The organism is Amycolatopsis sp. NPDC114484 (genome assembly GCF_055633755.1).
In genome coordinates, this window is record NZ_JBVKDQ010000004.1 from 40,815 (window position 1) to 153,089 (window position 112,275).

Consider the following 112,275-nt stretch of genomic DNA (forward strand, 5'->3'; position numbering starts at 1 on the left):
GGGGAAACCCAGAATGGGGGTGGAATGAGGGTGGGGGGTTCTGGGGAAGGGGGGGAAAGATGCCTTGACAAGCACCTCCGCGCCGTGTTTTTGGCTTCGTATCGGGGTGCGGGGGGTGGTGTGGGTGCGTTGGTGGGTTGGGTGCGTCGGCTGCGGTTGGCGAGTGGGTGTGGGGCTAGCGCCCCAATGTGGCATTGGGGCGCATCGCGGCAGGGTGGTGGGCGAGCGGGCCGTGAAGGGGCCCCGCACGGACGGCGGCGGGGCGTGAGGGGAACCCTGAGGGAATCAGCGTCTGTGAAGGTTCCCCTCACGGACATTCAGCGGCGTCGGCGGCGTTTCCGTGGCGTGGGGGGAGTGGGGAAGTCGTCTGGTTCCGGGGTTTCGGGCGGAGTGGAGTCACCTAAGCCGAGCATCTCCGCGGCCAGTTCCTGTGACGACGCGAAGCGGCCGGTGGGTTTGTCCTTCGCCCTGCGCAACGCTGACGGGCGGAGCCGGTTGTAGCCGCGTACTGCGATGGGGCGGCGGGTGCGGAGGTCGAACTCCGGCAGCGACTCCAGTTCCCCGGCCAGTTCCCGATCTACCAGCACCGTCCCGGGGCGGGCGGCTGAGGTGAGTCGGGCGGCGAGGTTCACGACGGAGCCGTAGACGTCGCCGAAGCGGGACAACACCCGGCCCGATGCCATACCGGCTCGGACTGCGGGCAGACCGCCGTCCTCGCCGGTGCGTTCGGCTAGCGTCAGGGCGATTTCCGCGCCGTCGGCGGGGGAATCGGTGACGAAGAGGACCTCGTCGCCGATCATTTTCACTACCCGGCCGTGGTGTTCGGCGATGACTTCGGTGGCTAGGGATTCGAAGCCGTCCAGGACCTGGGTTAGTTCTTCCTCGTCGGCTTCTCTCGTGAAGCGGGTGTAGCCGACCATGTCCACGAAGCCGACGACCAGGGCGCGCGTCTCGAGGTCCTCGTCGGGGCTGGCGAAGGCGCGGCCAGCGAACGCGGCCAGGTGGCGGCGCCAGACGTAGTTCTGTACTTGCTCCAGTTCGGGGAGCAGGCGTTCGACCAGGCGGGTCACTTGGCGGTCGCTGCGGGCCAGTTCCGGATTCTCGGTGATCAGTTCCCACAACATGTGGACCTGCCACTCGGCCAGCCGGGAAAGATGCTGGCCGAGGGCACGGGTCACGGCGACTTCCATGCCGGGCGCGACTAGTCCGGAACTCACCAAACCGTCGGCGATGCGCATGGCTTCGACGTCCGCGTCGGTGAACACCATCTCGTCGTCTTCGACGGTGGCGAAACCCAGCGCCCGCCACAGCCGGCGCGAGCGTTCTTCGGGCACGCCGGCCCGTTTCGCGACTTCGAGCCGGGTGTAGCGGCGGGGCCCGCCGAGCAGGGCGCGTTCCAGCCGCTGCTGCAGGTCCCGGGGAGAATCGACCACGGCCTCAGGTGGTGTGCACGATCAGCACGTCGACGCCCGACTTCCGGGCCACCTCCGACGGCACCGAGCCCAGGATCCGTCCGGTGAGGGTGTTCAGGCCCCGGTTGCCGACGACCAGCAGGTCGGCCTTGCGGTCCTTCACGATCTTCCGCAGCATGTCGACCGGCTGGCCCTCCAGCGCGACCGTTTCGATGTTCGCGGCACCGGCCTTCGCCGCACGGTCCCGCGCGGACTGCAGCGTGTCCTCCGCGGGCGCGGACCCGACCACCTGGTAGGCCTCGTCGCCCAGCTCGTCCTGCGCGCGTTCCACGTCTTGGCGGCTGGCCGGGTGGTACGCGCAGACGACGACGAGCGTCGCCCCCGCGTCGGCAGCCACCCCGGCGGCCTTGTCCACCGCGGCGAAGGACGAGTCGGACCCGTCCGTGCCCACCACCACAGTCCGATAGACAGCCATCCACAACCTCCCGGCGATCGGTCAGCGGGGCGGCGCGGCCCCTTCGCGGGGGAAGGTTACTCGCCAGTCGGTTTTCCCGCCGGGCGCGGTTGCGGCTGCGGCTTGGGCACGTCGGACGTGCGCAGCCGGACGGTCTGCTCGACGTCGCGGTTCACTGCGGGCTTTCCGCTGTTCGCGGGGGCGTTCTTGCCGCTCTGACCAGCGGAGTTCTGCGCGGCCGGAGTGCTGGGCTTGCCGCCCTGCGCACCTGCCGCGTTGCCGGGGGCGCCCGATGCGGCGGCACCGGCAGGCGAGCCGTTCGGGCCGGACTTCGGCCCGGAGCCGTTGGCCTCGTCGACCGCTGCCTTGATGTCCGCGGGAACGGCCCCGTCGGTCTCGCCGAGCACGTGTTGCGCCTCGGCCAGCACGGTGCGCGCCGACCGGACCTGCTCGGCCAGGCTCGCCCGGACCGTGCGCAGGGCCTCGACCCGCTCGTTGGCCTGGGTGATCCGGCGGTTGGACTCGTCGGTGGCGGTGCGGACGCGGCGGCGGGCCTCGTCGGCCGCTTCCGCGAGCCGGGCGTTGGCCTCGGTGATCGAGTCCTGGCGGCGCTTGTTCGCGTCGGCGACCGATTCGCGCTGGCGACGGTCGATGTCGGCCTTCGCGGCCGTCTCCTCTTCCAGCACCTTCGCCCGGATCGCGGCCGCGTCCTCGGCGGCCTCGCGGACCCGGCGCTCTGCCTCGGCCTTGCTGGCCGCCTCCTGCTCGGCCAGCACGCGCATCGCCTCGGCGCGGCGGGTGGCCATGGCGATCTCGAAGTCTTCCTCGACCTGGGTGCGGCGGGCCTCGGACTCCGCGTCGAGCTTCTTGCGCTCGGCCTCGGCCTCGTCGGTGATCCGCTTGCCCTCGGCGCGCGCGTCCTCGAGCACCTTGCGGTGCTCGGCTTCCATCTCCTTGCGCCGCAGGTCGAGCTCGGTGAGCAGCTGCTCGTACCGGGCGCGCATGGCGCTGGCGTCGGTCTCCGCCTTGGCCCGGATGTGGCCGGCCTCGGCCTCGGCGCGGGCCCGCGTGTCGGCGGCCTCGTCCTGCGCCAGCCGCAGCATCCGCTGGAGGCGCTCGGACAGGCCCTCGACGCTCGTCGGCGGCTGCGCGAGCCGGTCTACCTGACCGCGGAGATCGGCGATCTCGCCGCGCGCGACTTCCAGCTGCCGGGCCAGATCGCCGGACTGGGCGATGGCGGCGTCGCGGTCGGCGGTGAGCATCTTCAGGTCGCCGTCAAGCCGTTCGAGGTGCTCGTCGACCTGCGCCCGGCTGTACCCCCGCTTCGCTACGTCGAAGCCGGCTCCCAGCGGCACGAGTTCGCGTTCATCGCCAAGACTCATGCCACCACCGTAGTCGCTCCGCGGTCACGGACGGGTGAGCACCCACGGGGTCCGGCCGCTCGTGCGGCGAGCGGCCGGACCGAAGAGGCAGGTGGTCTGCCCTCACGCGCCGCGGAACGCGTTGATCCCGTCGAGGTGCTTCGCGCGCAGCTCCTCGTCACGCACGCCGAGCCCTTCTTCCGGGGCGAGGGCGAGCACGCCGACCTTGCCCTGGTGGGCGTTGCGGTGCACGTCAAGGGCGGCCTGGCCGGTCTCTTCGAGCGAGTACGTCTTCGACAGTGTCGGGTGGATGAGGCCCTTCGAGATCAGCCGGTTGGCCTCCCACGATTCGCGGTAGTTCGCGAAGTGCGAGCCGATGATCCGCTTGAGGTTCATCCACAGGTACCGGTTGTCGTACTGGTGCATGTAGCCCGAGGTCGACGCACAGGTGACGATGGTGCCGCCCTTGCGCGCGGCGTAGACGGACGCGCCGAAGGTCTCGCGGCCCGGGTGCTCGAACACGATGTCCGGGTCCTCGCCGCCGGTCAGCTCGCGGATCTTCGCGCCGAAGCGCTGCCATTCCTTCGGGTCCTGCTCGTTCTCGTTCTTCCAAAAAATGAAGCCCTCGCCTGTGTTCTTGCTGCGGTCGATGATCAGCTCCGCGCCGAGCTTCCGGCAGATCTCGGCTTTTTCGGGGCTGGACACGACGCACACTGGGATCGCGCCGCCGTTGAGCGCGTACTGCGTCGCGTACGAGCCGAGCCCGCCCGACGCGCCCCAGATCAGCACGACGTCGCCCTGCTTCATGTCCGCGCCGTTGCGCGACACCAACTGCCGGTACGCGGTCGAGTTCACCAGGCCGGGGGAGGCGGATTCCTCCCAGGTCAGGTGCGCCGGCTTCGGCATCAGCTGGTTCGCCTTGACCAGCGCGATCTCGGCGAGCCCGCCGAAGTTCGTCTCGAAGCCCCAGATCCGCTGCTCGGTGTCGAGCATCGTGTCGTTGTGGCCGTCCGGGCTTTCCAGTTCGACGTTCAGGCAGTGCGCGACGACCTCGTCGCCGGGCTTCCAGTTGTGCACGCCGGCTCCGGTGCGCAGCACGACGCCGGACAGATCGGAGCCGACCACGTGGTACGGCAGGTCGTGCCGCTTGGCCAGCGGCGAGAGCTTCCCGTACTTGCGGAGGAACTTGAACGTCGGGATCGGCTCGAAGATCGACGTCCAGACGGTGTTGTAGTTGATCGCGCTGGCCATCACCGCGACCAGCGCCTCGCCCGGGCCGAGCTCGGGCGTCGGGACGTCGTCGACGTGCAGCGAGCGGCGCGGGTCCTTGTCCCGGCTCTCGAGGCCCTCGAACATGTCGACCTCGTCCGCGTGCACGGTGACGCCCCGGTAGCTCTCGGGAACGGGCAGCTCGGCGATCGCGTCGAGGCGGCCGTTCAGGATCGCCTGCTGGATCTCGTCGAGGTGCGACATCGGGAACCTCCAGGGGTCGGTCGCGGCGCGCGACAGGACGAAATTACTCGTCGGTAACCGGGGGCCCCACTGTACGAGACACAGACCCCGTACACGAGTCGAAGTGTGACGCACGAATCTTGACCGGCTGGCCAGTCAAGGAGCATAGTCGGCAGTGGGGAATCTCCCTGAACGGCTCTTTTCCGGCGGAGGTGAGCACGAATGAGTGAAGTCTCGACGCGCGCCTGGACGCGGCCCTACGACTGGGCCGAGGTCGTGATTGGTGTTGTCGCCGCTCTTTCACCCCTTTGGCTGAGCACGAACACCACGATGGTGTGGACGATGGTGGTCCTCGGTGCGCTGATCGCGATCGACGGCCTGGTGTCGCTCGCGACGCCGAGCATGGTTTACGGCGAGGGCGTGCAGATCGTCCTCGGCGCGTTGCTGTTCATCGCGCCGTGGGTGATGGGGTATACGGAATTCAACGGGGCGTCGTGGACGTCCTGGGTCGGCGGTGCGCTGACGATCATCGCCGGCGCGGCCGCGATGCCGGAGGCCAACGCCGCCCACCGGATGGCGGGCCAGCACTGACGGGGCGACGAAGCTCCGGCTAGCGGATTGAGGCAAGCGTGGCGAAGCCACTCCGTTGAGGGTGGCGGAGGGGAGGAAGGCGGAGATGACCGACGACTCGGCGAAGGAACGGATCCTGTGCGCGGCGGAGGAGCTGTTCGCCGAGTCCGGCTTCGAGGCGACCCCGACGTCCCGCATCGCAGAGCGCGCCGGGGTCCCGAAGGGCCTGGTCCACTATTACTTCCGCCGCAAGTCCGACCTGCTGGCCGCGCTGGTCGACCGGCTGCCGGACGAACGCATCGAACCCGCCGCGGTCGTCGTTCCCGGCGACCTGGCGGGTTCCCTGCGCAGGCTGGTCGGCGAACTCGACCGCCGGTTCACCGGTTCGCTCGGGCTGTCGCACCTGTTGTGGCGCGAGGCCGACACCCACCACGTGGTCCGCGACGCGCTGTCCGAACGATTCCAGCAACTGGTCCGGCTGATGCGGTCGGTGATCGTGGCCTCGACCGGCGGACGGCTCGCCGGGGCGGACATCGACAACGCGTCCGGGCTCCTGGCGCGCGCGGTCACCCACCGGCACGCGACGGCCCGGCACACCGGGGACGACCGCCCGGCGGAGTTCGACGGGGAGCTGACGTTCGTGGCGAACGCGCTTTCGGCCCGGGTGCCGAAGGGCAAGCCGCCCGCTTCGGCGGTGTGAGAACCGGAATCGCTACTCGCGACCCTGCTTCCGCAGTTGTCCGTGAAGGGCCCCTTCACGGACCTCCGCAGTTGGCGGTCAGTGTGCGGAGGCGGCGGGCTCCACCAGTTCGACCAAAACCCCGCCCGCGTCCTTCGGGTGCACGAAGTTGACCCGGCTGTTCGACGTCCCGCGCTTGGCCGCGTCGTAAAGCAACCGCAGCCCCCGCGCGCGCAGTGCCGCCGCCGCGGCGTCCACATCGGACACTCGCAGCGCGAGCTGTTGCAGGCCCGGCCCGTTGCGGCCGATGAACTTCGCGATCGTCGAATCGTCCCGGGACGGGGCGAGCAGCTGGATCATCGTCTCGGTGCCCGCGGTACCCGGGGCGCGCAGCATCGCCTCGCGCACGCCCTGCTCGTCGTTCACCTCCTCGTGCGCGACCTCCAGGCCGAAGTGGTCGCGGTGGAACGCGATGGCCGCGTCGAGGTCGGGCACGGCGATGCCGACGTGGTCGATCGCGGTCACGAAGGGCTTGAGCACGGATGCGCTGGGCTCGGTGTCCATACCGGGGAGGATAAGCCCCGCCGGGCCTCGCGGAACCCTGCGTGCGCCCCCTCACACTGGCTCCATCAAGACGCGCCGCGAACCCCGCGCAGGCCGTATCGTGGGAACACTGCCAGTGCACCGATGCTTTGGAGGACGACGTGTCCGGTTCCGTGATCCTGGGCGCTGCCCGTACCCCGATCGGGCGACTGCTCGGCTCGTTGAAGGACTTCTCGGGAGCCCAGCTGGGCGGGATCGCGATCAAGGCCGCGCTCGAACGCGCCGGCGTCTCCCCGGACCAGGTCCAGTACACGATCATGGGCCAGGTGCTCACGGCGGGCGCGGGCCAGATCCCGGCGCGCCAGGCCGCGGTCGCCGCGGGCATCCCGATGGACGTTCCGGCGCTGACCATCAACAAGGTCTGCCTTTCCGGCCTCGACGCGATCGCGCTCGCCGACCAGCTGATCCGCGCGGGCGAGTTCGACCTCGTCGTCGCGGGCGGCCAGGAGTCGATGACGCAGGCGCCGCACCTGCTGCCGAAGTCCCGCGCGGGCTTCAAATACGGCGACACCGCGCTGGTCGACCACATGGCCCACGACGGCCTGTTCTGCGCGTTCGACCAGGTCGCGATGGGCGTTTCGACGGAGAAGCACAACGCCCGCTACAGCGTCACCCGCGAGCAGCAGGACGCCTTCTCCGCGCGTTCGCACCAGCGCGCCGCGGCGGCGATCGAGGCCGGGTTCTTCCGCGAGGAGATCGCGCCGGTGTCGATCCCGCAGCGCAAGGGCGACCCGGTCGTGTTCTCCACCGACGAGGGCGTGCGCGCGGACACCACCGGCGACAGCCTCGCGAAGCTGCGTCCGGCGTTCGCCCCGGACGGCACCATCACCGCCGGTTCGGCGTCGCAGATTTCCGACGGCGCGGCCGCGGTGATCGTGGCCAGCCCGGAGAAGGCGGCCGAGCTGGGCATCACGCCGCTGGCCGAGATCGGCGCGCACGGGGTCGTCGCCGGTCCGGACGCGAGCCTGCACGAGCAGCCGTCGAACGCGATCCTGGCCGCGCTGAAGAAGGCGAAGCTGGACGTGTCCGACCTGGACCTGGTGGAGATCAACGAGGCGTTCGCCGCGGTCGGCCTGGTGTCGAGCGAGAAGCTCGGCCTTGACGAGTCGAAGGTGAACGTCAACGGCGGCGCGATCGCGCTCGGCCACCCGATCGGCGCCTCCGGTGCGCGGCTGGCCGTGCACCTGGTGCACGAGCTGCGCCGTCGCGGCGGCGGTCTCGGCGCGGCCGCGCTGTGCGGTGGCGGCGGCCAGGGCGACGCGCTGCTGATCCGCGTTCCGTCGGCGTAAGTTGGCCGGCCCGGACCTCGACGAGCTGGTCGGCCGCGCGCGGGAAGGACAACCGCGCGCGGTCGCCCGGCTCATTTCGCTTGTCGAGGATTCCTCGCCGCGCGTGGCGGACATCGCCCGCGCTTTGACGCCCCACACCGGCCGTGCCCGCGTCGTCGGGCTCACCGGCCCGCCCGGGGTCGGCAAGTCGACGTCGACGTCCGCGCTGCTCACCGGCTTGCGCGGCGAGGGTTTGCGGGTCGGGGTGCTGGCGATCGACCCGTCGTCGCCGTTCTCCGGCGGCGCGCTGCTCGGCGACCGGATCCGGATGACCGAGCACGCCACCGATCCCGGCGTTTTCATCCGCTCGATGGCCACCCGGGGACACCTCGGCGGGTTGTCCTGGGCGACCCCGCAGGCGGTGCGGGTGCTGGACGCCGCCGGGTTCGACGTGGTGCTGATCGAGACTGTCGGGGTTGGACAGTCCGAAGTGGACGTTGTGAAACTCGCTGACACCACGGTGGTGCTGCTGGCCCCGGGGATGGGCGACGGCATCCAGGCGGCGAAAGCTGGTGTCTTGGAGATCGCGGACGTGTTCGTGGTCAACAAAGCCGACCGCGACGGCGCCGACGCCACGGTGCACGACCTCAAGCAGATGATCACCTTGGCCCGCCGCGAATTGCGCGGGCCGAGCTGGCGGCAGCCGATCGTGCGCACGGTGGCGGCGAAGGGCGAGGGCGTCGGCGAGGTGGTGTCTGCGTTGCGCACGCACCATGAATGGCTTGTCGCACATGGGGAATTGGACCGCCGCCGCGCCGCTCGTGCGCGGGAGGAAGTCGCCGCGATCGCCTTGCGGAGGTTGCACGCGGAGCTGGCGGATCTCCGGCACGGCGATCGGCTGGGCGAGTTGGCGGCGCGAGTGGTGGCCCGGGAACTGGACCCGTTCGCGGCGGCGGACCGGTTGATTGCGGAGCTGAAGGGCTAGCGGCTCGTGAGCGACGATCCCGGTGCTAACCGGGAGAAACACTCACGACCTTTGCGCGGCCTCGTAAAGCGGCTTCGTCACCCTGCTGCTGAACTGCGGCCCCACCAAGTAACGCGTGCAGCCAGCATCACGTTCGCACGGTTTCCCGTTAGCGGCAAAGAATCCCGCGTGCGTGTTGTCGCCGACGACAGTACCTAGGCCGGTCGCCGGGTTGAAGTCCCGCAACCGGGGGCCGCCGCTCGAACCGCCGCCCATGACGCACGCCGTGCCCCACTGATCGGGAGAGTCCGGATAAGTCGGCGTGCCGGTCCACTGCCGAGCGGTGCCAGTGCAATACGCCAGCCTCGCCCCGGTGTACTCCGGAAGCCCCTCGCGAGCCGGATCGGACGCTGCCCGCGGATAACCGAACTGCGTCACCTTCGCGCCGCCCGGCCGGTCGAACCCGATCTGCTGCGCGCCGCCGACCGCGTCCTGCGCCAGTTGTCCTGATTCGTTCGGGCCGAGGACCGCGAAGGCTTGGTCGTAGGTGTCGAATTTCCGCGCGTTCTGCTGGTCGTTCGCGAGCCAGGTGCGGTCGGCGACGCCGAGCCGGGCAGCGAACTTTCCATACGGCGCTTGGCCGTCGTGGTAGCCGGGGACGAACATGACGTGCGCGTTCCAGGCGTTGTGCTCGCCGATCAGGTCGGTGTTGTTGACGCAATGCCCGGCGGTGACGATCGTGCTGCGGTTCTTGCTGCGGACGACGGTTGCCGTGCAGCTCGCGTCCTCGCCGTGGTCGGTGTAGAAGAGCCGGCCGACCGTCTTCGGGAGCGGGTCGGGCCACGGCGCTCCGTCCGGGCCGCTCTTCGGCGGATTCTGCGACGACGGCTCGGTCAACGCGGCCAGCCGTTGCGGGGTCCAGTAGGCGAACACCGCCTGCTGTTCGGCGGCGGAGGACGCGAGCGGTTGCTGCACCGGGCCGGCGGGGACGGCCAGCAGTCCGGCGACCAGTCCGGCGATGAGGGGAGTGATCATGAAACCGCACGGTAGGAGGCGGGTGTCAGGAACCGGTCAGGATGCGACTTTCGCCGGAAGCGCGGGCAGTTTCCCGTCCCTATACTGCGATCCTCCGTGCACTGGGAGGGAACCGGAATGAAAAGACTGCTCGTGTCCGTGCTGACCGCGTTGTCGCTGGTCGCCGTGGCCGCACCGGCTTCAGCGGCGGATTCGGCACCGCCAAAGGTCACGTCGGGGCCGTGCCAGTACACCTCGACTCCGGACGACCCCGCGGTGCGCCCGGTCTCGCTGCCGCGCGACCCGAAGCACACGCCGGACCACGGCAGCGTCGACGTCGCCGTCTTCTCCAACCAGGGCCTGCTCCCGCTGCGGCTCAACCGCGCGCAGGCGCCGTGCACCGTGCAGAGCTTCCTGCACTTGGCGGCCAACGGCTTCTACAACCAGACGACCTGCCATCGGCTCACCGCGTACCCGACGCTGAAGGTCCTGCAGTGCGGCGACCCGTCCGGCACCGGCGAGGGCGGCCCGGGCTACAAGTTCCGCGACGAACTCCCGACGACGCTCCCGCCCGCCCCGTCCGACCCCACCGGCAAGCGCCGGACGTACGCGCGCGGCCTGCTGGCCATGGCGAACGCCGGACCGGCCACGAACGGCTCGCAGTTCTTCGTGGTGTACGGCGATTCCAGCCTGCTGCCGAACTACACGGTCTTCGGCACGGTCGGCTCGGCCGGACTGCGCACGCTGGACCGCGTCGCGGCGGGCGGGATCCAGCCGGACGCGGACACGCCGCCGGGGAAGACGCCGGTGGACGGGAAACCGGTGCGGAAGACGGATCTTGAGCTGGTCCTGCCGCTGTGCTTGTTCTGCGGTCGTTGAGGTCGCGCCTGGCCGGGTAGAACGGAGGCATGCGCGGACGCCGACCGGGAATGGATCCTCGGCGCCGGAGACCGGGTCCATGCCGTCGAATACCGCTGGCTGGAGGCGCACCGGACGGTGGAGGTATTCGCCTGCAGCCTTCTCTCGGCCAGTTGCGGCCGTTCGACGAGTCCGTCCCGAGCGCCCGCATCGCCATCGAACGGTCGGACCTCTGGGCCCGGCGGAACCGGTCGGCTTCCTCCTGCGGCTCCACGGCGGAATTCAGCGGAATCCGGCTCCGCAACGCTCAGCCGCGCGCCTGACTGGCCCACGTCATCCAGCCCGAACTGGACCACCCCGCTAGGCCAATCCCGATTACCGTGGCTGGCATGACGAAGCGAATCGCGCTCGCCACTGGCGGGTTGTATCAGGCGATGTCCCACCTGCAGGGCGAGGTGAAGAAGGCCAGCGCGAACGCCGGGCTCGACGAGAAGCTCATCGAGCTGGTCAAGATGCGCGCGTCGCAGCTCAACGGCTGTGCCTTCTGTCTCGACATGCACGCCGCGGAGGCTGTCGCGGCCGGGGAATCGCCGCGGCGGCTTTACGTGCTCGAGGGGTGGCGCGAGACCGAGCTGTTCTCCGAGCAGGAACGCGCCGCGCTCGCGTACACCGAGGCGATGACCCTGATCTCGGACCACAAGGACGTCCCCGAAGACGTCTACGCCGAGGCGGTCCGCGTGTTCACCGAGGACCAGTAACGCGCGCTGGCGTGGTGCGTCGTCGCCATCAATACCTGGAACCGGCTCATGGTCGCGAGCCACTCCGCGTTGCCGGAGCGTGCGGAATGACCGCTGGGAAGCTGCGGGCGCTGCACGTCCCGGGGAAGCCGCTGATCCTGCCGAACGCCTGGGACGCGGATACCGCGCAGGCGGTGGAAGCGGCCGGATTCCCGGTGGTGGCAACGAGTTCCGCGGCGGTCGCGGCGGCGCTCGGGCAAGCGGACCACGAAGGCGGGTCCGCGGACGAGATGCTCGCGGCGGCGAAACGGATCGTGGACGCGGTGTCGGTGCCGGTGACCGTGGACGCCGAGGCTGGATATGGCTTGGCCGCAGCGGATCTCGCTGCCCGGTTGAAAGAAATCGGCGCGGTCGGCTGCAACATCGAGGACACCGACCACCGCAAAGGCAGTCAGCGACCGGCGGCGGAACAAGCGGAGCGGCTCGCCGAATTGCGTCGCGCGGCTGGGGACGGGCTGGTCGTCAACGCGCGGGTGGATTCGTTCCTCGGGACACCGGACGAGCAGGCGGTGCTCGACGACGCCGTCGCTCGCGGGCGCGCGTATCTCGAAGCCGGCGCCGATTGTGTGTACCCGATTCTCGTGCGTTCGCCGGAAGTGCTGGCCGAATTCGTCCGTCAGGTGGGCGGTCCGGTCAACGCTTCGGCGCTTCCCGGTGGTCCGGGTCTGGCCGGGCTTGCCGAACTGGGGGTAGCCCGGATTTCCCTGGGGGCCGGGTTGTGGCGGTATCTGCGCGGCGTGCTGGAAAGCACGCTCGGCGGGATCGCGCGGGGGAAGCTGCCGTACTAAAAAACCGCTGGGTGCCGCGGCGAAGCGGCACCCAGCGGTTTCAGCGGGAAAAACTCAGTGCTGCACGGCCTTTTCCGCGCCGGCGCCGGTCAGCGCCCGGACTTCCATTTCGGCGTACTTCGCCTTGTCGTGTTCCTTCGACAGGATCGTGCCGAGCCAGCCGAGGAAGAACGCGATCGGGATGGACACCAGACCCGGGTTGTCGAGCGGGAACCAGTGGAAGTCGACGCCCTGCAGCATCGACGCGCTCTTGCCCGTCTTCGGGTCGACCGGTTTCCCGGAAACGGCGGGCGAGAACACGATGAGCACGATCGTCACGATCAGGCCGCCGTAAATGCTCCACAGCGCGCCCTGGGTGTTGAACCGTTTCCAGAACAGCGAGTACAGAATCGTCGGCAAGTTCGCCGAAGCCGCCACCGCGAAGGCCAGCGCCACCAGGAACGCGACGTTCTGCCCATTCGCCAGAATGCCGCCGAGAATCGCGACGACGCCGATCACCACCGCGGTGATCCGGGCGACCCGGACCTCCGAACCGGTGTTGGCCTTGCCCCTCTTCAACACGTTCGCGTACACGTCGTGGGCGAACGAGGCGGACGCGGTGATCGTCAATCCCGCGACCACGGCGAGGATCGTGGCGAACGCGATCGCCGAGATCAACCCGAGCAGCACCGGGCCGCCGAGGTTCAGCGCGAGCAACGGAGCCGCGGAGTTCACGCCGCCCGGAGCCTTCTTGATCGCGTCCGGTCCGACCAGCGCGCCCGCGCCGTAGCCGAGCACCAGGGTGAACAGGTAGAACACGCCGATCAGCACGATCGCCCACACCACCGAACGCCGCGCCTCGCGCGCGGTCGGCACGGTGTAGAAGCGCATCAGCACGTGCGGCAGGCCCGCGGTGCCCAGCACCAGCGCGATGCCGAGGGAGAAGAAGTCCAGCTTCGTCGTGCCGTTGGCGCCGTACTGCTTGCCCGGCCCGAGCAGCGCCTCGCCTGCGTGGCCCGCCTTGTCGACCGCGCCCTGCAGCAGCGCGGAGAAGTTGAAGCCGTACTTGCCGAGCACCCACAGCGTCATCGCCAGCGCGCCGATGATCAGCAGCGCCGCCTTGATGATCTGGACCCAGGTGGTGCCCTTCATGCCGCCGATGAGGACGTAGGCGATCATGATCACGCCGACCACCGCGATCACCAGCGACTGCGCGGCCTTGCCCTCGATGCCCAGCAGCAGCGCGACCAGCCCGCCCGCGCCCGCCATCTGCGCCAGCAGGTAGAAGAACGACACCACGAGCGTCGAAACCGCCGCCGCCGCGCGCACCGGACGCTGTTTCATCCGGAACGCCAGCACGTCGCCCATGGTGAACTTGCCGGTGTTGCGCAGCAGTTCCGCCACCAGCAGCAGCGCGACCAGCCACGCCACCAAGAAGCCGATCGAGTACAGGAACCCGTCGTAGCCGTACACCGCGATGGCGCCGGCGATGCCGAGGAACGACGCCGCCGACAGGTAGTCGCCGGAGATCGCGATGCCGTTCTGCGGGCCGGTGAACGCGCGGCCGGCCGCGTAGTAGTCGGACGCGGTCTTCGTGTTGCGGCTGGCGCGGAACACGATCACCAGGGTGATGACCACGAACAGCGCGAAGATCGTGATGTTGAGCGTCGGGTTGCTGCCCTCGACGCTCGCGGCGAGCGTGCTCACGCGCCCTCCTTCGCCGGGTTCTCGATGTCGTCCTTGATCCGCTCGGCCAGCGGGTCGAGTTTCTTGTTGGCGTAGCGCACATACAGCCACGTGATCAGGAACGTGGAGACGAACTGCAGCAGCCCGAAGAGGAGCCCGACGGTGAAGTTGCCGGCGATCTTCGTGCTCATGAAGCCGTGCGCGTAGTCGGCGAGCAGGACGTAGAGCAGGTACCAGGCGAGGAACAGTCCGGCCATCGGGAACACGAACCGGCGCAGCCGGCCGCGGAGTTCGCGGAACTCGGCGCTGTCGTGCGCCTGCTCCCAGATCGTGTCCGGCGGCGCGCCGGACGGGTCGCCTGCGCTCATGGGATCTCCCTTGTGCGACGCTGCGGATGTGGTGCGCGACACAGTAGGGAGGACTCCGAGCCAGCGGAACCGTCAGCGGCTCAAACGCCTCGCCGCACGACGAACGGTTGACGAACGGTCACCGGGCATGGACGAAGGGCGCTCGTCGAGATGCAGCCGTAACATCGCGGCACCCGCCCAGGACGGTGGGCGCCCGCGCAGTGACACCGTGATCATCACGCCGAACGCGAGCGGTACCGACCAGGGTGCCGGTTGCGAGACCAAGATCGCCACCCAACCATGCATCGGCGGTCCGGCCAGCGCGAACAGGATTGACCCGGACGAGGCCGCCAATCCGGTGAGCACGCCCGCGATCGCGCCCGCCGCGGTGAGCCGCTGCCACCAGATGCCGAGCACGAGCAGCGGGCAGAACGTGGACGCGGCGACGGTGAACCCCCATGTCACGAGCACTCCGGCGTCGAGCCGGGCGGACGGCAGCGCGAACAGCACCATCGCGATCGCGGCGAACACGACCGTCACCCGCAGGCGACGCAGGCCGCCGGGCATCAGGTCGTAAGCGATCGCACCGGACATCACCAGCAGCAAACCCAGTGACGTGGCCAGAAACGCGGCGAACGCGCCCGCGGTGAGCAACGCGGTGAACAGTTGCCCGGCCCAGCTGTGATCGACCTGCGAGGGCAGCGCGACGACCACGGTGTCGGTGTTGCCGGACAGATAAAGCTGTGGCACGAGAACCCGGCCGAGCACGCCATAGAGGCCGGGGAAGAGGTAGAAGACTCCGAGCAGCGCCACGGTGATCGCGGCGGTGCGGCGCGCGGCGCGGCCGTCCGGGCTGGTGTGGAAGCGCATCAGGACGTGTGGCAGGCCCATCGTGCCGAGGACGGTCGCGATGAGGACCGCCCACGTGCCGAGCAGCGGGTATCCCTTGTCGATTTCCAGCAGCGGACGCTGCCAGTCCGGCCCGCCGAGCGCGACCTCTCCGCTGACGCCGGGAACCTGCGCGTCGGCGGCGAAGGTGAGCTGTTCTCCCTTGTGCACCACCAGTTGTCCGGGCGGGACGGTGCCGCGGTTCTCGATGGCGGTGGGTTCGCGGAGGGTGAGGGTGACGTCGTGGTCGAACTGCACCGGGGTGGCGTGCGAGAAACGGGTGAACTCCACCGGCGTGAGGCTCGCGTCGCGGGTGTCGGTGCTGATGTGGAGCACCAGCCATAGTGCGGGAACGAGGAACAGCACGAGTTTCAGGAAGAACTGGAACGCCTGGACGTACGTCGCCGCGCGCATGCCGCCGAGCGCGAGCGTGACGCTGACCGCGGTGCCCGCGATGACCACGCCGACCCAGTACGGAGTTCCGCCGACCGCGGTGAGCACCAACCCGGCCGTGCGGAATTGGGGGACTACATAGATGGTCCCGATCACCAGCACCACAACCGCGGCGAGACGGCGCAGCGCGGGGGAGGCGAGGCGCGCTTCGGCGAAGTCGGGGACGGTGAGCGCGCCGGACCGCCGCATGGGCGCGGCGACGAGCACCAGCATCGCCACGTACCCCGCGGTGAAGCCGACCGGATACCAGAGCGCGCCGACGCCGTCCTTCACCATCAGCCCGGCGACGCCGAGGAACGACGCCGCGGACAGGTATTCGCCGGAGACCGCGGCGGAGTTCACGAAGGGGGAGATTCGCCGTGATGCCACGAGGAAATCGGACGTCGTGCGCATGGCGGCGACCCCGCGCACGCCGATGAGCAGCGTGACGAGGACGACCGGGGCTACCGCTAGCGCGATGTCCACCTATCCGCCCCCGCTCGCCCGGCCCCGGGAGGCGACGCGAAGGTCCGTGAGGGGAACCCTGAGGGAATCAGATTCCCTCAGGGTTCCCCTCACGGACCTCTCGGGCGCTCGGCTCACCGATCGTCCTCGATCTTCTCCGCGCGGCGCAGCTGCCACCACGAGAGCCCGGCCAGCACCGGGTACGGCAGGACCGCGATCAGCAGCCAGGACAGCGGAATTCCCCACAACCGCACGCTGTCGAGCGACGGGGCGAGCGAGAACAGCACCGGCAAACCCAGCACCAGCACGAACATCGCCACCAGTGCGGGGATTCCGCGACGGCGTTGGATCCGGTACAGCACGGCCGCGCGTTCCGCTTCCGGCGCGCGCAGGCGGGGCATCCGCCACCGGCCGCGTTCGAGCCGCCGCGACCGGGCGAGCCTCGTCTGCGGACTGGTGACAGCGACGCGTTTGGTGCGGCTCACCGGGCGCTCCCGAGTTGTCCGCGCTGCGCCGCCTCCAGCAACCGGTCCCGAAGATCCCGCGCGTGCCGTCGGCTCACCGGAACATCGCCAGCCTCGGTGTGCGCCAGCAACCCGCCCGTCGTGTCGCTGCGCAGTTCCAGCACCGCACTCACCGCGAGCAGGAATCCGCGATGCACCCGGGTGAATCCAGTGCCTTCCCAATACTCTTCGAGCCGCGAGATCGGCATCCGCACCGGATGCACGCCGCCGCGCGTGTGCAGGCGGACGTAATCGCCGTTGGCTTCGGCGAAGAGCACATCGTCGCGGCGGACGTAACGGGTGCGGCCACCGGAATCGACTGGCAGCGCGGCCATCGCGTCCGGAGAGGACCTACGCCGGCCACTCGGCACGAGGCGGGTCACCTTCCCCAGCGCGGCGGCCAGCCGTTCCGTGCGCACTGGCTTCAGCAGATAGTCCACCGCGCCGATGCCGTACGCGGCCACTGCGTGTCCATCGTGCGCGGTGACGAACACGATCACCGGCGGCTCGGACAGTTTCGCCAGCAGCGTCGCGAGTTCCAGACCGTCCAAACCGGGCATGGAAATGTCGAGGAAGACCGCGTCGAAATGGTCTGCCTGCAACAGTTTCAGCGCTTTCAGCGCATCGCTCGCGCCGACGACCTCGCCGACTTCCGGTGCTTCGCGCAGCATCCGGCACAGCTCGTCCAAGGCCGGCGCGAGATCGTCGACCGCCAGCACCCGCAGCCCGCTCACGGCAGCACCCCCGGCTGGAACCGCGGCACTCGCAGGACGACCCGGGTGCCTTCGCCGACCGCTGTTTCCACCGTCAGCCCGTACCAGGCCCCGTAGACGGTGCGCAATCGTCTGTCCACATTGGCCATTCCGAGCCCGGTGCCGTCGCCGCTGCCCGCGAGGATGGCGGCGGCGCGCTCGGGCTCCATGCCGACCCCGTCGTCCTCGACGCTGATCACGCAGTCGTTCCCTTCCGCCTGTCCGTGCACCTGGACGAGCCCGGTGCCCGACCGCGGCTCGATGCCGTGCCGGATCGCGTTTTCCACGAGGGGTTCGAGTACCAGGTACGGCACCGCCACCGCAAGCACTTCCGGCGCGACGCGCACCTGCACCTTCAGTCTTTCGCCCAGCACCGCCCGCTGCAGCGCGAGATACGTCTCCACCGCGCGGAACTCCTCGGCGACGACGGTGTACTCGCCGTGCCGCGAGAGGCTGTAACGGGTGTAGTCGGCGAAATCGAGCATCAGATCACGGGCGCGGTCCGGTTCCGACCGGACGAACGACGCGATGACGGTGAGTGCGTTGTAGACGAAATGCGGCGACATCTCCGCGCGCAGCGCCCGGAGTTCGGCTTGCGCTGCCTGGTCCGCCGAAGCTTCGAGCCGACCCCGTTCCAACGCCTGCACCACGAGGTCCCTCGCCTGCCTGGTCACCGCACCGGGTACCTCGCCGACCAGCAGCACCGCACCCGCCAGTTCATCGTGGACATGCAACGGAACCGCCGTCACGCCGCCCGCAGTGATCGGCTCCTCTCGATGCAGCACGTCGTCCAAGACTTGAGACACCGCGGAGTCGGCGCCGGGGCGGCCGGACCACATCAAAGTGCCGGACAGATCGGCCAGCCCCAGTCCGGCCACGTCGAAAAGCCGTCGCAGACCGTGTGCGGCGCGTCGGGCGCGGACTCCGGACAGGCCGTCCTTGAGGTCGTCGGCGATTTTCCGCGCCGCGCCGAGCACACCGACAGCGGCCGGGCGGGAGCGCCACGGCAGCCGGGCACTCTCGGTCATCGACGGCCTCCCCTCGGATACCTGGGGGAGTAGATACTAGCCCGGAAGACGGCGAAGGGGACTTTCCGTGCGGAAAGTCCCCTTCGCCTCGAAGCCCGAGGCTAGCACTTCTGCTTGTAGAAGTACTTCGCATTCGCGTCCAGGTCGTCCTTGGTGATCGAGTGCAGCTGCGCGGTCAGGTCGCGCTCGTTCGGCTTGCCCTCGAGCGCGGCGACGGCCTGGTCGACGCCCTTGGTGCCGATCTGCGCCGGGTCCTGCGCGATGAGCGCCTGGTACTCGCCCTTCTTCAGACCGTCCACTTCGGACGGGCTGGCGTCGAAGCCGACCAGGTTGACCTTGCCGATCTTGCCCGCGTTGCGCAGACCGGTCGCCGCGCCCTCTCCGGTGTTGAGGTTGGTGGCGAAGATGCCGACGAGGTCCGGCGTCGAGACCAGCGCCGCGGTCACCTTCGACGCGGCCTGCTCCGGCTCGTTCTGGGTGAACTGGATGCCCACCGACTTGAGGTTCGGGTGGTTCTTCAGCTCGTCCTCGAAGCCCTTCGCGCGGGCGGCGGTGGTGGAGGTGCCCGCGATGGTGTCGAGGATCAGCACCGAACCCGGCTTGTCGCCGACGAGCTTCGCCATGGTCTGCGCGGCCAGCTTGCCGCCCTCGGCGTTGTCCGAGGAAACCGACGACACCGCGACGCTCTTGTCCTTGAGCGAAGTGTCGACCTCGACGATCTTCGCGCCGCGGTTCTTGACCTGCTGGATCGGCGCGAGCATCGCCTGGTCGTCGGTCGGGGCGATGAGCAGCGCGGCGGGCGGGTTGGAGCCCATCGCGTTGACGATCGAGGTTTGCATGGCCGCGTCGAACTTCTGCGGCGCCTGCGTGGTCAGCTCGTAGCCGAGCTTGTTCGCTTCCTCCTGCGCGCCGCACTGCATCGAGATGTAGAACGGTTCCGCCTGCACCCCCGGCACCAGCGCGAGTTTCTTGCTGTTCGCCGAGTTGCCGCCGGGCTTGTCCCCGGACCCGCTCTGCCCCACCTGCCCGGCGCCGCACGCGGCCACCAGCATCGCCGCGGACGCGAGCGTCCCGGCGGCGAGGACGGTTTTGCTGAATTTCATCGTAAGCACCTCTTTGTACTCGGGGACCGATTCAGCGGGAGTTGCGTTTGCGGCGGTTGCGCTGGTCGAACCACACCGCCGCGATCAGGACCGCGCCGACCGCGATGTACTGCCAGTAGTCCTGCACGTGCGTGATGTTGAAGCCCTTCCGCAGCACCGCCGGGATGAACACCCCGATCACCGTGCCCAGCATCGAGCCGACGCCGCCGAAGAGGCTCGTGCCGCCCATCACCGTCGCGGAGATGGAGTTGAGATTGTCGTTGGTGTGCGCCGAGACCGTGGTCGACGCGTAATAGGCCAGCGACATGAAACCCGCGATCCCGGCGAGGAAACCGGTGAGCAGGTACACCTTCAGCAGATGCGCGGTCACGCCGATGCCCGACCGGCGCGCCGCCTCGGCGTTCGAGCCGACGGCGAACGTGTAGCGGCCGAACCGCGTGGTGTGCAGCAGCCACGCGCCGATCAGCGTGATCACCACGGCCACCAGCACGAGGTTCGGGATCCCGCCGAACAGCGTGCCGTAGCCGAGGGTCTTGTTCAGTTCGGTGGGCACGCTGCGCACGTCCGACCCGCTGTTGAGCAGGAGCGACACGCCGAGCGCGGCGCCCATGGTGCCGAGCGTGACGATCAGCGGGGGAATGCCCGCCACCGCGACGAGGAACCCGTTGATCAGGCCCCAGACCGTTCCCGCGAGCACCGCCGCGACCAGTCCGGCGGTGATCACGCCCCAGCCGGCGTGCGACGCGTCGCCGCCGCTGAGCGCTTCCATGGTCTTGCCCGCGACCATCCCGGCGAAGATCAGCACCGATCCGACGGACAGGTCGATGCCGGAGGTGATGATCACGAACGTCATGCCGACCGAAAGCACCAGCAGCACGGAGGTTTCGATGAGCAGCGTCTGGAAGGTGAAGACGTTCGCGAACTCGGCCGGGGCGATGGCGGTGAACACCGCGATCAGCGCGACCAGCACCAGTGCGATCCAGAACGTATTGGCCCCGACGAGCCGTTTCCCCAGCGGGGGCTTGATGAACTCACCGTCCACAGTGGTCTTAAGGTCCTTAGCCGGCGCGCTCATGCCGCCTCCTCCTGGACCAGCGCGCCGGTCATCGCCGCGACCAGGTCCTCGAGTTTCGTGTCCGCCCCGGCGAACCGGGCGACACGCCTGCCCTGCAGCAGCACCTCGATCCGGTCCGAGACCGACAGCACCTCGGGCATGTTGTGGCTGATCAGGACTACCGCGATGCCCTTGTCCCGGACTTTCTTGATCACGTCCAGCACGCGTCCGCGCTGCCGCACGCCCAGCGCCGCGGTCGGTTCGTCCATGAACACGACCTTCGACGCCCACGCCACCGACCGCGCCACCGCGACGCTTTGCCGCTGCCCGCCGGACAACGAGCCGATCGACACCTCGGTGCTCTGCAGTGTCACGCCGAGCTTCTCGAACTCAGCCACCGCCTGGCGGCGCATCTCCGCCTTGTCGAGCATGCCGAGCTTGCCCAGGAGACCCTTGCGCGGGATTTCCCGGCCCAGGAAGAGATTCGCCGCCGGATCGAGGTCCGGCGCGACGGCGAGATCTTGGTACACCGTCTCGATCCCGGCCCGGCGCGCGGCCACCGGAGAATCGAGGTGGACTTCCGCGCCGTCGAGCAGGATCCGGCCCGACGTCGGCTGTTCGGCCCCGGACAGGCACTTCACGAGCGTGGACTTGCCCGCGCCGTTGTCGCCGATCAATGCGGTCACCTCGCCCGCGCGCGCCTGGAAAGACGCGCCGCGCAACGCTTCCACCGATCCGTAGTGCTTGGTCAGGTCCACCGCGTCGAGCAGGATCTCGCTCATCGGCGCTAACTCCTTTCCGGGGCGGGCGGGCGGCAGCGGATGACGGTGAGCGAACCGGACAGCTCGGTCTGGCCCGCGGCGAACGGCACCGCGTAGGTGTCGCCCTTGGCCACCGGGAACTCGCCGCCGTTTTCGGTGCGCAGGGTGCCCTCTCCGCCGAGCGCGACGAGCACGCTGAACGACGGGTCGAGGGAGAAAGTGTTGCCGGACAACTGGATGCGATCGGCGCGGAAGAACTCCGCCGAGCCCGGCGCGAGCAAGTCCACTGTGGTCGCTTCGTCGCCGGAGGTGTGCTTCACGATCGTCTTGAGCCGGTCGTCGTCCCAGCCGGAGGTGTCGAGCGTTTCGATCGCGGTGTCGAAGCCGATCCCGAGGTGACCCTTTTCCGGCGAGGCAAGGAAATCACGCCACTCCAGGGTCAGCGAGAAGTCCGTCGGCTGCTGCAGTTCGACCACGAACACGCCCTCGCCGATCGCGTGCGGAAGCCCGGCCGGGATGTAGACCGTGTCGCCTGCTCGCACCGGGATGCTGTTGAGCGCTCCCAGCATGCTCGGCGCGTCCTGCTCGCGGGTCCATTCGGCGACGGTTTCCTTGCTCAGCGTCTCCCGGAAACCGGGGTACACGCGCGGGTCGTCGCCGTAGGTGCCGACCACGATCCACGCCTCGGTCTTGCCGAAATGCGAGTCGAAGTGCTTGCGGGCGAAGGAATCCGACGGGTGGAAGTGCACCGGCAGCCGCTGTCCGGCGTCGAGCAGCTTCACCAGCAGGCCGGTCGAGTCGCCGAGCTTGGCGACGTGCGCCGCGCCCAGCCACGCGTCCGGGTCGCCGCCGACCGCGTCGCGCAGCCAGATCCCGCTGGGCAGCTTGGTGAGACCGTTGGTTTCCTGGCCGTACATGGTGGTGACGGAACCGACCCAGTCCTCCGGACCGAATTTCGAGTCGGTGCCGGTGGCGCCGCGCAGGGCGGCGATGGCGTCGCCGCCCCGGTAGAACTGCGGCGGCTGGTTGGCCGGGAGCGCGACGGGCTCGAGGTGCTTGGTCACAGGGCGGCCTCACCGGAACCGCGGGCGACTAGGTGCACGGGCAGAACTACCTTTCTCGGGGCGGACTGATCTCCCTGGATGCGGGCGAACAGCAGCTCGGCCGCTGCGTGCCCGAGGGCGCTGACGTCGTGGGCGATCACGGTGACCGGCGGGTCGAGCAGGTCCGCCAGCTCGAAATCGTCGAAGCTCACCAGCGCGGGCCGGTGCTCGGAGTGCGCGAGCGCGCGCAGCAAATGCACCGCGACCCGGTTGTTTCCCGCGATCACGGCGGTGGCCGGATTCGGCCCGCCGATCAGCTTGCGCACGGCGTGGCCGACCGTTTCCGGCGTCGGGGTCTGCATCGCCACGAGGCTCTCGTCGTAGGAGATCCCGTTGCGCACACAGCCTTCGCGGAAGCCGCGGAGCCGTTCGGCGGCGGTGAAGATGTCCGGGCTGTCGCCGAGGAACGCGATCCGGCGGTGGCCGTGCCGCACGAGGTGGCCGACCGCCTCGATGGTGCCGCCGAGGTTGTCCACGAGCACGGTGTCGGCCACGATGTCGCCTGCCGGGCGGTCGAGGAACACGACCGGCGTGCCCGCGCGCATTTCCGGCACGAGATACCCGTGCTGCAGCCCGGCGGGAACGATCAGCAGCCCGTCCACGCGCCGCGCGCAGAACTCCAGCGACAGCTCGCGCTCGCGGTCGGAGTTCTCGCCGGACGACCCGGTCAGCACGTGTCTGCCGAACGACGTCGCGATCCGTTCCACCGCGCGGTTCAGCTCGGAGTAGAAGGGGTTGCCGACGTCCTCGACGACCAGGCCGATGGTGCCGGTGGTCGAGCCGCGGCGCAGGTTTCGCGCGCCGAGGTTCCGCCGGAACCCCAGCTGTTCGATCGCGGCCACCACGCGCTCGGCGGTGTCCGGATGCACCGCGGGCTCGTCGTTGACGACCCGCGACACCGTTTTGATGCTGACGCCGGCCAGCCGGGCCACATCGCTCATCGTGGCCCGCCTGCTGGCGGGGCGGGGGAGTCCGTCCGCGTCCCGGCCCGAGTGAGACAACGTTGTCATAATGCGGGGGATTGGACACCATCCGGCCGCTCGCTGTCAATGGCGCCCGGTCCGCGCTGCCCGCTTCGACGAATCCGCTGGTGCGGATGGTGGACATCGTTGTCTTGAATCGGACAGGCTCCCACCGCGGTCTTGACGATCCGGTGAGCCATTGCCGAAGGTAGCCCGCATCGACGGTGCGCGACAAGGTTGTCATCGATGCCTCGACGGCTGGTGACGCAGTTCGCGCCGGAGGAACTGGAGAGGCGATGGCGATGGCGCGAGCGCGCTGGAGAGCCGGACTGATCTTCCTGACATCCGCGGTCGTGGCGGCCGGGGCCTGCGTGGTCCCCGCCGCCCCCGCACTGGCCGACCCCGCGAAGACCACCGACCTGGCGAAATGGGTGAACCCGTTCGTCGGCACCCGGCCCGGCGGCGCGGACCACGGCACCGGCGGCGGCGCGGGCAACACCTTCCCCGGCGCGGTGGCGCCGTTCGGGATGGTGCAGTGGAGCCTGGACACGAAGAAATCCCAGCCGGGCGGCTATTTCTACGACGACAACACGATCACCGGGTTCAGCCTCACGCACCTTTCCGGCGCGGGCTGCACCACGTATCAGGACCTGCCGTTCATGCCCTACGTCGGCGAGATCAGCACGTCGCCCGCGACCGATCCGGGCCACTACACCTCGACGTTCTCGCATCAGAACGAGCACGCGACCGCCGGTGCTTACGACGTCGCCCTCGACAACGGCGCGAAAGTCGAGCTGAGCGCGACGCAGCGCACCGGTTCCGGGCGGTTCACCTACCCGGCGGGCGCGGCGTCCACGTTGCTGGTCAACACTTCCGGCTCGGTCAACGGCACCGACGACGCGTCGATCAGCATCGGCAAGGACACCATCAGCGGCTGGGCGACCAGCGGCCGGTTCTGCGGCGCGAAGAACTCGTACCGGGTCTACTTCTCGGCGAAGTTCGATACCCCGTTCGAGGCGAGCGGGACGTGGAAGAACGGCGCGGTGACGCCGGGCAAGACCGCCGAAACCGGCGGCGCGAAGGCGAAGGTCGCGCAGCCCAACGGCATCGGCTCCTCGATGGCGCGTCCGGCGGCGGCGAAACCGCAGGACACGACGGTGAGCGGGCCGGGCAGCGGCGGTTACGTGACGTTCCCGAACCTCAACGGCGCGCAGGTCAACGTCCAGGTCGGACTGTCCTTTGTGTCCGTAGACGGGGCGAAGGCGAACCTGAAGGCGGAGAACAACGGCAAGAAGTCGTTCGACGAGGTGGCCGCGTCCGCGCGGAAGACGTGGAACGACCAGCTCGGCAAGATCCAGGTCAGCGGCGGCAGCGACGCCGACACCACGACGTTCTACACCTCGCTGTACCACTCGCTGATCCAGCCGAACGTCTTCTCCGATGTGGACGGTCGCTACCCGGGTTTCGACGGCCGGATCCACCAGGCCGAACGCGGTCACGCGACCTACACCAACATCTCCGGCTGGGACATCTACCGCTCCGAGGTCCCGCTGCTGGCGACGATCGCCCCGAAGCAGACTTCGGACCTCGTGCGCTCGATGATGGCGTTCGCCGAACAGGGCGGTTCGTGGGACCGCTGGACGGTCGCAAACGACTACACCGGCGTGATGAACGGGGATCCTTACCACATCATCGTTTCCGGCGCCTACGCGTTCGGCGCGCGTGACTTCGACGCGCAGAAAGCGTTGCTGCTCATGATCAAGGGCGCGACGCAGCCGACGCAGGGCTACACCGAACGCCCGGGCCTGCAGGACTACCAGCGGCTCGGCTACGTGCCCGGCGCGGCGGCGGACACGCTGGAGTACACGAGCGCGGACTTCGCCATCGCCCAGTTCGCCAAGCGGCTCGGCGACGGGGCCACCTACGCCACGTTCATGAAGCGTGCGCAGAACTGGCAGAACCTCTACAACCCGGGCAGCGGACACCTGCAGCCGCGCAACGCGGACGGCTCGTTCTCCGGAAACTACGACCCGGCCAGCTCGCAGGGCTGGGTCGAGGGCAACGGCGCGCAGTACGACTGGATGGTCCCGTACGACCTCGCCGGTCTCGTGACCGCGTTCGGCGGCACCACCGCCACCCAGTCGCGTTTGGACACTTTCTTCACGAAGCTGAACGCCGGAACCCATGAGCCGTATGCGTTCCTGGGCAACGAGCCGAACTCGAACGCGCCCTACGTGTACTCGTTCGCGGGTGCCCCGGCGAAGACGCAGAACATCGTGCGCCGGGCGATGGACGAGCTGTACAACCCGCGTCCGGAGGGCTTGATCGGCAACGACGACCTCGGGCAGATGTCGTCCTGGTACGTCTGGTCCGCGCTCGGCGTCTACCCGGAGATCCCGGGCCGCGCCGAAACCGTGCTGACCACACCGCGATTCGCGCACGCCGAGGTGACCACCGGTGCGGGCAAGAAGATCACCGTCAACGCTCCCGGCACCGGCGAATACACCAGCGGCCTGAAGGTGAACGGCAGCGCGGCCAGCAAGGCGTGGCTGTCCGAAGGCCTGATCTCGCAGGGCGGCAAGCTGGACTTCACGCGGTCGGCGACTGCTACGTCGTGGGGCTCTGCGGCCACCGACGCGCCGCCGTCGTTCCGTGAGCAGGAGAAGCCGAGCCTGTCCTTTGTGGACCCAGCACGCGCGGTGGTGCCCGCTGGCACGACCTCGACCGCTTCGGTGGGCGTGCAGGATCTGTCCGGCACCGCGAAGACCTGGACTTACTCGGCGGGTAGCGCCGACGGCATCACGCTGTCGCCCGCGACCGGTTCCGTCCAGGTCCCGGCGGCCGGAAAGGGCCACGCTCAGGTCACCGTGAGCGTTCCGGCGGGCACTTCCGACGGTCCGCGCCGGATCCCGGTCACGTTCTCCTCGCCGGGCCTCGCGGACGTGCAGGCGGTGCTGACCGTCCTGGTGGCGAAGCCGAACAGCTGGCTGGCCACAGTGGACAACACCGGTCTCTCGCCGGACGCGAACTCGGCGGCGGGCAACTTCGACGGCGGCGGCTGGAGCTACTCGGCGGACGCGCTGGCCAAGGCCGGCGCCAAGCCCGGCGGCACGGTGTCGAGCGACGGGCTGAACTTCACCTGGCCGTCGTACCCGGCCGGCGACCCGGACAACGTCGTCGCCGCGGGCCAGACGATCAACCTGTCCGGTTCGGGACGGCTCGCGCTGCTCGGCTCCGCCAGCAACGGCAACGCGCAGGGCACGCTCACCGTCACCTACACCGACGGCAGCAAGTCCACCGCCGCCGTCGGATTCTCCGACTGGACCCTGGGCGGCGGCGGAGCGCAGCCGGCGTTCGGCAACCGGATCGTCCTGTCCACCCCGTACCGCAACTCCGCGGGCGGCGACCCGCAGCAGATCCGCACGATGGTGTTCGCCACCGCGCCGATCACGCTGGACGCGGGCAAAACCGTCGCGAGCGTGACGCTGCCGAGCGGCGTCAGCGGCGGCTCCCTGCACGTGTTCGCCATCGCCGCGGGCTGATCTTCCGAGAGGGGAACCCTGAGGGAATCAGATTCCCTCAGGGTTCCCCTCACGGACTTTTCCCAGAGGAGTCTCATGAGGAGCAGGGTTTTGGCGAGTGCGATGGCGCTCGCTGTTACTGCGGCCGCGCTTACGCCGGTCGCGGCACAAGCGCGTCCGGCCGATCCGCTGGACGCGGTGAACACGTTCATCGGCACGCAGGACGAGGGCAACACCTTCCCCGGTGCGTCCGCGCCGTTCGGCATGGTCCAGTCCAGCCCGATCACCACGCACTACGCGGGATATCTTTACACCGACACCGCGATCCGCGGCTTCGGCCATTTCTTCCTGTCCGGCGCGGGATGCTGGGAACAGGGTGGCCTGGTGTCCATGCTGCCCACCACCGGAGACATCGGCCCAGGCGCGGCGTTCGACACCGGCAAGCCAGCGACCTTCGACCAAGCCAAGTACGCCGCGCCGTACACGCATGAAGGCGAAGTCGGCAAACCCGGCTACTACAAGGTGCATCTCACCGGCTACGGCGGTATCGACGTCGAAACCACCGCCAGCACCCGCAGCGGCGTCGAACGGTACTCGTTCGCGAAATCCGGCCCGGCCAACGTTTTCGTGAATGTCGGACAGGCTAACGCGAAGGAACCGGTCAGCGGAAGCAGTGTCCGGATCGTCGATGACCACACCATCGCGGGCACTGTCGAATCGCAAGCCTTCTGCGGCGGCAAGCCCTACACCACTTACTTCACCACGAAATTCGACCAGCCGTTCTCTTCCTACGGCACCTGGTCGCCGGACGGCGGCACGCCCGGCAGCCGCTCGGCGCAAGGCGGTGCGGGTCTTCGCGGCGCGTGGCTGACGTTCCCGAGGGGCGGCCAAGTCACTGCCACCACGTCGATTTCCCAAGTGGACGCTCGCGGCGCGGACACAAACCTCGCCGCGTCGCGAGTCCGCCCGTTCGATGCCGTGAAGAAAGACGTCCAGCGCGAATGGCGCCGTGAACTGTCCAGTGTGGACATCACTGGCGGCACCCCGGACGACCGCACGGTCTTCTACACCTCGCTCTACCACGCCTTCCTGCAGCCGCTGACCGCGAACGACGCCGACGGCCGGTACTACGGCTTCGACAAGAAGATCCACCGCGCGATCGGCTGGACGTACTACGACTTCTTCTCCCTCTGGGACACCTACCGCTCGCAGAACCAGTTGCTGGCCCTGCTGAAACCGGACCGGGCACGGGATGTGGCGAAGAGCATCCTCGCCATCCACGACCAAGGCGGCTGGCTGCCGCGCTGGGTGTACGCGAGCCAGGAAACGAACACCATGACCGGCGACCCAGTCACGCCGTTCCTGGTCGACCTGTGGCGCTTCGGTGCGTTGAGCGGCGATGAAATGCACGCCTACCAAGCATTGCTGCAGAACTCCCGTGAGACCCCGCCAGCGTCGTCACCGTTCCAAGGCCGCTCCGGCAACGCGAGCTACCAGGCCGACGGATTCGTCCAATACGACCCGAACTTCCCGAAAAAGGGCCAGGACACCGACCCGGCCCACGGTGCGTCCGCGACCCTCGAATACGCCCTCGCCGACTGTTCCCTCTCGGTGATGGCCTCCGCGCTCGGCCGCGAGCAAGAGGCGAAGCAACTGGCAGCCAAGGGCCGAACCTACGAGACACTCTGGGATCCGTCCGTGACCGACCGCGGCTTCACCGGCTACTTCCGCCCGAAGGTGACCGGCGGCAGCTGGTACACCCCGGCGGACGGCCCGTACAGCCCGCAAGGCCAGGACGGCTTCCATGAGGGCACGGCGTGGCAGTACCAGTGGCTGGTGCAGCAGGACGTGCCCGGCCTGGTCGCGAAGATGGGCGGCGCGGCCAACGCCGGCAAGCGGCTCGACGACTTCTTCGCCTACGACGACCTTGTGAAGGACCCGGCGAAGACCGCGCACGAGAAATGGGTCGTCGGCCCGTACGACTACTACAAGCAGTTCCGCTACAACCCCAACAACGAGCCCGATCTGCACTCGCCGTGGATGTACACGCTCACCGGGCAGCCGTGGAAGACCTCCGGTGTAGTGCGGGCCGCGCACACGCTGTTCACGAACGCCCCCAACGGCGTCACCGGAAACGACGACCTCGGCACCATGTCCGCCTGGTACGTCTTCAGCGCGCTCGGCCTCTACCCGGCCGTCCCGGGCACCGGCAATTTCGTGCTCAACGCGCCGCGGTTCGCCAAGTCCGTGCTGCACCTGCCGAACGGCCGCGACTTCACCATCGACGCGCGCGGCGCGAACGGGGCGCAGCTGCAGTACGTCTCCGGGCTGCGCGTCAACGGAACGGCGTCGGACAAAACGTTCGTCAGCCTCGAACAACTGCGCCGCGGGTCCACACTGGACTTCTCGCTGACCGGCGACGCGCCCAAGGCCACGTGGGGAACGTCACGCTCCTCCGCGCCGCCTTCTCCTTGTGCCGGTTAGTGATCGCCGCGGGACGTTGAGTGAAGGCCGCCTCCCGGATCTTGGGATCCGGAGACGGCCTTTCCCGTTAACCGGGCATTTCCCGCCCGTTCCCGCCTCCCGTCCGGAATTGGTGCAGACCAATGCCGCGGTTGCTCGTGACCAGAGTCACGGGCCCCGGTGTTCCGGTGAGGCCGATCACGCCTCACACTGGTCTCATACCCGTTCGACAGCGCTGTTGACGCCAGGCGGTTTCCGTCCGCCTTGGACAGTCGTGTCGGACGTGTTTTTGTGTGTGCAGTCAGCACGCACCAGGTGACGCACAGGAGGATGTCGTGTCCAGCAAGGCCGCTCTCGTGTTCCGCGTGGCCGCAGTCGCCGAGGCCCTGTCCTGGCTCGGCTTGCTGATCGGGATGTTTCTCAAGTACGTCGTCGGCGCGTCTAACGAGGGCGGCGTGCCCGTCCTCGGCATGGTGCACGGCGTCGTCTTCGCCCTGTACGTGATCACCTCCCTGTCCGTGGCGAAGCCGCTGGGCTGGCGGGGCAAGACCCTGGTGCTGGCACTGCTCGCGAGCATTCCGCCGCTGTTCACCTGGCTGTTCGAGAAGTGGGCGCTGCGCAACGGCAAGCTCGACGGCCCGCAGCGGCTGACCCACGGCGGCGTCGGGCTCTTTGTCCGCGCGCAGGAGCCGGTCGGCGTCTGATCTTCCGCTTTCCGAAGGGCCCGTCCGACCTCGTGCCGGGCGGGCCCTTCGTGCGTTACGAGGTGAAATCGCCCGCCGATTTGCGGACCTTGGTGAGCAGTTCGGTCAGCTGCTCCACCTGCCGCTCGGTGAGCCCGGTGAGCCCGAAATCGATGCCGGTCACCGCGGCGGTGGCGGTTTCCCGCAGCGCGCGGCCGTCGTCGGTGATCTCGACGAGCGTGGTGCGCCGGTCGGTCGGATGCGGCACGCGCTTCACGAGCCCGTCGCGCTCGAGCCGGTCCACTATGTTGGTGACGCTGGTGGGATGCAGCTGCAGCCGTTCGCCCATCACCCGCATCGGCAGCCGCGCGTTGCGGGAGAAGGTGAGCAGCACGAGCGCCTCGTAGCGGGCGAAGGTGAGGCCGTGCGGCTTCAGAGCGCCGTCGACCGCCGACTGGATGATCTGCTGCACCCGCATCACACCGGTGACCGCGGCCATGGTTCCGGCCGGGCCGATCCGGTCTTCCCACAGCTGCGCGGCACGGGCGATCGGATCGAACGGCAGCGGACGGTTCATGGCAACCGAAGCTACCAGCGGGTACCCCGGTCGTGGGGGTCGCCCTGCGAGAACAGGGAAAGGAATCCGGCATGATCGTCGCGTTCAGCGTGAGCCCCTCGGCGGGGGATCCGGACGGCGGAGTGAGCGAGGCCGTCTCGCGCGCGGTGAAGGTGGTGCGCGAATCGGGGCTGCCGAACTCGACCAGTTCCATGTTCACCGAGATCGAAGGCGACTGGGACTCGGTCATGGCCGTGGTGAAGAAGGCGGTGGAAGCCGCGGGCGAGGGCTCGGCGCGCGTCGGGCTGGTGCTGAAGGCCGACATCCGCCCCGGCTACGACTCCGGGCAGCTGACCGCGAAGGTCGAGCGGGTCGAAGCGCACCTGCGCGAGGACTGAGCCGAGGGCGGGACGACCCGGGCCGACCCGGCTAGGGAATCGGCGGCGTGAACGCGACCGTCCAGCGTCCCTTGGCGCTGGTCACCGCGAGCCGGTAGCTGAACTGCTCGCCCGCCCCGGTCTTCCCGCGCACGACGGCCGCGGTGGGGGAGTGCTCGTCCGGCGAGAGCTGCACGGAAATGTCGCGCGCGTTGCCGTCCTTGAGGACGCCGACGTAGTCCTTGGCGAGCTCGCCCCCGCCCGAACCGGGGACGTCGAAGAGCCCGGCGAGCGCGTCGGCGTCCCGCCCGCTCAGTGCGGCAGCGAGTTCCGTGCGCAGTTCCGGCGGGGACGCCGCCCCGGGCGGGTCCTGGTGCGCGACGGTCACCGTGATGCTGGCGATCCACGCCACCGCGACCACGACGGCGGCGGCCACCGTGGCGTTGCGCCGGCTCAGCATCCTCGGGCCTCCTAGTTGTCCTCGCGGAGAGCATGCCTCAGGGGAGTGCGCATGCCAAAAGCGAACCTCGGGACTGCTGCTGAACTCTCGCGGCGAGGCGTGCCAGGATGGAGGGCGTGACACACCCACGCGGATCTGCAGCGAACTCAGCGGCCATGTCCGCCGCGTTGTCCGGCGCGGTCGACCTGTCCGCGCTCAAGGCAAGGGCGGAAGCGACCCGGAACCAGCCGCCGTCGAGCGCTGGGCAGCCGGACGGCGCCCCAGCCCCGTCTTCGGACGCGGTGCTCGAAGTCACCGAGGCGACCTTCCAGTCCGTCGTCGAACTCTCGCTCAACCAGCTCGTGGTCGTCGACCTGTGGGCCGGGTTCTCCGAGCAGTGCCAGCAGCTGACCGCGGTGCTGGAGCGGCTGGCCGGCGAGAGCGGCGGCGCCTGGGTGCTCGCGAAGGTCGACGTCGAGGCGAACCCGCGCGTCGCGCAGGCGTTCGGCGCGCAATCGGTCCCGACCGTGGTCGCGATCGCCGGCGGCCAGCCCGTGGACGCCTTCTCCGGCGCGCTGCCGGAGCCGGAGATCCGCAAGTGGCTCGGCTCCCTGCTCGACGCCCTGCGCGACCGTCTCCCGGGCATCCGCGCCGCCGAGGAGGCCCGCGGCCCCGTTGAGGAGCCGGAGGACCCGCGCTTCACCGAGGCCGAGGAAGCCTTCGAGCAGGGCGACTACGCCGCCGCACAGGCCGCGTACGAGCGCATCCTGGACGCCGAACCGGCCAACGAGCTGGCGAAGAACGCCCTGGCGCAGGTCAAGTTCACCGCCCGCGCCGAAGCGGCCGACCCGAGCGCCCGCGAGAAGGCCGAAGCCGACCCGAAGGACCTCGACGCCCAACTGGCGGCCGCCGACCTGGACATCGCGGAACAGGACGTGGAAGGCGCGTTCCGCCGCCTGGTCGACGTCGTCCGCCGCACCGCGGGCGACGACCGCGACCGCGTCCGCGAACACCTGGTCGCCCTGTTCGAACTCTTCGACCCGGCCGACGAGCGCGTCGCCAAGGCTCGCCGGGACCTGGCGAGCGCCCTCTTCTGAGCTGACGAACGAGAAGGGCCGCACCGGAACGCTCCGGTGCGGCCCTTCTCCGTTCCCGGCTCAGGGGTATTGCTTGGAGCAGGAAGACGACCCCTCGAGATACCCGCGCCGCAGCGCCTCGACCCGGTCGAACCCGCTGTCCGGCCGCTCCCCGTTCACATTCGCCGACACCAGCCCGTCCGGCCGGAGCAGATCCGCGATCGCCTCGTCCAGATCCCCGGACGACAGCCGCAGCTGCACCCCGCCGGTCGGATGGTTCGAGAACGCCGCCCAGGCCCCCACCAGACAAGCAGTCCGCAACCCGGCGTTAGGCGTGTCGATCGACGCCCCCACGCCCTTCTGAATCCCCACCGCGTACCGCGACGCCAGCTCGGCGAAGGCGGCGAAGTCGCCAAGCCCGCCGCCGGCCTTGCCCGCCATCTCGGCTTCCTGGTCCACCGGCTCGGCCAGCTTCTCCAGCGCCCGCTGATCGAAGTTCACCGTGTTGTCGTTCGGGCAATAAGACGCGGGCGGAGTGCTCGGCCCGCCGGGGCAGCTGCCCGGCCCGGCCCGGAACTGCGGCCCCTGCACGCCCGCGCCCTTGAACGCCTCGTCAAGGCTGGCCTTGAGGTCCGACAGGGTCGTCTCGGCGAGTTTCGCGTCGCCCTTTCCCTTGTCGCCCGAGTCGAACGGCCGCTCCGTCAACCGCTTCTGCACGTTCTGCGCGTTCATCCCCGCGCATTCCTTCGGGCCCTTCTCGAACCCGGCCTGGAACGCGTACGTCCGGTCGAACGCCGTGCCGTGCGCCTGCCGATCGGTCGCGCTGGTCCCGGCCTGGTCGCGGATGAAGAACATCGCCGCCAGGATCTGGTCCAGCCCCTCGGCGGTCGACACCCGGTAGAACTTGCTCTTGTCCTCGGCGACCCAGCGGAAATAGCCGCCGGCGAAACAGTCCGCCTGCTGTTCCTTCACGACCGTCGGCGTCGACTTCGAAATCCCCGCCGCGGCCCCGAGCCGGTACTGGATCGCGTGGCCGAACTCGTGCGCGAGCACGGTCACCACCGACATCGGACCGAACCGCTTGCGCAGCATCGGCAGCAGCACGCCGCGGTCCCACGCCACCGAATCGTCGCCCGCGCAGTAGAACGCGTTCACCAGCTGCTTGACGCTGCCGCACGCGGTGTTCTGGGTGTCGCGCTTCGAGTCGTACGACAGCAGCGATTTGACCGGCTCGAACCGCTTGCCGCCGAACTCGGCGGGCAGTGCCTCGCTCCAGTAGGCCTGCACGTCCGCGATCGCGGCGGTGGCGAGCTGGTCGTCCTCGCCGCCGCTGGCGTTGCGCACCGGAAGGTCCGGCCTAGGCGCGTCCGACCGCAGCCCGCTCTCGAAGTGCGTGACCGGCAGCCCGGCGACGTTCCCGGCGCCCGGCGTCGCCGCAGGAGCCTTGTCCCCGCACGCGGCTGTCCCCAGCACGGTCGCCGCGACCAGCGCGACCAGCGCGTACCGGCGTCCCCCTCGGCTCATGTTCCCTCGTTCCACTTCCGCGTCCGACAACGAACCGGGACATTACTGACCCGGATGGCGCAATGCGCGGACAATCCCCGAAGTGGGGCGCGAGCGCGCGCGAAGCGGGCCGGATATCGTCGCTGACCATGCGTGCAGTCCGCCGGTTCACCGTCCGCGCCAGCCTGCCCGAGCCGCTCGCCGGGCTCGGCGCCCTCGCGACCAACCTTCGCTGGACCTGGCATCCGCCGACCCGCGACCTGTTCGCCTCGATGGACGCCGAGCTGTTCAACAAGATCCGCGACCCGCTGCGCATGCTCACCGCGCTGCCGCCGGAGCGGCTCGAGGAGCTGGCGAAGGACGAGGACTTCCTGAACCGGACCCGCGAGGCCGCGGCCGGGCTGGACCGCTACCTCACCGAACCGCGCTGGTACCAGCGGCGCACCGACGACGGCCTGCCGGAAGCGGTCGCGTACTTCTCGATGGAGTTCGGGGTCACCGAGGCGCTGCCGAACTACTCCGGCGGCCTCGGCGTGCTCGCCGGCGACCACCTCAAGGCGGCCTCGGACCTCGGCGTGCCGATGGTCGGCGTCGGCCTGCTCTACCGGTCCGGCTACTTCCGCCAGGGCCTGTCGCTCGACGGCTGGCAGGTCGAGCACTACCCGGTGATCGACCCGAACGCGTTCCCGCTGGAGCTGGTCACCGAGGGCGGCCGCCCGGTGCTGGTCGAGGTCGCCATGCCGGGCGGGCGCGACCTGCGCGCGCAGATGTGGCGGGCCCGCGTCGGCCGGATTCCGCTGCTGCTGCTCGACACCGACATCGAGGCCAACGACGAGGACCTCCGCCCGGTCACCGACCGGCTCTACGGCGGCGACGCCGACCACCGGATCCGCCAGGAGATCCTGGCCGGCATCGGCGGGTTCCGCGCGGTGCGGAAGTTCTGCGAGCTGACCGGGCATCCGCAGCCGAAGGTGTTCCACACCAACGAGGGCCACGCCGGATTCCTCGGCCTGGAGCGCGCCCGCGAGATCATCCAGTCCGACGGGCTCGCCTTCGACGAGGCGCTGCCCGCGGTCCGCGCCGGCACCGTGTTCACCACGCACACGCCGGTCAGCGCGGGCATCGACCGCTTCCCGGTCGACCTGGTGCAGCGCTATTTCTCCGACGGCAGGCTCGTCCCGGACGTCGACGTGCGCCGCGTGCTGCAGCTCGGCGCGGAGGACAATCCCGGCCTGTTCAACATGGCGCACATGGGATTGCGGCTCGCGCAGCGCGCGAACGGCGTCTCCGAACTGCACGGCCGCGTCACGCGCCGGATGTTTTCCCGGCTGTGGCCCGGTTTCGACGACGCCGAGGTGCCGATCGCGTCCATCACCAACGGCGTGCACGGGCCGACCTGGGTGGCGCGCGAGCTGAGCGCGCTGCTCGGCGGCAACCACGAGGAGTTCGGCCACGAGGGCCGCACGCCGGACAGTTCGCTGCGCGACGGCGTCAGCGACCAGCAGCTGTGGGAACTGCGCCGGGAACTGCGGGGGAAGCTTGTCGGCGAGGTCCGGCGGCGGGTGCGGGCGGCGTGGATGCAGCGCGGCGCGTCCGCGCTGGAACTCGGCTGGACCGATCGCGTTTTCGACCCGGACGTGCTGACCGTCGGCTTCGCCCGCCGCGTCCCGACGTACAAACGGCTCACGCTGATGCTGCGCGACCCGGACCGGCTGCGGGCGCTGCTGCTGGACGAGAAGCGGCCGATCCAGATCGTGATCGGCGGCAAATCGCATCCCGCCGACGAGAACGGCAAGCAGCTGATCCAGCAGATCGTGCGCTTCGTCGACGATCCCGCGGTCCGGCACCGCATCGTGTTCCTGCCGGACTACGACATGTCGATGGCGCGCTACCTCTACCGCGGCTGCGACGTGTGGCTGAACAACCCGGTGCGGACGCTGGAGGCGTGCGGCACGTCCGGGATGAAGTCGGCGCTCAACGGCGGCCTGAACCTGTCCATCAAGGACGGTTGGTGGGACGAGTGCTACGACGGCTCCAACGGCTGGGCCATCCCCACCGCGGACGGCGTCACCGACCCGCTCCGCCGCGACGATCTCGAAGCCGCCGCGCTGTATGACCTGCTGGGCCAGCAGATCGCGCCGCTCTACTACGACACCGGCGAAGACGGCGTGCCGACCGGCTGGCTCGCGATGGTCTGGCACACCTTGGAAACGCTGGGCCCGCGCGTGCAGGCGTCGCGCATGGTGCGCGAGTACGTGGACTCCGGCTACCTGCCCGCGTCGCGGATGGTCACCGCCGCGACCGCCAACAGCCACCAGGGCGCGCTTTCACTGGCGGATTACCGGACCAAACTGGAAGTCGCCTGGCCGCGTGTGCGGATCTTCGACGCCGAACTCCAGTACGACCACACCGGACGGCTCGTGGTGGGCGCCGAGGTCACCATCCGCGCCCGGATCGACCTCGCCGGGCTGGAACCGTCCGAAGTGGACATCCAAGCCGTGGTGGGCCAGGTCGGCGACGGGGACGAACTCGCGGACTCGGTGCAGGTCCCGATGACGCCGGACGGAATCGGCGCGTTCGCCGCGACCCTGCGCCTGCCGCGCGCGGGCTCGGTCGGCTACACGGTGCGGGTGCTGCCGAAGCACCCGCTGCTGGCCAGCCCGGCGGAGCTGGCGCACGTCGTGCTCGCCTGACGCTCCCGTTCCCGCGAAGGTCCGTGAAGGCCACCCTGAGGGAATCAGATTCCCTCAGGGTTCCCCTCACGGACCTTCGCGCTTCGGCTCACGGGACCGCGGGCGACCCGCCCTCCCGCACCGGAAACCCAGCCGCCGCCCAAGCCCGGAACCCGCCCGCGAGATCCGTCGCTCGCACCAGCCCCAGCCGCTGCAAATCCGCCGCCGCCAGGCTCGACGCGTACCCCTCGTTGCACACCACCACCGCGACGGTCTCCGCCGAAACCCCCGGCAGCCGCCACTCGCTGTCCGGGGCCAGCCGCCACTCCAGGTGGATCCGCTCGACCACCACCGACCCGGGGATCTCGCCCTCGGCGAGCCGGTTGGCGTACGGCCGGATGTCGACGATCAGCGCGCCGTCGGCCTGCAGGTCGGCGGCACGCGCCGGATCCGCCCGGTCCAGCGAGGACCGGGCGCCGGCGAGAAAACCCTCGATAGCGGTCATGACCGCACAATGGCAGGCAGCGGCGGGATCTCGTTAGGCACGTCCGCGAGGCTCGTGTATTCACGGGTCGGCACCAGCGGCGGCGAGTAGGCGTGCACGCTGGCCGCCGGTTCGTCGCCGACGCCGAGCACCTGGTGCGCGCGCCCGGCACCGAAGCCGATGCCCTGCCCGGCGGTGTGCGTGCGGCGGCGCACCGGGCCGCCGGGGTAGCGGTACTCCTCGCCGAGTTCGCCCTGCAGCACGGTGAACGAACCGGACGCGCCGCCGTGGTCGTGCGGCTTCGTGTGCTGTCCGGGCAGCCACGACAGCAGCCACAGCTCGACGCCGTCGGTGAGCGCGAGGCGGGCCCACCAGCGCCGGTCCTCGTCGAAGCGCAGGACGTCGCGCAGGCTGGTGGTCAGTTCGGTGGTGACCGTGCGGGTCAGGTCGGCCAGTTCGCGCGGCGTCCACAGCAGCCGCGACGGGTGCAGCAGTTCGGGCAGCAGCGGATCGGCCAGCTGGGGGTGGATTTCGACTTCCGGACGGACGATGGACGTGGTCAACGGAGGCTCCTGGAATCAGCTCGGATGGTGCCGGACGCGAAGCGACGCGGCACGCCGGCGAGGCTCAGCGTGCGTGCCGCGCCCGGCTACACCCGCTGGAAGCCACCAGGAGAAGGTCGATCGCGCGACGGCGCCAGAACACGGGGCGCGCGGACCTGACCATGCCGTGGATGCTGCCACAGCGCCGCCGGCACGGCCCCTCGTCCCATCCGCTGGACACCCCGCGCGCCGTTACCCCCGGGCGGGTGCGCGCCCGTGCCCGGGCGACCGCCACAATGGGCTCGTGAGCGAGCCGATCCTGCCCAGCGATCCTGACGACCTCGTCGTGCGGATGTCCGGTGTCGGCGTCCGCCGTACCGGAAACGACCTCCTCGCGGCCCTCGACTGGGCGGTCGAGCTGGACGAGCGATGGGTGGTGCTCGGGCCCAACGGGGCCGGCAAGACCACCCTGCTGCGCCTGGCCGCCGCCGAACTGCACCCCACCTCCGGCGCCGTCGACCTGCTCGGCGACCGGATCGGCAAGGTGAACATCTTCGACCTCCGCCCGCGCATCGGGTTCACCTCCGCGGCGATCGCCCAGCGCGTGCCCGGCGACGAGCGCGTCGCCGACGTCGTGGTCAGCGCCGGGTACGCGGTGATGGGCCGCTGGCGCGAGCAGTACGACCGGATGGACCTCGACCGGGCGACCGAACTGCTCGGCACGCTCGGCATCGCGCACCTGGCCGAGCGCACGTTCGGCACGCTGAGCGAGGGCGAGCGCAAACGCGTGCTGATCGCCCGGTCGCTGATGACCGACCCGGAGCTGCTGCTGCTCGACGAGCCCGCCGCGGGCCTCGACCTCGGCGGCCGCGAGGACCTCGTGGCCCGGCTGTCGGCGCTCGCGATGGACCCGGACGCGCCGGCGATGGTGCTGGTCACCCACCACGTCGAGGAGATCCCGCCGGGCTTCACCCACGCGCTGCTGCTGCGCGAGGGCCGCGCGGTGGTGTCCGGCCTGGTGGACGACGTGATCACCAGCGAGAACCTGTCCAAGACGTTCGACCAGGACCTGGTGCTGCAGCGTTCGGGCGAGCGGTTCTTCGCCCGCCGCCGGTAGGTTGGCTAGGTTGTCCCTACCGGCCGGTAGCGTGCTGGCGGTTCGACAGCGCTTGTCTAGGAGGAGGAAAATCCCGTGGGAGAGTTCGTAACCCTGGAGGTCGAGGGCGGGGTCGGCACGATCCGGCTGGACCGGCCGCCGGTCAACGCGCTGAACAACCAGGTGCAGGCCGAGCTCGCCGAGGCCGCGCGCGAGGCGTCCGACCGCGACGACGTGCGCGCGGTGATCCTCTACGGCGGCGAGAAGACCTTCGCCGGCGGCGCGGACATCAAGGAGATGGCCTCCCGCACGTACCCGGAGATCGCGAAGTTCGGCGCCGAGCTGACCGCGTCGCTCGCCCGGGTCGCGAACATCCCGAAGCCGGTCGTCTGCGCGATCACCGGCTACGCCCTCGGCGGCGGCCTCGAACTGGCGCTGACCGCGGACTGGCGTGTCGCCGGCGACAACGTGAAGGTCGGCCAGCCGGAGATCCAGCTCGGCATCATCCCCGGCGCGGGCGGCACGCAGCGGCTGACCCGGCTGATCGGTCCGAGCAAGGCCAAGGACCTCATCTTCACCGGCCGGTTCGTGAAGGCCGAGGAAGCGCTCAAGCTGGGCATCGTCGACGAGGTCGTGGCCCCGGACGACGTGTACGCCGCCGCGCACAAGTGGGCCTCGCAGTTCGCGAACGGCCCGGCGATGGCGCTGCGCGCGGCCAAGACGGCGATCGACTCCGGCCTCGACGTCGACCTGGCCACCGGCCTGAAGATCGAGACGCAGCTGTTCACCGCGCTGTGGGCGACTGAGGACCAGCGCAACGGCATGCAGTCGTTCATCGACAACGGCCCCGGCAAAGCCAGTTTCGAGGGGAAGTGACTTCCGTGTCCGACCCGGCACCGAACCCGCACGCCACCGAAGACGAGGTCAAGGCGGCCTACGCGGACCCGAAGCTCGCGAACGTCCTCTACCACGACTGGGAAGCCGGGACGTACGACGAGAAGTGGTCCATTTCCTACGACGAGCGCTGCATCTCCTACGCCACTGACGTGTTCAACGCGGTGGCCGGCGAGGACGGCCAGCCGTACCAGCACGCCATGGAACTGGGCAGCGGCACGGGTTTCTTCCTGCTGAACCTGATGCAGGGCGGCGTCGCGAAGAAGGGTTCGGTCACCGACCTGTCTCCCGGCATGGTGCAGGTCGCGCTGCGCAACGCCGAGGGGCTGGGCCTGGACGTCGACGGCCGGGTCGCCGACGCGGAGCGGATCCCCTACGACGACAACACGTTCGACCTCGTGGTCGGGCACGCGGTGCTGCACCACATCCCGGACGTCCGCCAGGCGTTCGGCGAGGTGCTGCGCGTGCTCAAGCCGGGCGGGCGGTTCGTGTTCGCCGGCGAGCCGACGAAAATCGGCGACCGCTACGCGCGCCGGCTCGGCCAGCTCACCTGGTACCTCACCACGAACATCACCAAGCTGCCCGCGCTGAGCGGCTGGCGGCGTCCGCAGTCGGAATTGGACGAATCCTCGCGCGCGGCGGCTCTGGAGGCGGTGGTCGACATCCACACCTTCGACCCGTCCGAGCTGGAAGCGATGGCGCGCGGCGCCGGCGCCCAGGACGTTCGCGCGGTCACCGAGGAGTTCTCGGCGGCGCTGGCCGGATGGCCGATCCGCACCTTCGAGGCCGCGGTGCCGCAGGAGAAGCTCACCGTGCGCTGGCGGCTGTTCGCCTACCACCTGTGGCTGCGACTGTCCGCTTTGGACAAGAAGCTGCTGTCGAAGGTGCTGCCGCGCGAGCTGTTCTACAACGTGATGATCACCGGGACCAAGCGGCCGTCCTGAATTGCCCTACAGTTTCACGCTCGACGACGTCGCCTTCCTGCGCTCCGACGCGGGACGGGCGGCGCTCGCCGAGTGCTCCACTTTGGACGGCTCGCGGATCGTGGACGTCACCGCGGCTCGTCGCTTGGTCGGTGAGCACGCTTCCCCGGTGCTGGAAACCGTTGGACTGCGGCGTAAATCGGTTTTGAAGCTCGCTTCTTCCGCTGATTGGCTGTTCACTGCCGACGCCTTGCAGCAGGCGAGCGCTACCCCCGTGGCTCGACATCGGGCTTCCCGGCTCGCGGGGTCGCCGGTGCACGACGTCACCTGCTCGGTCGGTGCCGACCTGGTCGAGCTGTCCCGGGTCGCCCGGGTGGCTGTCGGGTCCGATGTGGACCCGGTGCGGCTGGAAATGGCTCGGCACAACGCTTCCGTCGCCGGAGTGTCGCCGCTCGTCGCGCGGGCCGACGCATTGCGGCCGGTTTCCCGGGACACCGCCGTGGTCGCCGATCCCGCCCGCCGCGACTCCGCCGGTCGCCGAGTGTGGCGTCCGGCCGACTTCCTGCCGCCGCTCGACGAACTCGTGGCCGCCTATCCCGGCCGGATCCTGTCGGTGAAATGCGCGCCCGGCATGGATTTCTCTATCGCGCCCTGGTCGGACGAGGTGGAACTCGTGTCGCTCGACGGGCAAGTCCGCGAGGCTTGCCTGTGGCGGGGGATCTCCTCAGGCGTCACGCGCCGGGCGACGGTGTTGCGTTCGGACGGTACACAGTGGACTCTCACCGACGCGGAACCGGACGACATTCCCGTGCGGGCAGTGGGGGAGTGGCTGGTGGACCCCGACGGTGCGGTCGTTCGTGCCGGACTCGTGCGTCATTACGCGGCGCGGCACGGGTTGTGGCAGCTGGACGAGCGCATCGCCTACCTCACCGGCGACACGCCACCACCGGGAGTGCGTGCGTTCCGCGTCCTGGAGCAGCTGCCGTACCGCGAAAAAACGCTGGGGCAGACGTTGAAGAAGTTCGATGTCGGACGGCTGGAAATCCTCGTCCGCGGCCTCGACGTGGACCCGGACGCCTTGCGTCGCAAGCTGAAACCGCGCGGTCATGAAGAGTCCACTGTGATACTGACGAGGATCGGCCGGTCGCCGGTGGCGTTCGTGTGCCGGGCCGAACGCATCCCAACGGAGGGTTTTCAAGCCGGATAACGCGGCGTAAGTTCTGCGGGTTGACGAATAATCACTGGAGGGTCGCTGTGTCTCGTTTTCCCGCTCTCGTCAAACTGGCCGCCGCCGCGGCCGTCGGCGCGACCGTCGCAGGCGGCGCGACCGCGCTCGCCGGGTCGGACGCCAGCACCGCCGCGCACGGCCGGGAGCCGGCCAACATCGGCCAGGTGAAGAACGACGTCAAGGCGTACTACGGCGACTGGCTCGACGCGTCCGGCAAGCACCACTATTCCGAAACCAGCCGGTTCGTCACCGACACCAAGCGCGTGGTCGCCGACGCGAAGCGGTACCTGCAGCAGAAGCTGGGGAAGGTGGAGAACCCGGCGATCGTGCTCGACGTGGACGACACGTCCGAGATCACCTACGGTTGGGAAGCCGACAACGACTTCGGCTTCGACCCGGTGAAACAGCAGAAGGCCATCGACGACGGCACTTTCGAGGCCAACAAGCCGGTGCTGGAACTCTCGAAGTGGGCCGCCGAACGCGGCGTGCGGGTCTACTTCCTGACCGGCCGCAACGACAAGCAGGGCCCGCAGTCGCTCAAGAACCTCGCGAACGAGGGCTACCCGACGCCGACCGGTGCGTACTTCAAGCCGAAGACCACCGCGCCGGACTACCTGCCGTGCGGGCTGAACTGCAACACCGTGCAGTACAAGTCGGGCACCCGCGCGCACATCCAGTCGACCGGCGCGCACATCGTGCTCAACCTCGGCGACCAGTTCAGCGACCTCGAAGGCGGCTACGCCGATCACCCGGTGAAGCTGCCGAACCCGATGTACTACCTGCCCTGACCGGGTGCCGGAGTCAGCCCGGGTCCCGCGCCGGGCCCGGGCCGCTCCGTGCCTCCTCAGCCGGAGTACCCGGCGAAGATCTTCGAGAATTCGTACGGCTGCTGGGAAATGTTGGTGCACTTGTACAGCGGGCCGCTGCACGCGTTCGCGTCGCGGCCGAGTTCCCAGAACGACAGCATTCCCAGGTGGACACTCTGCGCGAAGCTCACCACCGCGCTGGCGTCCTTCTGGTAGAAGATCTCATTCTGCGAATCGTTGACGCCCAGCATCGGCGTCAGCCCGACTTTCTGCCAAGCGTCCGCATCGGACAGTCCGAGCGCCGATTTCAGTTGTGCCTGCGTGGATCGCGCCGCCTGGATCGCCTTGGCCCCTTGGTCGCCGGAGCCCTGGTAGTAGTCCATCGCCATGACGTTCACCAGGTCGAGATTGACTCCCGCGTCCCGCGCCGAGGTCACGACGTTCACCCCGTCCGCCGTGAGCCCGGTGGGAAGCACCGGCAGCGTCAGCGAAATCTTGAGCCCGGGGTTGTCGTCCTGCACCTTTTTCAGTGCTTCGGAACGAAGTTTGATCGAACCGGGGTCGGCGACCGCCGAGCCCTCGATGTCGACGTCGATGTACTTGAGGTCGTAGGCTTTGATCACCGCTTCGTACTCGCCGACGAGCGAATTGACATCACCGCACGCCTGCGCGAGCTCGACGCCGGACGCGCCGCCGAAGGAGACCTTGACGTCCCCGCCGGCCGCGCGAATCTTCGCGATTTCGTCGGACTGCCAGCCTTGCCGGGGATCGTAAGCAGCGAACCAGCTGGCCTTGCACGCAGCGCCGGTGACAAAGCCGAGGGTGAAACTCTTGATGCCGCTCTGCTCGGACATCGACGACAACACGGGCGACGGCCACGCGCCCATGTCCACATAGGGCGCGAGCGCGATCGACGAGTCGCTCGCCGCCGCCGCGGCGCCCTGCGGGACCGCGAGTCCGGCTACGGCCAGCAGCCCGCCGAGCGCGGCCGCCAGTTTCCGGGGGGAGGACAGACGCATGGGTGGAACCTCCACGGTGAGGACCGAGGGGTGGAAAACCCCTGTCCAAATGGTATAGACCAATAACTCCGCGGAGGCCATACGCCATTAGTATGCCGATCCGTCCCGCTGAGCGGGATTCACTGTGCCGCGGCGAGCCGATACCGCAGGTCGACCGCCAATGCCGGATCCCCGTCGTGCACCCGATCCCACCGAACCGGTTTCCCGCCGGGATTGTCGAACAGCCGGATGCCGGACCCGAGCATCACCGGCATGAGGTGCACGAGGAACTCGTCGAGAATCCCCAGCTCGACGCACTGGCGCGCGATATCCTGGCTGTGCAGCTCAAGATCTTTCCCGCCCGCCGCCGCGAGCCCGATCTCGACCGCCTCCCGGACGTCGCAGTCGAGAAACGTCACGCCGTCCTCGGCCGGTGCGTCCTCCGGATGATGGGTAAGCACGAAAACCGGCCCGCTCCACGCTCCGCCGTACGGTTGCTTGGCGACCTTCCCGGGCACTGTGGCCGCCAGCGCGTCAAACCCGCGCCGCCCGCCCAAAATCGCCCCGATCCGCGCGACGGATTCCTCGTGCACCCCCGGCGTGACGCGCACCCCCGACATCCAGTCCATCGCATGCCCGTCCGCGGCGACGAACCCGTCCAGTGACATCGCGACGTGCCACAACACCTTGCCCATGGCTCCTCCTCGTTCTTTCGATACGAGGTAGACCGGGGGAACGGCGAAAACTCATCGGTCCGCGGGCGTCAGGTTCTCCGCGCACTTGCTCAACAGGTCGGCCAGCCGCTCCCGCTCCGGTTCCGGCATCCCGGCCAGCATCCGCTGCTCGACCTCGTCGACCACCCGCTGCGCCGCTTTCAAACGCTTCTCGCCCGCCGCGGTTAGCCGGACCGGCCGCGCTCTCCCTGTCGACGCTTCCTCGGCAACCGCGACCAGTTCAGCCGTCTTCAGCCCGGTCAGCACGTCCCGCAACGACTGCCGCGTCACAAAACATTGCCGCGCCAATTCGGCCGACGAGGCCCCCGGGTTCTCCGCCAGCGCCGCCAGCACCGCGTACTGCGCCATCGACAACCCGATCGGCCGCAACAGTTCGTCGGACATCTGCCGGAACGCCTGCTGCACCCGCTTCACAAGATGTCCCGGCCGTCGCGCCCCTTGACTCATGGCAGGAACCTTACATATAATGAGCCTATGTCAGGAACCTGTCATATCGAGGAGCGCCCATGACCCCCACGACCATCAGCACCGGCGCCGACGTCTCCACCTTGATGAACGTCTTCACGGTTGCCCCGGAGAAGCAGCAGGCCCTGGTCAAGGTCCTGACGACGGCGACGGAAGACGTCATCCGCCACCGGCCCGGGTTCGTGTCCGCGAACATCCACGCGAGCACCGACGGCACGCGCGTCGTGAACTACGCCCAGTGGGCCAGCGCCGAGGACTTCCAGTCGATGCTCGTCGCCCCGGATTGCCAAGAGCACCTGTCCGCTGCCCTGGCCTTGGCCGAGTGCGAGCCGCACCTGTACACCGTGGAATCCGTGCACCACGCCTGATCCGGCGGGGTCAGCCGGAGACGCCGCGGGCGAACCGACCCAGTCCGAGGAAGACAGCCTTAGCCGCGCGATAGTCCGCTTCTGGTCAGTCTTGCCTGCCGCGCCGAAAGTCTTGGAACCACGGCGATTCCTGCACTCGAACGCCCTTTGGCACGACGGCGGCCCCGACTAGCAGGCCTGACCGTTGGCGGCTCCGGCCAAACCGGAGCCGCCACACCGTCACCGCTTCCGAGCCACCAGCACCGTGTCCCGGACAACCATCTCCGCCCCGACCGCCGCCCGCTCCCGGCCATCCGCGGCCACCGAGGCCCAAGACTGGTCCAACGTCTCCGCCACCTCCTCGGCCGTGAACATCATGTCCGGCATATGCGGCCGCCCGGCGTGCACGTCCGCGGGGTCGTGCCCCACCACCAGCAACGTCCCGCCCGGTGCCACCGCGTCCGCGAGGCGCGCGAACGCCACCGTCCGGGCCGCCGACGGCACGTGCAGGAAATGCGACGTCACCAGGTCGAACTTCGACTCCGGCAGCCATTCGGCCAAGTCCGCGGCGACCCACGTGATCCGCTCGGCCACTCCGAGTTTCGCCGCCTGCGCGCGCCCGCGTTCGATGGCCGTCGTGGAGAAGTCGACCGCCGTGACCCGCCAGCCCTGCTGCGCCAGCCAGATCGCGTCGCCGCCCTCGCCGCACCCCGCGTCCAGCGCGTGGCCCGGTTCCAGATCGCGAGCCTCGGTCACGAGCTGATCGTTCGGCCGCCCGCTCCACATTTCGTCCTTCGAGCGATACCGCTCCTCCCAGGAACCGCGGTCGAACGGCGGATGCTCGTTGGCCCGCGCGACCTCCCGCTCCATCTCGTGCGAGAACGGCATTTCCCGCCGCCGCACGGCTTCCGCGGCCTCCTCCTCGACCAGTTCGCCGTTGATCGCCGCCCCGGCCATCAACCCCGCCGCGGCCGAAACCACGACCTGCGCCCGCATGTCCGTGACGTTCCCCGCCACCCACAAGCCGGGCACGGACGTCCGGCCGACCGCGTCCGCGGGCACCTTCGTGCCGATCACGAAACCGTTGAACTCCACCGGTTCCGGCTCGATCCCGAGCGGCGCGAGAAAGTCCGCCCGCGTCCTGGCCGGCGCCGCGACGGCCAGCGCCTCGCGCGCCACGACCTCGCCCGATTCCAGTCGCACCCCGGTCAGCTGGTCGTCCTCGGCCTCGACCGCGGCGACCACCCCGTCCACGATCCGGATCCCGCGGGCCAGCAGCGGCGCCTCGTCGAAATCCCCGTGCGTGTGCCGGAAAACGACGACGTCGTCGGTCAGCTGCCGCCACATCAACGCCTGGTGCACGGTCATCGGCCCGGTCGACAGCACGCCGATCGCCCGGTCGCGCACCTCCCAGCCGTGGCAGTACGGGCAGTGCAGCACGTCCCGTCCCCACCGCGCCGCCAGCCCGGCGACCTCGGGCAGCTCGTCCACGAGGCCGGTCGCGACCAGTACCCGCCGCGCGTGCGTGCGCCGCCCGTCGGCCAGCGAGATCTCGAACCCGTTGTCCCCGTTGGCAATTGACGTCACCGTCTGCGCGACCACCTCGCCGCCGTACCCCGCCAGCTCCGCCCGGCCGAGCGAAAGCAACTCGGCGGGAGGGGTGCTTTCGCGGGCAAGGTAGTTGTGCACGTGCCCGGCGGGCGCGTTGCGTGGCTCGCCGGAATCCACGACCAGCACCGACCGCCGGGACCGCGCGAGCGCCACCGCCCCGCTGAGCCCGGCCGCACCGCCGCCGACCACCACCACGTCGTACTTCTCGTCCACTGGATCCTCCTGTAGTCCCCTTGCCGTCGGACTATCCGGAGAACGCGCCGACTTGACAAAGTTCTTTGCCGAAGTGGCAAATTGAACGGCATGAGCGAAGACGACCAGGACCTCGGCGAGGTCCTGCACGCGGTCGGCCCGAGGCTGCGCGCCCTGCGCAAGCAGCGCAACGCGACGCTGACCGGCCTCTCCGAAACGACCGGGATCTCGGTGAGCACGCTGTCGCGGCTTGAGGCCGGCCAGCGCAAACCGACGCTGGAACTGCTGCTCGCCCTGGCCCGCGCCTACCAGGTCCCGCTCGACGAACTCGTCGGCGCGCCCCCGACCGGCGATCCGCGCCTGCACCCGAAACCGTTCGTCCGGAACGGCCGGACCTACCTGCCGCTCACCCGGCGCCCGGGCGGCCTGCGCGCCTACAAGATGATGCTCCCGCCAGAGCGTTCCGCCGAACCTCCTGACCAGCGGGTCCACGAGGGATACGAGTGGATGTACGTCCTGTCCGGACGGCTCCGCCTGATGCTCGGCGAGCACGACGTGATCCTCCAACCGGGGGAGGTCGCCGAGTTCGACACGCACGTTCCGCACTGGTTCGGCAACGCCGGCGCCGAGGTCTGCGAGGTCCTGGCCCTGTTCGGCCCGCAGGGAGAACGCTTCCACGTCCGCGCCCGGCCCGCCTCTTGACACATACCCATATCGGCATATGATTGCCGCATGGCACGGGCAGCGACCACCGCGGACGTCTTCAACGCCGTAGCCGAACCACGGCGCCGGGAAATCCTGGACGTCCTCGCCGAGGGCGAACGTCCGGTGAACGACCTGGTCCGCGTGCTGGGCCTGGGGCAGCCGCAGGTGTCGAAGCACCTGCGGGTACTGCGCGAGGTCGGCGCGGTCGAGGCGCGAGACGAGGGCAGGCAGCGTCTTTACCGGCTGAACGCCCTGGCCCTCAAACCGATCCACGACTGGGTGCGCCGCTACGAACGGTCCTGGGAGGAACGGTTCGAATCGCTGGACGCCGTGCTGGAAGAGATGGCCCCGACAGAGGAGGACGACAATGCCCGACACGACGACCGGCACCGCGAAGGTGACCCTGCCCGCCGACGACCAGATCCTGATCACCCGTGATTTCGCCGCCCCACGGCAGCACGTCTATCGGGCCTGGACCACCCCGGACCTGGTGAAACGCTGGTGGGCAGGCAAGCGGGGCACCGTGACGTCCGTGGAAATCGACCTGCGAGTCGGCGGCCAATGGCGCTACGTGATGCTCGCGAACGGCAACTTCGAGGTCGCCTTCCACGGCGAATACCAAGAGATAGTCCCCGGCGAACGCCTGGTCCACACCGAGGTCTACGAAACCCCGGGAGTTTCGGACGCGGACGCCCCCGTGGTCACCGTGACGTTCGCCGAATCGGGCGACCGCACCAGGATGACCATGCTGATCGAAACGCACACCAAGGAACTCCGCGACACCATCCTGGAATCCGGCATGGAAGGCGGAATGCAGGAGTCGATGGACGCGCTGGAGGAAGTCGCGGTTTCGCTGGATTGAGCTGATTTTTCGGGGCTGCGTGGGGGATCGAGGGAGGCCGCGGGCTGCGGGAGCGACTTGTGCGAAACCGCTCCGCGGCCTCCCGCTCGACGATGCCTGCGAACATTCGCCTCGCTGAGATCCCGGCGAGCGGTCTCGGCCGCGCCCGGGCCCGCCACCTGTTCCGCGCGTATCCGCCGTCGCGGGCGGGTAAAACGGCGGGCCGCAGGTCGACGTCACGCTGCCGCGATTCAGCCGTACGAGTAGAATCCCTCGCCGGTCTTGATCCCGAGTTTCCCCGCCTCGACGTACGTGCGCAGCAGGTCCCGCGGCCCGGCCGGCAGGTGCGGATTCTCGTCCGCGTAATGGTTTTCGATGTCCAGCACCACGTCCAGGCCGACCTGGTCCATCATCTGGAACGGCCCGTACGGCAGATGCCAGTTGATCTTGAACATCCCGTCCACGTCCTCGGGCCGGGCGACGCCCTCCGCGACGACGGCCAGCGATTCCCGTTTGATCGCCGCCCACACGCGGTTGAAAATGAAGCCGACGCTTTCCTTTCGCGCCTCGAACGGATGAATTCCGAACTCCGGCAACACCCCGAGCAGGGTGTCGAGCACGGTCCGGTCGGTTTCGCCGTCGGACATGAGGTCGACCGCGTTCGCCGTCGGCGGCATGTAGAAGTGGATGTTGCACAGCCGCGATTTGTCGCGCACCTTCTCGGCCATCATCCGCGACGGGTACGACGACGAGTTCGTGGCGAAGATGGCGTCGGCGGGCGCGGCCTCGTCGATTTGGCCCCACAGCGGGATTTTGATGTCCAGCCGCTCCGGCACCGCCTCGACGACGAGCCACGCGTCGCGCAGGGCGTCCTCGATCGACGCCGCGCCCTCGACCTGGCCGATCTCGCCGCTGCCGCGCTTTTCGAGCAGGGCGGGCAACGTCTCCGCCACGTAGTCCGCTGCCGCCGCGACCTGTTCGGCGCTCGGATCGCTGATCCGCACGGTTCCGCCGCGCGAGGCGAACATCAGCGCGATGCGCCTGCCCAGCGTCCCGGCACCGAACACGGTGACCGGCCGGTCGCGGATCTGGTCGAATGTGTACGCGTACGGCATGGTGGGCTCACCTTTCGATCTTGGGCCAAGAAGACCACCCGTCCTCGTCCGCCGCAATTCCGCGCCCACTGGTGGGGGACCGGCCGCGTAGAATGCGGAGGTGGTCGATGTCCGCGATGTTCGCCGTCTCTGTTACGGCTTCGTCCGCCGCACCCGCGGAACCCTCACCGACTTCCGCGTCCCGGACGTCACGCCGAACTTCTGGCAAGCCGTCATCGAGTATCCCGACCGCACGATCTCGGTCGTCGCCGCCCACGACGCACCGGTGCTCGCGCTCGCCCGGCCTCGCTCCCTCGACTTCACGCCGACCCGGGAAGCCGGGCCGCTGGAGTTCGTCGACGAGCCGGAACTGGCCGCCCTGCTGGCGGAAACGGAGCAGTTCCGGGTGCTCACCCCAGCCGAACTCGACCGTTCCTTCAAAGCCGAAGACTGGCCGCACCTCACCTGGTCCGACATCGCGTACTGGAAACCGGCGACAGTCGGCGAAGCTCTGTTCAATTACTGGGATTGACCTCCCGAACTTCAGACAGCGGGAAGGTGCCGCCGCCGGAAATCGTGACGGAGCCGGTGAACATGTCCCCGTCGACCGCGCCAGTCACCCTCACCTCGAAGCGCACCGGATCAGTCACCAACGCCGCGAAGGCGATCTCGCTGCCGTCGACCGTTCCGGACACGATGGGGACCGTGACCTTCAGCTGAGTGTCGAAAATGGAACCGGACACCGCGGTGCCGTCGGTCGCGAGGCAGGTCTTTGCTCCCCGCCGGGTGGACAAACGTGATCTTCCAGCAGCCGTTCGGTCCCGTTTTTCCGCTGGCAGGCCGAAAAGCTGATCCGGGCGAGCCACCGGAACCGGAGGTTCGCCGAGCGCGGGTTGTCCAGGCTTCACCGGAACGCCCGCGGAATTCAGGAACCCCGCCATCATCCGGTAGTAACCGACGATAAAGAGGATCTCGATAATCTCGGCATGATCGCGGGTCGCGGGTCGCGGCGAGAGCGGTCCAGGTTTCGTCGGACACAAAGACATTCGCACACAGTTCATCGACGGCGCGCAGCACCGCGTCGTCCTCGGACGGCCAGCTGGCGTCCGGGTCGGAGAGAGCCGAGCTGCAGGAAGTCGCCGACGCGGCCCTGTGCAACTGGCCGCCGGCCTGAGTTTCAGCGATTGCAGTAAAGGTCGACCGCGACGGCCATCCGCGCACGGAACTCGTCGCGAGTTTCCGCGTCGTGCTTGATGCCGATCGCGGTGCTGATCAGTGTTCCGGCCACATCGGCGGGGGAGCGACCGCCGATCGCCTCGATGACGAGCGCGCGGAACTGTTTCGGGTATTCAGCTGGCATGGTGCCGAGCAACTCGGGGTTGGAGTCGATCAGAACGCCGATCTCCGCGGCCATCGGCCCGACGTAGCGGCCGGCCCAGTGATCGAACGCCTCGATCAGCCGCTCGCGCAGCGGTTGCCGCGAATCGGCGAGAGCGAGCCGCGCCGCCGCGATGCTGTCGTCGAGCGAATGCCGCACCGTGGCGCGGAACAGCTCCGGCTTGGACGAGAAGTAAAAGTACAGCCCCGGGCGGGAGATGTCCGCAGCCTTCGCGACGTCGTCCATGGACGCCTTGCGGTAGCCGTAGCGCGCGAAAACCTCCAATGCCGAGTCCAGTACCTGAGTGCGTCGATCACTGCCCATAGGCACACTATACAAACTGAGTCTAATGCGTATAGTCCGAAGGGTGCCTCAAACCTCCCTGATCCGCACGGCCTTCGACGCCACCAGCACCGCCGCCGATGTCGTCGCAGGCTTGAACCTCACCGGCGTCCGCGCCGTCGTCACCGGTGCCACGTCTGGACTTGGCCGCGAAACAGCCCGCGCGCTCGCCTCTGTCGGCGCCGACGTCACCCTGGCCGTGCGCGACACCTCGGCCGGTGTGAGCGTCGCCGACGACATCGCCGCCTCCACCGGAAACCGCGCCGTCCGCGCCGCGCACCTCGACTTGGCCGACCTCGCCACCGTCACCCGCTTCACCGACAGCTGGGACGGCCCGCTGCACCTGCTGATCAACAACGCAGGCGTCATGCGACCGACGCTGGGCCGCACTCCGCAGGGCTGGGAACTGCAGTTCGCGACCAATCACCTCGGCCACTTCGCGCTGGCACTGGACCTGCACGACGCCCTAGCCGCCGGCGCGAACGATCGAGGAGCGGCCCGGATCGTCGCGGTGACCTCCGGTGCGCACATGTACTCATCTGTTGTCTTTGATGACATCCACTTTACCCAGCGCGCCTACGACCCCCAACTGGCTTACGGACAGTCGAAAACGGCCAACTCGCTGTTCGCCGTGGAGGCGACCCGTCGATGGGCCGCCGACGGAATCGTCGCCAACGCCGTCAATCCGGGCGGAGTTTCCACTGGCCTGCAACGAGATTTCACTCAGGACATGAAGGACCACCTAGTCCGGCTCGAAGCCGCCGGAGTCTTCGCGTACAAGACAATCGAACAAGGCGCGGCCACCACTCTCGTCGCCGCGACCGCCCCGGAATTCGCCCATAACGGTGGCCATTACCTGGACGACGGCAACGAAGCCGCAACTGTGCCCGACGACGCCGACCTGGCGGACAACAGCCACGCCGTCAAACGCTGGGCACGCGACGGTGCTACCGCGCGGAGGCTGTGGGAGGTATCCCTGGACCTGGTCCGTCAACGCTGACCGGATCAAACAGATTATGCGTGGCCGTAAAGGAAGTCTCTCCAAACTGCTCGGCTCACACCGCCGGTTTGCCGCCGTGGAGGCGACGCTTCGAGTCCTGTCCACCATCGTGTACTAGTGGTCGACCATGGCAGCTGAGTTGTGGACCCCGATCGGATCGATCGTGGGGTGCTCGTGGGCGGTGGTCTGACGTTCCTCACGCAGCGGGCGACCGAGGCCGAGGGAGTCGCCCACGCCAGACCAGCGATCTGGGAGCTCGGCGACGACTGGTACCGAACGGCGAGACCCGCGATGGACGGGTCGCGCGTCGCCGAGAAGAGCGTCGAACTCTTATGCCACTCGTCCCTTTTGGCCCCGACGGCAAGGTATACGCGTGCGCTCAACGAGGCGGTGTGACAGGAACGCGATGACGTGCCGCTGGGCGAACGCCTCGAACCGTTCAAGTCGGCCTTCCTAGCTGCCGCCCGCGACAGCCGATCAAATACCTCCGACCCGCCAGCGGTCTCTGCCCAAAGCTGATGGCGGGCTTCTCCTTGGAGCGGACAACTGGTTCGCTTCCCATCCATGCCGCCCGGGCAAGCGCCAGCCCGACGACGGCGGGGTGTTCAACCCCCAACGCGGCGCTGCGGGATCTGCGAGGTGGATGGCAGGTTTTTTTGAGTGGACCCGGCTCCGTTACTGGCGCGCTTTCAACCTTCCAGCGTCCCGAACATCGCTGTCGTCTCGCCCAACTACCGCAGATTGCGCGGCCCCTCCAGGCCAACCCGTCGGACCGCCCGAACCTCCGGTCGCGTCGGATGCACGAAGGGTCCCGAACCTCCGGCCGCATTGGATGCACTAAGGATCAGGCGGTCGGCCGCCCCGCACCCGCGTAGTCGTCACCCGGCTTCCGATACGGATGAACCTGCACCGCCTGCCCAGTCTGCGGCGCATCGATCATCTGCTGATTCCCGATGTAAAGTCCCACATGATGGATCTTCGTGGTCGGCGCACCATAGAAGATCAAATCGCCCAATTGGGGTTCGCTCACATGGGCAACGCTGTGGAACTGCGTGTCCGCCGTCCGCATCAGCTTGACGTCAGCGCTCGCGTAAGCCGCGGTCGTGAGACCGGAACAGTCAAAACCAGGGTCAGCGTCGCGGGTCCCGTTGCCACCCCAGACATACGGCAGCCCAATCTGGTCAATCGCGAAGTCGACCGCCGTGAGCACCGCCGGATTGGGCGGCTGTTCGCTTTGTCCGACCGTGCCGTAGACATTGGTCGTCGCAAGCGTCCGATGCAGGACGACTGGTGCCGGCTCCAGCGTGGCGACCCCGTTCCACCAGTCCGTCGCCAGATCGCGGCCATTCGCGCAGAGCGCACGCCCAGCCGTGAGCGCCGAGTCGTCGATGTTCTGAATGTCAGGCTTACCGCCGGACGCACTCCGCTGCCACTTGCCCCACACCGCGGGGGAGAGCTGCAACGGCCCCGCCGCCCCCGGCGTCGAAACGGTCCGGTGATAGAAGTCGAGAACCTCCACCGTGCCAAGCGGTTTCGCGAGAGTCCCGTCCTCCCTGACTTGATTACCCTGCGCCCGCCCGTGATCGCTGGTGATCTTCCCGATCGCAGCGAGAGTGATCCAGGACAGGTGGCAATCGGGCTGTTCCTTGCTGAGCGTGACAGTCGCCTGCGCGTACCCGTTCATCGCCCGCAACGGAATGTCGAGCCACTGACTGGTCCGAGACGCCCACGCCCCGAACTCCCCAGCCCGCGGCACCCCAGGCTGAACCGGCACCGCCGACGTCGGTGCCGGGGAAGCCGGAACGGACTTCGAGGTCACCGGAGCCACCGACGATGTCGCCGCGACGTTCCCGGAATTCGCGTCACTGGCACCGCTGCCTGGCAAGGCCTGAATCGCCACGACCAACGCCGCAACAACCACCACAACCGCCGCCAGCGCGACCACCGCCCGCCGGTTCCGCCCGAGAAAACCCGGCCACGGAGGCTGCACGGCTCCTTCGCCACCCGATGGCGGTGACCCGTCGCCGTTGAGCGGCGAAACAGCGGATGGGTCGTGCGCGTGGCCGTCAAACGGCGAGACGTGGTCGGTCTCGGGCGCGTCGCAGTTGAGCGGCGAGACGCTGGTTGGCTGGGGTACATCGCCGCCCGACGACAAGGCAGCCCCCCGCTCAGCCATTTCGCCATTCAGCGACGACTCGTCAGCCACCCCGCAAGTTTCGCCACTCAGCGGCGACACCCTGGTCGACCCAGGATTCTCGCCGTCCACCGGCGACTCCCCGCCCACGGACGACCCACTAGCGCCGCCCGATTCGCCGCCCACCGGCGATGCCCGCACCACTGACGAATCCCCTGCCCCAGCCGATTCGCCATTCAGCGGCAACGAACCCGAACTCCCAGGCTGACCGCCGCCCGCACCCGCCGCCGCACCGGGCGTGGCCTGCGGTTCGCCGCTCAGTGGCAACGAGCCCGACCCGCCAGATTCACCGCTGCCCATACCCGCCGCCGCACCAGGCGTGACCTGCGATTCGCCTTCCAGCGGCAACGAGCCCGACCCCCCAGGCTGACCGCCGCCCGCGTCCGTTGCCGCACCGGGCGTGGCCTGCGGTTCGCCATTCAGCGGCAACGAGCCCGACCCGCCAGACTCACCACTGCCCACACCCGCCGTCGCACCAGGCGTGACCTGCGATTCGCCATCCAGCGGCGATCTCCCCGCCCCCTCCATCACTGCCCCCCGGCGAGTCTCGACAGCACGAACTCGCGCAGCACATCCAGCTCCGTATCGACCGCTACCTCGACCGGCCGCCCAGTCGGAGCGATCGGGACCGCTCGCCGGTCGACGATCGTCATGCCGCGGGTCGGGCCGAGGCCCGAATCGATGTCGACCGGGTAAGTCTCCGTGTGCAGGAGGCCCGGGCGGATCGCCTCGGCGACGGCCACTGCGTCATGCATGACGATCCCGTCGTAGCCGAGCACCTGGCGGTAGTGCGCGAGGTAGTCCGGCGTGAACGAGTCCAGCGCCTGCCCGATCGGTCCGGACGCGGCGAGTTTCGCCAGCCACGCGCTGTCGACCGCGCACCGGTGAGTCAGATCGAGGGGGACCATCACGCACGGGACGTCGTCCTCGGCGATCACGCGCCGTGCCGCGTCCGGGTCGGCCCAGATGTTGAATTCGGAGACAGCGGTTGAGTTGCCCAGCGCGAGCGCGCCGCCCATCAGCACGATTCGCGCGATTTTCGACCGCACCCCGGGGTGGGCCGCGAGCAGAGCGGCGATGTTCGTGAGCGGACCGATCGGCGCGATGGTCACCGGTTCGTCCGACGCCTCGAGCAGCGAGACCATCAGGCTGACCGCGTCGGAATCTTCGAGCGGGCGGGTCGCGTCGGGCAGCGAAGCGGCGTGCCCGGAAAGCCCGTCGGAACCGTGGACGGTGCTCGACCGGTGCAACTCGCGGTAGAGGAGCGGCCGCGAGGCACCCGCGGCGACCGGCACGTCCGGGCGGTCGCACAGCTGCAGCAGCCGGCGCGCGTTCGAAGTCGTGGTGGTCAGCGGTACGTTGCCGAAGACTGTCGTCACGCCAAGCAGATCGACGTCCGCCGACCTCGCGGCCAACGCGATCGCGAAAGCATCATCGACACCGGGGTCGGTGTCGATGATCAGCTTGGTCCCCATCGTGCTCCCCTTGCCTGTGGCTGGCCGTCGTCCACAGGTTACGGTCAAAGGCATGACGTCGATGTGGGGTGCGCCCGCTTTGTCGCGCGTGCGCGCCTGGCGGCGGGCCCGGCGGGACCCGCACCAGGCGAAGTTCCTGACGGCCGACTCGCTGCGCTGGGTGCTGCGCAATCGCGCGTACACGCCGTGGTACCTCGTGCGCTACTACCGGCTGCTCAAATTCCGTATCGCGAACCCGCACATCATCCTGCGCGGCATGCTGTTCCTCGGCAAAAACGTCGAGATCCACTGCCGTCCCGGATACGGCCGGATGGAGATCGGCCGCTGGGTGCACATCGGCGACGGCAACGCCATCCGCTGTCACGAGGGGTCCCTTCGCATCGGCGACAAGTCGGTGTTCGGACGGCAGAACGTGATCAACTGCTACCTCGACATCGAACTCGGCGCGGCCACGCTCGTCGCCGACTGGGTGTACATCTGCGACTTCGACCACGTGACCGCGGACATCCACGTGCCGATCAAGGACCAGGGCATCGTCAAGTCGCCGGTCCGGATCGGCCCGGACACGTGGCTCGGCACGAAGGTCAGCGTCCTCAAGGGCACGCGCATCGGCCGCGGCAGCGTGCTCGGCGCGCACGCGGTGGTGCGCGGTGACATCCCGGACTACTCGATCGCGGTCGGATCACCGGCCCGGGTGGTCCGCAACCGCGAGGACGACTACGCCGCGGATGCGGCCCGGCGCGAGGCCGTCGCCGACATGGCACGCAAGGCGAACAAGGCACTGCAGAAGACGCTCGGCGACAGCTGACGTAGCGCGCCGCGTGTCGAGTTCTCCCGCGAAAATGGTCTGACAGCGTCGATAACCTCGACATATGAGCGAAGCCCTGCGCCGGCACGTCGCCGCCTTCAACGACCGTGACCTTCAAAGCCTCCTCGACGGCTTCACCGAGGACGCGGTCTGGATCACCGGCAGCAGCGTCGTGCGCGGACGCGACGAACTCACCGAGCTGTTCAGCGGTGCGATGGAACAACTTCTCCCGACGTTGACGATCGAGAACGTACTCGCGGACGGCGACCAGGTCGCCGCCCAATTGACCGAGCGCCTCACCCACAACGGCGAGGACCGCGTTTTCGCCGTCGCCGGTTTCTATCGGCTGTCCGGAGACCGGATCGCCTCGGCGAAGATCTATCGCGAGGGCAGCGCCGAACTCGGCTGAAGCGGCGTTGCCGTTTTTTGGCGAATCGCGCTGACCTGCGCAAACGCCCGCCTTCGCGGCTCGACACGCTTGTCGGCATCAGGCATCGAACTGTCTTTGGCAACACGGCGGTTCCCGGCCTGGCCGCTAAGCCGATCATCGACCGACGTGCTCGACACGTTGCGCGAGGCCGCCCACTACTGCGGCGATGCCGGTCGCGGAGGCACGGCGAATGCCCGGAGATCAGCGCGGGTCGGGGGTCCACGGTCTCGACCGGGGCGTCCACCCAGGTCTTCTTCGACGCGCGCCATTCGTCGGCTCGCGGAGGCGACACCCGGCATCTAGCCGCGGCCGCTGGGCCTGTCGCCATTCAGCGGCGAAACCCAGCGACGCCTCAGAGCAAGAAGTGGAACAACGGACTCCCCGGCTCCACCTGCTCCACCTGCAGCGGGCTCTTCTCCAACCGTGCCAGCAGCCCCGGCAGGTCCGCGCGCCGCGGGATCTCGACCCCGATCAGCGCCGGACCGATCTCCCGGTTGTTGCGCTTCACGTACTCGAACCGCGTGATGTCGTCCTCCGGCCCGAGGATTTCGTCAAGGAACCGGCGGAGCGCACCGGGTTCCTGCGGGAAGCTGACGAGGAAGTAGTGCTTCAACCCCTCGTGCATCAGCGAGCGTTCGAGGATTTCGCTGTACCGGCTGACGTCGTTGTTGCCCCCGGACACGATGCACACCACCGTCTGCCCCGGCTCGACCTGCACGCTGGTCCCGAGCGAAGCGGCCGCGAGCGCACCCGCGGGCTCGGCGATGATGCCGTCCGACTGGTACATCGACAGCATTTCCGTGCACACCGCGCCCTCGGCAACGGACGTCAGCTCCGCGCCGCTGTCCCGGATCAACGGGAACGTCACCTGGCCGGCCTCGCGCACCGCGGCTCCGTCCACGAACGGGTCGACCGCGTCGATCCGCACCGGTTCGCCCGCTTCGACAGCCGCCGCCATGCACATCGCGCCCGCCGGTTCGACTCCGACGACCCGGATGTCCGGATGCCGCTCGCGGACCCACGTGGCGATGCCGGCCAGCAACCCACCGCCGCCGACCGGCACGACCAGGACATCTGGCACGAAGCCGAGCTGCGAAACCACTTCGAGCGCGACAGTGCCCTGACCGGCGACAGTGCGGACGTCGTCGAACGCAGGCACGAGCGTCGCTCCCGTGCGATGAGCGTCGTCCTTAGCCGCGGCGAAGGCGTCTTCATACGTCTCGCCAACGATAATGACCTCGATGTGCGCGCCGCCGAGCGCGGCAATGCGCTGACGCTTCTGTCGAGGCGTCGTGCCCGGCACGTACACGCGACCGTTCGCCCCTAAACGGCGACACGCGTACGCGACGCCCTGCGCGTGGTTGCCAGCACTCGCGCATACGACACCGCGCGCCCGCGTCGCAGCGTCGAGCTGCACGATGAAGTTGTACGCGCCGCGGATCTTGTACGAGCGCACCGTCTGCTGGTCTTCGCGCTTAAGCCAGACGCGCGCGTCTACGCGGGACGAGAGGCGCGCGTTGGGCTCGAGGGGCGTGCGTGTGACCACGCCCGCGAGCCGTTCGGCGGCCTGTTCGACCAGTTCTGCGTTCACCGTGTCGATGTCGTGCACTCGGGTGAATGTACTTCGCACCCGGTGACCACGTACGGGGCACTCACGTCACCGACCGCGTTCAGGTCTTCGGCACCGCCGGGTACGGGACGAAGGTGCTGGTGTTTTCGTCGACCGTGAGCGGTTTGCCGATCGCCGGAAACGCGCGTTGCGAACAAGCGGGCCGGTCGCACACTTTGCAACCCATGCCGATCGGCGTCGCGGCGGCGGGTTCGTCCAGGTCAAGGCCAGTCGAGTAGATCAGCCGGCCGGCGTGGCGCAGTTCGCAGCCAAGGCCGACGGTGAACGTCTTGCCCGGACTGCCGTACCCGCCGATGTTGCGCGACACCGTCCGCGCGACCCAGAAGTACCGCTTGCCGTCCGGCAGCGCCGCGATCTGCGTGAGGATCTTGCCCGGCGAGGTGAAGGCCTCGTAGATGTTCCACAACGGGCAAGCGCCGCCGACGCGAGAGAAGTGAAAACCCGCCGCGGACTGGCGTTTCGACATGTTCCCGGCCCGGTCCACGCGTACGAACGAGAACGGCACGCCGCGCTGTTTTGGCCGTTGAAGGGTCGACAGCCGGTGGCAAGTGGTCTCGAAACCGACGCCGAAGTGGTCGCAAAGCCGCTCGATGTCGTACCGGAACTCCTCGGCCGCGGCCAGGAACGGGCTGTACGGCAGGATCAGTGCGCCAGCGAAGTAGTTCGCCAGGCCCACCCGCGCGAGCGTCCGCGCGGCCGGGCCGGAAAACGCCCACGAATCGGCAAGCTCGGTGATCAAGTCGTCGTATTCCAGCAACGCGATCTGGGACGCCATCCGGAACGCCTGCTGCCCGACGCGGAGGCTCGGGGCCAGCCGCAACACCCGCGTCGCCGGCTCGTACCGGTGCTGTTCACCTGCGGATTCGTTGATGCCCTCGCTCGTCACGTCGACGCCGTAGCGCTGCCACAGCCGTTCCTTGAGCGACCCGAGCACCGCTCCGCGCCGCAGCGGGATCTCGGCGGCCATCCGCTCGGCCCGCTCGTCCAGTTCGGCGACGTAGTTCTCCCGTTCGTAGAAGAAGTCGCGGACCTCCTCGTGCGGCAACGGCGCGGCGGCACTCCCGTGCAGTCCGAGCCCGTTTTCCGTGGTCAGCGCGGCCGTGCTCTCCACCGCGTTGCGGTAGCTGCGGTGCAGTTTGACCAGCGCCTGTGCGATCGACGGCAGGTTGCTGGCCAGGTCGTTCAGTTCGCTCGTGGTCGCTTCGACGCCCACGGCCTCGTCGAGCAGGGCTTCCTTCACGTCGGCGACAAGCCGCGACGTGTCGTTGTTGGCGAAAAACTCCGTGTCGACGCCGAACGCCTGCGTGATCCGCAGCAGCACCGGCACGGTCAGCGGGCGCGAGTTGTGCTCGATCTGATTGAGGTAACTGGGTGAGATCTCGAGCACACGGGCGAGGTCCGCCTGGCTCATCGACCGGCTTTCGCGCAAATGCCGCAGCCGCGCCCCGGCGAAAGTTTTGTCCATGAGTGCTCCGTCCGGCCGGAAGGTTTCCGGGCCTGAACGATTACGTGAACGATCAAGCCCGCGAATTTTCGCTGCGGTTGCGAACAGTGGATTCGCAACCTTTGCAACATGCTAGGCAATCTTCGCAGAAATTGGCAAATTGGAGCAGTAGACCAAGTTTTCGTGCTCGTGTCAGGGTCGTGACCAGGCAAGGCGAGCAATCGCAAACTTCGCAACACGGGAGAGTCCGATGACCGAGCAGGCCAATCAGCTCGAGCAGGCGGCGGCCGAGCTGGCCGAGCAGTGGAAGACCGACCCCCGCTGGGCGGGTGTCCAGCGGACCTACTCCGCCGCCGACGTGGTGAAGCTTCGCGGTTCGGTCGTCGAAGAGCACACCCTCGCCCGCCGCGGCGCGGAGAAGCTGTGGGAGCTGCTGCACAGCGAGGACTACGTCCACGCGCTGGGCGCTCTCACCGGCAACCAGGCCGTGCAGCAGGTGCGCGCCGGCCTGAAGGCCATCTACCTGTCCGGCTGGCAGGTCGCCGCCGACGCCAACCTCTCCGGCCAGACCTACCCGGACCAGAGCCTCTACCCGGCCAACTCGGTCCCGGCCGTCGTCCGCCGCATCAACAACGCGCTGGGCCGCGCCGACCAGATCAACTGGGCCGAGGGCAACGGCGACATCGACTGGTTCGCGCCGATCGTCGCCGACGCGGAAGCAGGCTTCGGCGGTCCGCTGAACGCGTTCGAGCTGATGAAGGGCATGATCGCGGCCGGCGCCGCGGGCGTGCACTGGGAAGACCAGCTCGCGTCCGAGAAGAAGTGCGGCCACCTCGGCGGCAAGGTCCTCATCCCGACCAAGCAGCACGAGCGCACCCTGAACGCCGCCCGCCTCGCCGCCGACGTGCTGAACGTGCCGTCCCTGGTCGTCGCCCGCACCGACGCGCAGGCCGCGACCCTGCTGACCAGCGACGTCGACGAGCGCGACCGCAAGTACCTCACCGGCGGCCGCACCTCCGAGGGCTTCTACGAGGTCAACAACGGCATCGAGCCGTGCATCGACCGCGGCCTGGCCTACGCGCAGTACGCCGACCTGCTGTGGATGGAGACCTCCACGCCGGACCTCGAGGTCGCCCGCAAGTACGCCGAGGCGATCAAGGCGCAGTACCCGGACCAGATGCTGGCCTACAACTGCTCCCCGTCGTTCAACTGGAAGAAGCACCTCGACGACGACACCATCGCGCGGTTCCAGCGCGAGCTCGGCGCCATGGGCTACAAGTTCCAGTTCATCACGCTGGCCGGTTTCCACGCGCTGAACTACTCGATGTTCGACCTGGCGCACGGCTACGCCCGCGAAGGCATGAGCGCCTACGTCGACCTGCAGGAGCGCGAGTTCGCTTCGGAGGAGCGCGGCTACACCGCGACGAAGCACCAGCGCGAGGTCGGCACCGGCTGGTTCGACCTGGTGTCCACCGCGCTGAACCCGGAGAGCTCGACCACCGCGCTCAAGGGTTCGACCGAAGAAGACCAGTTCCACTGACGCACCCCGCGGGCCGGCGATTCCGGTCGCCGGCCCGCCCCTTCCCTTTCCCCCTTCGCGGAGGTACGAGATGGCTGACACGTTGAACACCCGCATCGAGGTCACCGGGCCCGCCGATGGCCGCTTCGCCGAGATCCTCACCCCGGCCGCACTGGACTTCGTAGCCAAACTCGACAACACCTTCGCCGGACGCCGCCGCGAACTCCTCGACGAGCGCCGCCGCCGTCGCGAGCGGCTGCAGTCGGGGGAGGAGCAGCTGGACTTCCTGCCCGAGACGCGGTCGATCCGTTCGGACGAGAGCTGGCACATCGCCCCCGTCGCGCCCGGTCTCGAGGACCGGCGCGTCGAGATCACCGGCCCGACCGACCGCAAGATGACGGTCAACGCGCTCAACTCCGGCGCGAAGGTGTGGCTGGCGGACTTCGAGGACGCCACCTCGCCGACCTGGCACAACGTCATCGACGGCCAGCTCAACCTGTTCGACGCGATCCGCCGCAACATCGACTTCACCACCGAAGCGGGCAAGCGCTACACGATCGGCGACGACCCGGCGACGATCGTCGCCCGTCCCCGCGGCTGGCACCTGGTCGAGAAGCACATCCGCATCGACGGTCGCCCGGTTTCGGCGAGCCTCGTGGACTTCGGCCTGTACTTCTTCCACAACGCCCGGCAGCTCCTAGCCCGCGGCAGCGGCCCGTACTTCTACCTGCCGAAGCTGGAAAGCCACCAGGAAGCGCGACTGTGGAACGACGTTTTCCTGCTGGCGCAGAAGGAACTCGGCATCCCGCGCGGCACGATCCGCGCGACCGTGCTGATCGAGACGATCACCGCGGCCTTCGAGATGGACGAGATCCTCTACGAACTGCGCGAGCACGCGGCCGGCCTGAACGCCGGGCGCTGGGACTACATCTTCAGCGTCATCAAGAACTTCTCCGCGCACGGTGCCGACTTCGTGCTGCCGGACCGCGCCCAGGTGACGATGACGGTCCCCTTCATGCGCGCCTACACCGAACTGCTCGTCAGCACCTGCCACCGCCGCGGCGCGCACGCGATCGGCGGAATGGCGGCGTTCATCCCGAGCAAGGATCCGGTCACCAACGAGAACGCGCTCGAGAAGGTCCGCCAGGACAAGGAACGCGAGGCAGGCGACGGCTTCGACGGCTCGTGGGTCGCGCACCCCGGCCTGGTGCCGGTGTGCCGCGAGGTCTTCGACCGCGTGCTCGGCGGCTGGCCGAACCAGCTCGGCAAGCTTCGCGAAGACGTGACGGTCGACGCTTCGGACCTGCTCGACGTCGCAAGTGCTGGCGGCGAGGTCACCGAGGCGGGTGTGCGAGCGAACATCAACGTCGCCCTCCGCTACATCGACTCCTGGCTGCGCGGCACCGGCGCCGCGGCGATCCACAACCTCATGGAGGACGCCGCGACGGCCGAGATCGCGCGGTGCCAGGTGTGGCAGTGGATCCGCAACGGCACGAAGCTCGAGGACGGCACGGCGCTGACCCACGAGCTGGCCGGCGAATTCCTGGACGACGAACTGGCGAAAGTCCGCGCAGACCTCGGCCCGTCGGCCCGTCTCGACGACGCCCGCGCGATTTTCACCGAAACCGCCCTCGGCGAGAAGCTGCCGAGCTTCCTCACGACGGTCGCCTACGCCCGCTACCTGACCGAGCGGTGACAAGCTCCGGTCGCCAGTGACCTGACCACCGGCGACCGGTTACCCCGCACCACATTTTGGGATGGTGCTGGGAACGGGTCCGGTGGCGGAGGCTCCCCGCCACCGGACCCGGGTCTTTCCTGACCCGCGCTCTTTCGCCGCTGTCGGGCGAGGGCGCGGGTTTCGGTTTCGCGGAGTTTTCTGACGCTTTGGCTTGGGCTTCCGGTCTGAAGTTGGGCCTTCGCGCTTGGGGTTTGGCTTGGGTTTTGCTGGCTCCCGGGCTTCGTCCGCTGCGGGGTCGTTCCGCTCGTGCTGGCGTTGCCTAGCTTTCTGGGCGCTCACAAGTGGGTCGCTGCTCGATTTCGGGACCAACAGGCCGAGGTATCCGCTCTAGGGCATTACTCGTTCCGGTCGCGTGTCCCGTTCGTGCTCCGCCCTGGTCACGCTTTCTTCCTGCTCGGCTCCGGCCCTTCCCGATCGGAGCCGCGTTGCCGCAGTTGCTCGACCACGACTCCTGATCCGACGGCAGGACTTCGGTTGCTAACGACCCCCAACCGACCAGATCGCCGCAGCCCGCTATTGAACTCGGACGCGTCCAGCCGCCCGATCCGTCCGGCCAGACTCGTCCTGCCGATCAGATGCACTCCCCGAGGCTTCTTGCCGAGCCGAACGCCCGATCTGCTCAACCGGTGCCCGGGCCTCGACCGTGCCAAGCCGACGCGCGCTCCGGACGGACGATCCCGCCGAAATTTGACACCTCGCCCCGTCCAACGGACGATCCGAGCAGAACTCTCCGCTCCCGGCCTCAGCCGCCCAAACTACCGTTGCCGCTCAGTGGCGACTACCTGGTCAACGCCACTTTTCGCGCAACCACCGCCCTGCTGGCCACCACAGCTCGTTCCGTCGGCAGCCACCCCGCCTCCCCTCCGCCCACCTGCGGACCACCTCTTGCCTATTTGATTTGACATACATATATTGCACATGTAACTACCTGGGGGAGCGTCGCCGGCGAGGGTGCCGGGCAGCTTCCGATCTCACTCTCATCCGGAGAAACCATGCACTGGCTCTACCTCGGCATCGCTGTCTTCTTCGAGATCGCCTTCGCGCTCGGAGCCAACGCGACCGACGGGTTCACCAAGCCGTGGCCCTCGGTGTTCACGCTGGTCATGGCGGCCGGCGGCATCTTCTTCCTCAGCCGCGCCCTGCTGACCATGGACGTCGGCGTCGGCTACGCGATCTGGACCGGTCTCGGCTCGGTCGGCATCGTGCTGCTGGGCGCGCTGATCTTCAAGGAGAAGCTCAACTGGCGCAAGCTCATCGGCTTCGGCCTGGTGATCTGCGGCATCATCGGCCTTCAGCTGACCGGTGCCTGACCTTCCTCTTCCTGCTCCCGAAAGGATTTCCGTCGTGTCCGTTCAGCCAGAAGCAGCACCAGTCATCACACCGGAGAGGGCGCAGACCGCTCGCCGAGCGTGGGCCATACTCCTCTTCGCCGGAGTCTGCGAAATCGCGTTCGCCGTCAGTACGGACGGCAGTCGAGGCTTCACCAACCTGCCGTGGTCGATCGCCACCGTGCTTACTGCCGCCGCAACGATTTTCACCCTCAGCCTGGCCTTGCGCACCATCGACGTCGGCGTCGGCTACGCGGTCTGGACTGGCATCGGCGCGAGCGGTGCGGCGATCTTCGGCGCGATCATTTTCGGCGAAAGCCTGGGACCGCTGCGCATTCTGTTCCTCACAGTGATCATCGCCGGAGTCATCTGCCTCAAAATCGCCGGCGGCTCAACCGATTCGGCGAAAGCCGACGACTGACCGTATCCAGCCGGATGTCCCACTGACACTCGCCAACTGTCACCAATCCTGCCTAGATTTGGCCGCAGGCACCGTAATCACGTCATTTCACTACGCTGCACCGGCGCGGCACCGAACCTGGAGGTCAGTCGAATGCCCATGGCAACGGTCAACGACCGCCCGATCTTCTTCGCCGACACCGGGGGAGACGGACCGGCCTTGCTGCTGGGACACGGCTACTTCCTGGACCACTCAACGTTTTCCCCGCAAGCAGCGATGCTCGCGCCGGAGCAGCGCCTGATCGCCTGGGACGCCCGCGGTCACGGGCAAACCCCGGACGACGACCCCGGCACGTCGTACACCTATTGGGACCAGGCCCAAGACGCGCTCGGCCTGCTGGACCACCTCGGCATCGAACGCGCCGTCGTAGGCGGACTTTCCCAAGGCGGCTTCACGGCGCTACGGATTGCGTTGCTGGCACCCGAACGGGTTGCAGGACTGGTGCTGTGGGACACCGAAGCAACACCGTGCGACGAAGCCGACAAGGCAGCCTACGGCGACATGTTCGCCGCCTTGCGCGAATACGGACCAATCGATGACCTCATCATACCCCTGTCCACACCACTGCTCGGAGAATCCGACCTGCGTACCGAGTTGCGCGCACGATGGCGTGCCGCACCCGCGTTGCCGCTGGGCCCGGCCGCGCACTGCCTGCTGGAGCGAGACGACGTCTCGAACCGCCTGAACGAAATCACCTGCCCGACGTTGCTGATGTGGGGCGAGCAAGACGTTTCCCTCCCGCGCGACCGCATGGACCTGCTGAGCGAACGCCTCCCGAACGCCGGCGACGTACACGTCATCCACGGCGCGGCCCACACTCCGACCCTGACTCATCCAGAGCAGGTGAACCCGTTGCTGCAACAGTTCCTGCAGGCATCGGTCTAATTGGCTCCGCCAAACACTCCAAGCCGCACCGTGAAAATTGCGCAGCCGACGATTCGTCCAGGCTGCTCACCCAACCAAAATCCCTGGCCCAAGCCAGCCCCTACCCCGCGCGTTCAACGGTCGCCCGGTGCCGTGAGGCCTGACGAGCGCCCAATTGCATGCACGCACATGTGCTATACAAGAGGTCTCGGCACCACTTCTCGATGCCGGACGAGGTTTTGCCGGAGAGGTCGTTCGCGTGGCCACCACACCTTCCCCTGGACGCAAGTCGGCAGGGGCGAAACTCACCGCCCTCGGCGCGATGTGGCCCCGCATGATGGCACTTCGCAGCCGCATCGACCACGAGGTCGAGCAAGCCTTGCAACGGCAGCTGCACCTGGGCTTCTCGGAATTCGTCGCCCTGATGTCGCTGGCCGACCGCCCCGACGGCGAGCTCCGCATGCAAGAACTCGCGGACGCGACGTCGCTCAACCAGAGTTCCGCGACCCGCCTGGTCGGCCGCCTTGAGCGTACCGGCCTCACCGAACGACGTCTCTGCGAATACGACCGCCGCGGCGTCTACACCGGAATCACCGACGCGGGACGTCTCACGTTGCGCAAAGCCGTCCCGGTCTACGAAGCCGCTCTGGCGAGCGCTTTCGACCGCGTGGCAGCAGACCCCGGCTACCGCGATCTGATCGCCGCCGTCGACCCCCGCTGACAAGTGTCCTGACCAGGCATTCGCCACTGGGCGGCGAATCTCGCGAACCTCCGCCGACCAGCGCGCCTTACACCTCGAACGCGTTGCCGGTCGCGATCTTCGGCCGCCCCAACTCTACCGGCTCGCCGACGCGCGCCCGCCGGTAGACCTCGACGGTCGCCTCGGCGATCCGCCCCCAATCGAAGTCCGCGCCGAGCCGAGCCTGCGCCGTACGCGCGCGCCGGGTCGCGCCCGGGACGTCGCTCAAGACGGTCGCCACGGCCGAGGCGAGTCCGGCGACATCACCCGGCGCGAAAGCCAGACCGGTCTCCCCGTCGATGACCACCTCGCCGAGTCCTCCGGCGGTCGAAGCCACGAGTGGTGCTTTCGCAGCCGCGGCCTCCAGCGCGACGATCCCGAACGGCTCGTACCGGCTCGGCAGCACGACCGCATCGGCCGCGGCCAGGAGAGCGCGCAGGTCGCGGTCGGAGAGATGGCCGACGAAGTCCACCGCCCGGCGAATCCGCAGCTTTCGAGCCTGCATGACGAGTTCGTCGTGATGTCGCCCTTTTCCGGCGATGACCACTCGCGTCCCCGGGAACTGACGACGGATCCGGGGCAGTGCGGCCAGCAGGTCTTGCACGCCCTTTTCCCACTCCAGCCGGCCGAAGAACAGCAGGAACGGAGCACCGTCCGGACTGTGCCGCTCCCGCATCCTCGCGACCTCGCCGGACGACACGCGCCAACTGCGGCCCTCGATGCCGTTGTGGATCACCGCGACGTCGGCCGGTTCGATCTCGAAGAGGTGCGCGACCTCCTTGCGCATGGCTTGCGAACAGGTGATCACCGCGTCAGCGCGGTTAGCCAGCCACCATTCGACCGAATGCACCTGCTGGTTGAGCGGATGCGACAACCAACCCGAATGCCGGCCCGCTTCGGTCGCATGGATCGTCCCGACGAGCGGCACCCGGGCAGCGTCGGCGACAGCGATCGCCGGATGCGTGACCAGCCAGTCGTGGGCGTGGACGACGTCGGGCTGCCACGTGCGAAGCAAATCCTGCGCGGCCCGGACCATGGCGTGACCCATGGCAAGCGTCCACGCGACGAGATCCCGCTCGAACGTCAGGTGCATCGGATCCTCAGCTACGCGGACGACCCGAACCCCCTCGATGACCCGATCGCTGCGCGGGTGCGTCGACGCGTCGGTGCCCGCGGTGTGCCGGCAGAGTACGACTACCTCGTGGCCCTGCTGCGCGAGATGCCGCGCCAGCGCGTGCACGTGCCGGGCCAGGCCGCCGATGACCACCGGCGGGTACTCCCAGGACAACATCAGCACGCGCATGGCCCGAGGTTACTCGCCAGTCGCTTACCCTGGGGCGGCCGCCCGAGCGACCGCCGGAAAGCCTCGCCGGCACCCGGCGGATTAGTGCCTGAGCAGGGAAGAATCCGCTGGTCAGAGCGTTTCGCCAAAAAACGGCAACAGCCCCTCCCCGCTAGCCGGCCAGCTCGCCAGGACAGCATCCGCGCAGCTCAGCCCCCTCTTCCAGAGGCAGGAGTGCCAGCCAGGCTGCTGCGTGAGTTCCAACTGCGGTCGCCAGCTGAAACGGACCGCCTTCACTCGACACAGCCACCCTCGCTCCCAGCACCGAAGCGGGCTCATCAGCGGCTGACCAGCTGTTAGCCGCTGAGTGGCGAAACGGCCGTCGACATCAGCTCCACCATGTCGCCGCAGGAGGCTCCATCGAGGACCAGCCATGAGCCGCCGATCGTCGGCAGCCGACCTGGCCCGTCGAGCAGGACCGTTCGCCGCTGTCCGGGCAGTCCTCAAGCCATGCCGCGAATTGCGATTCTCTGCCACCATGATCGGTGATGACTCCAACAGAGCCCGAATGGCAGCGCGCGGATCCGCCGCTGACCACACCGTGGACCGACCGAGTCGACCCGGCCGCGGTGCTGCCCGAGTATCCGCGTCCCCAGTTGCGCCGTCCGGAATGGCTGAGCCTCAACGGCATCTGGGAATACGCAGGCTGGCCTGCTTCGCCCGCTGAGCCGCGACCTGTCGGCTACAGCGAGCGCATCCTGGTTCCTTTCGCACCGGAGTCGGCGCTCTCCGGAATCGGCCGACGCGACGAAGTGTTGTGGTACCGGCGGTTGTTCGAGATCCCGGAAAGCTGGCGCGGGCGACGGGTGTTGCTGCATTTCGGTGCAGTCGACCAGAAAGCCGAAGTGCGGGTCAACAACCAGACGGTGGTCACCCATGAGGGCGGGTACACGTCGTTCTCAGCGGACATCACGGATGCGCTCCGTGCATCAGGACCGCAGGAGATTACCGTTCGCGCAGAGGACCGTACGGACGTCGAGCCGTACCCGATCGGCAAGCAGCGCAACGAACCTGGCGGTATCTGCTACACGCCGACGTCGGGAATCTGGCAGACCGTGTGGGTCGAGCCCGTGCCGAACGAGCGCATTTCCGGCCTCGAAGTCACCTCGGACCTATCTGGCGTGTCGGTGTTCCCGCAGGTCGCTGGCGGTACTCAAGTGGAGTTGATCGTTTCGCCGCAAAACGGCGACGAAGCAACGCGCGTTCGGGCCGCTGCCGGCGCGCGGCTGAGGGCCAACCTTCCGGAACCCCATCCGTGGTCTCCGGACGATCCGTTTCTCTACGACATCACCGTCCGGCTTCTGGACGCGCACGGTGATGTCCTGGACGAGGTCGCCAGCTATTGCGGCCTGCGAACGGTAGAAATCGTCCCGGATGTCGACGGACGGCCACGGATCGCGGTGAACGGCCGGATCACCTTCTTGCACGGACCACTCGACCAGGGCTACTGGCCGGACGGCGGCTACACGGCTCCGACGGACGAGGCGCTCAGGTTCGATCTCGAGAAGACGAAGGAACTCGGGTTCAACCTGGTCCGCAAGCACGTCAAGGTCGAGCCCGCGCGCTGGTACTACTGGGCGGACCGGCTGGGGCTGGTTGTCTGGCAGGACATGCCGTCGCTGGTCGTCTCGTTCGCGGGCCCGCCTGGGCACGCGCCGGATCCGCTTCCGGAAGGACAGCGGCGATTCGAGGCCGAGCTGAGGGAAATGATCGCCCAGCTGCGCAACGTCACGTCGATCGTCGCCTGGGTCCCGTTCAACGAAGGCTGGAGAATTCGACACGGCCCGGATATCGGCACTCGCGAAGGAACTCGACCCGACCCGGCTGGTGATCGCCAACAGTGGCGTGAACTGCTGTTTCTCCCGCCCGGACACGGGTGCCGGCGACATCTACGACGATCACACATACGTCGGGCCGGGGGAGCCGCGCACGGGAGACCATCGCGCATTGGTGGATGGCGAATACGGCGGCCTGGGCTTGGTCCTCGAAGGTCACATTTGGCCAGGCCCGCCCAACGCCTACGAAATGACGACCGATTCGGCGCACCTCACTCGCCGGTATGAGGAGGTGAGCGAACGCCTCGAAGGGTTGGTTTCCGAGCTGGGGTTGTCCGGTGCGATCTACACTCAGAGCACTGATGTAGAGAACGAAGTGAACGGCCTCCTCACTTATGACCGCCGAGTGCGGAAGCTCGACTTCGCCGATGCGGCGAACCACAACCGAGCGGTGATCGCGCGTGGTTCGTACCCCGAGGTGAAAACCGCTGTCGAGCTGGCTGACGAGGCTCCGGACAGCCGTTGACCTGCGATTCGCCACTGAGCGGCAACGCAAGATATGCCGCTTCGTCCGGGGCGCGGCCTGGGGGCGAACCAGGCTGACTTGCGATTCGCCGCTCAGTGGCGACGAGCTGGTCGACGGCGTTTCGACGCTGGCGAGGTTGGCGTCCAGCCGGACGTGCTGCTTCATCCTCGCCGCTCAGCGACTAAAGCGCCGCGGCGGCCGGTGGCGTCGAATTTGCCTGCGAACGGCGACGGCATCCGAGGCGGCCGGTGTCGCGGAGCTGACGTTGCCGTAAGTGGCGTTGTCGGCTTGCGGTGTCCTGCGTCACTGGTCGGCAGTCGCCGATGGGAGGCGAGAACGCTGCGGGGGAGCCGAGGTGAGGAACGCCCGACCTTTCGCCGCTGAACGACAACAGCGCGAATCAACAGCCAGCGGTATCCCCGCCAGAACTCGGCTGACTACGCGTTGGCAGCCAGTTGCCGAAAAACGGCGAATGCTCTCCGGCCGCTGTAAACGCGGGCCGGAGAGCAGGGCCGGATCTCAAGCCGGCAGAGCCGCTTCGATCGCCGCGACGATCGTCTCGTCCTCGGGCTCCGTGCGCGGGCGGAAGCGGCCGAGCACCTCGCCGTCCGGGCTGATCAGGAACTTCTCGAAGTTCCACTGGACGTCGCCGGCTTCGCCGTCCGCGTCGGGAGTTTCCGTGATGCTCGCGTAGAGCGGGTGCCGGTCTTCGCCGTTGACGTCGATCTTCTCGAACAGCGGGAACGACACTCCGTACGTGGTGGAGCAGAACGTCTGGATTTCCTCCGCGGTGCCTGGCTCCTGGCCGGCGAACTGGTTGCACGGGAACCCGACCACCGAGAAGCCCTTGTCGCTGTAGCGTTCCTGCAGGCGTTCCAAACCGGTGTACTGCGGCGTCAACCCGCACTTCGACGCCACGTTCACCACGAGCAGCGTCTTGCCTGCCAGCGGTCCGCCGAGAGTGGCGTCGTCGCCGGACAGGGTCTTGAGCGGCAGGTCACGGATTCCCATGGAATTCCCTAAGTTTGTAGGTGTCTGGGGTTGGCGCCCTGGATGCCCAGGGCGGTGGGGCGTAGCTGATGGTTTTCTGCCTGTGTGTGAGGCTTGAAAGGACTGGCTGCCCCACCGTGCTGGACGCTCCGGCCGCTGATTGAGAGCTTGTTGCGGGTCGGTCGCTGTTTAGGGATCTGACGGCGGGGTTGTCCACGGGCGTAACGAACTTCGAAGTCAGGAGCGCGTGGGTGGATGCTCGCCCGGAGGTGTGGGTCGGGATCGATGTCGGCAAAGCGGCGCATCACGCGTGCGCGGTCGACGCGTCCGGCAAGACGGTGTTCAGCCAGAAACTCGGCAACGACCAGACCGCGATCGAGGCGTTGATCGCCCGCGCTGGCCAGGCGGCGCAGCAGGTGCGGTGGGCGATCGATCTGACCAGCCCGATGGCGTTGCTGCTGATCACGGTCCTGTTGGCCGCCGACCAGGCAGTGACGTATGTGCCGGGCCGGGTGGTCAACACGATGACCAGCGGGTTCCGCGGCGAAGGCAAAACCGATGCCAAAGACGCGAAGGTAATCGCCGAGACCGCCCGCATGCGCCGCGATCTGAACGAGGTCGCGATGCCTGACGAGCTGGTGGTCGGCTTGACCCAGCTGACCAGCTACCGCACCGACCTGATGGCGGATTGGGTCGCCGGTGTCAACCGGCTGCGTTCCCTGCTCGGTTCGATCTTCCCCGCGTTGGAAGCCGCGTTCGACTACTCGAACCGGACCCCGTTGATCCTGGTCGCCGGGTTGTGCACCCCCGCTGAGATCCGGGCAGCCGGAATCGACGGCGTCGCAGCCCATCTCGCCGGCAACGGGGCCTTCAAGCCCGTGATCGGCAAGACCTCGGCCGCGGCGATCGATGCCGCGCAGCGCCAAACCTTGGCCCTGCCGGGCGAGGCCGATACCGCGATGCTGGTCAAACGCATCGCGGCCAAACTGCTCGACCTCGATCGCGAAATCAAGGACACCGACCGGCTCATCACCACCCGATTCCGACAGCACCCGTGGGCACGCATCATCGAATCGCTGCCCGGCATGGGGCCGGGACTGGGAGCGGAATTCCTCGTCGGAACCGGCGGCGACCTGGCCAATTTCGCCAGCGCGGGACGCTTGGCGTCCTACGCCGGGCTGGTTCCGGTCCCGCGCGATTCCGGCCGGATCTCGGGAAACCTGCACCGCCCCAAGCGCTACAACCGGCGCATGCGGCGCGTGTTCTACATGGCCGCCCTGTCCAGCCTGCGCCATGAAAACGGACCATCGCGACGGTTCTACGACCGCAAGCGCAGCGAACGCAAGATCCATACCCAAGCCCTCCTAGCGCTGGCCAGACGACTCGTCGATGTCCTGTGGGCACTCCTGCGCGACGGCCGAGAATTCAGTCCCAGCAACCCCGCCCAAACAACCGCAGCGGCTTGACACGGTCATTGAGAGTCCCTTCGATCGTCACGCGGAAGGACGGCGCAAGGCGCGCGCGTCCAGATGTCCGAACGGGCCGTCGGCCCGGCGGTATTCCTCGGCCAGGGCAAGCGCGCGAGCACGATCCCCGCTGCGGAGCAGCCCGGCCAGGGCATCGAATCGTTCGGTGTGCACGCGGGCACGCCGTCGGGCGTAGTCGGCGGCGGAGTCTTTGGTGACCATGAAGGCCCAGTCGCTGGACAGCGCCATCATCGCCTCGGCGACGGCCTGATCGGCGACGGCGTCGCGAGTGGCCCCATCGTGCTTGTCGACCAAGTCGAGCAGCCGGGCCTGCAGCTCTGTGTTGTCCTGCACCATGTCCGCGACCTGTTCGCCATCCCAGACTCGCCAGTCCTTGCCGGAGCCCCATGAGGACGCGGGCAGCTGGACCGGCTCGCCCACGTGGCCAGCCTCGAGCGCGCCGCGCAGCGTGGTCACACGGACGCCTGCCTCGGGCAGCGCCCGCAGAATCCCTTCGAGCCACGCGGGGCCTTCGTGCCACCAGTGGCCGAAGAGTTCCGTGTCGTAGGCGGCGACCACCAGCGATTCGCGGCCGTGTTGTGCACGGAGCGATCGCAGCCGGGCGACGACTGTGTCGACGAAATCCTTGACGTGTGCACCTAGAACGTCTGCGGCGAGCGCGGGGTCATACGGGGCTTTATCTTGTGGCTCAACGGTTTTTCCGGTGACGCGTGATGCCTTCAGTCCAACTTCGTGGGCCCAGGTGTGGAAATCACGGTACGCCGCATGGCCTGGATAACCTGCCTTCGGCGACCAAACCCGGTACGTGACTTCGAGATCGCGACCGAAGCAGACGACGTCGGAATCGCCGACGGGATGTGCGGCTGAGGTGTCACCATGGAGTGAAGGGCCGTCGACAAGGAAGCGTCGCACACCGGCATCGTGATAATCTTGTTCCATTCCCGGTGCATAACCACATTCAGGTGCCCAAATACCTTCTTGTGCGCGGCCAATGCGCAGTGCGGTGTCCTCCAACCCGGCCTGGAGGGCGAACCGCCGCACCCGCTGGTCCAGCAATGGCTGGAACGGATGCGCCAGCGGCCCGCCGAGCAGCTCGATCGTGTCACTGTCCACAAGCGACCGCAGGATCGGCGAGAAACCGTGCCGCCAGCGCGTTTCCAGCTCCTCGGTAGCGTGCATCGCGGCCTGGTGCTCGGCGGCGGCGAGGTCGCGCAGCAACGGATCGCCGTGCCAGAGCGTCGATGCGTGCTGCGTGCGCAGCTGCCAGTGGCCGACCCAGTCGTGGCAGGCGCGGATGGCGTACGGATCGTCGAGCTGCGCGGCGAGGACCGGCGTCATGCCGAGCGTCAGGACGTCGCGTCGCCCCTCAGCGGCGAAACGGCGCAGCAGGTCGACGACCGGCAGGTACGAATGCGTCCACGCCTGGTACAGCCATTCCTCGCCGACCGGCCAGCTGCCATGGTGCGGCAGCCACGGCAAGTGGCTGTGGAGGACGAGGCAAAACGTGCCTTCGGGCGCGGGATTCCGGGCGCTCACGGGCGCACCGCCACGGCCACCAGGTCGAGGCTCGCGTCGAGGTCGTCGTCGTGCACGGCGAAGTCGTCGGCCCGGATCGCCGCGACGTCCGCGAGGAGATCCGCGGGCCAGGTGGCCTGTCCGGGAAGGGAGCCCATGACGACGTTCAGCTGGGCGTCGATGACGGAGCCGCCGTAGCGGGTTTCGGTGGTACGCAGGGTTTCCGCGTGGTGCAGCCCGTTCAGCGCCGCGACGGTGAATCCGGCCGCGCGCAGCAGTCCGTCCAATTCGGACGGTGCCAGTTCGCGTGTGTGGAACGGGTTGAGCGGGGTGTCGCTGTCCGGCGTGAAGGTGAGCCGGTTCGGGGTCGTGACCAGCAGCTTCCCGCCCGGGCGCAGGACGCGGAAGCACTCGGCGAGGAAGCCGTCCTGGTCCCAGAGATGCTCGATCACCTGGAAATTCGCCACCACGTCGACGGCACCGTCCCGCAACGGGAGATACGCCAGGTTCGCCCGCGCGACGGCGACGTCCGGATACCGGCGGGCGACGTGTTCGGTGGTCAGCACGTCGTAATCCAGCGCGAGCACTCGACGGGCGTGCTGGGCGATAAGCCCGGCGCCGTAGCCCTCGCCGCAGCCGGCTTCGAGCACCGTCGCGTCGGCGCAGTGGGGGAGGAGGGCGAGGTAGGCGGCTTCATGGCGGCGGAACCAGTAATTTTCCTCGGGGATGCCGGGGACGGTCCGTTCGCCGGTGAGGTGCAGTGCCTCAGCCCGGGTGGCTGCGTTGGTCACCTGCGCGACCCTAGCGCCTGTCACGTTTCGCGCAGCCGTCTCGTTCCAGCCGTATGCAACGGACGATCACGCGCCTTCTCCTGATCCTGCTCGGTCTCTACACCCTGGTGCAGGGGCTGTGGCCGCTACTCGACCCGATGGGGTTTTACCAGGACTTTCCCGGTTTCCGGCACGGCTGGGTCTCCATGGACGGGCCCTACAACGAGCACTTCCTCATCGATTTCGGAGGCCTCAGCCTGGCGCTCGGCACGATGCTGGTCGGCGCTGCCGTGATGGGCACCACAACTGTCGCGCGGCTGGTGGCGGTCGCGGCGCTGCTGTTCGCCGTGCCGCACCTGATCTACCACGCGGGCCACGTCGGGCACTATCCGCAGCTCGACCAGGTGCTCGTCATCGGCGGGCTCGCGGTCACGGTCCTGCTGCCGCTCGTGGTGCTTTTGGTCCCGGGGCGGCGAATCGAGGTCAGTTCGACGGCGACACCGTGATGCTGAGCGCACCCGGGCCGACGTGAGCGCCTATCACGGTGCTCGCGTCGCCCACCACGATCTCGCCCGCGCCGGGCACCCGCTCCCGCAACTTCCGGACGACCTCGCTCTCGTCGGAGCCGAACCGGGTCACCGCGAGGTCGACCGGCTGGTCGCCGGCCGCCTTCGCGGCCAGGTCGACGAGCCTGTTCATCGCCCGTTTAGTGCCGGGAACACGGGCGAGCGGGCCCACCTCCCCATTGCGGACGGTGAGCAGCGGCTTGATCGCGAACGCACTTCCGAGCATCGACTGGGCGGCACCGATCCGCCCCGAGCGCCGCAGGTACTCAAGCGTGTCCACATAGATCAGTTCGGTCGAGTTGCGGACTCGCCGTTCCGCGGCGTCCAGGACCCGCTCGAGCTGTCCGCCTGCCCCGGCGACGCGGGCGGCGGACACCGCCGCGTAGCCGAGACTCATGCTGGCTGTCCCGCTGTCGAGGATGTGCACCGGAATCCGGACCTGCTGGGCGGCTTCGCGGGCGGCTTCGACGGTCTGCGAAAGCCGTCCGGAGATGTGCAGGCTCACGATCGCGGACGCACCGGCGGAGGCCGCGTCCTGGTAGGTCCAGAAAAACGCGCCCGGATCGGGCGGCGAAGTCGTGACGGCCGCGCCGGACTTCATGGTCTGGATGAGCTCGCCTCGGTCGAAGCGGTGCTCGTCGTCCGTCTGGTCGCCGACGTGCAGCTGGACCTGGACAACACTGATTCGCCACTGAGCGGCGAGCTGCTCGGGCAGGCACGAGGTCGAGTCGGTGACTACGGCGATGTGCGCGGACATGGTGCCGGAGCGTAACCCCTAACGGCCTACTGCGAGTAAGTGACCGTTGCTCCGATCGGGCGAGCGGCGCGCTGGACGGGCTAACCGGGCAACTACTAGGACGATGGTCCCAATAGATTGCTCATCCAGGTGAATGCCGTCACCTCGAGGGGTCCGGTCGCGGAATTGGCCCTAATCTACCGCTCAGTAGAGCACTGTCCCGCGGCCGAGAGCCGGCCCCAACCGGGAGGTCGAAGAAGACCCATGACGAACATCGTTGTCCTGGTCAAGCAGGTACCGGACACCTACTCGGAGCGGAAGCTCTCCGGTTCCGACAACACCCTTGACCGCGAATCCGCCGACGCCGTGCTCGACGAGATCAATGAGAAGGCCGTCGAAGAGGCCCTCAAGATCAAGGAAGCCGGCGAGGGCGAAGTCACCGTGATCTCGGTCGGCCCGGACCGCGCCACCGACGCGATCCGCAAGGCGCTCTCCATGGGCGCCGACAAAGCCATCCACGTGTCCGACGAGGCGCTGCACGGCTCCGACGCGATCGCCACCGCGAAGGTCATCGCGGCCGCCGTCGGCAAGGTCGAGGGTTACGACCTGATCCTGGCCGGCAACGAGGCGTCCGACGGCCGCGGTGCCGCCGTGCCCGCGATCCTGGCCGAGCTGCTCGGCGTGCCGCAGCTGACCTACGTGCGTCAGCTGACCGTCGAGGGGTCCGCCGTGAAGGCCGACCGCGAGACGGAAGACGGCATCACCCACCTCGAGGCGAACCTGCCGGCGCTGGTGAGCGTGAGCGAGAAGATCAACGAGCCGCGCTACCCGTCGTTCAAGGGCATCATGGCCGCGAAGAAGAAGCCGGTCGAGACGCTGACCATCGCCGACCTCGGCATCGACGCGGGCGAGGTCGGTCTCGGCAACGCGTGGTCGACGGTCGTCGAGGCCTCGCCGAAGCCGCCGCGCACCGCGGGCGAGAAGGTCGAGGACGAGGGCGACGGCGGCTCGAAGGTCGCCGAGTACCTGGTCGCGCAGAAGCTCATCTGAGACACGGTTTCGAGGAGGATTCCAGAAAATGGCTGAAGTACTCGTCCTCGTCGACCACGTCGACGGTGATGTCAAGAAGGTCACGCTCGAGCTGCTGACCGCTGCGCGCGCCCTCGGCGAGCCCTCCGCCGTCGTGGTGGGACCGACCGGCACCGCGGCGAAGGCCAAGGAAGCGCTCGCCGGCCACGGCGCGGCGAAGGTGTACGTCGCCGAGGGCGACGACGCTGCCGGTTACCTGGTGACCCCGAAGGTCGACGTGCTCGCGAAGCTCGCCGAGCAGGTCTCCCCGGCCGCGGTGCTCGTCGCCGCCAGCGCCGAGGGCAAGGAGGTGGCCGCGCGGGTCGCGCTGCGGCTGGGCTCCGGTCTGCTCTACGACGCGGTCGGTGTCAACGCCGACGGCACCGTGGACCAGTCCATCTTCGGTGGCGCGTTCTCGGTGAAGGCCAAGGCCGCCAAGGGCGCGCCGGTCGTGTCGGTGCGCCCGGGCGCGGTCGAGGCGGAGGCCGCCGATGGCGCGGCTGCCGAGGAGACCGTCGAGATTCCGGCGCAGGACCCGGCGAAGGCCGCCAAGATCACCGGCATCGAGCCGGTTGTCGGCGGCGACCGTCCGGAGCTGACTGAGGCGTCGATCGTCGTGTCCGGTGGCCGCGGCGTCGGCTCGGCGGAGAAGTTCGACGTCGTCGAGAAGCTGGCCGACTCGCTCGGCGCGGCTGTCGGCGCGTCCCGTGCCGCTGTCGACTCCGGCTACTACCCGGCGCAGTTCCAGGTCGGCCAGACCGGCAAGACGGTGTCGCCGCAGCTGTACATCGCGCTCGGCATCTCCGGCGCGATCCAGCACCGCGCCGGCATGCAGACGTCGAAGACGATCATCGCGGTCAACAAGGACGCCGAGGCTCCGATCTTCGAGATCGCCGACTTCGGTGTGGTGGGCGACCTGTTCAACGTCGCGCCGCAGCTGACCGAGGCTGTCGACAAGCGCAAGGGCTGAAGTTTTCTTTCGCCCGGAAGGCCGTCGCGTGCTCGCCACGCGGCGGCCTTCCGCGTTCTCCGGAAGCCTCTCGTCTGCCTGAGAGGAACCTGAGAACCGGCAATTAACTCAACGTGCACTGACCGGTCATCGATTGGCACTCTCCGAGGCCGCTTACCGGCAGGTGCACCTTGACCATGACGTCGTCACAGCTCCTCGTCAGTACTGATCAGGCGGGTGCCGACCTTCCCGCAGGCGCGCCGCGGTATTCGCTTCTGGTCGCCAACGGGAACGATGAAGTGCTCGCCGCACAGAAACTGCGATACCGGGTTTTCGCCGAGGAGATGGGGGCGGAACTGCATTCCCCGGAGCCCGGCCGGGATGTCGACTACTTCGACGAATTCTGCGACCACCTCGTGGTCCGCGACGACAACACCGGCGAGATCGTCGGCTGCTACCGCATGCTTCCGCCGGAACGCGCCGCGCAGGCCGGAAAGCTTTATTCCGACAGCGAATTCGACCTGACGACGCTCGCCGCGCTGCGGCCGTCCTTGGTCGAGACCGGACGGTCCTGCGTCCATCCCGACCATCGCAGCGGGGCCGTCGTGAGCCTGGTGTGGGCAGGGATCGCGCGCTACATGCTCCTTTCCGGACACCGTTACCTCGCCGGCTGCGCTTCAGTCCGGCTGAACGACGGCGGTAGTTACGCCGCGGGCGTCTGGGATGTCTTGCGCACCAAGCACCACGCTGACGAATCGTTGCGCGTCTCGCCGTTGCACCCATGGGACCCGGGCGCGATCGCGCGTCCCGACCGGGCCATGCTTCCGCCGCTGATCAAGGGTTACGTGCGGCTCGGCGCCAAAGTATGCGGCCCGCCGGCTCTCGACGCCGACTTCGGTGTCGCGGACTTCTTTGTTCTCCTTGATCTGCAGCAGGTCGACGAGCGGTATCTGAAGTTCTTCCTCGGAGCGCAAGGATGAGTCACGCTTGGATGCCGACGTCGCCCTGCGGTGACGGCTGCCTCACCGAGGGCGCGCCGACGGTCGGCCTGCCGCGGCGGGTTTTGCGTTTCACCGCAGCGATTTCCGTGGTCTTCGCGGCCCTGCTGGTCGCCCCGGCGTTACTGGTGATTCGCGGCCGGAGCCGGGAACGCTTGATGCGCCGGATTTTCCGGGCGGTGCTGAGGTCGTTCGGCGTGCGGATGTCTGTCGTGGGCGGTGCGGACTTCCTCGCCGCTCCGGCCGGTCGTGGTGCGCTCGTGGTGAACAACCACATCTCGTGGCTGGACATCATCGCGATCAACGCCCTGCGTCCGATGCGCGCGCTCGCGAAGATCGAAATCGGCTCTTGGCCGATCCTGGGCACGCTCGTGCGCCGCGGCGGCAGCATCTTCCTGGACCGCAACCGTTTGCGCACTTTGCCTGGCACCATGTCCGAACTGGCCGACAGCCTCCGCGCCGGCGCGCTCGTCAACGTCACCCCCGAGGGCACCACCTGGTGCGGCCTGGCTTCCGGCCGCTTCACGACGGCCACTTTCCAAGCCGCGATCGACGGCGGTGTCCCAGTCCGGCCGATCGCCCTGCGTTACAGGCTCGCCGACGGCCGCGAAACCAGCCAACCGGCGTTCATCGGGCCGGAGTCGCTCATCGCCTCCCTCCGTCGGGTCGCCGCGCTGCGCGGTCTGGTCCTGGAAGTGCACGTGTGCCCGGAGATCGCTCCCGGCCGCGCCGAAGACCGCCGTTCGCTGGCGGCTCTCGCTGAGGCCGCTGTCCACTCGGCCCTCGGCACAGTCCGCATCCCACCACAGCGTCGTCGGGTTCTGGTCGGGCGTCGCGCTCCCTCCCAGCCGGCCGTGCACTAACGAATTCCCTGGTCAAGGGGCTGCGGCGAGGCGTTGCCGTTTTTTGGCGACACCTCGCCGCAGCCTTTCGGCTCCTGCAGATCGGTCTTCGATCGGCCGCAGTCAGCCCATTCGCCACTCAACGGCGACAGCCGCCCGACTCGCCTCGTTGCCGGATGGCTACGACCGCCCGCCTCGTCACCGGTAGCCGCCGCCCACCATCCGTCGCCGCCGAACGGCGACGAATCGCTTGCGTCGGCACACCTCGTTGTCGCGGCCCCGCATTTGTCGCCGCTGAGTGGCGACACTCGCTTAGACCCGCTCGTCGTGCTCAGCCTTTCGCCACTGAGCGGCGATGGCCACTTGCCGCAGTTGCCGCAAACCGGCGACACTCACCTGCCAGATCGCCCAAGCCGCCCCATCGTCCAGCCTAGCCGACGATCGTGGTCAGGAAACGGCAATAGTCAGCTTCCCGCCAGGATGCCTGTTCTGACTCTCCTCCTGCGCAGCTGCCGCTTCCTCTAACGGAAAGGTCTTCCCCTGCGCAATCCGCAGTCCATTGTGTACATACCCGAGGATCTCGTTCAGCACTTCGTGCGTCTGCTCATCCTTGCCGCCAGAGGAGAAAGGCAATCCGAGCTGGAACGCAGCGCCGTCGGCAATGGTCACGATGCGCTCCTTCGACCCTCGCAGCTCGACCGACTCCGGCAAAACACCATGTCCGGACGCGTCGAACACTGCGTCGACCGGCCGGTCCGCCACCGCGCGGACCCGCTCTAGCCACCCGTCGCCGTAACGCACTGGAATCGCGCCCAGCGCTTTCACCTCATCGAGATTGTGCTGTCCAGCCGTTCCGATCACCGTCGCGCCCAATGCGACCGCGATCTGTGTCGCGAACCGGCCGACAGCACCACTCGCTCCGTGGACAACCAACAGTTCTCCAGCTTTGACGTCGAGCAGACGCAACACGCGCAGCGCGGTTTCGCCAGCTACCGGCAACGCCGCCGCGTCATCCCAGGAGAGGTCGGCTGGCTTGCGGACGATCGTTCCGCCGAGCGCGAACTCCGCGTAGCCGCCGGTCGCCGACCAGCCGAAGACCTCATCACCGACGGCGAATTCAGCGCCGTCGCCCACAGCGTCGACCACTCCCGCGATCTCCAGCCCCGGGATCTGCGGACCTTCGAGCGCCGCGCCGCCTGCCATCGCCCCCGAGCGAATCTTCCAGTCGATCGGGTTGATCCCCGCGCGCCGGACGGCGACCCGGACCTGCCCCGGACCGGGCTCTGGCGTCGGAACATCCTTCAGTTGCAGCACTTCGGGCCCGCCGTATTCGGCGAAAGTGATGGCTCGCATCTCGGTTCGCACTCTCCTTCGGTCGCCGTACGTCCTACTTAAAGCCAACCAGCATCCGGCGCATTCCGAACCGCACGCTCGATTCGCCAGTAAACGGCAACACCCTCGCCTTGTCGCACTCGATCACCCTGGCCTGACCGGCCGTCGTGACGCAGACAATGCCCAACGGTGGCACATAAGAACCCTGATTCATCGGTCTAGGCGACCAATACGGCGTCAGCAGCTACCCGGCGTCATCGACCTCCTGCACCGGCTGCCCCTCGACTACCCGGACGCGGCATCCGCAGGGCGCCCGCAGATTCGGCTTCTCCAGCTTGAGCCGCGGAACCTCCTCGCGGTGCCTCGAATTCCATCCCGATGCGAGGTGCTCCACTGCCTACCCCGAATGGCCGGCGGACGGCTTGACCTCCAGGGTGCTGGAGGTTGCAAGCTCGCGATCATGAGCCAGACCGTCGAAGCACAGCCCCGAAGAAGCGTCCTCTGGAGTCGCGAACACCGCCTCGTCACCGTCGGCCTGTTGCTTGTGGTCACGCTGGTGGCCTTCGAAAACATGGGTGTCGCCACCGCGATGCCGACGCTGGTCGCCGAACTTCACGGGTTCGTCCTCTATTCCTGGCCATTCACCACGTTCCTTGTGGCCAGCGTCGTCGCCACCGTCTTGTCCGGACGACTAGGCGACCGCAGAGGGCCAGCACCAGCCCTCCTGATGGGCCCGGCGCTATTCGCCGCCGGGCTGGCCGTCGCAGGCGTCGCCACCACGATGCCGATGCTCCTAGCCGGCCGTGCGCTGCAGGGCTTCGGCTCGGGGTTTCTACTGGTGTCCGTCTCGCTGTTGATCGCCCTGACGTTCACCGACCGCGAACGTCCCGTCATCTATGCGGCAAACGCTGCTGCATGGGTCCTCCCCGCGGTCATCGGCCCGTCCGTCGCCGGATTGGTGACCGTGACAGTGGGCTGGCGATGGGTCTTCCTCGGGCTGCTTCCGCTGGTCGGGATCGGAGTTGTCCTCCTCTGCAAGATCACTCGCGGTTTGCCCGTCCATGTACCCCTGCAAGCTGGACGTCGCGCAGGCGTCATCGCCGCTGTTGTTGCTGCGCTCGGAGTCGCGGCCCTGAGCTGGGCTGCGCAACACCCATCGCCTGCCGCGCTCGCCTACGGGGCGGTGGGTCTTGTCGCGCTGGCCGTCGCATTGCGCAAGCTCCTGCCTGTCGGAACCATGACCTCTCGTCCCGGATTGCCCACCGTGGTCGCCTCTCGCGCGCTGCTCGCCGGCGCATATGCGGGCATGGAGGCGTATCTCCCGCTGACTATGACCGCTGTCCACGGCTACAGTCCCGCTCTCGCTGGCCTGCCGCTGACCATCACCGCGCTTGGCTGGTCCGCCGCATCGGCTCTCCAAGGCCGCTTCCTCGACTGGTCGCGGGAGGCATCGCTGCGCACGGGCTTCGCTCTCGTAGCGGTGGGTCTCGTCGGCTTCGGCTTTGTCGCCCAACCGTGGTTCCCCGCCTGGGTGGCCTTCGCTGTCTGCGCAGTCGGCGGCGCGGGGATGGGGATCGCGATGCCCGCCGTCTCGGTCCTCCTGCTGCGCTATTCGCCAGAGGGGGAGCGGGGGTTCAACACGTCCGCAATGCAGCTCGCCGACTGGGTTGGATCAGCGCTGCTCATCGGCCTCGGCGGGGTGCTCCTGGCCGCCGTAGCCTCCGCCGCCCAGCCTTCTGCCCCGATGGGACTGCTCAGTGTCGTCCTCGTTTTGCTCGCGCTGCTCGGCGTCCGGCTCACGAGCAGGTGGCCGAAACAGGTGTGACGTGCCACTCCGCGGCCTGGGGCGAGCTTCGTCACAGGCCGCATCGGTCTACCCTGATAGGGCGATGACCTATCTCGACCACGCGGCAACCACTCCGATGCTGCCCGAAGCCATTGCGGCTATGACTGAGGCTTTGTCCACCGTGGGCAACGCCTCCGCGCTGCATTCTTCTGGACGGCGAGCTCGGCGGGCCGTCGAGGAAGCACGCGAAGTGATCGCCGCCGCTTTGGGCGCGCGGCCGTCGGAAGTCATCTTCACCGGCGGTGGCACGGAGAGTGACAACCTCGCGGTCAAGGGCATCTTCTGGGCTCGAAACCGCGAGTACTCGGCCCGGCGTCGCATCCTTTGCAGCACGGTCGAGCATCACGCGGTCCTCGACACGGTCGAGTGGCTGGAGCAGCACTCCGGTGCCGAGATCACTTGGCTTGAGGTAGACGACCAGGGCCGGGTGTCGCCCGAAACGCTCCGTGCCGCGATTGATTCGGCACCGGAGACGGTTGCCTTGGCAACGGTGATGTGGGCGAACAACGAGGTCGGCACCGTCAATCCGGTCGCCGCTCTCGCCGAGGTCTGCAGCGAATACGCGATCCCCCTGCACACCGATGCCGTCCAGGCGGTCGGTGCAGTTCCCGTCGACTTCACCGCCTCCGGCGCAGCCGCACTCACGCTGACCGGCCACAAGCTTGGCGGCCCGTATGGCGTCGGCGCGCTTCTCCTCGACCGCGACACCTCGTGCGTCCCGGTCCTCCACGGCGGTGGCCAGGAACGGAGCGTTCGCTCGGGCACTCTCGATGTCCCAGCGATCGCCGGCTTCGCCGCTGCAGTGCAATCGGCGATCAACGGTCGCGCGGAGTACGCCGCCCGGGTCGAGAAGCTGCGTGACGAGCTCGTCGCCGCGGTCCTGCGCGAAGTCCCGGACGCGATTCTTAATGGTCGAGACGGTGAGCGTTTGCCGAGCCACGCTCACTTCACTTTCCCCGGCTGCGCGGGCGACAGCCTGCTGATGCTCTTGGACGCCAAGGGCATCGAGTGCTCCACCGGTTCGGCGTGCACCGCAGGTGTCGCGCAGCCAAGTCACGTCCTCCTGGCAATGGGGGCAGATGCAGCCGCAGCTCGCGGCTCGCTCCGATTCTCGCTTGGCCACACGTCGACGCTGGACGACGTGCATACCCTGGCCCGGGAGATCGGTGGCGTCGTCACCCGCGCCCGACAGGCAGGTCTCGCCGGCATGCGCAAGCAGACGCAGAAGCAAGAGGTGTAAAGCAATGCGGGTATTGGCTGCAATGAGCGGAGGAGTCGACTCGGCCGTCGCCGCTGCGCGAGCAGTCGACGCCGGCCACGACGTCGTCGGAGTGCACCTGGCGCTTTCGGCTCAACCTGGCACGCTGCGGACGGGTTCCCGTGGCTGCTGCACAATCGAGGACTCACACGACGCCCGCCGGGCCGCGGACATCCTCGGTATCCCGTTCTACATCTGGGATTTCGCGGAGCGCTTCACCGAAGAAGTCGTTGAGACGTTCGTCGGCGAGTACGCCGCCGGCCGCACGCCGAACCCTTGCGTGACGTGCAACGAGAAGATCAAGTTCGAGGCGCTGCTTGAGAAGGCGCTCGCACTTGGCTTCGACGCTGTTGCGACCGGCCACTATGCGCGCTTAGCGACCGTGGACGGCGAGCTGGAACTTCGCCGGAGCGCGGATGAAGGCAAGGACCAGTCGTACGTGCTGGCTTCACTGCAGCCAGAGCAGCTTCGCCACGCGATGTTTCCGCTGGGCGACTCCTGGAAGTCGGACGTGCGTGCCGAGGCGGAGCAGCGCGGGCTTTCCGTGGCACGGAAGCCGGACAGCCACGACATTTGCTTCATCCCGGACGGCGACACCAAGAAATTCTTGGAGAAGCGGCTCGGCGAGCGTCCCGGCGAACTCGTCGATGCGGAGACCGGTGCGGTGCTCGGGCGTCACACCGGCGTGCACGGATTCACCGTGGGCCAGCGGAAGGGCCTCGGTATTGATGCGCCGGCCGCCGACGGCCGACCTCGGTATGTCCTTTCGCTCGAACCTGTTTCGGGCACGGTGAAGGTCGGGTCGTCGGCGGACCTCGGCGTCCAGGCCATTGACGCGGACCGGGCGATCTGGCCGAGCGGACGAGCCTTGGACGGGCCGACCGAGTGCACCGTCCAGGTTCGTGCGCACGGAGGCATCGCCGATGCGGTCGCCGAAGTGGATGAAGACGGGCAAGTCTCCATCCAACTGCGCGAGCCGTTGCGCGGTGTCGCTCCGGGCCAGGTCGTTGTCCTTTATCGGCAAGACGACCAGGCGGGCGACCTTGTGCTCGGGAGCGCCAAGATCTCTGGTACGCGCTGACCTCCTTATGCGCCTAGGCGTTCCTCTTCAGGTTGGTCTGGCGTGGGCTGGGGATCGTGCAGTGGCGGAGGTGCGCTTTCAGCTTTCTCACCGGTCGGTGTCGTGATGATGAGCTTCCCGTCTTGCAGGACCTCGTAGCTCCAATCAGCGCGATTCTTAAGACGTCGGTGACGTAGGCAGTAGCTCAACGTCGAGTCTGCGTCCGTGGAATCGGGCCCGGTTGGTTCCGTCAGGCAGTTCTGTGCGGGCCGCGGGCAGCCGGGCTGTCGGCACTCACGATCGCGGATCCGCACGAACTCGTCCACGTCGAGGCTCGGCCGATACCGGAACTTGCCGACCTCGATCACTTGCCCGGTCAGCGGGTCAGTGATGACCCGACGGACGATTGTGTCGGGTCCAGTGGCGATATGGCGCGCGAGGGCGGCCGGGATATGACCGTGACTGGCTAATTCGGCGGGATTGTCGTTGAGACCCAGGTAGGTCTGCAGATCGACATAGAGATACACCTCAGTCTGCTCTGGCACGCCGCCTTTGCCGCTGAGCAAGAGATCGATCGCGACGTCAGCTCGCAGTTGGTCGAGGGTTCGCTTCTCATCGCCCGTCTTGAGCGATCGAGCGATCTTGTCGACGCGGAGGTAGGCCGCTGTGGCTTTGTCGGTTGAGGTGTTGTCGACTGAGATCCGCGAGATGCCTTCGCTCTGATGCTGCAGGATGACCCGGCGCTCGGCTTTCCGCTGAGCCAGTCGGTCCATCGCGCCGTCTGGGTCGATTTTCGTTGCAGCGTAAGCGGTTGCCTTGCGGACTTGGGTTGGATTCTTGTCCTCTAGCCGGTGTTCGAGCAGGTAGTCGACCATTCTTGCATGGCGGTCGGACAGCTGGCTCGTGCCGTCGGTGACCTTCATGGCGCGATAAAGGTCGAACTTGCCCTCGTCCATCAGCCGGAAGGTCCGAGGCAGGCGTTGGGCCAGAGCTTCGGCAGCGGCGATCATCGCTCCGGCTCGGGTATCGGTGATGTGCAAGGCAAGCGCGAACTCGCACGCCAGCTCGTGCGGGTCTGATCTTCGTCTTCGTATGCCTGCCATGCAATGCAGCTGCAACGCCTGCAAGCGGGCGATCTGGCGGTTCGCGTCCTTCACGGCTGCCATCAGCTGGTCTGCCTGCAGGCGATCGAAAAGAGCGAGGTTCGCGTGCATGGTGCGAAGCAGGAAGGCGAGGTCTGCGGTTTCGGTGGTCTTGTTGGTCTGATCGGCGTGGTCCGCCGGAGTGCTCGACGTGCTCATGATCGTCACGATACGCATTGACCCGAGCACTGTCAGCTAAATTGCACGAAGGGACCCATCGTGCGATCGCTTGGCTTTTGCGTGACAACTCTGGCACGGTGAATGGCGGGTGATCGATCGCGTGGACGGCCGAAGCTGCGTGAAGGAGGTGATCAGAGATGCAGCTTGAAACCCGTGTGACTCGCGACGAAGCCCAATCGTTCGTAGAAGCGGTGCGCTGCTGTCCTCGTTGCGTCCGAGGTGAGTTGGACTAGGTTGCAGCCACGTTGCCGCGATTCGTTGATGGCCCACTGCACGAGCTGTGCGCCCAAGCCCGAGCTGCGGTGCTCGCGGTGTACGCGCACAGCTTCTATTTGCCCGCGAAGGGCCCCACGCCGTGCGAGGCCTGGGATGATCGTGAGCTGAAGTGTGGCTATCGGTCGATCGTTTGATGTTGCGACGACCAGCAGCTGATTTGGGTCCGCAGCAATGGCTTTGAACGCTTGCAGGTAGGGCTCAAGGTCGGCCGGCGAGTCGCGGGTCGCGCCAAGTTGGTCGTCCGCAAGCATCTGGACGATTGCTTCGACATCGTCGGGGCGAGCTCGTCTGACAGTGATAGGAGGCACGGCGGATCAGTATTCCATCGGATGTGTAATGGACGGTTGTCCGCTACGTGGCCTTGTAGCGGCGAATGCCGTCGACGTCTTCGGCTGCGAGCTTGTTCTGTGAGACGAGGAGATCAAGGTGCGCGCCAGTCTCGAGGACGGCGAGCATCTGATTGAAGGCGTCCATTTCGGACAGTTTGCGGCCGCGGCGAGTCCAGCCGAGGCGGTTGGCAGCTTCAAAAGCGGTGCTTGTTCCGGCTTCGATCTGAGCTGCCATCGTCTCGAGACGTTGCCGGTGGTGTTCGAGAAGCTCGTCGATCCGGGCATGCACGCTGTCGGTGACTGGGCCATGAGCCGGCAGCATGCGCCGGTCCGGCATGTCGCGAACCAGACGGAGGGAGTCGAGATAGTCGTTCAGCGGCAACTCAGCCGGAACCGGCTGGAAGCCGATCGACGGAGTGATGTGCGGGAGCACGTGGTCGCCGGAGAACAAAAGGTTGGCTGCGCCGTCTACGAAAACCACATGCCCGTTGGTGTGTCCTGGGGTGTGGACCACGTCGAACTCACGGTCTGGCAGCACTGCTCGCCGGCCGGGCGTCAGCCATTCGTCCGGCTCTTCCCAGAGATTCGCCTCGGTGTGGCGAGGTTCCGAACCGAACAGCTTGCTGAGCGCCGTGATGACCTCTTGTCCGCCGCTGAGGCGGAGGAGGTCGAGTTGGGCTTGCATGGGGAACTGGTTCGGGTTGGCGCTCGCGTCGAGAGAAGGCTGCTCGAGCTTGCCGAGGGCGATCCGGTTGCCGAACTCGCGCCGAAGCGCGACTGCCTGCGTGTAGTGGTCCCGGTGGACATGGGTGATGAGGAACTCTCGAACATCGCCGAGCTCGGCGTCGATCGCCTTGAGTGCGTCGGCCAGTAACTGGCGAGATTCTGTGAGGGCCCACCCCGAGTCGACGAGCACGAGGTTCGTGCCGTCGGTGACTGCGTAGACGTTGACCGCGCGCAAGGCGTCATTCGGCAGCGGCAAGGGGATCCGGTAGACGCCCGAGGCCACTTCGTAGACCCCGGGATCGGCCCAGTTCGAGTTACTGCCTTCGGGCAACGGCTCCACGGCGACCTCCGTCCAGGCGGGACCTCGGCGTCCCGGACTTTCCTTACATTGGGCCGTATTCCGGTCGCTGTCCACCTGGCGGCGCTGAGACGCCGGTCACGTGGTCAGCCGCGTTGTGCGGTGAGCGCGATGTCGATGGTCAACGTTGTCGCGACGAGTACGCTGGCCAGCGGCTCGGGGACCTGCAGCGGGATCTCAACGAGACAGGCGTTGCCGCTGATCGGCGAAGGCTCTGGCGACGGGTGTCCGACGTGGGCGACTTCGGTGCCGGCCGGGTCCTCGACGGTGACTTCCCATCGGTGCCTGCCACTGGCGACGACCCTGGCGATTGCCTTGCTTTCGGCACGCAGCGTGAAACGGACGCTGCCTGCGTTGGTCGGGATGATTTCGCCGATCGGCGTCCCGTCCGCGCGGGTGACCACGAAGCGGGCCAGCGGGTCCTTCGATGGTTTCTCCACCTTGAGGACAGTGCTCTGATTCGCGTCGCGGACCTCGAACCTGAGGCTGACGTACTGGTCAGATTTCCACAGGAGCTGAATGATTTTGCGCAGGAAGCTGGGGGTGGTGACAGCAACTCCGCCAATGCGGAGGCCCTGGCGGTCGAACACGCCGTACTCCTGGCCGGCGGCAGTCGGCCTTGCCTCCCGGCTGACGTAAAGGACCGCCTCGGTGAAGAGAGTCCGCTCAAAAGAGCGGCCTGAAGCCCGGCGGTACGGTGCTCCGGGCATAGTGCCCCGCTGCGGCTCCCGGGCGGATGCGTCACCGGGTGTTTTGCCGGGCGGTGGCGGGGCGGAGCTGGTCATGACGATCCAGACTAACGCGGTGACCGCGAATTCGGTGCAGGCAAAGGGATATGCGGCGAATGTCCGGCTAATGCCGCGCGGTCGGGTGAAGCTTGTCCGAAGGGGCGGTGCGGACTGCGGCCGCCCGTTCCGCGACAATCCGGCCTGTGACTGAACGACCTTGGCCCGCGGGCGCGGCGACGGGAATCGGGTCCATGCCGGGGACCGATCCCGTCGAGGCCGCTGCCGTCGTGTTCGGAGAGCTTCCCGGCTTCCCGTATGTGCCCGAATTGCCAGCTCGCGGCGTCGGTGCCGACCTGCTCGGCCGGACCGCGGCGTTGCTGGTGGACCTCGCGGTCGAGGTCGTGCCCAGTGGTTACCGCGTCGCCGGGCGGCCCGGTCACGACCATCGTCGTGGGCGTGACCTGCTCCAATGGGACCTCGATGCCGTCCAAGCCGCCCGCGAGAACGCTGGTGCGCCAGCTGTCCTCAAGACCCAGATCGCCGGGCCGTGGACGCTTGGTGCAGGGATCGAGCTCGCCCGAGGACATCGGGTGCTCACTGACCGCGGGGCGTTGCGGGACTTCACCTCGTCGCTGCTCGACGGGCTCTCTCAGTACGTCGCGGAGCTGACCGCGAGGACCGGCGCGCCGGTGGTCGTGCAGCTCGACGAGCCGTCGTTGCCTGCTGTTCTCGCCGGAAAACTGTCTACTCCGTCGGGATACGGCAACGTCCCCGCAGTGCCTGAGCCTGAGGTTCGGGAGCTGCTCGCGACGACAATTGAACGGATCGGAACGATGACCGGGCAGCCAGTGGTCGTCCACTGCTGCGCTCCGCGTCCGCCGATCGCGCTTTTCCGCGCCGCAGGTGCTGGGGCCGTCGCGTTCGACATCAGCATGCTCGCCGGGGCGTCCGCCGAGCTCCTGGACGAGATTGGCGAGGCTTGGGACAGCGGTGTTTCGTTCTTCCTGGGCCTAGTACCGGCCACCGACCCGGCGATGGCTCCGGCGTTGAAGGACCTCGCGTCGCCGGCGCTCAGGCTCGTGGACCGGCTGGGCTTCAACCGTTCGATACTGGCCGAACGCGCTGTTCCGACTCCTGCGTGCGGCCTGGCCGGTGCCACGAACGAGTGGATGCGCCGGGCGCTTGCTCTTAGTCGCGACCTGGGCAAAGGGTTTGTGGAGCCGCCCGAGAACTGGTGATTCCGCGGACGTCCTGCTGCAGTGCCGCGTACCGTGGCTGGTGAAGAGAAACAACCGGGGGAAATTCCGAATCATGCGTTTGTTCCGTCGTCGCCGCTCGGAAGCCGACACCGCGGCCGCGCCGCCAGATCCCCGTACGCCATGGCCTGAGCAGCAGGTGCCGTCCGACGCTGCTGCCGCGGCGGTTGCGTTCTGGGAAGGGTGGTACGACCTTCTGCCCGAGGTCAGTGCTGCGCTGGGCGAGGGCGAGCCGCATCGCGTCGAGCACGATCTGTGTGTGCTGGTCGAGACGCTGCATCCGCGGCTGCACTTTTCGCTTGAGCGTGGCCGGATGGCGATCTACGCGTTGGTCGTCAGCGGGCAGGAAGACCCGGAGCTGCACCCGTACACCGACGCGTGGAAAGCGGCTGGACCGCCTGACGACGCGATCTGGGAGTACCACGATTCGGTGCCCCCGGTCCCGGATCCGACCGAGGTGACGGTGAACCTGGGCGAGCATCGCATCTCGCTGGCTGACGTCCGGGTTGTCGCGCAGGTGGACGACGGCGTGGTTGACGTTGCGGTCCATCACCCCGCGTTCGCGGAGCTGGACGAGGCTGCGCGCACCACGATGACGTTCCTGCCGCTCGACGCGACGCTGGGCGAGCGTCTGGCCGCTGAGCGGCTGGGTCGGGTCGAGACCGCCGATGCCGCGCCGGAAGGCACGATCGATCTTCTGGAGTTCCGGGAGCTGGTCCGCGGGCTGACGGAGCAACCGGACGAAAGTGTCGGTGCCTCCGACTAAGCTCACCACCTGTGAGCAGCACCGACCTTCCCCAGGACCAGGTGGCCGTGGAGGCCGCCCAGGACGTGACCGACGTGCCGGCCGACGTGCGCGAGCGGCACGGCGCGCTTGCCGAGGAGATCCGCGGCCATCAGTTCCGGTACTACGTGCTGGACTCGCCGATCGTCTCCGACGGTCAGTTCGACGCACTCCTCGGCGACCTCCAGGAGATCGAGGACGAGTATCCGGCGCTGGTCACGCCTGATTCGCCGACCCAGAACGTCGGCGGCACGTTCTCCACCGAGTTCACTGCGCACGACCACCTCGAGCGCATGCTGAGCCTGGACAACGTGTTCGACACCGACGAGTTCCTCACCTGGGTCGAGCGCGTCGAGAAGGAAATCGGGGCCACGGAGTACCTGGCCGAGCTGAAGATCGACGGCCTGGCCATCAACCTGCTCTACGAAAACGGCAAGCTCACCAGGGGGCTTACCCGCGGCGACGGGCGCACGGGCGAGGACGTCACGCTGAACATCCGTACCCTCGATCAGGTGCCGGACGAGCTCACCGGCACCGACGAGTTCCCCGTGCCGAAGCTCGTTGAGGTGCGCGGCGAGGTCTACTTCCGCGTCGAGGACTTCCTCGAGCTCAACGCGAAGATGGTCGAGGCGGGCAAACTGCCGTACGCGAACCCGCGCAACACAGCTGCCGGGTCGCTGAGGCAGAAGGACCCGAAGATCACCAGGGAGCGCCGGCTCCGCCTGATCTGTCACGGTCTCGGCAAGCGGAACGGCTTCGAGCCGGTCACGCAGTCGCATGCCTACGACGCGCTGGCTGCCTGGGGGTTGCCGGTGTCGCCGCACACGCGAGTGCTGCGGACCGGCAAGGAACTCACCGATCACATCGCCTATTGGGGTGAACATCGGCACGACGCCGAGCACGAGATCGATGGCGTCGTCATCAAAGTCGACCAGGTCTCGTTGCAGCGCCGCCTCGGCACCACATCACGCGCGCCTCGGTGGGCGATCGCTTACAAATATCCGCCGGAAGAAGCGATCACGACGTTGCTCGACATCCAGGTCGGCGTGGGGCGCACGGGACGGGTCACGCCGTTCGCTGTCACCGAGCCGGTCAAGGTCGCGGGCTCGACGGTCGCGCGCGCGACGCTGCACAACCAGGAAGAGGTCAAGCGCAAGGGCGTGCTGATCGGCGATCGGATCGTGATCCGCAAGGCCGGCGAGGTGATTCCCGAGGTGCTCGGTCCCGTCGTCGACGCGCGGACCGGCGACGAGTGCGAATTCGTGATGCCCACCGAATGTCCGGAGTGCGGCACGGAACTCGCCTACCAAAAGGAAGGCGACAAGGACATCCGGTGCCCGAACACCCGGTTCTGTCCTGCGCAGCTGCGGGAACGGCTGTTCCACCTCGCCGGGCGCGGTGCGTTCGACATCGAGGTGCTCGGGTACGAGGCGGCGGTCGCGCTGCTGGACGCCAGGGTGGTCGCCGACGAGGGCGATGTGTTCGACCTCAACGAGGAGTCGCTCGCCGAGGTGGAGTTGTTCCGTACCAAGGCAGGCGACCTGTCGGCGAACGCGCGGAAGCTCCTGGCGAACCTCGATTCGGCGAAGGATCGTCCGCTGTGGAAGGTAATTGTCGCGCTGTCGATCCGGCATGTCGGGCCGACCGCGGCGCAGGCGCTTGCGCGGGAATTCGGTTCGCTGCAACAGATTGAAGACGCGAGCGAGGAGGAACTCGCGGACGTCGACGGCGTCGGACCGACTATCGCGCACGCGGTGCAGGAGTGGTTCGAGGTCGGCTGGCACCGGGAAATCGTCGAAAAATGGCGACGGTCCGGTGTTCGGATGGAGGAGGAGCGCGACGAGTCCATCCCGCGGAATCTCGAAGGACTGTCGATCGTGGTGACCGGCTCGCTCGACGGGTTTTCCCGCGATGAGGCGAAAGAAGTCATCATGGCGCGCGGTGGCAAGGCCGCGGGATCTGTGTCGAAGAAAACGGCTTTCGTCGTCGTGGGCGACGCGCCTGGGTCGAAGTACGAGAAGGCTGTGCAGTTGAAGGTGCCGGTGCTGGACGAGAACGGGTTCCGCGCGTTGCTGGAGCGCGGTCCGGAAGCGGCTGCGGAACTGGCGCTCGACACCGGTGCGGACGAGGAAGCTGAGGGCGGCGATGAGTGACGTGGAGATCCGCCCGGCGCGGCGGGAGGAATTCGACGCGCTCGGCGAGGTGACCGTCGAGGCTTACCGGATCGAGGGATTCTTCGATACCGATGCCGCGTACGAGGCGAAGCTTCGGGACGTCTCGGGGCGGGCGCAGCACGCTGAGTTGTTGGTCGCGGTCGATCCGGACGGTCAGGTCGTGGGGTCGGTCGCGATTGTCCAGCCGGGGAGCAAGCTCTCCGAGATTTCGCAGCCGGGGGGGTTGGAGTTCCGCATGCTCGCGGTCTCGGCGGCTGCGCGCGGGCGAGGGGTCGGCGAGGCACTTACTCAGGCTGTGCTGGCCCGGGGCCGGGAGCTCGGCGTTGACCGGGTGGTGCTGAGCAGCCTCGACGTGATGCGGAAGGCGCACCGACTCTACGAACGGATCGGTTTCCGGCGGTTGCCGGGGCGGGACTGGCATCCGCATCCGGGGGTCAACCTGATCGCGTACGAGTACGGCTTCTGAGGTCTCGTTTTCGCAGTTCAGAGACTTTGCCGTTTTTTGGCGAAAGCGTTGGGCGGGGTTCATCGACGGTATTCGCCGTTGAGCGGCGACGGTTTGATGAGCCTCGTCCCGGCTTCGCTGGGTGCGGTCGAATGCTTGGCGTGCCTGGCTGTGAGCATCGGCCCGGTGTGAACGATCACGACTGTCGTCGGTGGACGAGTATACCTGTTAGGCGAGTTTCGACCGGCTATGAGCTGTAACGTGTAGATGTCTGGCTTCGACTCAAGCTGTCACGCGTGAAGTACCGACTCGTATCGAGGAAGCGTGATCATGGCGAAGTTCGTTCAAGCCACCGTTCCGGTCGTTGGCGTTGCCGCTTTTCTTGCCGTTGCGTGCAACGCTGCATCCCGGCCTGGTGACACCTCAACGACGGTCACGACCCAGACCGTGACTGCGACGGCAACCGAGTCCGCGACGGCGACTGTGAGTGCGCCGATTAGTACCGCGCGGCCGACGACGATCAAAGTCCCTGACGTGTCGGGCATGAACCATCAGGACGCGCAGGACGCCATGCAGGCGGCTGGGCTGTACAACTTGCGAGAGGTCGATTCGTCCGGGAAGAAGCGGATGATGATCATCGACCGGAACTGGTGTCAGACCGGGCAGGATCCCAAGCCCGGTGCCGTGGTTTCCGCTGGCACAGTCGTCACGCTCTATGCCGACAAGTGCTGATTGTCGCCGTCCGGCAAACCGAAGGAAACCGGCAGTCGTTGCCGGGCAGGTTCCCCTTTTCGGGGGAGATTGTCTGCACTTGAGGACAGCGGCGCACGAGTGGATCCGCATGCAACGAACGGTTGAGCCAGCTCCGAGCTGCTTCCAACGGCGACCCGAACAGTCGAGTGCTGACCTCTGAAATGCCGAATTGACCAAACATCCAAGGCCGCACGCTTTTAGGACAGCTGACCCAAGCCTTGGATCAGCCGTCCAGAACCACCGCGACGATCCCAGCGAAATGTGCCAGCCGAGCGACCTCCGCGGCGCGGAAGTTAGGCCCGCCCGGCCGCGCGACAAGCATCGCCTTCCCCGGCTTGCCCAGCGGAGTGGCGGCCAGCTCGGTGCCGAGCTCCTTCCACGTCTCCGGAACCCAGGAGTCCTCGCCGTCCAGGACAGTCGCGCGCTCCAGCGGCAGCCAAGGCAAGTCCGTGAACGGGTTCTCCGGAGCCGCACTCGACGAAGCCAATCGACGAGGCCCCGATTCCGAATGTTCGACGATCACCGCCCACCCGGCGCGGATGATCTTCGGCACACCTTCGGCGAGCAAGTCCAGCCCAGCCTTCGGCTGTGCGGCGATCTCCTCGACCAGCTCCAGCTCGCGATGGGTATCGAGGATGCCCGCGTACGGCCGCACCGCGTCGACCTCGACGCCTTCCACGCTCTCGGCCGCGGTGATCAACGCGTCCGGGAGCCGGCCCGACGGGAGTTCGACCACCAGGTCGTCGATCGCGAGCCCGCCGCCGCGTTCCACCACGTCCACGCTCAGGATGTCCGCCCCGACCGTGCCGAGCGCGGTCGCGACCGCGCCGAGAGTGCCGGGGGAGTCCGGTAGCTGGACCCGGATCAGGAACGACACCACGCGCCCCTCTCGCCTCAGGCGCCCCAGCCCTGTCGTGGGACGCGCTTGCCGGGCGCCGATTGTGACAGACCGGGTACCCGCGGGGGCCCGCTGTCCGGCAAGCGAGACGCCCTGCCCGGCGCCCGCGGCCCGATAACCCGGTCGAACCGTCCGACGCCGTCACCATAGACTTGCAGCTTCCGAGAGCACCCGCACAGCACACCCCGGGAGTCACCCGCGTGCCCAACATTTCCCGAGACGAGGTCGCACACCTCGCCAGGCTGGCCAGGCTGGCCGTGACCGACGACGAGCTGGACGTTTTCGCCGGCCAGCTCGACCAGATCCTGGACTCGGTGGCGAAGGTCAGCGAAGTCGCCGCGGAGGACGTCCCGCCGACCTCGCACGCCGTGCCGCTGACGAACGTCTTCCGCGAGGACACCGTTCGGCCCAGCCTCGAGCAGCAGGACGTGCTGGCCGCAGCGCCAGCCGCCGAGGAAGGCCGGTTCCGGGTGCCGCGGATCCTGGGAGAAGAACAGTGAGCGAACTCGTCAAGCTGACCGCCGCCGAGCTGGCGGCGAAGATCCACACGCGCGAGGTGTCCGCGGTCGAGGTCGCGCAGGCGCACCTGGACCGCATCGCCGCGGTGGACGACCACGTGCACGCGTTCCTGCACGTCGACACCGAAGGCGCGCTCGGCGCGGCCAAGGCTGTCGACGAGCAGTTGGCCGGGGGCGAGCAGCCGGCGTCGCCGCTGGCGGGCGTCCCGCTGGCGCTGAAGGACGTGCTGACCACGAAGGGCGTGCCGACGACCTGCGGGTCCCGCACGCTTGAGGGCTGGCTGCCGCCGTACGACGCGACTGTCACGCGCAAGCTGCGCGAAGCCGGTGTCGTGATCCTCGGCAAGACGAACATGGACGAGTTCGCGATGGGCTCCTCCACGGAGAACTCCGCGTACGGCCCGACGCACAACCCGTGGGACCACGCGCGCATCCCGGGCGGTTCTGGCGGTGGCTCCTCGGCGGCGATTTCGGCGTTCGAGGCGGCTCTCGCCATCGGTACGGACACTGGCGGCTCGATCCGCCAGCCGGGGTCTGTCACCGGCACTGTGGGCGTGAAGCCGACGTACGGCGGAGTGTCGCGCTACGGCCTCGTGGCGTTCTCGTCTTCGCTCGACCAGGCCGGGCCGTGCGCGCGTACGGTGCTTGACGCCGCACTGCTGCACGAAGCGATCGCTGGTTACGACCCGATGGACTCGACGTCCATCAACGCACCGGTGCCGCCGGTTGTCGCTGCGGCGCGCGAAGGCGCGAAGGGCGACCTGACCGGCGTACGCGTCGGCGTCGTGAAGGAGTTCGCCGGCGACGGCTACCAGCCAGGCGTGCTGCGGTCGTTCGAGGCGGCCGTGGAGCAGCTTCGCGCTCTCGGTGCCGATGTGGTCGAAGTTTCGTGCCCGCACTTCACGTACGCGCTGCCTGCGTACTACCTGATCGCGCCGAGCGAAGCGTCGTCGAACCTCGCGCGCTTCGACGCGATGCGGTACGGCCTGCGCGTCTCTGACGACGGCGAGCACAGTGCCGAAGAAGTCATGTCGCTGACGCGCGAGAAGGGCTTCGGCGCTGAAGTGAAGCGTCGCATCATGCTCGGCACGTACGCGCTTTCGTCGGGCTACTACGACGCGTACTACGGCTCCGCGCAGAAGGTGCGCACGCTCATCACGCGCGACTTCACGCAGGCCTTCGAGAAGGTCGACGTGCTCGTGTCGCCGACGACGCCGACCACGGCGTTCAAGCTCGGCGAGCGCGTGGACGACCCGATGGCGATGTACCTCGCCGACCTGTGCACCATCCCGTCGAACCTCGCGGGCAACGCCGCCATGAGCGTCCCGAGCGGACTGTCCGACGAGGACGGGCTGCCGGTCGGCCTGCAGATCATGGCCCCCGCGCTCGCCGACGACCGGCTGTACCGCGTCGGCGCCGCGTACGAGGCCGCGCGCGACGCCGCTGCCGGCGGCTCGCTCGTGCACCAGGCTCCGGAGCTGGGAGGAACGAAGTGACTGCCGTGGCCGAGTTGATGGACTACGCCGAGGTTCTCGAGCGGTTCGACCCGGTGCTCGGGCTCGAGGTCCACGTGGAGCTCAGCACGAACACCAAGATGTTCTGCGGCTGCGTCAACGAGTTCGGCGGCGAGCCGAACACCAAGACGTGCCCGACCTGCCTCGGCCTGCCCGGATCGCTGCCCGCCGTGAACGGCAAGGCGGTCGAGGGCGCGATCCGGATCGGTCTCGCGCTCAACTGCGAGATCGCGGAGTGGTGCCGGTTCGCCCGGAAGAACTACTTCTACCCGGACATGCCGAAGAACTTCCAGACGTCGCAGTACGATGAGCCGATCGCGTTCGACGGCTATCTCGACGTGACGCTGGACGACGGCGAGGTCGTGCGCGTCGAGATCGAGCGCGCGCACATGGAGGAGGACACCGGCAAGTCGCTGCACATCGGCGGCGCGACCGGTCGGATCCACGGCGCCGAGCACTCGCTGCTCGACTACAACCGCGCTGGCGTGCCGCTGATCGAGATCGTCACCAAGCCGATCACCGGCACCGGCGAGCGGGCGCCCGAGGTGGCGCGCGCATACGTCACCGCGTTGCGCGATCTGCTGCGGGCGCTCGACGTCTCCGACGTCCGCATGGACCAGGGCTCGCTGCGCTGCGACGCGAACGTGTCGCTCATGGCCAAGGACGCCACGGAATTCGGCACGCGCACGGAGACGAAGAACGTCAACTCGCTGCGCAGTGTCGAGCGCGCGGTGCGGTACGAGATGACGCGCCAGGCGGCGATTCTCGCCGAGGGCGGATCGATCCGGCAGGAGACGCGGCACTTCCAGGAGGCCGACGGCACCACGTCGTCCGGGCGCGCCAAGGAAACCGCGGAGGACTACCGGTACTTCCCGGAGCCCGACCTCGTGCCGATCGCGCCCTCGCGCGAGTGGGTCGAGGAGCTGCGCGCGACTCTGCCGGAGATGCCGTGGGAGCGGCGCAAGCGGATCCAGGACGAGTGGAAGCTCTCCGACGAAGCGCTGCGCGACCTGCTGAATGTCGGTGCCGTCGACCTCGTCGCGGCGACGGTCGAGGCCGGCGCGACGCCGGACGAGGCCCGCGGCTGGTGGGTCAACACGCTGGCGCAGGAAGCGAACACGCGCGAGGTCGAGCTGAGCGAGTTGGCGATCACGCCGGCGCAGGTCGCCGAGGTGATCGGGCTCGTGTCCTCCGGTGAGCTGACGAACAAGCTCGCCAAGGAGGTCGTGCAGGGCGTTCTCGCGGGCGAGGGTTCGCCGCGCGAGGTCGTCGAGAAGCGCGGTCTGAAGGTCGTCTCCGACGATTCGGCGCTGCTCACCGCTGTCGACGAAGCCCTGGCCGCGCAGCCGGACATCGCCGACAAGATCCGCGGCGGCAAGGTCGCCGCGGCGGGCGCGATCGTTGGCGCGGTCATGAAGGCGACCAAGGGCCAGGCCGACGCCAAGCGCGTGCGCGAGCTGATCATCGAGCGCGTCGGTTCCTGAGTGGCTTTCTCGCTCCGACGCGTCACCTGGCGCGAGTGGCGCACTGGCTCTGACCTGCGGGAACGCAGATTGGCACTTGTGGGAGCGGAGAGTAGTTTCTAGGACTGTTGTTGCTGGTCAGACGGCGTTCGCGTCGTCTGACTTGGTAACGGTTCGGAGCGTCTGGTTGCGGCGGTCGGTCCCACGGTCCGTCCCACGCGGTCCCACGGCCTTCGGGGGCTGCCGTTCGCCGAGCGCCGCGAGCGTTTTCGCGATCGCCTCCGGTGACTCCTGGACGTAGTCGGCCAGCTCCTCGAGGTCGGCGTGGCCCATGATCCGTTGTACGGAGAATGGGTCCGCGCCGCCCGTGACAGCCCGTGTCGCGAACCCGCGGCGCACGCCGTACCCGCTCTTGCTCTCGATCTCGGCCTCGTCCGATGCTCGGCGCATCCACGCGCTGAGCATGTTCGCGTTGACGGGCTTTCCGAGCGTGTTCACGAACAGCAACGCATGGCGGCACTCCGTGCCGTCCAGGTGTTCAACACCACACCCGGCGGTGAGGTCGCGGCCCTTGGTGTGGCGGTCGACGATCTTCATCGCGACCGTGGTCAACGGCACCCAGCGAACGTCGCCGTCCTTCGGGTAACCCCGAATGACCTTGCGCCGGGTGAGGTACACCTCAGCCACGAGAGCCCGCCGTCGCTTGCGGTCAATCCGGTGCACGTGGAGGCCGGCGAGTTCGTTGGGGCGCATCCCGACTTCCAGGCCGAACTCGACCATGTCGGCATAGAACGTGGTCTTCGGGTTACCGTGAGATCGCATCGCGGTCGAGTCCTCGACGCTGACGTACGACTTCGCCTTCTTCCTCAGCGTCGGAAGCTCGATCTTGAAGCACGGGCTTGTGTCCAGGATCTCGTCGTCGACCGCCTTGTTCATGCTGATCCGGAACACCGAGAAGATCTTGTGTATGTATCCCGGCGACATCCCGGGCCGCTCCTTCAACTCGGTCGCGACCCACTTCTTCACCGCCTTCCGACTGATCCGGTTCAGCGGTGTCTCGGCCCACTGGGGGATCAGCCATTTACTCGCGATGTTGGCTTCCTTCGACGGAGTGTCCGACGGCAGCTTCGCGCGTTCCTCGCTCAACTCCTCCCACCAGTCGCCCCACAGCGTGCTCGGCGGCAGCGTCCCGTCCTTCGCCTGCGCGGTGCGCTTCGCCTTCGCCTGAGCGTCCACTGCGGCGTCGAACGCGTCCTGCTTGCGATCGAACGTCCCGGGGACGCGCTGTCTCTCGCCCTCAGCGTCCCGGTACAGGCCGCGGTATCTACCGCTCGGGAGCTTCTCCGTGCTCGGCATCTCCAACTTCCTTCTTGTATAGTTCCAGCAATTCGGCCTTCGCTCGAAGTTTTGAATATTGAAACTCCGCACGCCTCATATATGCCCGAGCTTCTGTCGATCGGTCGCGCGCATGCATGGCTTTGCTGCGGAGGGCATCGACCTCGTGTTCATCGCGTCGTGAGTGAAATGCCTGGTTCATATCGTTATGGGCTGCTGCTGCGGCGTCTTCCGTGGCCCGCATTTCTTGGGCTGCCTTAGCAAGTGTCATGGCGGCATCTGCAACATCTGACGTGATATCTGGATGCTCTATCTCGACGATGGCCCCGTCGACCATGCTGCGGAGCCATCGCAGGCCATCAAGGTCGAGTTTATGCAGCAGTTCGCGAACGCCGTATTTTCTGGCAGCTTCGACGGTGGCGTGACCAGTAATCCCCGCCTCGGTCGTGACTTCGGGTTCATCGGCACCGCTGATCGAGTAGACTCCCGACTCTTGCATGCCTAGTCCGGTCGTTCCCCGCGCATGCACTATTCTATTTCGCGCCTGGTTAGGGTCTGGCGCAGCGGCGCTTGATAAATCTTTCGGCGCAGAGGGAACGATAGGAGAGTCATATTTAAGCAACTCCTCCTCTCCTATGGAAAACAGTTCGGGAAGTAGGTCCTTTAGGTCGCTATTGTTCTCGTCCACGAAGTCGTAAAGAATTCCTTCGCGCGGTCCCTGTAGGAGTGTCAAGGCTGCGCCACGCGGCCACGACAGTGCGTTGTCGAGAGAAAATAGTGTTTTGGGGCGATAAGATCCGGATTGGCCTTTCTCGATAGTTCGCAGGCTTGCAATCGATGGCCCGCCGTGCTTCTCGGCCACGTCCTCCTGTGTGATCCCGAGTTGTTCTCGTCGCGCGAAGGCTATGCGGCCGAGTAGCTCGGCGCCTGGGACGAGCTCCTCCCGGCTCAGCTCCTCGACGCGGTCCTGATCGCTGCCCACGGCAGGTCTCCGTCTCGTAGTGGTTGGGAACTTCTCGGTACACCAGTGAACACTATCGCCCCTCAACTTGGCTACATTTCTGCCATGTTGGCGCTCAACGTGCATCCAGCGGCAGGCATTTACCGCCAAGTTGAGGAATCTCTGGGGCCATATGGTTGCACCTGATCGCTAACTTGCGTACTGTCTGCGACGCACCCCGATGATTGGTTGGCGAAGGAGAGGCCAAGTGGCCGAGGCGAAACCCCTGAGCGTGGCTGTGGCGTCGAAGTACGCCGACTACCACCCGAAGACGCTGCTCAGAGCCCTGCGCGCTGGAGACCTGCGCGGTTACCAGAGGAGCGCCAACTGCAAATGGCGGATCTACCAGGAGGACCTTGACGCCTGGATTCGCGGTGAACGCCCTACGAAGCGCCGGAAGACGGCGTGATCGCCATGACCACGACCGAGAAGAAGGACCACCCGACCGCGAACTTGGCGGCTCAGGTCGGGCGGCCCCTGACGACGAACCTGCAGGAGACCCGCATGCTCATCGACGGCAAAAATACCGCATTACCACCTGAGCGGCTTAGTGGTGATTCCGCGCAGCCGACCACCGAGACGGACTGGGCGAAGATCGACGCGGCCTTCGTTCACGTCCCGTGGTGCTCGTACCCGCAGGGCGGCGCGCATTGCTGTGCATCCGATGAGCCGTACGTCGCGGGGCTTGCGACTGTCGAGGGCGCGACCGTGACCAGGCCGCCTCTGGCGTCCGTGGTCGCGTGGATGGACGAGGAGACCGCGCGCCTGAGTGTCAGTTTGCACTTGACGTGTGAGGAAACCCGGTACGGCGACGACGGCTCGAACTTCGATGTGGGTGCCAACTTCGACCCGGCGTCGGCTCGTGCGCTGGCCGCGCAGCTGATCCGCAGCGCCGAACTGGTCGAGGAGGAGAGCGTCGCCCGGGTGGCGTCAGGCCGCTGTCCGGTGAGCACGTTGACGGGCATGGGCAACGGCACTCCCGCGGCGGTCCAACTCGAGCAGTTGCGCGCCTTCCTCGACGAGCGGCACGCCGCCGAAGCTGCCGCCGAGGAGATGCCCAAGTGAACGAGCCGACTCAGCAGTTCTTCCAGGGCTTGACGGTCGCAACCCCCTCGACGACCGTCACCCCGCCCGTGTTCACGGTGGACCGGCTGCAGCAGCTGATGACCGCAATTTCCGCCGGGCTGCGCGCGGGAACTCTCACGCCCGGCGATGCCGCCGACCGGATCGAGGCGACGGTCGCCTCGTTCGCAGAGCAGCGTGCGGCCGCGACTGCCCGGCTCATGGCCGAGGTCACCGCAAACGCCGAAGGCAAGGTGTCGGCGGACCCGATGATCACCTCGGCGCGCGCCGCGCGATTGGTCGAGCCCCACACCGGCAACCAGCGCGGCCGGATCCTCGCGTTCGTCGTCGAGGCCGACGCGGGCAGCACCGACTTCGAGATCGAGCGCGACCTGCGGATCATGGGCAACTCGGTGAGGCCCCGCCGCCTGGAACTGATCGAAGGCGGCTACCTCGCCGATTCGGGCGCGACCCGGCAGCACCGCGGATCCGAGTGGGTCGTGTGGACCGCGACCGACGCGGGCCGAGCGTGGTACGCGCGCACTCGGGGAGGTGCAGCGTGAGCCTGCTGACCGCGCTCGTCTGGCTCGCTGGCGCGTTCGGCGTCGGTCTCTTCCTCGGGTTGGCCTGGCGTCCGGCCCGCCCCTCCCGCGTGTCCCGAAAGGACGGTCGAGCGTGAGCTACCTCGAAGAAGTTCCGTTTGCCCAGCGAACGCTGGAAAAGGTGCGCGAGCACTACCACGCTGCCTATCCGCTGCTGGCTGCGTACGACGCAGCGGTGGCCGAGTTCAACGGCGTGGTCTCGATCCACAAGCCGGCAACCGGCGGTCTCAGCGATCGGCAGGTAGCCCGGATCGCGCTGGAGCGGATCGGTTTGCCTCCGCGCACCACGCTCGACCTCGCCGCCGCGGTGGCACTCGTCGACCAGTTGCGTGACGAGATGGAACGTCAGTGCCCGCCGCCTTCGCCAGACCTCGCTCACGCTGTGGTGCACGCCGAGTTCCCGTGGGCGGGATGCGTGATCACGCCGGAAGTCTTCGCCGAAATGAGCGCCGACGAGCGCGCCGAGCACGTCGCGATGGTCGCCAATGAGGTGTGGTGCGCCACCCCGGACCCGGAGCGGATGCAGGTGCTGTTCGCGCAAGCTCTCGGCTACGCGCTCCCGGCGCTGTACTCGGCGATCGCCACGACACACGCGAACCAGGCGACCTCGTGACCGCGCTCGCCTGGTTCGCCGTCGTCGCGCCGCCCGCCTGCACGGCGCTCGGCATGGTCATCGGCCGCCGCTTCCCGAGCATGGCGGTACTGCGTCGCCATGACGCTGCGGTGCTCGTCGAGTTCGACAAGCAGCTCGCCGACCGTGCCCGCCGAATCCTCAACGACCGCAGCTGACCCACCGTGTGGGGCCGGGTTTCGGCTCGGTCCCACACGGGACCGTGAAAGGCACGACCCGTGGCACGTGAACAGGCCAACGTTCGGTTGTCCATCTGGACAGATCCCGATTTCCGCGCGCTCAGCGTCGAGGCGCAGCACCTCTACCTCCTCATCCTGACCTCGCCGACGCTCAGCTACGCCGGAGTGGCCGACTGGCGACCCAAGCGGATCGCGGCACTCGCGGCCGGCTGGGTCGCGGGCGCCGTCGAGACGGCCGCCGCCGAGCTGCAAGCCGCGCGGTACCTCATTGTCGACGAGGACACCGACGAAGCTCTCGTGCGCAGCTTTCTTCGCCACGACGGCCTGATGGCCCGCGAGTACATGGCGACCGCCGCCGCCAAGGCGTACGAGGGCGTCGCGTCCGCGCGCATCCGCGGCGTGATCGTCCACGAGCTGCTGCGGCTGCGCGCGGACGAACCAAGCCTTCTCGGGTGGAACTCGAAACGGCTCCTGGCTGTACTCAAAGACCCGTCGGTCGATCCGTCCGAAATGGACCCGCCAGAGGTACCCGCAATGCCATTCGACAAGGCATCGGCCGAGCCATTGCCGTTGCAGATTGCCGAGGCATCGGGAGAACAGCCCCCTACTACCTCTACTACTACCTCTACTACTTCTACCTCTACTAACTACGCCGATTCCGGCGACGCTCGCGCGTCCGAGACCAAGCCCGCGGCCTACTCCGAGAGCTTCGAAACCGCGTGGATCGCATATGGCCGCAAGGGCGGAAAACGCACCGCCTACGCGGAGTGGCAGCGTGCGATCAAGCGCGCGGATCCGGCAGCGATCACTCAGGCGATCCCCGCATACGTCGCCGCCACCGCCCGAGAGCCGAAGTACCGCAAGGACTTCGAACGCTGGCTCAAGGGCGACCTGTGGGAGTCCGCCGTCGTACCGGATCAGCCAGCCGCCAATGGCGGCCACCAAACCTTCCGCAACCCGGCCGACCAATCGGCCTACGACCAACCCCTGGGGTGACCCATGACGACCAACCAGCCCCGGCGACTCGCCGACACCCTCGCCGAATGGGAAAACCAGCAGCGCGCCCAATGGGAAGCCGCCGACACATCGCTCACTTTCGACGGGTGGAAGCAGCAGCAGCGCGCACAGCGCGAGATCGAAGCCGAAGCCCGCATCGCAGCCGAAGAACGCGCCGCGTCCGCGCGCCGCATCCGCGCTCACTTCGAGCGGAACGTGCCCTACCGGTACCTCGACGCCAGCACCGACCACCCGGACCTGCTCAGCTGGGCGACCTCGCTCGCCGAGACCAACGCCAGCAACGGCTACCTGCGCGGCCCGAGCATCCTGCTGGTCGGCCCGACCGGCGTCGGCAAGACCCACGCCGCGTTCGGCGCGCTCTACCGGTACGTCCAAGACGGCGGCCACTGCCGACCCGCCATCGTCACCGCCGCCGACCTCTACGCCCAACTCCGGCCCCGCCCCGGCCGCGACTCCGAGGAACTGTTCGAGCAGCACGCACGCGCGAACCTGCTGTTCGTCGACGACCTCGGCGCCGCGAAGTCCTCCGAGTGGGTCGAGGAGATCAACTACCGGCTCATCAACCACCGGTACGAACAGGAACTCCCGACCCTGATCACGAGCAACGTCCCGCCCGCCGAACTCGGCACGATCCTCGGCGACCGCGTCGCCTCCCGGCTCACCGAAATGTGCACCACCGTCGTCCTCAAAGGACACGACCGCCGGAGGGCAGCATGACCACACCCACCCGCGGCCAGATCGAAGCCGCCACCGTCCCGTGCACCATGCTCGACCGCGACGGCCAGCCCTGCGGCAAACCCGGACAGCTCGGCCTCCCCGCCGGGATCTGCCCCGAACACGCCGTCACCATCTACCGGGCCGTCGTCCGGATGATGGACAAGGCCGCCTGACGGCGGGGTCTCACCGAGAACCCCGCATGCGGTTGCGAGGCAGCACCGCCTCGCAACCGCATGCGGCTACGCCATCGCCGCCGTTGATCCACGCGTCCACAGCCGCCGACTTGACCTGCCATGTGCCGCGGCGCACTCGTTGATGCCCATGCAGTGCACCGGTCTTCATCGCCGTCGACACAGTCGCCCGGTGCCGCTTCGTCAGGCTTGCCGCCTCGGCAGTCGTCAGCCACACGTTCTGACCGGCCAAAGCCTCTTGCTCCGGTGCCGAGGCAACCGGCGGCGAGCCAGCTGTCGTGGACGCGTTGTCCGCTGCCTCCGGGCGGCCCGCCGCGTTCACGACCGCCATCACCAGGTCGGCGAACGCAGCTCCAAGCCGGTCGGCTGCAGCACGAACCTCGGGGTCCGGAAACCCCTGCTCGCGAGTCATCCAACCGTCCTACTCGGACAACGAACCAAGCGCTGTCCGAGCTGGCGCTGAGGGTGACCGGACTCGACTTGCCGCTGCCTCCTTGCCAACTCCTTACGCTGTAAAGTGATCGGCAAGGGTTGTTTCGGTAGGGAGGCAGCGTGCACGCATCCGAGGTTGTTGACCTGCTCGGCCACGTCGTCCGACGCGAAGCCGTCACCCGCAAACCGGGCGCGATCGGCACCAAATCCGGGTACGGCTCCCGACCGCCGATCGACCTCGCCGCGCTGGAGCTGCGTGACCGGCTCCGCTGGGCTGCCGGTTCCGAGTACCTCGACCTCGAGGCCGCGGCGCTGGAACGCATCGAGCGGCCGGCGCGTGTTCCTCTAGGCCTGTGCGCGTGCGGCACCCCGGTGTCGTGCGAGTTCGACCGCGTCGCCGCGCAATGCCCGGCGTGTGACGACTGGCTGAACCGGGCCGACTCGGTGCAGGCAGCGCAGGACTACGTCGAGTCGACGTGGCTCACGGCCTCCGAGGTCGAGCACGAGACGCGATCCTGGGGCGTGCCGGTGTCGGCGGGCCGGGTGCGGGTGTGGAGGCACCGTGGCCTGATCAGCGCGGACGACTGCGGCCGGTACCTGCTCGCTGACGTGCTGGCCGTGCTGGACCGCGTAGCGGGCTTTGACAGGAACCTGTCGGCTGCGTAGTCTCGCGCCAGACACGCCGTTGACAGGAACCTGTCGAAAGTTCGGCGTTTCACTTTGAGGGCGGAGCTGTCTCCGCTGAACCCCACCAGACCACAGGGTCGGTGGGGTTCTCTCGTTCTCCGGTCGAGCGCGGTGCGCGTGCCCACCGCACGTCTGCGCCGCGCTCCCGGATTCCTCGTGCGAAGGGCGGTGATCCGTCGTGCCCGACGCGGGCCAGAACCACGCGAACCGCGCCCAGCTTGCGGAGCGGCGCGCCGAGGCGTACCGGCTCAAGCTCCGCGGCCTGTCCGATCGCGCGGTGGGCGCGCAGCTCGGCGTGAGCCATACGACCGTGCAGAACTGGACCAAGGAGCAAGCCGACGAGGTCGTGCTGCCGCTCGCCGCGGAGTACCGGAAGGTCCAGCTGGAACGGCTCGGCGAGATGCGGCAGGCCGCGCTGCTGGTGCTGGAGCGCTTCCACTACACGGTTTCGCAAGGCCGGGTGATCAAGGACTTCGACGGTGAGCCGATCGAGGACGACGCGCCGCAGCTCGCTGCGATCGACCGGCTGCTCCGGATCGAGGAACGGATCGCGAAGCTGCTCGGCCTCGACGCGCCCACCCGCGCGGAAGTCGAGGCCCGCGTGGAGCCGAAGCCGGCTGAACTGCTGGATCTCATCACCCGTGCGAAGGATCAGCAGGAAGAAGACGAGGCTCGGCTAATCGGACGGCCGCTGGGATAGCTGGGGCAAGGCTGTGCCGTACCTGTCCTCAGCGTGTGTGCCGACGTGCGAGAACCGCGAAGTCCAGTGTCACTTTCTCAAGATCCTGCAAGGCCGCGTCAAGGTCTGCTGGAACTGCCATGGGGCTCGGATCTGTGCCAGGTGACGACACCAGTTCGTATGCGGCCTGCTCCGCAACTCTGACCTCGCGTGACTTGCTTGCAAGGTCGTCAGGACCATATAGAAACAGCAGGTCAGATGACAGACGAAGAGCAGCCCTGGCGTCGTTGACCTCCTGGATCCAGCCGTTTCGCTGATCAGCAGTTGCCGGCTGCTGTCGCGCCTGCCGTGCCCGGAGATCGGCGTTGAGCGACGCGAGTCCCGGCCGAATGGAAGCGACTGCGCCGACGAGCTTCGCACATTGCTCGCCGCGCATCTGACGAGTTTTCGCACGAGCGGTGATCAAGTTCTTAACTGGCTCCAGAGCAGTGCCGACGAGCACTCCAACCAGCGCGAAGACGCCGGTGATGACGGTAGTCCACATACCGAATGTGTCGCGCGTGACAGCTATCGCGTTTCGCCAGGCGGCACAGGAAGGGACGCGCGTGAAGGTTTTCTATTGGGTGGCCGACTACTCCGGCTGCGGCTACTACCGCTGTCTCCTGCCTGGGGTGGAGCTGGCGAAGCGCGGGCACGACGTGATGGCCGACGGCCGCCAGGTGCCCGACGAGGCGAAGAACGGCGAGTGCGACGTGATCGTGGGGCAGCGCGTGTGCACCGAGGGCGCGTCGCACACGTGGCAGAAGCTGGCTCGCGCCGGGCACACCAAGCTGGTGTTCGAGACCGACGACCTTCTGTCCGAAGTGGACCCGTCCAATCGGCACGCGCACCGCTTCTACGATGCCGAGACCCTGCGCCGCTACCACGAGAACATGGCTGTGGCCGACGTGATCACGGTGACCACAGACCGGCTCGCCGAGCACGCGCGCACGGTCAACCGCACCGCGGCGATTCACGTGCTGCCCAACCAGATCCCGGGGTGGCTGCTCGACCACGAGCGTCCGAAGGCCGGCGACTTGGTGACGATCGGCTGGCGCGGCGGGCTGTCGCACAACCGCGACTTCGGCGAGCTGGCCAAGCCGCTGCGCCGGTTCCTGCAACACCCAGACAACCGCGACCGGGCCGAGCTGCACTGCATGGGCGCGGACTACACCCCGCGCGTGGCCAGCAACCACGGCCGCGCCCGCTGGACCGGTTGGCACGAGGCGGTCGGCGACTTCCTGCGCGCCGTCGACTTCGACATCGCGGTGATCCCGCTGCGGCCGTCAGTCTTCAACGAGGCGAAGTCGGACCTGGCACTGGTCGAGATGTCTGCGCTCGGCATCCCGTCCATTGTGTCCGTCTGGCCCGGATCGCCATACACGGCTCACGCCGCCGCCGGTCCCGTCGCGTGTTTCGCCGGTGACTGGGCCGAACAACTTCGCTACCTCGTCAACGACGCCGAGGCACGCGAGCAACTGGGCAAGCAGGCCAAGGAATGGGCCGCGGCCCGAACGATCGAAGGCAACGCACATCGGTGGGAAGAGGCGTACTCATGATCAGCAGGTTCAACGATCTCACCGAGGCCGAGAGGAAGTTCCTCGCAGCCGCTGCCACCGCGGAGTCGCAGCGGCACGACGAACTGAACCGCCGTCCGGCGACGACTCTCGACGAGCAGTACCGCGTCTGTGCGCGCTGGCGCGAGATCGCCGCCGCCATCGAGCACGGCGGCAAGCAGCCGCACAGCATCGAGCCCGGCTGTTGGACCGAACTGCCCGACGCGGGGACGGGCGGGCCGTGCTGATGGCGACCGCCGTGATTGTGCCGTGGGGCACCGACAACGGGCCGCGCGAGCGCGTGTGGCCCCGCGTGCGGAAGCTGTGGGAGCAAACCGGTTGCGACCTGATCGTGGGCAGCGACCCGCTGTTCGGAACGGTCCGCGCCGACGCGCTGCAGCCGCCGCCCCGCGCGGACGAGCCGTTGCGCAGGCACCCGTTCAGCGTGTCTCGTGCGGTGAACCGGGCTGTGCGGCTGGCCCCGCCGGAGTACGACCGGTTCGTGCTCTTCGGCGCGGACCAGTTGCCGTGCGCCGCAACGGTTCGATGGGCGACGGTCGAGCTGGACCACCAGCCGTGGACGCTGCTGTTCGATCGCGGCTACGGTCTGTCCGAAGCGGACACGAACTGTTGGCTGGAGGACGGCTACCGGATCGAACCGCCGTTCACCGAGCTGTTCTCTTCGCCGTGCGTCGGCCCGATCGCGTTCACCCGCGCCGCCTTCGAGAAGGTCGGCGGGTTCGACGAACGCTACGAGGGTTGGGGCTACGAGGACGTTGACCTCTGGTACCGGCTGCAGCGCGACACCCCGCGCACCGCGGTGCAGAACTACCCGGGAACGCCGCTCGTGCAGTTCTGGCACCCGGTGACCCATCACGACCTGTCGCAGGCCAACCCGAACGTCCGGCTGTTCGCCGAGACCTGGGGCTGAGCGGCTGCTCGGCGGGGCGGGTAGCGCCTTCGGTCACGGCCCGCGCATTGGCATGACGCCGAGGGCGCTTGCAGTCATGCGACGGTGACGCGCGGCTTGATGACCTTGACTGCTCCAACCTGATTGGCACTCGTCCATTGGTTCGGCGCGAAGATGCCGAGCACATTGCCCTCCTTGTCGTTCACATCTAGGTGCCCGTTCTGGTGGAGGTATGTCGATGCTCCCTCTTCGAACGTGTACGTGGTTTTGACGTAGTGGACCTCGATCGCCATTGCACTGCTCCCTCGTTAGCTGGTGCCAGTTCGTCGCCGATCGCAGGCCGCGTGTTACAGGTGGTGAGCGGTGTTCGATTTGACGGCGTACCTGTCCTCCCTCGACGAGCGACTGCTGGCCGACGCCGAAGGCCGGCGGATCCTGACCCGGCTCGACCCGATGTTGTTCGCGCTCGTGTACCTGCCGCACCACCTGGCGGGGCCGGAGACTCGCGGGCAGCTGACGTTCAGCGAGGCGCACCTGGACTGGTGCGAGCTGGCGAAGCGGTACATCCGCCCGATCGCCTCGTACCTGCCCGGCGAACTGCGGGACGCGATCATCGCCCCGCGCGGAAGCGGGAAAAGCACCTGGTGGTTCCTGCTGATCCCGATGTGGCTCGCCGCGCACGGGCACCGGCGGTTCATCGCGGCGTTCGCCAACAGCGACAAGCAGGCGACGGACCACCTCGGGACGTTCAAGCGGGAGCTGGAGAACAACGAGCTGCTGCGCCACGACTTCCCCGACCTCGTCACTCCCGCGCGCCGGCCGTCCGGCACCACGGTGTCGGACAGCCAGCACATGTACGTGGCCGCGTCGGGGTTCGTGTTCAACGCCGCGGGCATTGACACGCAGGTGCTCGGGCTGAAGATCGGTAACACGCGCCCGGATCACCTGATCCTCGACGACGTGGAAGGCACCGAGGGCAACTACTCGCCGGTGCAGAAGGCATCCCGGCTCGCGACGATCACCGGCGGCTTGTTCCCGATGAACAACCTCGCGTCGGTGACGATCGCGGGGACGGTGGCGATGCCGGGCGCGATCATCGACGACATCGCGGCGAAGCAGCGCGGCGAGCAGCACCCGGAGTATGTCGACGACGAGCAGCTGACGGCGCGCTACTACGACATCATCCAGACCGACGCCGAGGGCGTTGAGCGGTCGCTGTGGCCGGAGCGCTGGCCGATGGTGTGGATTAACTCGATGCGGCATACCCGGTCGTTCCAGTCGCAGATGCGCAACGACCCGATGGCCGCGGACACGGCGTTCTGGTCCAAAGAGGACTTCGTCTACCGCGCCGATCTGCCGGTCGCGCGGCAGCTGCTGTCGATCGACCCCGCGGTGACGACGAAGGCGAAGTCGGACTTCACCGCGCTGGCGGTGATCGGCGCGACCGCGCCGGGCCCGGATCGCGCGTGCGTGGTGCGTTACGCCCGGCAGGTGAAGATCCCGCCGGGGGAGCGGCTGCGGCTGCTGGTGCTGGAGATCCTGACGGAGTTCCCGGACATCGGCGGCGTGGTGGTCGAGACGAACCAAGGCGGGGACACCTGGTTGGCGATCCTGCACGACCTGCCGGTGAACGTCCGGACCGTGCACCAGGCGCGGCCGAAGGAAGTCCGCGCGGGCTCGCTGCTGGCGAAGTACCAGCGCGGCATGGTGTTCCACGAGCGGCGGCTGCACCAGCTGGAAGCGCAGATGCTG

General features: G+C 68.0%; 111 protein-coding genes and 2 pseudogenes (1 of these 113 cut by a window edge). 64 read left to right on the forward strand and 49 right to left on the reverse strand.

Going from position 1 to position 112,275, the window contains the following annotated elements; translation table 11 throughout:
- Positions 1-317: 317 nt before the first annotated feature.
- From ACZ7SW_RS12545 to ccrA, 4 genes are all read right to left on the reverse strand, one after another.
- On the reverse strand, positions 318-1,433 hold the full coding sequence (locus tag ACZ7SW_RS12545; RefSeq protein ID WP_470230517.1) for an adenylate/guanylate cyclase domain-containing protein: 1,116 nt from the start codon (positions 1,431-1,433) through the stop codon (positions 318-320).
- Positions 1,434-1,437: 4 nt separating this feature from the next.
- A complete protein-coding gene (locus tag ACZ7SW_RS12550) occupies positions 1,438-1,887 on the reverse strand; it encodes a universal stress protein (protein WP_470230518.1) in 450 nt (149 codons plus the stop codon).
- A 56-nt stretch (positions 1,888-1,943) separates the two neighbouring features.
- A complete protein-coding gene (locus ACZ7SW_RS12555; RefSeq protein WP_470230946.1) occupies positions 1,944-3,221 on the reverse strand; it encodes a chromosome segregation protein in 1,278 nt (425 codons plus the stop codon).
- A 129-nt stretch (positions 3,222-3,350) separates the two neighbouring features.
- Positions 3,351-4,700 carry a crotonyl-CoA carboxylase/reductase gene (ccrA, locus tag ACZ7SW_RS12560; RefSeq protein WP_470230519.1) on the reverse strand — a complete coding sequence of 450 codons (1,350 nt, stop codon included), beginning with the start codon at positions 4,698-4,700 and terminating at the stop codon, positions 3,351-3,353.
- Between the two features lie 201 nt (positions 4,701-4,901).
- On the opposite strand from ccrA, the gene ACZ7SW_RS12565 reads away from it, so the two are divergent.
- Positions 4,902-5,270 carry an SPW repeat domain-containing protein gene (locus ACZ7SW_RS12565; RefSeq protein WP_116206640.1) on the forward strand — a complete coding sequence of 123 codons (369 nt, stop codon included), beginning with the start codon at positions 4,902-4,904 and terminating at the stop codon, positions 5,268-5,270.
- A gap of 85 nt (positions 5,271-5,355) precedes the next feature.
- Positions 5,356-5,949 (forward strand): TetR/AcrR family transcriptional regulator, encoded by a 594-nt coding sequence (locus tag ACZ7SW_RS12570; protein WP_470230520.1) that lies wholly within the window; start codon positions 5,356-5,358, stop codon positions 5,947-5,949.
- A gap of 78 nt (positions 5,950-6,027) precedes the next feature.
- Here ACZ7SW_RS12570 and mce read toward each other — a convergent pair whose 3' ends face one another.
- Positions 6,028-6,492, reverse strand: a complete 465-nt coding sequence (mce, locus tag ACZ7SW_RS12575) for a methylmalonyl-CoA epimerase (protein WP_470230521.1) — start codon at positions 6,490-6,492, stop codon at positions 6,028-6,030.
- A 140-nt stretch (positions 6,493-6,632) separates the two neighbouring features.
- On the opposite strand from mce, the gene ACZ7SW_RS12580 reads away from it, so the two are divergent.
- Together ACZ7SW_RS12580 and meaB are read left to right on the forward strand one after the other, a co-directional pair.
- Positions 6,633-7,820, forward strand: coding sequence for an acetyl-CoA C-acetyltransferase (locus ACZ7SW_RS12580; RefSeq protein WP_470230522.1), 1,188 nt, complete (start codon positions 6,633-6,635; stop codon positions 7,818-7,820).
- A 1-nt stretch (position 7,821) separates the two neighbouring features.
- The gene (gene meaB / locus ACZ7SW_RS12585) at positions 7,822-8,784 is read left to right on the forward strand and encodes a methylmalonyl Co-A mutase-associated GTPase MeaB (RefSeq protein WP_470230523.1); all 963 of its coding nucleotides are present in this window, start codon (positions 7,822-7,824) and stop codon (positions 8,782-8,784) included.
- 42 nt (positions 8,785-8,826) lie between these two features.
- Here the strand turns inward: meaB and ACZ7SW_RS12590 are convergent, their stop codons facing one another.
- A complete protein-coding gene (locus tag ACZ7SW_RS12590; RefSeq protein ID WP_470230524.1) occupies positions 8,827-9,798 on the reverse strand; it encodes a trypsin-like serine peptidase in 972 nt (323 codons plus the stop codon).
- 117 nt (positions 9,799-9,915) lie between these two features.
- Here ACZ7SW_RS12590 and ACZ7SW_RS12595 point away from each other — a divergent pair, with 117 nt between their 5' ends.
- The 3 genes and pseudogenes from ACZ7SW_RS12595 (at position 9,916) to ACZ7SW_RS12605 (ending at position 12,220) form a co-directional block, all read left to right on the forward strand.
- Positions 9,916-10,656 carry a peptidylprolyl isomerase gene (locus ACZ7SW_RS12595; protein WP_470230525.1) on the forward strand — a complete coding sequence of 247 codons (741 nt, stop codon included), beginning with the start codon at positions 9,916-9,918 and terminating at the stop codon, positions 10,654-10,656.
- A 368-nt stretch (positions 10,657-11,024) separates the two neighbouring features.
- Positions 11,025-11,483, forward strand: a pseudogene (locus ACZ7SW_RS12600) (carboxymuconolactone decarboxylase family protein).
- Positions 11,480-12,220, forward strand: coding sequence for an isocitrate lyase/PEP mutase family protein (locus ACZ7SW_RS12605; RefSeq protein WP_470230526.1), 741 nt, complete (start codon positions 11,480-11,482; stop codon positions 12,218-12,220). The pseudogene ACZ7SW_RS12600 and the gene ACZ7SW_RS12605 overlap by 4 nt, the downstream one beginning before the upstream one ends.
- Before the next feature lie 54 nt (positions 12,221-12,274).
- Here the strand turns inward: ACZ7SW_RS12605 and ACZ7SW_RS12610 are convergent, their stop codons facing one another.
- The 11 genes from ACZ7SW_RS12610 to ACZ7SW_RS12660 all read right to left on the reverse strand — a co-directional run bounded on the left by ACZ7SW_RS12610 (position 12,275) and on the right by ACZ7SW_RS12660 (position 23,262).
- Positions 12,275-13,906 (reverse strand): solute symporter family protein, encoded by a 1,632-nt coding sequence (locus tag ACZ7SW_RS12610; protein ID WP_470230527.1) that lies wholly within the window; start codon positions 13,904-13,906, stop codon positions 12,275-12,277.
- Entirely contained in the window at positions 13,903-14,253 is a 351-nt protein-coding gene (locus ACZ7SW_RS12615; protein ID WP_452075613.1) for a DUF485 domain-containing protein, read from the reverse strand. The genes ACZ7SW_RS12610 and ACZ7SW_RS12615 overlap by 4 nt, the downstream gene beginning before the upstream one ends.
- A 72-nt stretch (positions 14,254-14,325) precedes the next feature.
- Positions 14,326-16,038 (reverse strand): sodium/solute symporter, encoded by a 1,713-nt coding sequence (locus tag ACZ7SW_RS12620; RefSeq protein WP_470230528.1) that lies wholly within the window; start codon positions 16,036-16,038, stop codon positions 14,326-14,328.
- Positions 16,039-16,151: 113 nt separating this feature from the next.
- Positions 16,152-16,502, reverse strand: a complete 351-nt coding sequence (locus tag ACZ7SW_RS12625; protein WP_067583425.1) for a DUF485 domain-containing protein — start codon at positions 16,500-16,502, stop codon at positions 16,152-16,154.
- Positions 16,499-17,254 (reverse strand): LytR/AlgR family response regulator transcription factor, encoded by a 756-nt coding sequence (locus ACZ7SW_RS12630; protein WP_470230529.1) that lies wholly within the window; start codon positions 17,252-17,254, stop codon positions 16,499-16,501. The genes ACZ7SW_RS12625 and ACZ7SW_RS12630 overlap by 4 nt, the downstream gene beginning before the upstream one ends.
- Positions 17,251-18,300, reverse strand: a complete 1,050-nt coding sequence (locus ACZ7SW_RS12635) for a sensor histidine kinase (protein WP_470230530.1) — start codon at positions 18,298-18,300, stop codon at positions 17,251-17,253. The genes ACZ7SW_RS12630 and ACZ7SW_RS12635 overlap by 4 nt, the downstream gene beginning before the upstream one ends.
- A 101-nt stretch (positions 18,301-18,401) precedes the next feature.
- A complete protein-coding gene (locus ACZ7SW_RS12640) occupies positions 18,402-19,403 on the reverse strand; it encodes an ABC transporter substrate-binding protein (RefSeq protein ID WP_470230531.1) in 1,002 nt (333 codons plus the stop codon).
- 31 nt (positions 19,404-19,434) lie between these two features.
- Entirely contained in the window at positions 19,435-20,478 is a 1,044-nt protein-coding gene (locus ACZ7SW_RS12645) for an ABC transporter permease (RefSeq protein ID WP_470230532.1), read from the reverse strand.
- On the reverse strand, positions 20,475-21,239 hold the full coding sequence (locus ACZ7SW_RS12650; protein ID WP_470230533.1) for an ATP-binding cassette domain-containing protein: 765 nt from the start codon (positions 21,237-21,239) through the stop codon (positions 20,475-20,477). The genes ACZ7SW_RS12645 and ACZ7SW_RS12650 overlap by 4 nt, the downstream gene beginning before the upstream one ends.
- A gap of 5 nt (positions 21,240-21,244) precedes the next feature.
- Complete coding sequence (locus ACZ7SW_RS12655) at positions 21,245-22,282, reverse strand: class I mannose-6-phosphate isomerase (protein WP_470230534.1); 1,038 nt, start codon at positions 22,280-22,282, stop codon at positions 21,245-21,247.
- Entirely contained in the window at positions 22,279-23,262 is a 984-nt protein-coding gene (locus ACZ7SW_RS12660; RefSeq protein WP_470230535.1) for a LacI family DNA-binding transcriptional regulator, read from the reverse strand. Before ACZ7SW_RS12660 ends, ACZ7SW_RS12655 begins: the two co-directional genes overlap by 4 nt.
- Before the next feature lie 317 nt (positions 23,263-23,579).
- Here ACZ7SW_RS12660 and ACZ7SW_RS12665 point away from each other — a divergent pair, with 317 nt between their 5' ends.
- From ACZ7SW_RS12665 to ACZ7SW_RS12675, 3 genes are all read left to right on the forward strand, one after another.
- Positions 23,580-26,825: a GH92 family glycosyl hydrolase gene (locus ACZ7SW_RS12665; RefSeq protein WP_470230536.1), complete on the forward strand. Its 3,246-nt coding sequence runs from the start codon at positions 23,580-23,582 to the stop codon at positions 26,823-26,825.
- A 75-nt stretch (positions 26,826-26,900) separates the two neighbouring features.
- Complete coding sequence (locus ACZ7SW_RS12670) at positions 26,901-29,288, forward strand: GH92 family glycosyl hydrolase (protein ID WP_470230537.1); 2,388 nt, start codon at positions 26,901-26,903, stop codon at positions 29,286-29,288.
- A 314-nt stretch (positions 29,289-29,602) separates the two neighbouring features.
- On the forward strand, positions 29,603-29,971 hold the full coding sequence (locus ACZ7SW_RS12675) for a DUF3817 domain-containing protein (RefSeq protein WP_470230538.1): 369 nt from the start codon (positions 29,603-29,605) through the stop codon (positions 29,969-29,971).
- A 55-nt stretch (positions 29,972-30,026) separates the two neighbouring features.
- Here the strand turns inward: ACZ7SW_RS12675 and ACZ7SW_RS12680 are convergent, their stop codons facing one another.
- Positions 30,027-30,527: a MarR family winged helix-turn-helix transcriptional regulator gene (locus ACZ7SW_RS12680; RefSeq protein ID WP_370939727.1), complete on the reverse strand. Its 501-nt coding sequence runs from the start codon at positions 30,525-30,527 to the stop codon at positions 30,027-30,029.
- A gap of 71 nt (positions 30,528-30,598) precedes the next feature.
- Here ACZ7SW_RS12680 and ACZ7SW_RS12685 point away from each other — a divergent pair, with 71 nt between their 5' ends.
- Positions 30,599-30,904 carry a thiamine-binding protein gene (locus ACZ7SW_RS12685; RefSeq protein ID WP_470230539.1) on the forward strand — a complete coding sequence of 102 codons (306 nt, stop codon included), beginning with the start codon at positions 30,599-30,601 and terminating at the stop codon, positions 30,902-30,904.
- Positions 30,905-30,935: 31 nt separating this feature from the next.
- Here the strand turns inward: ACZ7SW_RS12685 and ACZ7SW_RS12690 are convergent, their stop codons facing one another.
- A complete protein-coding gene (locus tag ACZ7SW_RS12690; RefSeq protein ID WP_470230540.1) occupies positions 30,936-31,343 on the reverse strand; it encodes a hypothetical protein in 408 nt (135 codons plus the stop codon).
- Positions 31,344-31,498: 155 nt separating this feature from the next.
- On the opposite strand from ACZ7SW_RS12690, the gene ACZ7SW_RS12695 reads away from it, so the two are divergent.
- Positions 31,499-32,419, forward strand: coding sequence for a tetratricopeptide repeat protein (locus tag ACZ7SW_RS12695; protein WP_470230541.1), 921 nt, complete (start codon positions 31,499-31,501; stop codon positions 32,417-32,419).
- A 60-nt stretch (positions 32,420-32,479) separates the two neighbouring features.
- Here ACZ7SW_RS12695 and ACZ7SW_RS12700 read toward each other — a convergent pair whose 3' ends face one another.
- Positions 32,480-33,922, reverse strand: a complete 1,443-nt coding sequence (locus ACZ7SW_RS12700; RefSeq protein ID WP_470230542.1) for a neutral zinc metallopeptidase — start codon at positions 33,920-33,922, stop codon at positions 32,480-32,482.
- 128 nt (positions 33,923-34,050) lie between these two features.
- Between ACZ7SW_RS12700 and glgP the strand changes: the two genes are divergently transcribed.
- The gene (gene glgP, locus ACZ7SW_RS12705; protein WP_470230543.1) at positions 34,051-36,594 is read left to right on the forward strand and encodes an alpha-glucan family phosphorylase; all 2,544 of its coding nucleotides are present in this window, start codon (positions 34,051-34,053) and stop codon (positions 36,592-36,594) included.
- A gap of 88 nt (positions 36,595-36,682) precedes the next feature.
- Here the strand turns inward: glgP and ACZ7SW_RS12710 are convergent, their stop codons facing one another.
- Positions 36,683-37,078 (reverse strand): rhodanese-like domain-containing protein, encoded by a 396-nt coding sequence (locus ACZ7SW_RS12710; protein WP_470230544.1) that lies wholly within the window; start codon positions 37,076-37,078, stop codon positions 36,683-36,685.
- Positions 37,075-37,620: a cysteine dioxygenase gene (locus ACZ7SW_RS12715; RefSeq protein WP_470230545.1), complete on the reverse strand. Its 546-nt coding sequence runs from the start codon at positions 37,618-37,620 to the stop codon at positions 37,075-37,077. Before ACZ7SW_RS12715 ends, ACZ7SW_RS12710 begins: the two co-directional genes overlap by 4 nt.
- Positions 37,621-37,903: 283 nt before the next feature.
- On the opposite strand from ACZ7SW_RS12715, the gene ACZ7SW_RS12720 reads away from it, so the two are divergent.
- From ACZ7SW_RS12720 to ACZ7SW_RS12740, 5 genes are all read left to right on the forward strand, one after another.
- A complete protein-coding gene (locus tag ACZ7SW_RS12720; RefSeq protein WP_470230546.1) occupies positions 37,904-38,716 on the forward strand; it encodes an ABC transporter ATP-binding protein in 813 nt (270 codons plus the stop codon).
- Positions 38,717-38,791: 75 nt separating this feature from the next.
- A complete protein-coding gene (locus ACZ7SW_RS12725; protein WP_116198840.1) occupies positions 38,792-39,571 on the forward strand; it encodes an enoyl-CoA hydratase/isomerase family protein in 780 nt (259 codons plus the stop codon).
- On the forward strand, positions 39,568-40,533 hold the full coding sequence (locus ACZ7SW_RS12730) for a methyltransferase domain-containing protein (RefSeq protein ID WP_470230547.1): 966 nt from the start codon (positions 39,568-39,570) through the stop codon (positions 40,531-40,533). Before ACZ7SW_RS12725 ends, ACZ7SW_RS12730 begins: the two co-directional genes overlap by 4 nt.
- 1 nt (position 40,534) lies before the next feature.
- Positions 40,535-41,719 (forward strand): class I SAM-dependent methyltransferase, encoded by a 1,185-nt coding sequence (locus ACZ7SW_RS12735; protein ID WP_470230548.1) that lies wholly within the window; start codon positions 40,535-40,537, stop codon positions 41,717-41,719.
- 47 nt (positions 41,720-41,766) lie between these two features.
- Positions 41,767-42,528, forward strand: a complete 762-nt coding sequence (locus ACZ7SW_RS12740; RefSeq protein ID WP_470230549.1) for an HAD family acid phosphatase — start codon at positions 41,767-41,769, stop codon at positions 42,526-42,528.
- Between the two features lie 56 nt (positions 42,529-42,584).
- Here the strand turns inward: ACZ7SW_RS12740 and ACZ7SW_RS12745 are convergent, their stop codons facing one another.
- From ACZ7SW_RS12745 to ACZ7SW_RS12755, 3 genes are all read right to left on the reverse strand, one after another.
- On the reverse strand, positions 42,585-43,565 hold the full coding sequence (locus tag ACZ7SW_RS12745; protein WP_470230550.1) for a chitinase: 981 nt from the start codon (positions 43,563-43,565) through the stop codon (positions 42,585-42,587).
- 119 nt (positions 43,566-43,684) lie between these two features.
- Positions 43,685-44,239, reverse strand: a complete 555-nt coding sequence (locus ACZ7SW_RS12750; RefSeq protein ID WP_470230551.1) for a dihydrofolate reductase family protein — start codon at positions 44,237-44,239, stop codon at positions 43,685-43,687.
- Between the two features lie 51 nt (positions 44,240-44,290).
- Positions 44,291-44,725, reverse strand: a complete 435-nt coding sequence (locus ACZ7SW_RS12755; RefSeq protein ID WP_470230552.1) for a MarR family winged helix-turn-helix transcriptional regulator — start codon at positions 44,723-44,725, stop codon at positions 44,291-44,293.
- 59 nt (positions 44,726-44,784) lie between these two features.
- On the opposite strand from ACZ7SW_RS12755, the gene ACZ7SW_RS12760 reads away from it, so the two are divergent.
- The gene (locus ACZ7SW_RS12760) at positions 44,785-45,111 is read left to right on the forward strand and encodes a putative quinol monooxygenase (RefSeq protein WP_470230553.1); all 327 of its coding nucleotides are present in this window, start codon (positions 44,785-44,787) and stop codon (positions 45,109-45,111) included.
- Between the two features lie 219 nt (positions 45,112-45,330).
- Here the strand turns inward: ACZ7SW_RS12760 and ACZ7SW_RS12765 are convergent, their stop codons facing one another.
- The gene (locus ACZ7SW_RS12765; protein ID WP_470230554.1) at positions 45,331-46,914 is read right to left on the reverse strand and encodes a methyltransferase domain-containing protein; all 1,584 of its coding nucleotides are present in this window, start codon (positions 46,912-46,914) and stop codon (positions 45,331-45,333) included.
- Between the two features lie 90 nt (positions 46,915-47,004).
- Here ACZ7SW_RS12765 and ACZ7SW_RS12770 point away from each other — a divergent pair, with 90 nt between their 5' ends.
- The 3 genes from ACZ7SW_RS12770 to ACZ7SW_RS12780 are packed head-to-tail and all read left to right on the forward strand — an operon-like array spanning position 47,005 to position 48,460.
- On the forward strand, positions 47,005-47,595 hold the full coding sequence (locus tag ACZ7SW_RS12770) for a helix-turn-helix domain-containing protein (RefSeq protein WP_470230555.1): 591 nt from the start codon (positions 47,005-47,007) through the stop codon (positions 47,593-47,595).
- 30 nt (positions 47,596-47,625) lie between these two features.
- Positions 47,626-48,036: an ArsR/SmtB family transcription factor gene (locus ACZ7SW_RS12775; RefSeq protein ID WP_470230556.1), complete on the forward strand. Its 411-nt coding sequence runs from the start codon at positions 47,626-47,628 to the stop codon at positions 48,034-48,036.
- The gene (locus ACZ7SW_RS12780; protein ID WP_470230557.1) at positions 47,966-48,460 is read left to right on the forward strand and encodes an SRPBCC family protein; all 495 of its coding nucleotides are present in this window, start codon (positions 47,966-47,968) and stop codon (positions 48,458-48,460) included. The genes ACZ7SW_RS12775 and ACZ7SW_RS12780 overlap by 71 nt, the downstream gene beginning before the upstream one ends.
- A gap of 230 nt (positions 48,461-48,690) precedes the next feature.
- On the opposite strand, the gene ACZ7SW_RS12785 is transcribed toward ACZ7SW_RS12780, so the two are convergent.
- Positions 48,691-49,554: a 3-hydroxyacyl-CoA dehydrogenase family protein gene (locus ACZ7SW_RS12785; protein ID WP_470230558.1), complete on the reverse strand. Its 864-nt coding sequence runs from the start codon at positions 49,552-49,554 to the stop codon at positions 48,691-48,693.
- Between the two features lie 100 nt (positions 49,555-49,654).
- On the opposite strand from ACZ7SW_RS12785, the gene ACZ7SW_RS12790 reads away from it, so the two are divergent.
- Entirely contained in the window at positions 49,655-50,065 is a 411-nt protein-coding gene (locus ACZ7SW_RS12790; protein WP_470230559.1) for a hypothetical protein, read from the forward strand.
- Here ACZ7SW_RS12790 and ACZ7SW_RS12795 read toward each other — a convergent pair.
- Positions 50,049-50,327, reverse strand: a complete 279-nt coding sequence (locus ACZ7SW_RS12795; RefSeq protein ID WP_470230560.1) for a hypothetical protein — start codon at positions 50,325-50,327, stop codon at positions 50,049-50,051. The genes ACZ7SW_RS12790 and ACZ7SW_RS12795 overlap by 17 nt on opposite strands.
- A gap of 383 nt (positions 50,328-50,710) precedes the next feature.
- Positions 50,711-51,235: a TetR/AcrR family transcriptional regulator gene (locus ACZ7SW_RS12800; protein ID WP_470230561.1), complete on the reverse strand. Its 525-nt coding sequence runs from the start codon at positions 51,233-51,235 to the stop codon at positions 50,711-50,713.
- A 43-nt stretch (positions 51,236-51,278) separates the two neighbouring features.
- On the opposite strand from ACZ7SW_RS12800, the gene ACZ7SW_RS12805 reads away from it, so the two are divergent.
- Positions 51,279-52,253 (forward strand): SDR family NAD(P)-dependent oxidoreductase, encoded by a 975-nt coding sequence (locus ACZ7SW_RS12805; RefSeq protein ID WP_470230562.1) that lies wholly within the window; start codon positions 51,279-51,281, stop codon positions 52,251-52,253.
- Between the two features lie 844 nt (positions 52,254-53,097).
- On the opposite strand, the gene ACZ7SW_RS12810 is transcribed toward ACZ7SW_RS12805, so the two are convergent.
- Both ACZ7SW_RS12810 and ACZ7SW_RS12815 read right to left on the reverse strand, forming a co-directional pair.
- On the reverse strand, positions 53,098-54,198 hold the full coding sequence (locus tag ACZ7SW_RS12810; protein WP_470230947.1) for a C40 family peptidase: 1,101 nt from the start codon (positions 54,196-54,198) through the stop codon (positions 53,098-53,100).
- A 776-nt stretch (positions 54,199-54,974) separates the two neighbouring features.
- On the reverse strand, positions 54,975-55,922 hold the full coding sequence (locus tag ACZ7SW_RS12815; RefSeq protein ID WP_470230563.1) for a nucleoside hydrolase: 948 nt from the start codon (positions 55,920-55,922) through the stop codon (positions 54,975-54,977).
- A gap of 52 nt (positions 55,923-55,974) precedes the next feature.
- On the opposite strand from ACZ7SW_RS12815, the gene ACZ7SW_RS12820 reads away from it, so the two are divergent.
- Both ACZ7SW_RS12820 and ACZ7SW_RS12825 read left to right on the forward strand, forming a co-directional pair.
- Positions 55,975-56,730 carry an acyltransferase gene (locus tag ACZ7SW_RS12820; protein ID WP_406642042.1) on the forward strand — a complete coding sequence of 252 codons (756 nt, stop codon included), beginning with the start codon at positions 55,975-55,977 and terminating at the stop codon, positions 56,728-56,730.
- A gap of 64 nt (positions 56,731-56,794) precedes the next feature.
- Complete coding sequence (locus ACZ7SW_RS12825) at positions 56,795-57,139, forward strand: nuclear transport factor 2 family protein (RefSeq protein ID WP_470230564.1); 345 nt, start codon at positions 56,795-56,797, stop codon at positions 57,137-57,139.
- 373 nt (positions 57,140-57,512) lie between these two features.
- Here the strand turns inward: ACZ7SW_RS12825 and ilvA are convergent, their stop codons facing one another.
- Positions 57,513-58,769 (reverse strand): threonine ammonia-lyase IlvA, encoded by a 1,257-nt coding sequence (gene ilvA / locus ACZ7SW_RS12830; RefSeq protein ID WP_470230565.1) that lies wholly within the window; start codon positions 58,767-58,769, stop codon positions 57,513-57,515.
- A 61-nt stretch (positions 58,770-58,830) separates the two neighbouring features.
- Positions 58,831-60,255, reverse strand: a complete 1,425-nt coding sequence (locus ACZ7SW_RS12835; RefSeq protein WP_344285467.1) for a short-chain fatty acyl-CoA regulator family protein — start codon at positions 60,253-60,255, stop codon at positions 58,831-58,833.
- A gap of 229 nt (positions 60,256-60,484) precedes the next feature.
- On the opposite strand from ACZ7SW_RS12835, the gene aceA reads away from it, so the two are divergent.
- From aceA to ACZ7SW_RS12865, 6 genes are all read left to right on the forward strand, one after another.
- The gene (gene aceA / locus ACZ7SW_RS12840; RefSeq protein ID WP_470230566.1) at positions 60,485-61,774 is read left to right on the forward strand and encodes an isocitrate lyase; all 1,290 of its coding nucleotides are present in this window, start codon (positions 60,485-60,487) and stop codon (positions 61,772-61,774) included.
- A gap of 70 nt (positions 61,775-61,844) precedes the next feature.
- Positions 61,845-63,449, forward strand: a complete 1,605-nt coding sequence (aceB, locus tag ACZ7SW_RS12845; RefSeq protein ID WP_470230567.1) for a malate synthase A — start codon at positions 61,845-61,847, stop codon at positions 63,447-63,449.
- Positions 63,450-64,483: 1,034 nt separating this feature from the next.
- Complete coding sequence (locus ACZ7SW_RS12850; protein WP_470230568.1) at positions 64,484-64,801, forward strand: DMT family transporter; 318 nt, start codon at positions 64,484-64,486, stop codon at positions 64,799-64,801.
- A 34-nt stretch (positions 64,802-64,835) separates the two neighbouring features.
- Positions 64,836-65,240, forward strand: coding sequence for a DMT family transporter (locus ACZ7SW_RS12855; RefSeq protein ID WP_470230569.1), 405 nt, complete (start codon positions 64,836-64,838; stop codon positions 65,238-65,240).
- 138 nt (positions 65,241-65,378) lie between these two features.
- Entirely contained in the window at positions 65,379-66,164 is a 786-nt protein-coding gene (locus tag ACZ7SW_RS12860; protein ID WP_470230570.1) for an alpha/beta fold hydrolase, read from the forward strand.
- A gap of 238 nt (positions 66,165-66,402) precedes the next feature.
- The gene (locus ACZ7SW_RS12865) at positions 66,403-66,864 is read left to right on the forward strand and encodes a MarR family winged helix-turn-helix transcriptional regulator (protein ID WP_470230571.1); all 462 of its coding nucleotides are present in this window, start codon (positions 66,403-66,405) and stop codon (positions 66,862-66,864) included.
- Positions 66,865-66,931: 67 nt separating this feature from the next.
- Here ACZ7SW_RS12865 and ACZ7SW_RS12870 read toward each other — a convergent pair whose 3' ends face one another.
- Positions 66,932-68,185, reverse strand: a complete 1,254-nt coding sequence (locus tag ACZ7SW_RS12870) for a glycosyltransferase family 4 protein (RefSeq protein ID WP_470230572.1) — start codon at positions 68,183-68,185, stop codon at positions 66,932-66,934.
- A gap of 527 nt (positions 68,186-68,712) precedes the next feature.
- Between ACZ7SW_RS12870 and ACZ7SW_RS12875 the strand changes: the two are divergent.
- Positions 68,713-70,525: pseudogene (locus tag ACZ7SW_RS12875) on the forward strand (glycoside hydrolase family 2 protein).
- Between the two features lie 519 nt (positions 70,526-71,044).
- Here ACZ7SW_RS12875 and ACZ7SW_RS12880 read toward each other — a convergent pair.
- Positions 71,045-71,536 carry a glutathione peroxidase gene (locus tag ACZ7SW_RS12880; RefSeq protein WP_470230573.1) on the reverse strand — a complete coding sequence of 164 codons (492 nt, stop codon included), beginning with the start codon at positions 71,534-71,536 and terminating at the stop codon, positions 71,045-71,047.
- A gap of 230 nt (positions 71,537-71,766) precedes the next feature.
- Between ACZ7SW_RS12880 and ACZ7SW_RS12885 the strand changes: the two genes are divergently transcribed.
- Positions 71,767-72,981 carry an IS110 family RNA-guided transposase gene (locus ACZ7SW_RS12885; protein WP_470230574.1) on the forward strand — a complete coding sequence of 405 codons (1,215 nt, stop codon included), beginning with the start codon at positions 71,767-71,769 and terminating at the stop codon, positions 72,979-72,981.
- 27 nt (positions 72,982-73,008) lie between these two features.
- On the opposite strand, the gene ACZ7SW_RS12890 is transcribed toward ACZ7SW_RS12885, so the two are convergent.
- Complete coding sequence (locus tag ACZ7SW_RS12890) at positions 73,009-74,538, reverse strand: 1,4-alpha-glucan branching protein domain-containing protein (RefSeq protein WP_470230575.1); 1,530 nt, start codon at positions 74,536-74,538, stop codon at positions 73,009-73,011.
- Positions 74,535-75,308, reverse strand: coding sequence for a class I SAM-dependent methyltransferase (locus ACZ7SW_RS12895; protein WP_470230576.1), 774 nt, complete (start codon positions 75,306-75,308; stop codon positions 74,535-74,537). The genes ACZ7SW_RS12890 and ACZ7SW_RS12895 overlap by 4 nt, the downstream gene beginning before the upstream one ends.
- Positions 75,309-75,361: 53 nt before the next feature.
- On the opposite strand from ACZ7SW_RS12895, the gene ACZ7SW_RS12900 reads away from it, so the two are divergent.
- Complete coding sequence (locus ACZ7SW_RS12900) at positions 75,362-75,793, forward strand: hypothetical protein (protein WP_470230577.1); 432 nt, start codon at positions 75,362-75,364, stop codon at positions 75,791-75,793.
- Here the strand turns inward: ACZ7SW_RS12900 and ACZ7SW_RS12905 are convergent.
- Entirely contained in the window at positions 75,771-76,610 is an 840-nt protein-coding gene (locus tag ACZ7SW_RS12905; RefSeq protein ID WP_470230578.1) for a DegV family protein, read from the reverse strand. The two genes, ACZ7SW_RS12900 and ACZ7SW_RS12905, sit on opposite strands and share 23 nt — an antisense overlap.
- Before the next feature lie 243 nt (positions 76,611-76,853).
- On the opposite strand from ACZ7SW_RS12905, the gene ACZ7SW_RS12910 reads away from it, so the two are divergent.
- The 4 genes from ACZ7SW_RS12910 to ACZ7SW_RS12925 all read left to right on the forward strand — a co-directional run bounded on the left by ACZ7SW_RS12910 (position 76,854) and on the right by ACZ7SW_RS12925 (position 80,467).
- Positions 76,854-77,639, forward strand: coding sequence for an electron transfer flavoprotein subunit beta/FixA family protein (locus ACZ7SW_RS12910; protein WP_116198805.1), 786 nt, complete (start codon positions 76,854-76,856; stop codon positions 77,637-77,639).
- 28 nt (positions 77,640-77,667) lie between these two features.
- Positions 77,668-78,627, forward strand: a complete 960-nt coding sequence (locus ACZ7SW_RS12915) for an electron transfer flavoprotein subunit alpha/FixB family protein (RefSeq protein WP_116198804.1) — start codon at positions 77,668-77,670, stop codon at positions 78,625-78,627.
- A 176-nt stretch (positions 78,628-78,803) separates the two neighbouring features.
- The gene (locus tag ACZ7SW_RS12920) at positions 78,804-79,586 is read left to right on the forward strand and encodes a GNAT family N-acetyltransferase (protein ID WP_470230579.1); all 783 of its coding nucleotides are present in this window, start codon (positions 78,804-78,806) and stop codon (positions 79,584-79,586) included.
- The gene (locus tag ACZ7SW_RS12925) at positions 79,583-80,467 is read left to right on the forward strand and encodes a lysophospholipid acyltransferase family protein (protein ID WP_470230580.1); all 885 of its coding nucleotides are present in this window, start codon (positions 79,583-79,585) and stop codon (positions 80,465-80,467) included. Before ACZ7SW_RS12920 ends, ACZ7SW_RS12925 begins: the two co-directional genes overlap by 4 nt.
- 426 nt (positions 80,468-80,893) lie before the next feature.
- On the opposite strand, the gene ACZ7SW_RS12930 is transcribed toward ACZ7SW_RS12925, so the two are convergent.
- On the reverse strand, positions 80,894-81,799 hold the full coding sequence (locus tag ACZ7SW_RS12930; protein ID WP_470230581.1) for an NADP-dependent oxidoreductase: 906 nt from the start codon (positions 81,797-81,799) through the stop codon (positions 80,894-80,896).
- A gap of 439 nt (positions 81,800-82,238) precedes the next feature.
- Here ACZ7SW_RS12930 and ACZ7SW_RS12935 point away from each other — a divergent pair, with 439 nt between their 5' ends.
- From ACZ7SW_RS12935 to mnmA, 3 genes are all read left to right on the forward strand, one after another.
- Positions 82,239-83,603: an MFS transporter gene (locus ACZ7SW_RS12935; RefSeq protein ID WP_470230582.1), complete on the forward strand. Its 1,365-nt coding sequence runs from the start codon at positions 82,239-82,241 to the stop codon at positions 83,601-83,603.
- 64 nt (positions 83,604-83,667) lie between these two features.
- Positions 83,668-84,864, forward strand: a complete 1,197-nt coding sequence (locus ACZ7SW_RS12940; protein WP_470230583.1) for a cysteine desulfurase family protein — start codon at positions 83,668-83,670, stop codon at positions 84,862-84,864.
- 4 nt (positions 84,865-84,868) lie between these two features.
- On the forward strand, positions 84,869-85,963 hold the full coding sequence (gene mnmA, locus ACZ7SW_RS12945) for a tRNA 2-thiouridine(34) synthase MnmA (protein WP_470230948.1): 1,095 nt from the start codon (positions 84,869-84,871) through the stop codon (positions 85,961-85,963).
- A gap of 5 nt (positions 85,964-85,968) precedes the next feature.
- Here mnmA and ACZ7SW_RS12950 read toward each other — a convergent pair whose 3' ends face one another.
- The 4 genes from ACZ7SW_RS12950 to ACZ7SW_RS12965 form a co-directional block, all read right to left on the reverse strand.
- Positions 85,969-87,243, reverse strand: a complete 1,275-nt coding sequence (locus ACZ7SW_RS12950; RefSeq protein ID WP_470230584.1) for a DUF222 domain-containing protein — start codon at positions 87,241-87,243, stop codon at positions 85,969-85,971.
- A gap of 152 nt (positions 87,244-87,395) precedes the next feature.
- Positions 87,396-87,839, reverse strand: a complete 444-nt coding sequence (locus ACZ7SW_RS12955) for a GNAT family N-acetyltransferase (RefSeq protein ID WP_470230949.1) — start codon at positions 87,837-87,839, stop codon at positions 87,396-87,398.
- A gap of 52 nt (positions 87,840-87,891) precedes the next feature.
- Positions 87,892-88,935 carry an MBL fold metallo-hydrolase gene (locus ACZ7SW_RS12960; protein WP_470230585.1) on the reverse strand — a complete coding sequence of 348 codons (1,044 nt, stop codon included), beginning with the start codon at positions 88,933-88,935 and terminating at the stop codon, positions 87,892-87,894.
- Between the two features lie 104 nt (positions 88,936-89,039).
- Complete coding sequence (locus tag ACZ7SW_RS12965; protein ID WP_470230586.1) at positions 89,040-89,543, reverse strand: hypothetical protein; 504 nt, start codon at positions 89,541-89,543, stop codon at positions 89,040-89,042.
- Positions 89,544-89,884: 341 nt separating this feature from the next.
- On the opposite strand from ACZ7SW_RS12965, the gene ACZ7SW_RS12970 reads away from it, so the two are divergent.
- The 5 genes from ACZ7SW_RS12970 to ACZ7SW_RS12990 all read left to right on the forward strand — a co-directional run bounded on the left by ACZ7SW_RS12970 (position 89,885) and on the right by ACZ7SW_RS12990 (position 95,072).
- Positions 89,885-90,919, forward strand: coding sequence for a uroporphyrinogen decarboxylase/cobalamine-independent methonine synthase family protein (locus tag ACZ7SW_RS12970; RefSeq protein WP_470230587.1), 1,035 nt, complete (start codon positions 89,885-89,887; stop codon positions 90,917-90,919).
- 73 nt (positions 90,920-90,992) lie between these two features.
- Positions 90,993-91,703 carry a hypothetical protein gene (locus ACZ7SW_RS12975; protein WP_470230588.1) on the forward strand — a complete coding sequence of 237 codons (711 nt, stop codon included), beginning with the start codon at positions 90,993-90,995 and terminating at the stop codon, positions 91,701-91,703.
- A gap of 11 nt (positions 91,704-91,714) precedes the next feature.
- Complete coding sequence (gene ligA / locus ACZ7SW_RS12980) at positions 91,715-93,874, forward strand: NAD-dependent DNA ligase LigA (RefSeq protein ID WP_470230589.1); 2,160 nt, start codon at positions 91,715-91,717, stop codon at positions 93,872-93,874.
- Complete coding sequence (locus tag ACZ7SW_RS12985) at positions 93,867-94,361, forward strand: GNAT family N-acetyltransferase (protein WP_470230590.1); 495 nt, start codon at positions 93,867-93,869, stop codon at positions 94,359-94,361. The genes ligA and ACZ7SW_RS12985 overlap by 8 nt, the downstream gene beginning before the upstream one ends.
- Positions 94,362-94,670: 309 nt before the next feature.
- A complete protein-coding gene (locus ACZ7SW_RS12990; protein ID WP_470230591.1) occupies positions 94,671-95,072 on the forward strand; it encodes a PASTA domain-containing protein in 402 nt (133 codons plus the stop codon).
- A gap of 244 nt (positions 95,073-95,316) precedes the next feature.
- Here the strand turns inward: ACZ7SW_RS12990 and ACZ7SW_RS12995 are convergent, their stop codons facing one another.
- A complete protein-coding gene (locus tag ACZ7SW_RS12995; protein WP_037367388.1) occupies positions 95,317-95,970 on the reverse strand; it encodes an ACT domain-containing protein in 654 nt (217 codons plus the stop codon).
- Positions 95,971-96,191: 221 nt separating this feature from the next.
- Between ACZ7SW_RS12995 and gatC the strand changes: the two genes are divergently transcribed.
- From gatC to gatB, 3 genes are read left to right on the forward strand one after another with little or no spacing between them, the layout of a single operon-like run.
- A complete protein-coding gene (gene gatC / locus ACZ7SW_RS13000; RefSeq protein WP_470230592.1) occupies positions 96,192-96,491 on the forward strand; it encodes an Asp-tRNA(Asn)/Glu-tRNA(Gln) amidotransferase subunit GatC in 300 nt (99 codons plus the stop codon).
- Complete coding sequence (gene gatA, locus ACZ7SW_RS13005; protein WP_470230593.1) at positions 96,488-98,005, forward strand: Asp-tRNA(Asn)/Glu-tRNA(Gln) amidotransferase subunit GatA; 1,518 nt, start codon at positions 96,488-96,490, stop codon at positions 98,003-98,005. The genes gatC and gatA overlap by 4 nt, the downstream gene beginning before the upstream one ends.
- Positions 98,002-99,507: an Asp-tRNA(Asn)/Glu-tRNA(Gln) amidotransferase subunit GatB gene (gene gatB / locus ACZ7SW_RS13010; protein ID WP_470230594.1), complete on the forward strand. Its 1,506-nt coding sequence runs from the start codon at positions 98,002-98,004 to the stop codon at positions 99,505-99,507. The genes gatA and gatB overlap by 4 nt, the downstream gene beginning before the upstream one ends.
- A 117-nt stretch (positions 99,508-99,624) precedes the next feature.
- Here the strand turns inward: gatB and ACZ7SW_RS13015 are convergent, their stop codons facing one another.
- Positions 99,625-100,842, reverse strand: a complete 1,218-nt coding sequence (locus tag ACZ7SW_RS13015) for a tyrosine-type recombinase/integrase (RefSeq protein WP_470230595.1) — start codon at positions 100,840-100,842, stop codon at positions 99,625-99,627.
- On the reverse strand, positions 100,811-101,803 hold the full coding sequence (locus ACZ7SW_RS13020; RefSeq protein WP_470230596.1) for a hypothetical protein: 993 nt from the start codon (positions 101,801-101,803) through the stop codon (positions 100,811-100,813). The genes ACZ7SW_RS13015 and ACZ7SW_RS13020 overlap by 32 nt, the downstream gene beginning before the upstream one ends.
- A 226-nt stretch (positions 101,804-102,029) precedes the next feature.
- On the opposite strand from ACZ7SW_RS13020, the gene ACZ7SW_RS13025 reads away from it, so the two are divergent.
- The 8 genes from ACZ7SW_RS13025 (at position 102,030) to ACZ7SW_RS13060 (ending at position 106,202) form a co-directional block, all read left to right on the forward strand.
- Positions 102,030-102,230 carry a helix-turn-helix domain-containing protein gene (locus tag ACZ7SW_RS13025; protein WP_470230597.1) on the forward strand — a complete coding sequence of 67 codons (201 nt, stop codon included), beginning with the start codon at positions 102,030-102,032 and terminating at the stop codon, positions 102,228-102,230.
- Positions 102,227-102,886, forward strand: a complete 660-nt coding sequence (locus ACZ7SW_RS13030; protein ID WP_470230598.1) for a hypothetical protein — start codon at positions 102,227-102,229, stop codon at positions 102,884-102,886. Before ACZ7SW_RS13025 ends, ACZ7SW_RS13030 begins: the two co-directional genes overlap by 4 nt.
- On the forward strand, positions 102,883-103,446 hold the full coding sequence (locus tag ACZ7SW_RS13035; RefSeq protein ID WP_470230599.1) for a hypothetical protein: 564 nt from the start codon (positions 102,883-102,885) through the stop codon (positions 103,444-103,446). The genes ACZ7SW_RS13030 and ACZ7SW_RS13035 overlap by 4 nt, the downstream gene beginning before the upstream one ends.
- A gap of 112 nt (positions 103,447-103,558) precedes the next feature.
- Positions 103,559-104,098: a hypothetical protein gene (locus ACZ7SW_RS13040; RefSeq protein WP_470230600.1), complete on the forward strand. Its 540-nt coding sequence runs from the start codon at positions 103,559-103,561 to the stop codon at positions 104,096-104,098.
- Positions 104,095-104,274 carry a hypothetical protein gene (locus ACZ7SW_RS13045; protein ID WP_470230601.1) on the forward strand — a complete coding sequence of 60 codons (180 nt, stop codon included), beginning with the start codon at positions 104,095-104,097 and terminating at the stop codon, positions 104,272-104,274. Before ACZ7SW_RS13040 ends, ACZ7SW_RS13045 begins: the two co-directional genes overlap by 4 nt.
- 60 nt (positions 104,275-104,334) lie before the next feature.
- On the forward strand, positions 104,335-105,291 hold the full coding sequence (locus tag ACZ7SW_RS13050; RefSeq protein WP_470230602.1) for a hypothetical protein: 957 nt from the start codon (positions 104,335-104,337) through the stop codon (positions 105,289-105,291).
- Between the two features lie 3 nt (positions 105,292-105,294).
- Positions 105,295-106,029, forward strand: coding sequence for an ATP-binding protein (locus ACZ7SW_RS13055; RefSeq protein WP_470230603.1), 735 nt, complete (start codon positions 105,295-105,297; stop codon positions 106,027-106,029).
- Positions 106,026-106,202, forward strand: coding sequence for a hypothetical protein (locus ACZ7SW_RS13060; RefSeq protein WP_470230604.1), 177 nt, complete (start codon positions 106,026-106,028; stop codon positions 106,200-106,202). The genes ACZ7SW_RS13055 and ACZ7SW_RS13060 overlap by 4 nt, the downstream gene beginning before the upstream one ends.
- A gap of 10 nt (positions 106,203-106,212) precedes the next feature.
- Here ACZ7SW_RS13060 and ACZ7SW_RS13065 read toward each other — a convergent pair whose 3' ends face one another.
- A complete protein-coding gene (locus ACZ7SW_RS13065) occupies positions 106,213-106,632 on the reverse strand; it encodes a helix-turn-helix domain-containing protein (RefSeq protein ID WP_470230605.1) in 420 nt (139 codons plus the stop codon).
- 140 nt (positions 106,633-106,772) lie between these two features.
- Between ACZ7SW_RS13065 and ACZ7SW_RS13070 the strand changes: the two genes are divergently transcribed.
- Both ACZ7SW_RS13070 and ACZ7SW_RS13075 read left to right on the forward strand, forming a co-directional pair.
- A complete protein-coding gene (locus tag ACZ7SW_RS13070; RefSeq protein WP_470230606.1) occupies positions 106,773-107,318 on the forward strand; it encodes a hypothetical protein in 546 nt (181 codons plus the stop codon).
- A 199-nt stretch (positions 107,319-107,517) separates the two neighbouring features.
- Positions 107,518-108,039: a helix-turn-helix domain-containing protein gene (locus ACZ7SW_RS13075; protein ID WP_470230607.1), complete on the forward strand. Its 522-nt coding sequence runs from the start codon at positions 107,518-107,520 to the stop codon at positions 108,037-108,039.
- 28 nt (positions 108,040-108,067) lie between these two features.
- On the opposite strand, the gene ACZ7SW_RS13080 is transcribed toward ACZ7SW_RS13075, so the two are convergent.
- Positions 108,068-108,562 carry a hypothetical protein gene (locus tag ACZ7SW_RS13080; protein WP_470230608.1) on the reverse strand — a complete coding sequence of 165 codons (495 nt, stop codon included), beginning with the start codon at positions 108,560-108,562 and terminating at the stop codon, positions 108,068-108,070.
- A gap of 61 nt (positions 108,563-108,623) precedes the next feature.
- On the opposite strand from ACZ7SW_RS13080, the gene ACZ7SW_RS13085 reads away from it, so the two are divergent.
- From ACZ7SW_RS13085 to ACZ7SW_RS13095, 3 genes are read left to right on the forward strand one after another with little or no spacing between them, the layout of a single operon-like run.
- Entirely contained in the window at positions 108,624-109,616 is a 993-nt protein-coding gene (locus ACZ7SW_RS13085; RefSeq protein WP_470230609.1) for a glycosyltransferase family protein, read from the forward strand.
- Positions 109,613-109,861, forward strand: a complete 249-nt coding sequence (locus tag ACZ7SW_RS13090; protein WP_470230610.1) for a hypothetical protein — start codon at positions 109,613-109,615, stop codon at positions 109,859-109,861. The genes ACZ7SW_RS13085 and ACZ7SW_RS13090 overlap by 4 nt, the downstream gene beginning before the upstream one ends.
- On the forward strand, positions 109,861-110,544 hold the full coding sequence (locus tag ACZ7SW_RS13095) for a galactosyltransferase-related protein (RefSeq protein WP_470230611.1): 684 nt from the start codon (positions 109,861-109,863) through the stop codon (positions 110,542-110,544). The genes ACZ7SW_RS13090 and ACZ7SW_RS13095 overlap by 1 nt, the downstream gene beginning before the upstream one ends.
- A 74-nt stretch (positions 110,545-110,618) precedes the next feature.
- On the opposite strand, the gene ACZ7SW_RS13100 is transcribed toward ACZ7SW_RS13095, so the two are convergent.
- The gene (locus ACZ7SW_RS13100) at positions 110,619-110,816 is read right to left on the reverse strand and encodes a hypothetical protein (RefSeq protein ID WP_470230612.1); all 198 of its coding nucleotides are present in this window, start codon (positions 110,814-110,816) and stop codon (positions 110,619-110,621) included.
- A gap of 70 nt (positions 110,817-110,886) precedes the next feature.
- On the opposite strand from ACZ7SW_RS13100, the gene ACZ7SW_RS13105 reads away from it, so the two are divergent.
- Positions 110,887-112,275: the 5' portion of a hypothetical protein gene (locus ACZ7SW_RS13105; protein ID WP_470230613.1), read on the forward strand. 111 nt of this gene lie beyond the right edge of the window; only the first 1,389 of its 1,500 coding nucleotides appear in the window; the start codon lies at positions 110,887-110,889; its stop codon lies off the right edge, out of view.

Excerpts from the sequence above, each read along its gene's own strand:
- ACZ7SW_RS12550 (WP_470230518.1), bottom strand. The coding sequence starts at position 1,887 with ATGGCTGTCTATCGGACTGTGGTGGTGGGCACGGACGGGTCCGACTCG.
- ccrA (WP_470230519.1), bottom strand. The coding sequence starts at position 4,700 with ATGTCGCACCTCGACGAGATCCAGCAGGCGATCCTGAACGGCCGCCTC.
- ACZ7SW_RS12565 (WP_116206640.1), top strand. The coding sequence starts at position 4,902 with ATGAGTGAAGTCTCGACGCGCGCCTGGACGCGGCCCTACGACTGGGCC.
- ACZ7SW_RS12570 (WP_470230520.1), top strand. The coding sequence starts at position 5,356 with ATGACCGACGACTCGGCGAAGGAACGGATCCTGTGCGCGGCGGAGGAG.
- mce (WP_470230521.1), bottom strand. The coding sequence starts at position 6,492 with ATGGACACCGAGCCCAGCGCATCCGTGCTCAAGCCCTTCGTGACCGCG.
- ACZ7SW_RS12590 (WP_470230524.1), bottom strand. The coding sequence starts at position 9,798 with ATGATCACTCCCCTCATCGCCGGACTGGTCGCCGGACTGCTGGCCGTC.
- ACZ7SW_RS12595 (WP_470230525.1), top strand. The coding sequence starts at position 9,916 with ATGAAAAGACTGCTCGTGTCCGTGCTGACCGCGTTGTCGCTGGTCGCC.
- ACZ7SW_RS12605 (WP_470230526.1), top strand. The coding sequence starts at position 11,480 with ATGACCGCTGGGAAGCTGCGGGCGCTGCACGTCCCGGGGAAGCCGCTG.
- ACZ7SW_RS12615 (WP_452075613.1), bottom strand. The coding sequence starts at position 14,253 with ATGAGCGCAGGCGACCCGTCCGGCGCGCCGCCGGACACGATCTGGGAG.
- ACZ7SW_RS12635 (WP_470230530.1), bottom strand. The coding sequence starts at position 18,300 with ATGACCGAGAGTGCCCGGCTGCCGTGGCGCTCCCGCCCGGCCGCTGTC.
- ACZ7SW_RS12640 (WP_470230531.1), bottom strand. The coding sequence starts at position 19,403 with ATGAAATTCAGCAAAACCGTCCTCGCCGCCGGGACGCTCGCGTCCGCG.
- ACZ7SW_RS12645 (WP_470230532.1), bottom strand. The coding sequence starts at position 20,478 with ATGAGCGCGCCGGCTAAGGACCTTAAGACCACTGTGGACGGTGAGTTC.
- ACZ7SW_RS12650 (WP_470230533.1), bottom strand. The coding sequence starts at position 21,239 with ATGAGCGAGATCCTGCTCGACGCGGTGGACCTGACCAAGCACTACGGA.
- ACZ7SW_RS12660 (WP_470230535.1), bottom strand. The coding sequence starts at position 23,262 with ATGAGCGATGTGGCCCGGCTGGCCGGCGTCAGCATCAAAACGGTGTCG.
- ACZ7SW_RS12665 (WP_470230536.1), top strand. The coding sequence starts at position 23,580 with ATGGCGATGGCGCGAGCGCGCTGGAGAGCCGGACTGATCTTCCTGACA.
- ACZ7SW_RS12670 (WP_470230537.1), top strand. The coding sequence starts at position 26,901 with ATGAGGAGCAGGGTTTTGGCGAGTGCGATGGCGCTCGCTGTTACTGCG.
- ACZ7SW_RS12680 (WP_370939727.1), bottom strand. The coding sequence starts at position 30,527 with ATGAACCGTCCGCTGCCGTTCGATCCGATCGCCCGTGCCGCGCAGCTG.
- ACZ7SW_RS12685 (WP_470230539.1), top strand. The coding sequence starts at position 30,599 with ATGATCGTCGCGTTCAGCGTGAGCCCCTCGGCGGGGGATCCGGACGGC.
- ACZ7SW_RS12690 (WP_470230540.1), bottom strand. The coding sequence starts at position 31,343 with ATGCTGAGCCGGCGCAACGCCACGGTGGCCGCCGCCGTCGTGGTCGCG.
- ACZ7SW_RS12695 (WP_470230541.1), top strand. The coding sequence starts at position 31,499 with ATGTCCGCCGCGTTGTCCGGCGCGGTCGACCTGTCCGCGCTCAAGGCA.
- ACZ7SW_RS12700 (WP_470230542.1), bottom strand. The coding sequence starts at position 33,922 with ATGAGCCGAGGGGGACGCCGGTACGCGCTGGTCGCGCTGGTCGCGGCG.
- glgP (WP_470230543.1), top strand. The coding sequence starts at position 34,051 with ATGCGTGCAGTCCGCCGGTTCACCGTCCGCGCCAGCCTGCCCGAGCCG.
- ACZ7SW_RS12710 (WP_470230544.1), bottom strand. The coding sequence starts at position 37,078 with ATGACCGCTATCGAGGGTTTTCTCGCCGGCGCCCGGTCCTCGCTGGAC.
- ACZ7SW_RS12745 (WP_470230550.1), bottom strand. The coding sequence starts at position 43,565 with ATGCGTCTGTCCTCCCCCCGGAAACTGGCGGCCGCGCTCGGCGGGCTG.
- ACZ7SW_RS12750 (WP_470230551.1), bottom strand. The coding sequence starts at position 44,239 with ATGGGCAAGGTGTTGTGGCACGTCGCGATGTCACTGGACGGGTTCGTC.
- ACZ7SW_RS12755 (WP_470230552.1), bottom strand. The coding sequence starts at position 44,725 with ATGAGTCAAGGGGCGCGACGGCCGGGACATCTTGTGAAGCGGGTGCAG.
- ACZ7SW_RS12760 (WP_470230553.1), top strand. The coding sequence starts at position 44,785 with ATGACCCCCACGACCATCAGCACCGGCGCCGACGTCTCCACCTTGATG.
- ACZ7SW_RS12770 (WP_470230555.1), top strand. The coding sequence starts at position 47,005 with ATGAGCGAAGACGACCAGGACCTCGGCGAGGTCCTGCACGCGGTCGGC.
- ACZ7SW_RS12775 (WP_470230556.1), top strand. The coding sequence starts at position 47,626 with ATGGCACGGGCAGCGACCACCGCGGACGTCTTCAACGCCGTAGCCGAA.
- ACZ7SW_RS12780 (WP_470230557.1), top strand. The coding sequence starts at position 47,966 with ATGCCCGACACGACGACCGGCACCGCGAAGGTGACCCTGCCCGCCGAC.
- ACZ7SW_RS12785 (WP_470230558.1), bottom strand. The coding sequence starts at position 49,554 with ATGCCGTACGCGTACACATTCGACCAGATCCGCGACCGGCCGGTCACC.
- ACZ7SW_RS12800 (WP_470230561.1), bottom strand. The coding sequence starts at position 51,235 with ATGGGCAGTGATCGACGCACTCAGGTACTGGACTCGGCATTGGAGGTT.
- ACZ7SW_RS12815 (WP_470230563.1), bottom strand. The coding sequence starts at position 55,922 with ATGGGGACCAAGCTGATCATCGACACCGACCCCGGTGTCGATGATGCT.
- ACZ7SW_RS12820 (WP_406642042.1), top strand. The coding sequence starts at position 55,975 with ATGACGTCGATGTGGGGTGCGCCCGCTTTGTCGCGCGTGCGCGCCTGG.
- ACZ7SW_RS12825 (WP_470230564.1), top strand. The coding sequence starts at position 56,795 with ATGAGCGAAGCCCTGCGCCGGCACGTCGCCGCCTTCAACGACCGTGAC.
- ACZ7SW_RS12835 (WP_344285467.1), bottom strand. The coding sequence starts at position 60,255 with ATGGACAAAACTTTCGCCGGGGCGCGGCTGCGGCATTTGCGCGAAAGC.
- aceA (WP_470230566.1), top strand. The coding sequence starts at position 60,485 with ATGACCGAGCAGGCCAATCAGCTCGAGCAGGCGGCGGCCGAGCTGGCC.
- aceB (WP_470230567.1), top strand. The coding sequence starts at position 61,845 with ATGGCTGACACGTTGAACACCCGCATCGAGGTCACCGGGCCCGCCGAT.
- ACZ7SW_RS12850 (WP_470230568.1), top strand. The coding sequence starts at position 64,484 with ATGCACTGGCTCTACCTCGGCATCGCTGTCTTCTTCGAGATCGCCTTC.
- ACZ7SW_RS12860 (WP_470230570.1), top strand. The coding sequence starts at position 65,379 with ATGGCAACGGTCAACGACCGCCCGATCTTCTTCGCCGACACCGGGGGA.
- ACZ7SW_RS12870 (WP_470230572.1), bottom strand. The coding sequence starts at position 68,185 with ATGCGCGTGCTGATGTTGTCCTGGGAGTACCCGCCGGTGGTCATCGGC.
- ACZ7SW_RS12880 (WP_470230573.1), bottom strand. The coding sequence starts at position 71,536 with ATGGGAATCCGTGACCTGCCGCTCAAGACCCTGTCCGGCGACGACGCC.
- ACZ7SW_RS12900 (WP_470230577.1), top strand. The coding sequence starts at position 75,362 with ATGCAACGGACGATCACGCGCCTTCTCCTGATCCTGCTCGGTCTCTAC.
- ACZ7SW_RS12905 (WP_470230578.1), bottom strand. The coding sequence starts at position 76,610 with ATGTCCGCGCACATCGCCGTAGTCACCGACTCGACCTCGTGCCTGCCC.
- ACZ7SW_RS12910 (WP_116198805.1), top strand. The coding sequence starts at position 76,854 with ATGACGAACATCGTTGTCCTGGTCAAGCAGGTACCGGACACCTACTCG.
- ACZ7SW_RS12915 (WP_116198804.1), top strand. The coding sequence starts at position 77,668 with ATGGCTGAAGTACTCGTCCTCGTCGACCACGTCGACGGTGATGTCAAG.
- ACZ7SW_RS12920 (WP_470230579.1), top strand. The coding sequence starts at position 78,804 with ATGACGTCGTCACAGCTCCTCGTCAGTACTGATCAGGCGGGTGCCGAC.
- ACZ7SW_RS12925 (WP_470230580.1), top strand. The coding sequence starts at position 79,583 with ATGAGTCACGCTTGGATGCCGACGTCGCCCTGCGGTGACGGCTGCCTC.
- ACZ7SW_RS12930 (WP_470230581.1), bottom strand. The coding sequence starts at position 81,799 with ATGCGAGCCATCACTTTCGCCGAATACGGCGGGCCCGAAGTGCTGCAA.
- ACZ7SW_RS12935 (WP_470230582.1), top strand. The coding sequence starts at position 82,239 with ATGAGCCAGACCGTCGAAGCACAGCCCCGAAGAAGCGTCCTCTGGAGT.
- ACZ7SW_RS12940 (WP_470230583.1), top strand. The coding sequence starts at position 83,668 with ATGACCTATCTCGACCACGCGGCAACCACTCCGATGCTGCCCGAAGCC.
- mnmA (WP_470230948.1), top strand. The coding sequence starts at position 84,869 with ATGCGGGTATTGGCTGCAATGAGCGGAGGAGTCGACTCGGCCGTCGCC.
- ACZ7SW_RS12950 (WP_470230584.1), bottom strand. The coding sequence starts at position 87,243 with ATGAGCACGTCGAGCACTCCGGCGGACCACGCCGATCAGACCAACAAG.
- ACZ7SW_RS12975 (WP_470230588.1), top strand. The coding sequence starts at position 90,993 with ATGCGTTTGTTCCGTCGTCGCCGCTCGGAAGCCGACACCGCGGCCGCG.
- ACZ7SW_RS12985 (WP_470230590.1), top strand. The coding sequence starts at position 93,867 with ATGAGTGACGTGGAGATCCGCCCGGCGCGGCGGGAGGAATTCGACGCG.
- ACZ7SW_RS12990 (WP_470230591.1), top strand. The coding sequence starts at position 94,671 with ATGGCGAAGTTCGTTCAAGCCACCGTTCCGGTCGTTGGCGTTGCCGCT.
- ACZ7SW_RS13015 (WP_470230595.1), bottom strand. The coding sequence starts at position 100,842 with ATGCCGAGCACGGAGAAGCTCCCGAGCGGTAGATACCGCGGCCTGTAC.
- ACZ7SW_RS13055 (WP_470230603.1), top strand. The coding sequence starts at position 105,295 with ATGACGACCAACCAGCCCCGGCGACTCGCCGACACCCTCGCCGAATGG.
- ACZ7SW_RS13060 (WP_470230604.1), top strand. The coding sequence starts at position 106,026 with ATGACCACACCCACCCGCGGCCAGATCGAAGCCGCCACCGTCCCGTGC.
- ACZ7SW_RS13065 (WP_470230605.1), bottom strand. The coding sequence starts at position 106,632 with ATGACTCGCGAGCAGGGGTTTCCGGACCCCGAGGTTCGTGCTGCAGCC.
- ACZ7SW_RS13080 (WP_470230608.1), bottom strand. The coding sequence starts at position 108,562 with ATGTGGACTACCGTCATCACCGGCGTCTTCGCGCTGGTTGGAGTGCTC.
- ACZ7SW_RS13090 (WP_470230610.1), top strand. The coding sequence starts at position 109,613 with ATGATCAGCAGGTTCAACGATCTCACCGAGGCCGAGAGGAAGTTCCTC.
- ACZ7SW_RS13095 (WP_470230611.1), top strand. The coding sequence starts at position 109,861 with ATGGCGACCGCCGTGATTGTGCCGTGGGGCACCGACAACGGGCCGCGC.
- ACZ7SW_RS13100 (WP_470230612.1), bottom strand. The coding sequence starts at position 110,816 with ATGGCGATCGAGGTCCACTACGTCAAAACCACGTACACGTTCGAAGAG.